Here is a 115343-nt window from a genome sequence, read left to right as displayed (position 1 = left end):
TACCTCCTGCCCGCGGAGGTCACACAGGTGCCGTCCGAATCGGTAGCAAAATCGAAGACACTGTCCGATCTGAAGATCCTCGACGCTGGACATGTGCTGGCAGTTCCGCTCGCTGCGGCGTGGCTCGGCGCAATGGGGGCGCAGGTGAGTAAGCTCGAAGATCCAGACCGGCTCGATATCTACCGTCGTCGCGGTCCCTTCTACCCGGGCACACCGGGATTGAACAGAAGCTCATATTTCAACCAACTGAACTTCTGCAAAACCACACTCGACGTGAGATTCAATAACGCGGACGCTGAACTGGACACAAAACGATTCGACGTCGTACTACACAATCTGACTCCCCGCCGCGCGAGGGTCGTCGGTGTGGATTCGGCAAGTGTTCTCGCCACCGGTCATCCCCTCCTCGGCATCTCCTCGAGCGGTTTCGGCGGCACCGGCGAATGGTCCGGCTATCGCGCCTACGGACACAACATCCACGCCTTTGCCGGTCTTGTTGCTGCCACGCGTGATGCACGGGACGAGATGGGCGATATGGGTACACCGTGGGCGGATCCACTTACCAGTGCTGCTGTTGCCGCTTGGGTGCTGGCCTGGTCATTGGCGGCGGAGCACCACTCCACCACAGCGGTCGACATCTCGATGGCGGAACTGACCGCAGCTCAGTTGACCGACATCATCGACGAAGACCTGGCCGACGTATATCGCAACGTGGAAACACTCGATTTCTTCGTCGAAGTATCGCAGTCACAACAGTTACTGGCCGTCACCTTGAACGACGCCACCGACATCGCAACATTCGAGGGGCTGACCGGCCGGACTCTGCCAGAGATCCCCCGGCGCGGTCAATTGATCGAGCTGGTCAAGGACGATCTACCTGCCGACTTCGTGGACTCCTTGATCGACGCCGGAGTTGCAGTCTCACCGGTGTACACCGCCCATGATCTGGCGCGAGACGAGTTCCTACGCAGTACCGGATTGTTCCAACACGTCACCAGCACTGATCTCGGCCGCTACCGCATCACGGGCTTGCCGTGGACTTTCGTTGGCCAGGACCGGCACGCGGTAACTGCTGCGCCCGAACGCTTCTGAAGGACACGCGGCTTTCTCATACGGCCGGAGTCTTGCACCACACTGTCGTCGAGGTGGCTCCCACGATGAACTCGATGACAGCCCCTGCATCCCCATCACTACTGAAACGGAGGTCGAACGCGCACCATGAGCGAACGCATCTCGGCACAGCCCATCGACGACGGCGTGGACGTCGACATTCACGACTCAGGGGTCGCGGTAGTGACGTTCACCCGCGGACGAAACAACTACTTCGACTACGACCTGATCGACACTCTCGCAACACGACTGGAAGAACTTCCCGCCGCAGGAGCACGCGCTGTGGTCTTACGGACGACCAGCCGACACTTCTGCGCAGGTGCCGATTTCGTTGGACGAGAAGATGAACAAGCCGGACGGCACGTCTACGACATCGTGCCCCGACTCTTTGCACAGACGTTGCCCATCGTCGCCGCCGTCGGCGGTGCGGCCATCGGCGGCGGTCTGGGACTCGCCTTAGTGGCCGACTTCCGGATCACGACCCCGTCCGCCTATTTTCTGGCCAATTTCAACCGCATCGGAGTCAGCGAAGGGTTCGCCCTTTCGGTGACCTTGCGACGTCTGGTAGGCCCCCAGAAAGCCTCGGAGATGCTGTACGCAAGCTCTCGAGTCGGAGGTCAGGCAGCGGTGATGGCTGGGTTGTCCGATCGTATGGTCGACGACGCCGAACTAGACGACGCTGCATTGGCTTTCGCGACGGAGATTGCACTCTCGGCCCCCCTAGCTGTGGCCGCCTCACGGCGCGCGCTGCGCTCCGACGTGACCAGCGACATCATCGCAGAGGCACTGCGGCGCGAACGTGCCGAGCAGAAGCCGCTGATGACAACGTCCGACTTTCATGAAGGCGTGCAAGCCTGGCGGGATAAACGAACACCGGCATTTCAGCGGTTGTGATTCTCGACCCGCAACCTCGCATGACCAGCACACCCCGACATCTTCTCGAATCGACCTCGACAAAGGAGCACGCCGTGTCCATCGGATATATCGGTCTAGGCAGCATGGGCGGCGCTCTTGCAGAGCGACTGCAACTTTCGCACCCCCTTCTCGTCAACGATCATGACCAACAGGCTGTGGATCGCCTGGTCGCAGCTGGCGCTCAGGCCAGAGCGCACTCCAGCGATCTGGCCGCCGAATGCACGACCATCTTTCTGTGCCTGCCCACCTCCGATCACGTGCGCAGCGTCATTCTCGACCCCGACTTCACCGAGAAACTCCACCCGGGGACTCTTCTCGTCGACCAGACCACCGGTGATCCCAACGCAACCCGTGAAATGGCCGAAATTCTGGCAAAACAGGGCGTCTCGCTGATCGATGCGCCTGTCAGCGGCGGGTGGCGCGGCGCGCAAGCCGGGACGATTGCCATCATGGTCGGAGCGCCTCGACCCGACTTCGACCGGATCAGTCCTGTCCTCGCCGACGTGAGCTCCAACGTCTTTCATGCGGGTGATGTCGGTGCCGGTCAGGTCATCAAGTTGGTGAACAATCTCATCTCCGGCGCTCAACGGCTGCTCAGCCTCGAAGGCATCGCGCTTGCAGCCAAGAACGGACTCGACCCCGCGAAAGCGATCGAAATACTGACTTCGGGGGGCGGACGCAACGTGTTCTTGGAAAAATTCGCGCCTCGGGTGATCGAGGGCCAACTTGCCCCGGGTTTCACGCTGGGACTGCTGCTGAAGGATTTGCGGCTCGCATCCGAACTGGGTGCCGCGTCCAGCACCCCTCTATTCTTCGGCAACCTCACTCGTGACCTGTATCAAACTCATGTCAATGAACTGGGCTACGGTGCAGAAGTTGACGCTTCGGCCCTGGTCATCGACCGAATCTCCGGAACCCACGTCGTACCCGACGAACACGACCATATCGACAATCACTAGATCCCCGATCGGATCCGTGTGCTGCGCGGATATCGGTCACACGTCACATCATCCTCGGCGCAGGAAGAAAGCGGCATTCATTCCCCACCTCGCCCCCGACTCTGTCTGACGAATTTCGCCGGCGCCGTTCAATCGTATGCAGTGCTCTGCGAAGAAATTCTCAATGATCAACAAGACGCGTCGGTCATCCTGCAGCTAGGCGGCACCTGCCATCGGGGACGGCATCGAAACAAGTGCGCTCAGGCAAGTCATTGCCTGAGCGCACATCGTTCAAGTACTTCGACATGGTATCGATAGCGATCGTTTCGCGGTTCCGCCGGTACGCAGGCCGCCCCTTCTCCCGTCGCTGTGCGGGGCGACCCCGACTGTCGGAGGAAGCGGACTCGAGCGCCTCTACGCCAGGCGGGAATCAAGATAGTCGCAGATCGCATGCCAGCTTCGTACCCGTTCGTGGTGCAGATTGAACGAATGGCCGATGCCGTCGATCTGTTCGACCACAACTTCCCTCGATCCTACGTAGCATTGCGCTTCCTGCTGTGCATAACGCCCGTACATCACCGGGTCAAATTCGCCGAGCTGCACGTACACCGGGCAATGGACCTGGCCGACACCGCATTTCGGGTCGTCCCGCAGCGCGATGCAATCCGACCACAGACCGCTCGGGGTAGCGCTGCGCAGTACATGGTTGTCGTAGGCAATCGCGGCAGGGTCAGCCGCGCCCGGATGGTAGAACATCAGTCGCAACTCGGGGTGAACAAGTGCATAGTCGGCTTCGAGCAATTTCTCTCGTACCCCAGGCGCCCAGCCCGAGGTCTCTCGATCCGAGTAATAGCCTGTAGCAGTGACGATCAGAGCGTCGGCGGCCGGCCAGTTCGCTTCTGCGTACACGCCGATCGTCGATCCCATCGAGTGCCCGACCAATGTCACGCGGTCGAAATTGTGTCCGGTCACGTTGCCCGACTGCTTGAGGCTCACGACGAGTGAGCTCAACGCGTGGGCAACGCCGTCGAGCGAAAAATCGTACCCGTTGGGCTTCGAACTCGTTCCCACGCCTGGAAGATCCACGGCCAGCACGTCGAACCCCTGTGCAGTCATGTATCGGACGTAGGAGTAATCGCGGTCGTTGACGACGCCCGCATCCCAGTATCGGTGATCGTATGACACTCCGTGGACGACGACCTGCAGCACTGCTCGCCGGATCGGTGTTGTCGCGGGATGGAAATAACCAGCGAATATCGCGTCTACCGAACTACCTACGGCCACAGGAAATTCGAATCTCTGGGTAGCGGACGTCGTTTCGAGCATCGACTCTCCTCTAGGGGGGCTGGATAGTGGAGAAATAACCGAATCCGTCAGCGGACGGGGCGCGTTGCGAGGGGGGCGTACAGAAGGTCGGACTTGTCCCGATGCGAGCTCGCCAATGCCGGATCCAAGGGTACGTACAGCTCGGATGGTTCTCGCCGCATCCATTCCAAGACGACCTCGCGGCGGAGGATCCGCCACCCTACTTCGGGTCGATTCTCGAAGGTGTCGATGTATCGGCAGGCGATCGTGCGGCGGATCTCACCCTCGAGCCCAAGCCCATGGAAATATGGGTCGTTCTTGGCGGAGGTGACGGTCTTGTGGCTGATGCAGTATGTCTCCGATCGAGCCAGCAGAGGATCCGACGGCGAAATGTCGATGGTGACGTTGCTGATCTGGTGCATGCAGTAGCTGACGTGTTGATGGTTGATCTCGAGCCAGCGAACCAGCTCGTCACGGGTTCCTGCGAACGGCCCATGAGAGTCGTACGCGTCATCGTGGTAGCAGTTCAACACTTTCTGCCAGTCGCGCCGGTCTACACCCTGGCAGTACGCGGTCAGTACCTTCCGAATTTCTCCGTGCGCCACGACTTCTGCGATCTGTTGTGCGGTGTCGGCATTATCGAAGGATAGGTCTGTCATCTCGGCTCCTCAGCTCGATCAAGGCGCACCTGACACGCACGTGTTCGTGCGATCGGGCTGCGCATCATCCCCGCGGAAGTCGAAGACGGTGATCCTCTCGCGGTGTCAGCGTTGCGATGTAGAACAGCGGTCCATCTCGCCGTGCCACAAGTCACAATAGTGAACATCCATACGTTATTAGGGACAACATCGAGTGTCAAGAACCCTACCGACCTCACCGAATTCTTGAAAGATACCGCCCAACGTCGACGCGAAGTATGAATCGACAGAGCGGCAACGATGGCGCGCCTGCGTCCGTAACCGTCGCATCACTGCTTGTTGACGCGTTTACGTCTTCGTTATACCGTACGCATATACCTAATTATGAACATTAGGTCAGGTTTGGCACCGGTGACGCAACGAGATTCCCCCAGCCGGCACTCGCCATCGGCCACTCCCATTCGATTTCCAGCGCATGGATCAGCCACATGACGACCACGCAATCCGGTCTCGAGAAAGCAGGTAAGGGCAATGAGTGATTCATTCCAGAGTTCGACCGTCGAGAAAGAAATCTCCGACGGGGTATGGCAGGTGACGTTGAGCTCTCCCGGTGATCTCAACGCGCTGTCGAGTCAGATGCGGCAATCGATTCTTTACAGCCTGGATCGAGTTCACGAGCAAGGCGGGCGTGTTGCAATCGTGCGCGGTGACGCGCGCGCCTTCAGCTCGGGGTATCGCCTCGACCCTGGCGTCATGCGGCCATCGTCGGTTGTCGAGGATCGTGCCCGTTTGGTCGGCGTCACCAATTTCATGAGTGCTTATCGCGAGCACCCGGTCGTGACTATCGCCGAAGTACGAGGCCATTGTCTGGCCGGTGGCACCGACCTGATGATCGCAAGTGACCTCTCGATTGCCGCTGACACCGCATCGATCGGAGTTCCGAACGTACGGGACCTCGGAATCACGATGCTCCTTCCACTCTGGTCTTGGCTCATCGGACCTCATCGCGCCAAACTGCTCACCCTCAGCGGCGACATATTCTCCGGGGCCGAAGCCGCAGAATGGGGCTTGATCACCGCGAGCCTGCCCGAAGACGCCCTGGGTGCCCGGGTTCGCTCGATTGCCGAACGGATTGCGCTAATGCCCACGGAGATGCTCCAGGTGGTCAAGCATGCGCTGAACACAGCATGGGATACTGCCGGTATTCACACCACGTTGTTGCGTGCAGCCGAGCTGGACACGATCGCGCACAGCACCGAATCGGTCGGCGGCTTCTGGGAGCTGGTCGTGGAAGACGGAATGCGCGCTGCGCTGGACCGCCGCAAGTCTCGCTACGCCGGCGTACGCGTACTCGACCTACTGACTATCGACAACTCCTGACGACGAGGTGTCGAACGGCACTAAGTACGGGTACGAAGCACAGGTCTCCACGGGGCGAAGGCGTACTCGTTCGTAGCTGCACCCGGTCGCATTAACTCGTCGCTGACGATTCTTCGTCAGTGTTCCGATATGTCCGATCTTATGCGAAGGATTCACACATGCCCTCTGCCGCGACAATCGTCACGGACCCCCGCATCCGGCAGGTACCCGAAGATTTCATCAGTGGTCTCGAAGGCGTTGTCGCCTTCACCAGCGATATCGCCGAACCTGACAAGGACGGCGGCGCACTGCGCTACCGCGGCGTCGACATCGAAGACCTGGTCGGCCAGAAGGTAACCTTCGGCAACGTCTGGGCACTACTCGTCGACGGCCGATTCGGCCCCGGCCTGCCGCCGGCCGAGCCGTTCCCCCTCCCCATCCACACCGGCGACGTCCGCGTCGACGTCCAAGCCGGACTGGCGATGCTGGCACCCATCTGGGGATACGAGCCACTCCTCGACATCGACGACGACACCGCCCGCGATCAGCTCGCCCGCGCGTCCGTCATGGCCCTGTCGTACGTCGCGCAGTCCGCCCGCGGCATCTACCAGCCGGCAGTGCCACAGAAGCGCATCGACGAAGCCAAGACCGTCACCGAACGCTTCATGGTCCGTTGGAAGGGTGAGCCCGATCCGGCCCACGTCGAAGCAATCGACGCGTACTGGGTCTCGGCAGCCGAGCACGGCATGAACGCCTCCACCTTCACCGCCCGAGTCATCGCCTCCACCGGCGCCGACGTCGCGGCATCCCTCTCCGGCGCCATCGGCGCGATGTCCGGCCCGCTGCACGGCGGCGCACCGGCCCGCGTGCTCCCGATGATCGAAGAGACCGAGAAGACCGGCGACGCCCGCGCACTGGTCAAGGGAATCCTCGACCGCAAGGAAAAGCTCATGGGCTTCGGGCACCGCGTCTACCGCGCCGAAGATCCCCGTGCACGCGTGCTCCGCGCCACCGCCAAGCGCCTCAATGCTCCCCGCTACGAGGCTGCCGCAGCGCTCGAGCAGGCTGCACTCGCCGAACTGCGTGAGCGTCGTCCCGATCGCGCGATCGAGACCAACGTCGAGTTCTGGGCTGCCGTCATCCTGGACTTCGCCGAGGTTCCCGCGCACATGATGCCGGCCATGTTCACCTGTGGTCGCACCGCTGGCTGGTGCGCGCACATCCTCGAGCAGAAGCGCCTCGGCAAGCTGGTTCGCCCGGCCGCCATTTACACCGGCCCGGCACCACGCACACCGGAATCCGTCGACGGGTGGGGCAGAAACCTCTGACGGAGCTGACGAGTAGCAGCTGACCCCCACCAGCGCTGATACTTTGTCATCGCGTACTGGTGGGGGTCAGCTGCACTCAGGTGCTGATCTCATTGAGTTGACGCTGCGACTGCCATGGTTGCCAAGTAGCAGCAGTAGTGTCGAGTCCTGTATCAATTGCCGCGGTGTGCGGGAGTTCGACGAGGCGGTAGAAGAGTTTCTTGGCGCGGGCCAGTGTCCGTCGGTCCACATCTGCCCAGAGCTTGGCTGTCTCGAGCGCACTTGCCCGAACCTGTGCTGGACCGACAACCCTGTTGATCAAGCCATGCCGTTCGGCCTCGCCTGCCCCGAGTCGCCTTCCCGCAGTAATCATTTCGAATGCGATCTTCCTACTGAGTTGATGCACCGGCTGCGTCATCACCAACGCCGGAACTACACCGTCCATGAGTTCCGGATAACCGATTGCCAGATCCGAGCCTGCGACGGTGACATCGACTCCGAGGGCAAGTGCGGCGCCGGCACCGAGTGCTGCACCCTGCACTGCAGCCACAACCGGTATTGACATCGTCGGCATTAGTTGCTGCACCGACGCCAGAAGGTGCGCGCGCGCGATCATACGGTCGCGGGCGTCCGGCAACCCGAGAAACTCTTTCAGATCGCCGCCGCCGCAAAAGTGGGGCCCGGTTCCCGCCAGTACGACCGCCCGTACTGCACTGTCTGAATTCGCCGCCAGCAGTTGCGTGTAGAGATGCCGAAAAAGGTTGGTGTCGATCGCATTTCGCTTCGACGGCCGGTTCAACGTCAGGACGCGGACGACGCCCGACTCCATCGATTCATCCTCCACCAGCAAGGGATGATCTGCTTCGGATAACGCCATGATGTGGCCTTCCATGTTCGGTTGAAATCCTCAATCGCATCGCGGTGACCGTTGACACAATTTCATATTCAGCATAACGTACAGATGTTCCGAATTACGTACAAAATCAAAGTCGTGCCCGGCTCGGCGGCCAGAACCCCCGTCTCGATTCAGGGGTGCACGAAGGGAGAGCTACACAGTGGTTGAAGCACTCGTGAACGAGTCCGATGTCGATTTCGAATCGGCGTTGAGAGTTGCGATCGCCGAAGCGAACGTACCTACATTGCAAGTCCTCTACGTCCAACTCACCGGTGACGAGCGATATCTCGCTCCACCCTTCCTGCCCACGCGCTGCAAGGGCATCGACGAAAACGATTCCGGAGGATTGGCCCCGGAGTTGCAAGACGAAATCCGCACTGCCGCATTCGATGCCATCGTCGCCTGGCGCGCAGGGCGTCCGGTAGCCATTCCGCAGCCATCGGCCGACCAGCTCGTTCGCATGATGAGCATCTCGGTAGGAGAGTCCATACCGTCGGACTACGGCCCGTTCATGGCCGCAAAAATGGATTCCTACTCCGGCTATGAAACCAATCCCGTAACTCATCCGGTGCCCGAGGGATTCTCCGTCGTCATCATCGGGGCAGGGATGGCGGGTATCTGTGCTGCCGTGCGACTAAAAGAAGCCGGCGTTCCGTTCGTGATCGTGGAGAAGGGTGAAGACGTCGGGGGCGTGTGGCGGCAGAACAAGTACCCCGGATGTGGTGTGGACACTCCCAGTCACCTGTACTCGTATTCGTTCGCGCAGGGGGATTGGAAGCATTACTTCGGCAAGAAGCCCGAGATCGAGAACTATTTCCGTAGCGTGGCGGATAGTTTCGGCATCTACGAGCACATCCGCTTCCGATCCCACGTCAGCGCAACTCGGTACGACGAGTCTGCGCAGCGGTGGTGCACGGACCTCGAATTCGCCGACGGATCCACCGATCGTCTCGAATCCAACGTGGTGATCTCCGCAGTGGGTGCGTTCGGCACTCCCAAGTGGCCCGCCATCGACGGATTCAACACCTTCCAGGGACAGGTGCTGCACACCGCCCAATGGGACGAATCTGTCGACCTTACGGGCAAGCGGGTTGCCGTGATCGGGAACGGCGCGAGCGCTATGCAGCTCGTCCCTGCGATTGTCGACGACGTATCGAGCCTGACGATCTTCCAACGCTCCAAGCAATGGGCCGCCCCCTTCCCCAAGTTCAAGAAGGCAATTCCGGATCCGGTGCGGTTCATGTTCTCCGAAGTGCCTCTGTACGAATGGTGGTACCGACTGAGGTTGAGCTGGCTCTTCGACAGCAAGGTCTATGAATCTCTCAAAGTTGACCCGGAGTGGCACGATCCCGATCGTTCCCTCAACGCGATCAACGACGGACACCGCAGATTCTTCACCCGCTATATCGAAAAAGAACTGGGCGACCGTCAGGACCTGGCACCGAAAGTCATTCCGGACTTCCCGCCGTACGGCAAGCGCATGTTGCTGGACAACCAATGGTTCCGCACATTGACCCGGCCCAATGTCGAACTGGTCGATTCCCCGATCGGGAGCGTGGACGAAAACGGCATCCGACTGCGCAACGGTGATCATCACGACTTCGACATCATCATCGTTGCCAGCGGTTTCGACGTAGCGCGGTTCCTCGCGCCGGTGAATGTTTATGGCCGGGAAGGTGTTTCGATCCGCGACGCGTGGAACGACGACGATCCCCAAGCCTATCTCGGCACTGTAACACCGCAGTTTCCGAACTTCTTCATGCTCTACGGGCCGAACACTGCCCTCGGACACGGCGGAAGCTTCATCTTCGTCGTCGAATGCCAGGTCAACTACATCCTTTCTGTACTCGAGAAGATGTTCGAGTCCGGCACTACGGAAGTGGAATGCCGCGAGGACGTGTGCACGCGGTACAACGAGCTCATGGTCGACATGCACAGTCGAATGATTTGGACCCACCCCGGCATGAGCACCTACTACCGGAATTCGCGTGGCCGCGTCGTCGCAAATAGTCCCTGGCGTACCACCGACTACTGGAAGCTGACACAGGAAGCAGACCTCAGCGATTACCACACGAAGAGCGAGATCCCGGCCAGTGTCGGCTGAGTGACTTAAACGAACCGGCATATCAACTGACGAGTCGTATAGGCCGCTGTGCGCATCACCATTGCATGCAGCGGTCTATACGTATATACGTACAAGATAGAGTTGCCAAAGCCGCGGGTGTCGTACCACCCTTGAGTTTTACTGAGCCGCAGCTCAGGGCATCTAATAGAGCGTCCGAGGTGTGCTGCAAAGATGCTCATAATGAGATCCTTGACACACCGAGTTGGACGTAATACCGTACAAATATTCGTAATACGGTACGTCGATGGCGTTTCAGCCGCCTGCCGCACGAACTCCCTACACTTCAACGCAGGAGCCACCCAATGACAACGCAAGCCTCAGGTGGGCGCGCAAACCCACCATCCGGACCACACACGGTCAGGGACCCCGGCATGCAGAAGCGTGCCGCGGCCAGTGGCGCAGTCGGTCAGTCGCTCGAATACTTCGACTTCACAGTGTATGGCGCATTGTCCGCCACCCTGTTCCCGCAACTGTTCTTCAGCGATCTGGGGGAGTCCGGCGCACTGCTCGCATCGTTCGCCACCTTCGGCGTCGGTTTCGTTGCTCGGCCACTGGGCGCGATCACTTTCGGTTACCTCGGCGACCGAATCGGACGACGCCCCGTCTTGTTCATCACGCTGATGATCATGGCTCTTTCCTCCATCGCCATCGGACTACTCCCCACGGGCAAGGGGTTCGCCATCGCGGCGATTCTGGTGGGGCTTCGATTCCTGCAGGGCTTCTCCCTCGGAGGTGAAGCTACCGGCAACCAGCTCATGGTCATGGAACATTCGGATCCGCACCGACGCGGGTTGATGGGATCTTTCGTCAACGTCGGTGCCACAGTCAGCCAGGTCGTCGCAAACTTGGCCCTGCTCCTCCTGACAACGACCCTGAGCGAACAGCAGTGGCAGTCCTGGGGATGGCGCGTACCGTTCCTCGCCAGCATCGCGCTCGTCGCAGTGGCTGTCTACATGCGACTCAAGCTCACCGAGACGCCGGCATTCCAAGCCGTCGACGACTCTGTCACCGAATCTGTCGAGCCTAAGCGCAACTCCGGCCTCCGCGTAGTGATGACCCACCCCGGTTACATCCTGAGGTTGGCACTTGCCTGGGGTGGCATTCTCATCACCTTCTACCTCGTGCTCGTCTACGGCTTGAGTGTCATGAAGTCCGAAGCCGGTTTCTCAAGCAGCACAACATTCCTGGTGTTGGTCGTCGCAAGCGCCGCCGCAATCCCCGCATGTATCGCCGGCGGATGGGTCAGTGACAAGATCGGTCGCCAGAAGACCGTCATCATCGCCCTTGCGGGATGCGCCATCGGCCTCACACTGTTCTTCCTCCTGATGTCTACCAAGAACGTCCTGGTGATCGGTGCTGCAGCTACATTCGCTATCTGCTCAAATCAGTTCGCCAACGGTGCGCAAGCCGCATTGTTCGCCGAGCAGTTCCCCACCGAGGTTCGCTTCTCGGGTTCCGCATTGTCGATCACATTCTCGAACCTGATCTTCTCGGCTCCTGCTCCCTTCGTGGCAACGGCACTGACAGCCGCTGCTGGTGACATCGCTCTGGTCGCCGTCGCATTGACGATCATGGTGATCTCCTTGATCGCGATGTTGTCGATCAAGGATCGAACTGGAATCGATCTGGTCACCTATAACGAAGAACCTGGCCACAATGAAAAGTCCATGAGCACCGCCGACGACCCTCAGTGGCGAGCCTCGGTCTAACAGGATCGGGCCGGTCGACCGCCGGATCCCCAACGCCGAACCCGGCGCTGCACTACCTGCAAGTCCGTTTGTGGGGCCTGGCTGCGATACAGCCAGGCCCCACAATCGCGATCCGGCGGTAGACGTCTCACTTACCCACAGACTGGGCTTCGACGCTTTATCGGACCGCCCTTACTGCATCGGTCAATCGAACCCGATAGAGGAAATCTGAATCGAAGGGTTGTATGCGTCCACCAGAACGTCACCGCCGCACCTTGGCGTTTGCAACACTGTCCGTCGGTGTCGGTGCGTATGCACTGCTTCAGTCGCTTGTGATGCCGGTTCTCAATGAACTGGCAGTCAGGCTGGACACCACAGCTAATTCGGCAACATGGATACTGACTGGCTATCTTCTCTCTGCGTCGATATTCACTCCCATCATGGGTCGACTGGGCGACATATACGGAAAGAAACTTCTGTACGTACTCGCTCTGATCGCTTTGTCTGTCGGCTCCGCAATTGCTGCGCTAGCCACTTCTCTTCCCGTGATGCTCGCAGGGCGTGTTGTCCAGGGGATCGGTGGTGGAGTGCTGCCACTCGCTTTCGGAATCATCCGAGACATCTACCCGCGCCCGAAAGTTGCTGGCGCAGTTGGATTGATAGCAGCGCTGAGTGCTGCCGGCGCGGGAGTGGGACTTGTCTTGGCTGGGCCGATCTCCGCGACTCTGGGAGAAAGTTGGCTGTTCTGGGTTCCGATGCTGGTTGTAATCGCCACACTTTGTGTAGCAGTGTTCGTTGTTCCTCGGTCGACAGTGCGCGACCCAAGTTCGGTAAATTGGGTCGCTGCAGCTCTGCTGGCCGGCTGGTTGACCGCGCTACTCCTTGCATTGTCAGAAGGGCCGCGCACAGGCTGGCTCTCACCCTGGCCGATCACCTTGTTCATAGTTGCGATCGTCTTGACAGCTGCGTGGATAGTCCGAGAAATTCGATCACCCACACCCTTGATCGACATGACGATCATGAGACTTCGCAGCGTATGGTCGGCCAACATCGTAGCGCTGCTCATGGGCGTGGGCATGTATGCGGCATTCGGCTTCGTGCCGCAATTTCTGCAAACCCCGCCATCCGCAGGATACGGTTTCGGTGCGTCGGTTACCGACGCCGGATTGATGCTGCTGCCGCTCAGTGTCGGGATGTTCATCCTCGGTCTTTTCTCGGGGCGGTTGTCCGATCTGATAGGTGCGCGTGCACTGATCGTCATCGGATCCTCGATAAGTTCGATCGGGTATTTTTTGATCGCGTTTTGTCATTCCACCGAGCTGGGGATCTATCTGGCGATGTCGCTGGTTGGAATTGGGCTTGGCTTGGCGTTCTCCGCGATGTCGAATGTTGTGGTGGGCGCTGTGCCGCAGGGCAGCAGCGGAATGGCAAGTGGAATGAATGCAAATATTCGGACCATCGGTGGTGCGGTGGGTGCGGCAACGATGGCTAGCATTGTTACTGCGAAGTCCGGAATTCCAACTGAATCGCAATATGTGGTGGGTTTCGCTGTTCTCGGCATCGCAGTCGCGATCGGATCCTTAGCGGCGCTCGCTATACCCTCGACCTCTGTCAACAAAGAGGACGAAACGCAGACTCGCCTACAGGACGCCAAGATGAATAGCTCTCGTACTTAATTCTGTACGCATGTACGATATGATGTACATATAACATGCCCGCGGGTGCCTGAATTTGCGAAACGACAACGCGCACTCAGGTCGACACACCCTACGAACTCTAGTTGGAGGCGCAAGATGGGACGGCTCGAAAACAAGGTCGCGCTGATAATAGGCGCTGGACAAAGCCCTGGTGAAGCCATAGGCAATGGTCGAGCCACGGCTATCCGATTCGCTCAAGAAGGTGCTTCGATATTCTCCGTCGACCGCAACCTTGACAGTGCTCGCGAAACCCTGACCATGGCGGGCATCGACGACTCACGTGGAGCTGCTCATCAGTCCGACGTTCGAGACGCCGAATCTCTTCGATCTGCGGTGGATGCAGCTGTGGCGAAATGGGGTCGTATCGACATTCTCCATTACAACGTCGGGGTGAATGCGTTAGGCAATGATCAGCCACTTGAAACGATGACTGAAGATACCTTCGACGCTGTAAACGCCATAAACCTCCGTGGTTGCATCATGGTCGCCAAGTTCGTCGAGCCCATCATGCGTGAACAGAGGTCGGGTGTCCTGATCAATGTATCCTCGATGTCCGCGGTAGAGACGAGCACCTCTTACGTCGCATATCGCACAAGTAAAGCTGGGATGATCGCCTTCACACAGCAATTTGCGATGCGCAATGCTCCGTACGGAATTCGGGCCAATTCAATACTCCCTGGCCGGATCGACACTGCGGTTGCTGTGGACGTTCGGGCACAAAGAACTGGCAAGACACGCGACGAGCTTGTTGCAGAACGAAACGCACTCATTCCTTTGCAGGGGTACACCGCCACCGGATGGGATGTCGCAAACTCGGCGTTGTTCCTGGCGTCCGATGAGGCGGGTTTCGTTACTGGCGTCAGCCTGCCCGTCGACGGCGGGTCATTGACGAAAATCGGTTGGTAGATCCACGACCATTCACTTTCTCAACCGAATTGGCTGTAGGTCGTTGGAAGACTAGCGAGTCTGCCCTCGGCGCCGTAGGTAATCGCCGTTCGTCGAGACTATGGACAGGCATTGGACTTTCGTCCGGCATTCAGGAAGCGACCGCACGGTGAATCAGGTTGAACGGTGGGTCAACCACCTTCGAGTTCCGCTGCGCTGCAGCATGATCGACAATTGACCCGATCCGCGATCTCCGGCGCCTAAAACAGATTCATCAATATCAAGTCTGTTGCGACAGGGCAGGCGGGGGTTGCGTCACACCCGGTTAATCTGGCTACTTGGCCGCCGTAATCGCCAGGTGGGTGTCACAGCGTGAATGTTGTTGTTGCGCCGCACATTAACCGGACCCTACCTCCGGACTCCGAGAGTTGTGTCGATTGCAGGCCCGCAACAACGCGTCGAAAGCGCACCCTCAACACCTCGCCATTCGACAGACAACGGAGGTAACTAGCTTCGCCACCGAATATCACCGGGAACCGGAGAGACACCGACGCCTTTCATCTTGTGCGTCCAGTCTGCCGATCACCCCTACGTCCATGCATTTTCACCACCTTGAGGCCTCCAAATAGCCTCTTCCTCAAAAGGTTTCGCCCACGTTAGGCAAGGGCTTCGAAAATCGTGAAGACGATGCCAGTGGGGTTCCGGCATTTCTAACCGATTGAACGCCTCAGGCTACCGACCCAAGCGAAGCGACACTGGACAGATCTGGAAGTGGAAGCTGACAGATGCGATGAGCCTCCTCGGCCGGAAGACCGAATGCACGAAGAATGTCCTCCGTCATCCGATCCGTCGCTTCCGCATCGTCACGCTCGGGTTGATCGTGCAGTAGTTGTCCGAGTCCGACCGCTGCGCCGGCAGCGAGAGCAAGCGCAACCTGAGGATCAGCGACAGTGAAACGCCCTGCAGCAGTTGCTGATTCAATATCACGCAATGCGCGAGGCGCCAGCCCCTGATCCGACGTGATCAGTGCTGATCCGTGAGCGAGGAGGACGCGGCAGAGTTCAGGCTCGATCCGGTGCAGTCTCCCAGTCAGCCTGAAGGCATGAGCAAAGACCTCGGCGGGATCATCAATGTCCCCGGTGAGCCGATCGAGCAGGTTGCCATGAGCTTCGAACGCGTCGTCGACGGCAGCCTGGAAGAGTTGTTCCTTGCTCTCGAAGTGGTTGTAGAAGGACCCCATCCCCACGTCTGCCGCCTGGGTGATCTCGAGGACGGGGACGTTGAGCTTGCCCTCCGCGATAAAGGACTGCGCAGCCCGGACCAGCGCCGTTCGCGTGCGCGCTTTGCGTCGTTCGAGGCGACTCGCCCCGTCGCCAACAACTTCGGCCATGACATGTCTCCGTATTCCTCAACGCAACTCCCCCAACTTAGCATTTCCACCTCAATTCTGACGATTTCGTCAAAACCCTTGACTGACGGTTTGTTCGTAAGTGACGATATCGTCATAAAGTGAGGAGCAGCACACATGCATGTCTGGCCCGGTACACATACCGACTTACACAGTGATCAACCTGCCCTCCGGGGCGAACACCCTGGACGTGCGTCAAATCCGGTCATCAAGGTCCGCGATCTGGCTTGGCTGGAATTCGAGAAACCGGACCTCGCCGCGGCAGAGGCATTCGCCACGGTCTTCGGTTTCTCGACCACCCTCCGCACGCAACGCGAGTTGTACCTGCGCGGCGCCGATGCCGGGGCGCCGTGCGTAGTCATCAGAAGAGGGGAGCGATCATCCTTTGTCGGCGCCGCGTTTGCGGCTGCGGATACCGCAGACGTTCTGCGCCTTGCGGAGTCGACGGGTCACACGGTCCGTCCGCTCTCCGATGCCGTGGGTGGCATTGCGGTTGACCTCACCGATCCGAGCGGAACGCCGGTGCAGGTGGTTTCAGGCATGCATGCTCTTTCGGAACTTCAAGTGCAGCAACCACACTCGTTCAACTTCGGGCACCGGGTAGCTCGCACGAACAGCACTCAACGACCGCCCCGGGAACCGGCGCGTGTCCAGCGTCTCGGTCACGTCGTCCTGCAAAGCACCAGATACCTCGAGACCCTGAACTGGTACCTCCGGCACCTGGGTCTAATTGTCAGCGACTTTCTGTACTACCCCGGTCAACGCGAACGCGGGCCGGTCATGAGCTTCATCCGTTGCGACAGGGGGTCCGAACCCTCCGACCACCACACCCTCGCGCTGACACTCGGCCCTTCCAACCGGTACGTCCATTCCGCCTACCAAGTCAGCGACCTCGATGCCATAGCGGCAGGTGGCGAACATCTTCTCGCTCACGGATACCGTCGATCCTGGGGTATCGGCCGACACATCCAGGGAAGCCAGATTTTCGACTACTGGCGTGACCCCGACGGTTTCCTCGTCGAGCACTTCAGCGACGGCGATCTGTTCGACTGCACACTCGAACCTGGATGGGCACCGATGAGCGCTTCAGGGCTCGTCCAGTGGGGCCCTCCGGCAACAAAGGACTTCCTCGGCCTCGCCCCCGGACGTGACGCCTTATACGAACTCCGTGCGATGGTCTCCGCTCTCCGCGGGGACAACGAATTCGATACCCAACGCCTTCGTGGCCTACTGAAAGTTGCATCCTCATGAGCATTTCCGTCCTTCGCACCACTGACAGCTGGTGGGTGCAAACATCGGCCGGTGCCGCCAGAGTCGACACTGCGGCCACCACCACTGCCGAACTTCTCCGTGACCGCGCGGCGATCGACGCCGCCATGACCGTCGGCGAGGTTGTCCCCGTCGAAACCCTCGACTTGATCTCCCCCGTCACCGCTCCCTGCCGAGTGGTAGCCCAGATGACCAATTACGCTTCCCACGTGAAGGACTCGGGAATGAATCCCGAGACGGTGCCACTGACGTTCTTCCGGAAAGCCTCCGGGTCCATCAACGGACCGTTCGACGACGTGGTCAAGCCCGAGCACGTGAGACTACTCGACTACGAAATCGAAATCGGCCTCGTGCTCGGTCGGCCGGTCCCGGTGGGGACAGCCATCACCGATGACAACGTCGCCAATTTCGTCGCCGGACTGGTCATCACAAACGACGTCTCCGCGCGTGACGTCCAATTGCCGAAAACTCAGTTCTACGAAGCGAAGTCCTATCCCACGTTCACCCCTGTCGGCCCCGCACTTGTGGTGCTCGACGAGGGAGACTTCTCGCGCTTCACCGACTTGCGCCTGGTCTTACGGGTCAACGGGCAGGTTCGCCAAGATATGACGATCGGAACGGACATGATCTACCGTCCCGTGCAGGCACTGCAGACACTGACGAAGTTCCAGCGACTCGATGCCGGCGACCTCATTCTGACCGGCACACCCGGTGGCACTGCTCTGGCCGCCCCGCCCAAGCCCATCGAGATCATCGGCTCTCTCCTACCGCCTGCACTGAAGTGGAAGAGCTTCTTCAAGGCCCAGGCGAAGAACCCCAAATACTTGAAGGACGGCGACATTCTCGAATTGTCCGCGGCAACCGAGGACGGGAAACTCGACCTCGGGATTCAGCGCACACGAGTGAGGTACACCCGATGACCCACTCTTCACTGTGGCCGACTTACAGCCATCCCGATGATCTCACCGACATCGAAACGATTCCGATCGAGGACCGCCGGCTTCCTCAGTCCACCTATCAACTACTCGCCCGCGCAGCCGACCTGTGGCCCGAACGCCCAGCGTTGCTATGCCTGCCCGATGCGACGCGATGGAGAGAAAGTTCCTCCTGCACCAATGCCGAGTTGCTCGCTGATGTTCACCGAACGGCAAACTTACTGCATTACAATGGCATTCGACGTATCGATGCCGTGGCACTGTTATCCACCAACTGTGCCGAACTGGTCGCGGCCACGTTGTCCGCTCAGCTGGCAGGGGTGGCCGCACCCATCAACCCAGGCCTGTCCCCCAGCCACATTCGCGAGCTGCTCCGACGCTCCGCCGCACGCACCTTGATTGCCGCCGGCCCCGAACTCGATCCGCGTGCCTGGGCAACAGCGTGTGACATTGCCGAATCCGGAGCCGTCGATACGTTGTTCGTTCTGCGCCCTACGGGTGTGACCGACTCGCCGGATCTGGGGACAATCGACGGAGTCCGAGTTGCCTATCTGACCGACGCCGCAGTCGGATTCGACGACGCCGGATTTACCGGCACCGCCCCTGGCCGAGACGACCTTGCTGCGCTGTTCCATACCGGAGGTACCACGGGCACACCAAAACTCGCCGCGCATACCCACTTCAACGAAGTCTCCAACGCATGGATGATGGCGGCCAACTCCATGCTCGACGAGGACTCCCGAATCTTCGCCGCGCTGCCCCTCTTTCATGTCAATGCCCTTGTCGTGACGGTTCTTGCACCACTTCTGCGCGGGCAAACTGTGGTGTGGGCAGGTCCCCTCGGTTACCGCGATCCGGCACTGTACGGACAATTTTGGAAGATCGTCGAGAACTACCGGATCACCACGATGAGCGCGGTACCGACGGTGTACGCGGTACTCGCCCACTGCCCGGTCGACGCCGACATCTCCAGTCTGCGCATGTGTATGGTCGGCGCATCGACGCTGCCCGCCGCGACGCGATCCGCATTCGAATCGCACACCGGTGTCCCACTGATCGAAGGCTACGGGCTCACCGAGGCGACCTGCGCCAGTGCTCGTAGCTTCTTTGACTCTCCTCGCCCGGGTGCAGTCGGGCAGCGTATGCCCTACCAGCGCATCAAAGCGGTGCGCATCGATGCGGGCGGCGCCTGGACTGATCTTCCTGCCGGCGAGACCGGCAACATTGCAATCAGCGGACCAACGGTGTTCGCCGGCTACGTAATCGACCGAGGGCCCGACGGATATGTACTTGACGGGCTGGGCGCCCTTGTCGACGGCTGGCTCGACACCGGTGATCTCGGACAGGTCGATCGCGACGGTTTCGTGTATCTGACTGGTCGCGCAAAAGATGTGATCATTCGAGGTGGGCACAACATCGACCCGGCCGTGATCGAGGACGCGCTCCTCGCGCATCCCGACGTGACAGGCGCGGCAGCAGTGGCGTGCCCGGATATCCACTCCGGCGAAGTCCCGGTCGCGTACGTCACGCTTACATCGGATAGCACAGTGACCGAACAATCTCTCCTCGACTGGTCGGCCGGAAAGGTAATCGAAGCAGCTGCGGCACCGAAGTCGGTCACCGTCGTCGACGCACTTCCGGTAACCGACGTCGGCAAGCCGTACAAACTCGCCTTGCGTGCCGATGCCACGGGCCAAGTGGCCGCTCGTGTACTCGACCATGTCGCGGGCGTCGTAGATGTTGCCGGTCTGGTCGAGGACGGCGACGTGATTGTCGCCGTCACCCTGGAATCCGACGGCGATGCTGCCGGAGTGAAATCGGTGCTCGACGGATACCCGCTGGCGTGGCGTGTCGAGGAGCACCCGTGAACGGTCCGGCTTCCACAGTCTCCACGACCGTGCCCGCCCTGATCGCAGTGGTGCTCGCCTTCGCCGGTTTCGCCAAACTCGCAGCGGCACAGCCGATACGGGACTGCGCCATGCACGTGGGTGCGCTGCCCGCCATCGAGGTGCCCTCGTGATCATGACGCACTATCCGATTGTCATCGTCGGCGCCGGCCCAGCAGGGATGACCGCGGGAACTCTGTTGGCCCACTACGGTATCGACTGCCTGGTGCTCGATCGGTGGGAGGGCATCTACCCACAACCGCGCGCAGTACATCTCGATGACGAGGTGTACCGGATCGTGGCCCGACTCGGTCTGGCCGACGAATTCGCCCGAATATCGCGGCCCGCTTTCGGTCTACGACTACTCGACCGCGACCTGACCACACTGGCCGAGTTCCGGCGCGAGACCGCGCACAGTCCGCATGGCTTCCCCCAGGCAAACATGTTCGACCAACCCGAGTTCGAGCAAATTCTCCGGACAAGCCTCGCGCGGCACGACCCCGTCACGGTCACGGGCGGCAAGGAAGTGACCAGCGTCGTGCACACCCGCGTCGGTGCTCGCGTCGACTACGCCGACCGCTCCACCGGTGCACGAGGATTCGTCCATGCCGACTATGTCCTCGGATGTGACGGTGCGAACAGCGTCGTCCGTTCCTCCATCGGCTCACGGATGGACGACCTGGGATTCGAGCAACGCTGGCTGGTCGTCGACATTGCCACTGACAAGGATCTGGGCCATTGGGAAGGAGTGCACCAGGTCTGCGACCCGACACGCGCTGCGACATACATGAGAATCGGAGACAACCGCTACCGATGGGAATTTCGACTACAGCCGGGCGAAGGTGCGGACAACTACACCACTCTCGACAGCCTGCGTCCACTGATCGAGCCGTGGACCGGCAACGTCGACGGCAACGAACTCGAACTGGTTCGTATTGCTGACTACACCTTCCGCGCACAGGTCGCCGACCGGTGGCGAGATCGACGAGTGTTCCTCCTCGGCGATTCAGCCCACCTGACTCCGCCGTTCATCGGCCAGGGCATGGGTGCAGGACTCCGTGACGCAGCGAACCTGGCCTGGAAACTGGCCGGCGTCCTGCACGGCACACTATCCACTTCGAGCCTGGACACCTACCAACAGGAACGAAAACCTCACGCCATGTCGATGATTCGACTAGCAATGGCAGTCGGTTGGGCGATGACCGAAGGTGGCGAACTCGGCAATGTGGTGCGTCGGCATGTCTCCCCGCTGGCCGGGAAACTCCCTGCGCTGAGCGCGAAGATCACCGAAGGTGTCACCCCGGCATTGCGGACGTCAGAGTTCGTCCGCCGAAGCAAATTTCGCGGAGGTCTGGCTGGAACCCTGTGCCCGAATCCGATTCTCGACGGCAGCCTGCGCTTGGACAACGTAATCCCGGATCGCTTTGTTGTCGTGACGTCGATCGAGCCCACTGAAGGCCAGCGCTACGAAATCGAACGCCGCGGAGCCGTTCTCCTGCACACATCGTCCGGCTCGGACCTCGGTCGGTGGCTCTCACACGGCAACGCCACTGCCGCAATTATCCGCCCCGATCGCACCGTCATGCAGACTGCCCGTTCGCTGGCGAGTCTGCACACAACGCTTCCGACGTTCCTACCGGAAATCGATACCGGGCAACGATCGGATCCCCCGCACCTCATTCGCTAAGGACCGCAGGACCTCCAGGAGACACAAAGGTGAAGAATTCGACATCAGCAGCTCGAGCATGGCGTTACACCGTCATCGGACTCAGTGCAGCGCTATCGGTTTCACTGATCCAGACCACCGCGGCAGCGGCGGACCCACTTTCCACGGTCACGATCTATGTCGACGCCACCCAGCCTGGGCGCGCCATCCCCCGCGATTTCCTCGGCCTGTCCTTCGAAGCCGATCTGCTGCACCAACACTGGACGGACCCTGACGCGGGAAAATCGACAAAGAAGTCACCCCGATGATTTGACGCGGCTCGGTGCGCTCACCGAAACCCCTCCTCTCCAGCCTCATAACACGCTGGATAAACGGGCAGCCAACAACGAAATTCGAATGCAGTACGCATACCGTCCCGGCTTAGCCACGTTGCCAGGATAGTCGAGCCATTCTACCGCGCAGTGCTTTTCGTATTCCGACAAGAACTACCGGGTCGGCTACTCGCTCCGGTGCTGCGCCGCAGCCTGCCGGGAAATATCGCGTCCGAAGTCTAGAATGCCAAGAGCCTATATCACGTCCTATAGCCGAAATGCCTTTGCTTACAACGATTTATGACGTCGATCGACTACAGGTTTGCGCTGGACTACCGATCCACAGATACTTCGAAACGAACTGCGCAATTCGACAACGATCTCACCGTTGCACAATGGTATGGACGAGTCAGTCCCAGTTGGCGTAGCTGCACCGCTGCGGTGGTCAGCGTCGACCAAGTGGATCTCGATAGAACGATTCTTCGGCGGCGATGCCCGGAGTCTCTTTGGGTGCCGGAAACTCGGAATGCGATGGATCGGCTCTTCGCTCGCCGGCGAGCTCGGTCATGATCTGAACTACGCGGGGATCGTTCAACAGCGTTTCGCGAATGATGTCTGCCGTCGCCCTCGCCGAAATGCATGCATCATGTTGTGCTGCAACGATTGCACGCGCGAGAGCCGATGCGGTGAGTTGCCGCGTCGCGACCTCAGTGACACGAAGTTCGGTGATTGTCCCGAGTGCATCGACTTCGACTTCGATGTTGTCGTTGGCAGCGCTGCCCCGGCCCCGCACCGTCGTGACCTCGTCTTCGATGCGCCGTGCGGTGACGGTGAGTTCTTCTGTGATCGCCTCGCGGGTTGTCATGGCCGTTCGATCGTTTCGGGTGCGTCCGGGCGGTCATTGATATCTGGGCGAGGAAAGCATGGGGATGAACCGACGAGGCTGACCGTCGAGCCGCCGTCCTCGAGGATCATGCGGTACCCCGTTGGTGAGATCACCTCGGTGTTGGTACTTGATGCGGTGGTGAATGTTCTTGTTGCCCAGTTTCGTTGCTTCCAAGCGGAATTGATGAGGTCGGCGAATGTTTCGACCTCCTGGCCTTGCGCTGCCCGGAGGTAGTAGCGCACGTTGTAGTCCACGGAGGTGTTTTCCGACAGGTTACTGTCGTCGCAGGGAACGGTGGCTCCGGCACTTTGCATGCGGGTGGGGTCGACGGCGCTGCGACGTGTCAGATAGCTGCCAGCGGGAAGCGGTTCGAGGCTGTTGGTGAGGTTGTCGATGACTTGCGCCTGCGCAGCGGATCGGGTCAGGGTCGGATCGAAGTCAGCGCTCACCGAAGTCTCCTTTGAATTGCATGCGGTCGACAGGGCGACGACCGCGAGGACTGCGATCATCACCGAACACGGCTTACTCGAGGTTGTGGTCATGGCGCTCCCAGTCCTGCGATCACGCGTGCCATCCCGGTCAACGCACTGTTGCCGGAGTTCCAATACTCGCTGTGTGCAGCGGGATTCGGCATCGGGCCGAATCCCGGTACGTCGTAGTACGTTCCGGGGGCACTTTCAACGACGGTAGCCCCGAACGGTGCGTAGCCCAGAATCTCGCGCGCGGGGTTGGGGCCGTGGACACCGGCGACGTCGCCGATCATGGGTACCGGATCGAATGCCGCGGCGGTGGCATAGACGTGGCCACCCATTTCCGCGGTGCCGATGCCGTCGAGGTGCAATCCACTGACGTGGTTAACGTCCACTCCGGGACTGCCAACGAAGAACAGGTCGTCGGCAGCCAACGAGTGTGCATCGCTGGCGGCGTTGCCGATGACTGTACTTCCGTAACTGTGGCCGATGATCGTGTTGTGCGACGGGGCGCCGTCATGCGCGGCCCGCAATCCATCCTGGAACCGATCGAGCTGAGCGGTGCCTGCCTCGGCGAACTTGTCCAGACCGGCATCGGGAATCGTTTGAGGCGCGTCGTACCCGTACCACGCCACCACTGAAACAGATCCAGGTAGACCGGCGTCATCGAGTTCGTGAGTGGCTGCGTCGAGCATCCATTGAGATCGGTCGAGGTCACCGCCGATCGTCCCCAGATGGCTTCCGGTACCGGGGACGAAAGTGGCGACGTGTGTAGCAGTGTCCGGGTTCTCGAGAGCGACTGCAGCACGCCCCTGCTCGTCGACGCCGAGAAGGTAGCGCGGCGTGCCATCGGCGTTGACGTGTTCGGTCAATGTCCGGTACCCGTCGGCGGTACGCTGGGCATCGGTGCGGTCGCTGACCCACTGGTCGTAGTCTTTGCGTGCCTGCTGGTCGTGATCGGACACAACTCCTGAGTCCGGCGGAATGTTCCTGCCGTCCGCCCAGTCCGGGTGCGCGTCGTGCAAGGCGACGACATCGGCGGCGGCTCGGGCGCCGAGTGCATCGAGGTAGGCCCGGTTGAGGTTGTCTTTGTCGACTGCCGGCATCCCGTCGCGGTTCCCGATGCTCGGGTCGTAGGCGGCAAGTGCGTCTTTGTCGGTGGGGGAGAGTGATTCCCAGAAGTCGTTGAACGCGCGCGGATCCTCGGGGACGAAGGCATGACCGTCGAGAATTGCCGTGACGGAATCATCAAGCCTGGTGCCGCTGGGCGATTGGTTCAGATCGCCGAGATCGGTTGCGGCTTTGTTCAGCGCTGTTGCGGCGCTCCGGTCCACTTCGTCCGCGGTGTTCAGCGCAGGAATCAGCCGGGCTTCGATTTGTTTGGCTTGATCGTTCATTTGGGCTTGGAAGAACAGATCTGCCAGAGCCTCGCCGCTGCCGAAAGTCGGAGCTGTGACGTGACCGGAATCGGAGACGCGCATCCCGCGCGCGAGTGCGTCGTCGACGATTCCGAGGACCGTCGAACGTGCCGCTCCGAGTGCGGCCGCGGCTTCGGCGAGCGCATCACTTTCGGCGAAAACTGCTGTGAAAATATGGTTTCCGGTTAAGCAGTCTGCAAGAGCCCGCGCCGACGCAGCTGCGGCACCGTCACCCTCCCAATGTTGCAGGGTGTTGTCGACATCTGTATTCATCGACTCCAGGGACTGACGGAAGGTGCGGTTATTGGTCGAGATGGTCGCTGCGGCCGATTCGAGTGCAGTCGGATTCCATTGCCGTACTTGAGATATCGTCGCCATCTAGAGCCCGTTCTGGTAACGGCTCAGTTGACTACGGAACAATTGCTCAGTCTCTTCGTATGATGTGGCGCTTGATTCGGCCGCAGCTGCCATGTCCCGAATTTTCGCGGCAATTGTTGTGTATGCGGCCTCTGCAGGCGCAGCGGCAGCCGCGACGGCTGATCCTGTAGCCGAGTCCGGCATGCCGGATGCAGCTTCAGAAAACGGAGTCGCAACAGTGATTACTGCGATCTCCTCAGCACGGCCGCGAAGCGTGCCTGCCAACAAACGCAACGCTTCCGCATCGGCGCGCAGAGTTTTCCCCATTACGTCCCCCCGACGTCTGTTTGTATCGGACCGAATAATAGCAACACCGAGAGCTACTTCCCGCCCTCTCGCCCAAATCGGCCGTGAATTCACAGCAGAGTTGGTTGCCGGACGACGGCATATCGGACCTGGTGAGCGCCGCCTGGTCAGCGGAATGAAACTGTTGAACCATCGATCCTTCCGGCACTCGGTTGTCTTGGGCATTAACATCGACAGATGCCACAGACCCCGACCGCTTGGCTACATTCCGGAAGATAGTCGCTGGATAGGTCGATGAAGCACTACCGCAGCATTTTCCGACCCGCGAGGAGTGGCTGGTCACTATCGACGACGAAGACGACGGGCCGAGCGGCTACTACGTGCGGGCGCATCCGAATTGCGAAGATTCGAAGGCCACCATGTGATCATGGCCGATCCCGAGGTCAACGAATTCTGCGTAGCGTGATTCGCCCACCCGCCTGAGATCGCAGCTGGATTGTGCCGACCTCCGCCGACACGCACAGTAGATTTTCGACTGGAAGACGAGGATCGAACCAACCTGAGATTCTCACGAGAAGACATGGCAGTCCGGATGTTTACCGGAATAGGGCGGAGCCTTCTCGAGCGCGCGACCTTTCCCGAGGACGGTGCGGTCGGTCGTACGGTCGCGTGCCCATCTATGTGCCCGTAGGATTCCATTCCGTACGAAACGTGGGATGATCAGCACTGGGCAGCCACTCAAGATATTGAAGGCGATGGCCGGTACAGCCCCGAGGTGGAACTCCAATTCTGTTCCAGCTAACTTGATTCCGCACTCGACGTAGTCTTCGTCGGCCAGAAGAGAATCCTTCGCAACTGCCGGCATGATCGACGCACCACGGGTATCGAATAGGTTCCGATCGATTACAGTTCGGCTGCGATTTCGTCCGTCGAGGAAAGTAGGGCAACCACGGGTACGGCATACCCATCGGGCGAATTCCTTCGCGGTGGTGCTGATTTCGTAGGTGCAAATCTCAGTGACTCAAACCTGTCCGGGGCGTATTTCTCCGGGGCCGACCTGACCGGCACCGTCAAACGAATGATTTCCTCATCAACCAGCACCCTCTGAGCGGTTCACTTTCCGAGGAAGGCTTGAAGTACACATCATGTTGCAGTGCAGCAGGATTCGCTTACCCAAAAGGATAAGTCAAGAGTTGTCGACGGCAACAATCGACCGTGCCCACGCATACCAAGCCACTCCGGAGAATGCGGCGACCATGACGAGGTCGGCGACGAACGCAACGGGCGCCTCGCGCGTAACTCGAGCGATCGGGAACGCGGCCGCGGCGACGAGCACCAAGACGCTGCAGATCGGGGGAACCACGCGTGCACGCCACTGCATCGCTCCGAACACCACCAGCGCGAAGGGGAACGTCGGCCCGGCCAGCAGGAACATGATTGTGCCGGCTGTCGGGTAGCCGTCGAACGCCGCAAGAGCCGAACTGTCGTCGACGCCGAACACGCTCTCGAAGAACCCCTGCAGCCCGAACGCGACCGTCCCGAACATGCCGATCAACACAAGTAGGAACCACAGCCCGGACACGACGGGGAAGTGGGCACGAAGCTTCTCGTACTCTCCGAGGAGCCCGAACACCCACGGCACGGTCGATACAGCGATAAGCATGCCACCGACCACTCCGTAATGCCCATCATTCCAGAACAGCGGGGACAGCGCGAAGATCGCCGGACCCACAACCAGTGCCAGAGTTTGCATCCGCGCAATGAGCATGGACTTCACGATAGCCCCGTTCCGGGAATAAGACTCGGCATCAAGCGATCGCGTCGGCGCCCGACATAGGAGTGCAGGAAATGTCGGCAGCGGCACGCTCGAACAACGCCCCCCGGCTACGTTTGTGACATTTCCGATCCATGCGAAGCCTGAGCACCCGGTCGGCAATGCCGCCTCTACGCCTGCGCAATCGAACGTCACCCACCCCGCCCATCTTCGACAGTCACTACCCCACAAGTTCCGCAGATAGAACCGGAATCGCTGATAGTGGAGTGTGTTTCGGTTCAGCCGATCATCGGCGGCACGAAGACACAGGGCACACTCTCCGCGTTCGCCGGGTCCAGCGCGTTGAGCACGAATTGCTGGCCGCGCACGTTGGCCCCAACGGACGCGTGCCCGGAGAAATCCTGATCGCAGCTGTCCTGCACCACGATGTTCGTCGCGTTCGGCGCCTCGATGTAGCCGGCCGTGTACGGCATCACCATGTCGTCGTAGCGGGTCATGATGTTGGTGTACTTCACGCCTGGCGCGTATGGGCCGCCCTCCGTGATTTCATTCATGAAGTCCGAGCCCTTCGCCATCTGCAGCAGTGCCGGGGCCACAGGATCCCAGAACTCCAGCATCTGGTCCTTGGTGCCGAGCTGGGTCGCGAGATCGAGCGCTATACCCGCCCCGTGAGCTTCGTTGCCCTTCCATACCGGCGTCAACGCGATGAACTTGTCGACGACCTCCGCACCACCGAGGAGTTTGACGTAGTAGCCGCCCACCAGGGTGCCCTCCGAGTGCGCGACCATATCGACTTTGTCCGTCTTGGTGGCCGCGAGCACCTTGTCTACGAACGCCCCGACCTGCGCAGCGCTGTCATACATTGATGCGAGGCCGCCAACGGAGTCCAGCGGCCAATTGGTTGCGGTGGGAAGTATCCCGAAGGTAGGTGCGAACAGGCAGTAGCCTTCGCTCTTGAGCGTCGGTGCCATCGCGTTCCAGTTGATCTGCGCATTGGCAGCAGTTCCGTGGACGAGCACGACGGGCAGCGAATGCTCCGGTGTCGGTTCACAGTCCCAGTCATTTACCCCGGGCAGGGTGCCACCATGATTTGCGGCCTCGGCTGCGTAGCCCGCGAAGAACCCGCCGGGCACGGCCGTCGGCTCCGCGTTGGCCGAACCCACCCCCATCGCCAACACAAGTCCGGCGATGACGATCGGCACTGTCGACCACAATCTGCGCATCAGGACACCTGACCGTCCATGGAAAACTGATACAACGACGTGTTGCACCCTACGCCCGAGGGTCCGCGAGTGGGCTGCTTTCACCTGCGCTACTACATTTCTACCAAGTGGATCCTTCGACAATCCTGCGGCCAGGAGGCTCATCCGTCCCCGGAAATTCACGAAAACTTGAAGGCCGTCATAAGGGGACTGCCAAATTGATTGAGAGTCTTGATGATTCATTCTTGATATCCTGGCCCGACGCTCGCCACCGGGGGGGGGTTGCGTGCCACAGAGACGATCTACCACTGAGTCGACGCCGACGCACCTCTGACCGTTCAACTCGAGGCGACCGACATCGAACACACCACATGCCTTTCCAGCCACCCGGGACGTGATATCGACTTTGCGGTGCGAGATGCATCAAATGCGCGGATAGCTGGTGCGAATTCAAGCGCCACGATCGGGGTGTAGGTCTGCGAGTATCTGGCCCACCAGAGAGAAATCGTTTGCACCGTCCGGAGCGATGTAGGAGTGCGTCCGGGAACTCGCGACGGTGACGGGTGGTGGGCTCTTGATTAGGTCAACGACGTCAAGCCTCTGCCCGTGCCTGCCACGAGGCCGCGGTGTCCTGGTTCTCGACGGCCGTGGTCGTCTCGTCGATCGCCGGCGAATGAGTTCCCTATCGGATTCGGAAGCCAGCGCAGACGAGCGCCCATGGGCGGCGTCGATGTGTTCACGGGCGGCTTCGAAGGATCCCAGCCGGCGATAGCTATCGGCGCCGAGGTTGAGGTGAAGCGAGGGATAGAAGCCGGCGATGCGCAGGCTGGCGTGATGTTCTTGGACGCGCCGCTCGGTGACGGCGTCGGTGACGGCGAGTGCGCGCACATCCCGGGCCAGTGCCTACGCCGGATCAGCGCAGAGTTCAGCGAAGTAGTACGCGAGTGTGCAGCGGTGAAAGGGATCCCCCGTTGACTCCGATCACCTTCCACAAGTCCAGGAGCCGGCCGCAGGCACTGACCATATTTCCGCTGCGCCCCTCGGTGATGGCCTTGCCGATCACGTCCATCACCGCGTCCGTACTGGTGGTTTCTGGGGAAAGCGCACCCCGCCGCCGTCCAACAGACGTGGTCTAGCGGTCGGCGTCCGGAACGGAGGTCTGCTGGTAGAGCGTGAGTCGCCACTGTCCGTCGCGACGGGTGTAGACGCTGGACATCAGGGCGTGGAACGCCGGCGCGCCCTCGCCGCGGGAGGCCCGGCCGGTGTAGACCAGGATCGCAGTGTCCTCACCGACCTCGATGAGGCGGTCGCCGCTGATCTCGTAGTTCCGCCACGGCGGGGCGTCGTCGAGCGAGGCGATCACCGCGTCGCGATCCAGTACGAAGCCGTGCGAGAGAATCATGACCGCATCCGCTGTCATGAGCCGGCCGTAGAATTCAGCCCCCGTTCCCTGGCACAACGATGCCCATCCTGCATGTTCCAGCCTCAGAATCTCTGCGCCGTCCATACGTCGACCCTAGCCCGCCCGGTGGATTACGCGGCGATTCTTCGGTCAGTGGTCCGGCCTCGCGTGATCTGCTGACTGGAATTCCCCAAGACAGGTTCCTTCGTTCGCCGCGTGCATCGAGAACTCCTCCGAGGGCGTTTCTGTTGGTACAGGGACGCAGCATTTATGTGGCCGGATTCTGCGCCGCCCGGTACTCCGCTGCTGTAGATTCCCGATCTACTTGTCCGATCGGCCTGCGATTTCCGAGGCTTTCCGCGACAGTTGTCACTGAATTTCCGGGCGAAGATGGCCACTGCCGCAGCCCTGACCGAAAACGGCGCCACGTGGTCACAGGCGCGCCAATCCCGAACTCCCGTAAGCGCTTTCTATAACAGCGAGTGCCCAAAGTGTGATGCAAGGGCAGACACTCGGTGTCGTCGTCTCTTTCAGAGTCACCCGCGCGGCGAGTAACCATGCAGGAAGACGTCCACGCCGGCAGTGACCGCTTCCCGCACTTCACGATCATCGAGCGGAACAGCACCGAACTCGGATCGATCCTCGACCTCAGATCCCACCAGTTGAATGAAATGACGCGCGGCACGACGCCCGTCCCGTGTGCGTAATTGACCGTCCCGAGCGAGTCGTTCGAATGCTTCCGCGAGTGCGCGGTGCGCTCGACGCGGGCCGGCTTCCTGCCAGGCATCGAGAGCAGCCCGTACCGAGCACCCATACGCGGCCTGACATGCAGGCAATGAGACCGCACGAGTTCGGACCAGCGAAACCTGCGATACGAGCAACTCTCGACACGACGCGCAGGGCACGCGTCGATAGACCTGGATCGATTTCCCCAGCGTTAGAGGCGTCGGATGTGATCCGGATCAGTAGCTCAACCCCCAAGCAGGCTCAGCCGCAGACGTTCGACGCAGTGGGGCAACCAAGCGCTGATCAACTCACTTGAAGGGCCGCGCGCGTGCGATCTTGCACCGCCAAACCCGCGGCGACCATTGGTTCTGTCGAGCGCAGGCTACGGCACAACACGAAGGCACCCTCGAGACTCGTCAGGCAACTCAGGGCCAGACCCCGGCACACGTCATTCGGCAAGCCCGTGCCGGTAAACCACTGCGTCAGCGCATCTATCCAGCCGGAAAACACAGTTGCCGTTGCGATACGCAATCGTTCGTTCGTGCTGGCCACCTCGAGTGCAATGGTCTCGATCGAGCACGCCTCGGTGTAGTCGAGCTCCTCCAACAGCGCTGCCGCCGAGGCGAAGATGTCAGAAATCCCATCGGCGATATCGGTGATGACAGCGAGTTGCTGGCCCACGAGCAGGCCGTAACGCACTCCCTCGGCGTAGATGACCTCTTCACTGATCTGATCCTTGCCGCCGGGAAAGTGATGATAGATCGACCCGAACGGAGCGTTGGCCGCAGCCGCGATCTGCTTGAGTCCGGTCGCGGCCATGCCTTGGCGCCGGTACAACTCGGCGGTCGCGTCGAGGATGCGTGCCCGAGTGTCGCTGGCCATCGGTGCCTCCCTTGTGTTCGTTGACCACCCAGCGTAGCTTCCAATAATTAGAACGATCTACCTAGTGGAGGATCCATGCCGCATGTTGACCTGCCGGCCGGACCGATCGACTACACCGACACCGGCGGCGACGGCCCAGTACTCGTGTTCGGACATGGTCTGCTCATGAACGAGACTCTGTGGCGCAAAGTGATCCCGCTACTCGAGGGGTATCGCTGCATCGCGCCCACGCTACCGTTGGGCTCGCACCGCAGCCCAATGAAAGCAGACGCCGACCTTACCCAGCGAGGCGTCGCGAGGATCTTCGCCGATTTCCTCGAAGCGCTCGACCTCAGCAACGTCACCTTGGTACTCAACGACTGGGGCGGTGGGCAATTCATGGTGTCCGACGATCGAGCCGATCGGGTCGGACGTCTGGTACTCGCGTCATGCGAGGCGTTCGACAACTTCCCACCACGGCCCGCCCGGCCAGCAGTGACACTGTGCCGAATCCCAGGCGGCACAACGCTGTTTCTGCGACTGCTGGCCACGAGCTTCGTCCGACACAACAAGCAGGCGTGGGGCGGTCTCAGTAAGTCCGGAATCTCCGACGAGGTACTCGACGACTGGTTCGCCCCGGCGACGCACAGCGCGGAGATCCGTCGCGATCTACGAAAATTTTGCACCGGCACCCCTCCGCGAAAAACATTACTGCAGTGGGCTTCTCGGCTATCGGCGTTCGATCGTCCCGTGCTCGTCATATGGGCAACCGAGGACCGAATGATGCCACTGACGCACGCACGGCGCCTCGCGGAACTTTTCCCGAACGCACGTCAGGTGCACATCGATGACTCGTGGACCCTGATCCCGGAGGACCAGCCCGAAAAGTTCGGCGCGGCGCTGCGTGAATTCGTCCCTCCCGCGTAGCTGCGCTGATCAACCACAGACGGGTCAGTCGTTGACCGGGGCGCCGCCGATGTCGATGCCGCATCTCAACACCCGCGTCGTCGACGGCAGTCGGCCGATTCTGTTAGGCCCCTATGCCGAGTCGAGTCCGAAGTTCCTCAAAAAACGGATCGGTCTTGGCCCTCCCCGGATCTATCCGAGCGCAACGTGAAACCGTTAATCGCGATGGCCAAGGACAACCTCGCACTCGTCAGGTTGCTCGTCACCGAACTCACGGCGAGTAGGTCGAAGAAGCTCAAGGCACTACGAGAATTCGTTCCGCCGGCAAACCCGCCGGCAAACCCGCCGGACTGGTCGATGATCACAGCCGGTCAACGCACGCAGATCGTCAAGAAAGACCCCGCAAGAGGTAGAGTGCCGCAATTCGACACCGAAGTCGTTGCAGCCCAATACGGTACATTCGCTGCGGTACTCGGCACGCCACCAGGCGCTTCCACGGCGGTACCGATCATGCTCGAACTCCTCGACCGGTACTTCCCCGACCGTCGCGAGCAATGGGCACCCGCGCCGCTGGAGACGATCCCCACCCTCGGTACCAGCCTTTCCGACGACCCGGCACTCGCCAAACAACCATGACGACGACTGCCCGAAACTTGCGCCTGTCAGCATCGACTTCATCTGACAGCACCTCGTGAGCGTCACCGGCATGCTCGGGTAGTGATTACATCACTCGATCTATTAAACGTCCGAAAGAGTTTGGAAAACAACATCTCTGGGGATTGCGGTAATCGCCAGCGCAGCCGCAACTCATGCTGATGCCTCCGAATGTGGATCGAACTCCGAAGAGTGGACAACCCGCCCACCGACCACGGTGGCGAGTACGGAAATGGATTTGATGGCAGTGGGATCGACGGTCAGTGGATCATCATCGAGGATCACGAAATCGGCGAAGAGCCCTGGGGCGATACGGCCTTTCACCGCTGTCTCGCCGCTCAATCGAGCCGCCGAGGATGTGTACCCGGACAATGCAACCCACGGTTCGACGCGTTCGGTCGGCCCGAGGACGCGGCCACTGCGGGTGAGGCGATTGACGGCGGTGTCGATGGTGAAGAGCGGGTCAACGGGTGTGACGGGGCTGTCGCAATGCAGAGCGAAGGGAACCGCGGCCCGATTGATCGACGCGACTGGACTGATCCGGCTGCCGCGCTCATGGCCGAGGTAGCGATCGTGGTGTCGATCTCCCCAGTAGTAGACGTGATTGACGAAGACGGAGACCGCAACCCCCAGCCTGGCGATGCGGTGGATTTGATCCTCGCGGAGGGTTTGGACGTGTTCGAGGCGGTGGACGAGGGTTCGAGAAGTCTCTGGACCTGTTGTGGCGGCATTGTCGATTGCGTCGAGGGCTCGATCGATGGCCAGATCGCCATTGGTGTGTATCGCAACCTGCCGACCCCGCGAATGATGATGCGCGACCATCTCGTTCAGGTTCGCCTCGGGGATCGCCATGCCGCCGCAGGTGCAGTCTTCGAGATCGGAATAGGGTTCGGTGAGTGCGCCGGTGTGCAACTGGATCGAGCCGTCCGAGATGATCTTCACGCCCCCTACTGTCAGCATGTCGTCATCGGGTACGTCGAACAGGTCGGCATTTTCTTCACTCGCCTCGGCCGATGTTGCGGCTCCGAAACCTACGTACAGCCGCGCCCGGGCTGTCAACTCGTTCGCCGCGAGTAAGCGGCGATAAGAGTTCACCATGACCGGTGCGACGAACATGTCGTGGAAGCTGGTCACCCCCACTGCTGACATCGCTTCCAACGCGCGCCGCAGTGCGTCGTCGAGTAAAGCAACGGACGGCATTGTCTGGTCCGGGCGGACCACGAGATTCATCGCGGGGATTTCTCGAAACTCGCCGGTGGGGTTGCCGTCGGCGTCCCGCACGATCACGCCACCCACGGGATCGGGGGTGGTTTTGTCGATGGACTGCTCGTGCAAAACGAAAGAGTTGACGTATACGCCGTGCCCGGACAGATGCCGCACGATGACTGGTCGTTCGATACTGACTTGATCGAGATCTGCGGTGGTGAGTCCGCGGTCCTCCGCTACCAGGCTGTCGTCGAAACCTGCGGCGATCACGGCGGTGTCCATATCGGTGTTGTCTGCGCGCTCGCGGAGCGCAGACAGCAGGATGTCGATGCTCGGACTTGTCCTGATGCCGGCGTCGACGACTGCCATATCGGTTCCGAGCATGTGGGGGTGCAGATGGGTTTCGATGAATCCCGGTAGTACCGTCCGTCTACACAGATCGACGATCTCGGTGTCGGGGCCGAGGTATTGACGCACGTCGTCATCGCTGCCAACCGCCACGAAAACACCGTCGGTGACGGCAAATGCGGTGGGAACCGGATCGCTACGGGCGTCGTCGGCCATCGTTCGCACTGTCCCGTTGATGTACATCCGTTTCGCCGCCGTTGGCGTCACGCGCGAGAGGTGTTGTTGCATGGTTGTTCTCCAAAGTTGTTCGACTGACCGTGCAGTCTCAGGACCTGGTGGCGTAAGCGATGTGTAGTTAGCTTCCGGGGTGAAGGTGCTACCACGGTGTCGTCATCTTCGTGCTGCGAGACATGCCGCGCGGAGGTCGTTCTTCTTGACCTTCCCAGATTCCAATCGAGGTAACGCGCGTGCGAATTCGATGGAGCGGGGCACTTTGTACCCGGCAAGTCGCTCGCGCACGTACGTCCTCAGTTCAGCGGCGAGGCTGGCATCTCCGTCGGAGAAAGAGTGTGGTTCGACCACGGCGTGCACGCACTCGCCCATCTCGGGATCCGGTAGTCCGAAGACTGCAACGTCCGCCACCTGCGGATGCGAAGTGAGGCATGCTTCGATTTCCGCGGGATAAATGTTAACTCCGCCGGAGATTATCATGAAGGCTTTCCGGTCCGTCAGATAGAGATATCCATCGGTGTCCATGTATCCGACATCGCCGATGGTGGACCACCCGAACCGGTGCGGGTGCTGAGAGTCCATCGTTTTCTCAGCGTCGTTGTGGTATTCGAACGGCATCGTGTCACGTTCGAAATACACAGTTCCGATTTCTCCCGCGGCAAGGGGCTCGCCGAGGTCGTCGCAGACATGCGGTATGCCGAGGACTGCGCGCCCAACTGATCCGGGACGTTCGAGCCATTCCGGTGACGTGATGAAGGTTATTCCCATACCTTCCGTGCCCGAATACAGCTCGGACACAATCGGACCCAACCAATCGATCATGTCTTTCTTGACCGACGGAGGGCACGGGGCAGCGGCATGCAAAACCGAGCGCAGACTCGAAAGATCGAATGCGGCCCGCTCAGATTCGGGCAGTTGCAACAATCGCACAAACATGGTCGGTACCACCTGTGTATGGGTCACCGAATGACGTTCGATCGACCTCAGAAATTCGCGTGCGTCGAATCTGTCCATCAACACGACTGTGGCGCCGAGTGCCTGTGCACCGGCGGACCATTGCAACGCCGCCGAATGGTACATCGGTGCTGGAACCAGATACACCGACGATTCGTCGATGCCCAACAATTCACTGGCAAAGTACCCGGTTCCCATTCCCCTGGGATCGTCGATTTCGAGCCCCGTCAGAGCGCGGCGGATTCCTTTGGGGGTGCCGGTGGTTCCGGAAGAGTAGAGCATGACGTCGCCGCGGGGTTGGTGCTCGAGGGGCGTGATGGGCAGATTCTCCACTGCAGTTTCGTACGATTCGAATCCGTCGACAACGCCGTCCATCATGAAACGCAGCGGCGTCCCGACCAGTCGGGAGACAGCATCGGCCGCGTATTCGGCCAACAAATGGGTGGTCACCAGACACCGTGCCGCACAGTCGTTGACCACGTAGGCGATCTCCTCTGCTGACGAGTGCCTGTTGACACACGTCAGATACAGCCCCGATCGCATTGCGGCCCAATACACCTCGAAATATCGAGTGTGATTCTCGGCAAGGATGGCCACGTGATCACCTGGCCGGATCCCCAAGGACCACCACAGTTGGGCGAGCTGGTTAGAACGATCTTCCAACTCCCGGTACGTCACCACGCCACCACTGGCACTGCAGATCACTGCGGGACGGTCGGGGGCTGAGGATGCATACGTGCCGGGATACATTGTCGTCTCTCTCAATTGGTGTCGATCAACGTGAGTCGATCAAGATGTGGTTGGAAGCTGTTTGCAGCCAGGAATCTCACATGGGGAACGTCACCGAAGTGAGTGGATTGTTCTGACGGAGTTCAGTTCAATCTAAGGGAAATTCCTTATTTGCGCAATGGTCGACGCGCTCCTGACGCGCGACAGATTCAACTCGCCACTTGCGTGCAAGATCGTCCGCCCGAGCTCCAGGAAAAGCTGCTGGGCAATGCAATTAGGGTAAGGTCGGGAAATCGGCACGGTGCCCGTAGTGGAGCTTTTCCGCTGGCGTTCCCTTGATCCGAGAGGGTAGAGCACTGCGCTCGCTGCGGCGATTCTCTTTTCGCATGCAACGGCGAACGTTACGATCCCGGAGTCCTCTGGCGTCGAGTGTCGATGACGTTCGCAGTGATGTCGGTAAGATCGAGGTGATTGGCGTTGTGTTCCCCGAGGGCTGGGACAGGCGCGACACGAAAGGTGTGGATGTGCAGTCAGAGGTCCCGGAGAAGACAGCAGTGCTCGATCCCTCGTCGTTGCCGAAGGGGCAGCAACAACGACGTCAACGTGTGGTGGACGCCGCGTGGGAATTGTTGTTGTCCAACGAATTCGACAGTATTCAAATTCGCGATGTAGCTGAGCGTTCGGGTGTCTCGCTGGGCACGGTATATCGATACTTCACCTCCAAGGAGCATCTTTACGCGGCTGTGATGGCCGACTGGTCGGCGTCGGACCCGATCAAGAAGTCCGGAAAACTGGATGTGAGTCTCCCCCCGGATGAACGGATTCGAAGCCGACTTCACTACTCGGTCAATCGACTTCACGAGTTTCCGACCTTTTTGAGGTTGCAAAGCGTATTGCGGCAGTCGGCAGATCCAATTGTGCTTGGACTCTTTCTCGGGTTTTCCGATCAGGCCGTTCGCTCGTATCAGGAGGTATTGTTCGACCTCGACCCCGACGATACTGCTGACATCATCAGGATCACGACATCAATGCTGACGCACGAGATGGAGTTGTTCGGGTTGGGGCGACGGGACATTGGTGAGGTGCACCGGCTGGTCGATCGCTTGGTAGACATGATCTTTTCGTCCGAATCAGTTACCTCATCCGAGTCGCCGAGTTGAAACCTGAACATCTGATAGATCTCATCTGAGTCCGTCGTGGCCGCAGGCGAAAGGCTTGCGAACATTTTTCGAGCCGGGCCAGAATCGATATCCTCGGTCCGAGGTCTCCCAAATCGGCTGTGCAGAAACATCTTACGAATTCGAGCGATCAGGATGAAGTGGGAAGGTCGACACAGATGTCGAATCACGTAGAGAAATCCGTCGAATCGGCCCCCTACGTGATCTCCGAGAACGACGGGAGGCGTACTCACTGACCCCCTGCGGTGACCGCTACGCCGCCAGCGTATTGGCCGACGTGCAGTGCAACGACGCATCGCAACTCGTCGGACACGTTCGCGGTAGCGGACTAGATCGCGCCCGTTTGACTGAACGTATCCGCCAGCAGGGAGGTATATGCCTGGCGAGCAGGGATTTTCGGCGACCTTCTTCGTGAGTATCCGACATGCTTCCTCAATGGATGAGCGGAGTCCGGACCAGGGGTGGGGATACTAGGTGTTCGGCCACTGGGTGTGGTGCACGGTTTGCCATATTCGGATAATAGAACTAGATTATAGTTCTTGGCAAATGGTCGATCACCGCCACTGCCACGCAGGACGCAGGCAGGGATCGGAACCCTGCGCGACCAGACGCGCGTAGGGCGCTCAATGAAGTTGTGCCTGAACCATATTCGGAACTGCTCGCTACCTGTCATAGTCACAGGTTGTGTGGGTGCAGCGTATGTTGCGGTGGCATTTCTCATTGAGCCTGGCTCACATGGACACACAGTTTTCGACCGTTGACACGGTAAAAGGATTGGATTCGAAGGAGTATGACATGACGCAATCACTGAGCTTGGAAGGCAAAGTAGCCGCAGTCACCGGCGCCGGCGCCGGTCTCGGCCGCGCAGAGGCACTCGGCCTCGCAGCAGCCGGCGCAGCCGTCATCGTCAACGACATGGGCCCCGCAGCCAATGACGTGGTCGACGAGATCAAGGCCGCAGGCGGACAAGCCATCGCCATCACCGGCGACGTCTCCGACTGGTCGCTCGGCGCACGCTTCGTAGAGGAAGGCGTCAAGAACTTCGGCTCCTTCGACATCCTCGTCAACAACGCAGGCATCCTGCGCGACAAGATGATCTTCAACCTGACCGAATCCGACTGGGACGACGTCATCCGCGTGCACCTCAAGGGCCATGCCGCAACCTCCCATGCAGCCGCAGTGCACTGGCGCGCCGCCAGCAAGGCAGCCGACGCCCCCGTCTACGGCCGCATCATCAACACATCCTCCGAAGCCTTCCTCTTCGGCAGTGCCGGACAGCCCAACTACTCCGCAGCCAAGGCCGGCATCACGGCTCTGACGCTCTCCAGCGCAGCCGGCCTCTCCCGCTACGGCGTCCGCAGCAACGCAATCTGCCCGCGCGCCCGGACCGCGATGTCGGCAAGTACGTTCGGCGAGAACAACACCGGCGTCACCGGCCTCGATCCGCTTGCACCCGAGCGTGTTGCCACGCTGGTCAGCTACCTGGCTTCGCCCGATTCGGACGAGATCAACGGACAGGTCTTTGTCGTCTACGGCAAGATGGTGGCGCTGATGGAAGCACCGAAGGTCGAGAACCGTTTCGACGCAGCCGGATCCGCGTTCACCGTCGAAGAGCTCGGTGGTCAGCTCACGTCGTACTTCTCGGGTCGCGGACCCTACGAGAACTACGCCGCCTACAGCGTCGCCGGCCTCGAGAAGATCGCACTCGCAGTCGAGGAAATTGCAACCGTCTGATCAGATCACGAGGCGTACGGCCTTCGAGGCGGATACCCATTGGTCGACGCCACCGCCCGAGCCTCCGACGGCACTGACCCCTACACCGCTACAGCGTCGTCCACCGCGAGATGCTGGCCTCGGTCGAGCATCTCCGATCCAAGTATCTTCAGCAATCGAGCCGAGAACTCGCATCAACCCGCCAGACAGCGAGAACGGGCGATGAAACGCTTCACGTCACCCGGGCACGCCCAATGCTTCTGTCCACCTTCTCCGGCATCTCACCGCATTTCCGGCCCAACCGGGACAGACTGTCGGGGCCTGCATGGCGCACCGAGATGGCCGGCCGATTCGCGATCTGGCAAGAAGTCACCTCTACCGACGCCGTCGCCGCCCGAAAGTGAAGGGCAGGGCGGCGTCCTGGAACAGACTGTCCCAAACAGGCATCGCTGCTGGGCTTTTCGACTAACGTGACAGTGCTCCTTGACCAGCTACGAATACCGGGCCGGTCTAATTTGGGGCTCCGTGGCGGCACTACTGAAATGATCTTCGGAGGCAATCCTCAACCAGGCCACCCATTTTGGTGGTCCCAGGTCGAGGCCATATCGGCGAATACGCGGCCTGCGGCAGTGCGATAGGCGCCCTTCCGTCGGAGCAGAGCCACGGTACGCGGGGGCAACGCCGGTGACAGTGGAATCGAGAACAGGCCCCGTTGTTCGAGGGTGATCGCGTCAGGCAACACCGTCGCGAGGCTACCGCGCCGGACGATCTCCACGATCGCGCCGATCGAGCTGACTTCGATGGCCGTCCGGGGTTTGATGCCCTGATGCTTGAAGTACCGATCGATGTGAAGTCTCGTCGCGAAATCGCTGCTGAGCAACACCAGCGTCTGATCCTCCAGGCTCTTCGCAGGCAATGGTTTGGTCCGCCCGGCATGCGAATGCTCATCACCGACAACGAGACTGAGAGTTTCGACAAACAGCGGCTCGCTGTCGATCTCGTCCGAGCGCACGTCCGCAAACGCGATGCCGACGTCGAGTCCGTCGCGTGCCAACTCCGCCTCGATTCGGTCCTGAGTCATCTCTTGAACGGTGACGGCAATGCCTGGGTGTCGCGTCGTGAATCGGTCCATCAGCGGACCCACCAGGTAGGCCGCGAAGGTGGGCGTCGTCGCCAGCCTCAGCGAGCCGCGACTGAGGTCCTGGACATCGTGGATCGCGCGCTCGGCGGCATCCAGATCCTGCAGAGCTCGCCGCGCGTAATGCAGGAAAGCCTCGCCGGCGTCGGTGGTTCGTACCGTTCGCCCGGACCGGTCCAGTAACTGCACCCGCAGAGCGGATTCGAGCTGCTTGATCTGCTGGGACAGAGTCGGCTGCGACACATGCAGAGACTCCGCCGCCCGGGTGAAGTTTCCATGTTCGGCGACCGCAAGCAGATAACGGATATGGCGTAGCTCCATAACTAGAACTATAGGTGCTGTCTATCGAAGTCATGAATTCTAAGTCTTGGACACTATCGAAAATCGAGGTCATCCTTGAGTCATCACCACGGCAAGGAGGCAACATGCACGACATCATCAGCGGCTTTCTGACATTCCAGAAGGACGCCTTCCCGGAACGCTCCGGACTTTTCAAGGAACTCGCGACGACTCAGAACCCGCAGGCCCTGTTCGTCAGCTGCTCTGACAGCCGAGTGGTCCCGGAACTGGTAACCCAGCGCGAACCCGGCGATCTGTTCGTCATCCGCAACGCCGGCAACATCGTCCCGTCGTACGGGCCGGAACCGGGCGGCGTATCCGCGACCGTCGAGTACGCGGTCGCAGTTCTCGGTGTCACCGACATCGTGATCCTCGGCCACTCCGATTGCGGCGCGATGACGGCGATCTCCACCGGCAAGCCCCTCGACGAGATGCCTGCCGTCGCGCACTGGCTCCAGTACGCAGATTCCGCGAGGGTCGTCAACGCCGCCCGCACGCACGGCTCGGCAGCCGAGAAACTGAACGCGCTGGTCCACGAGAACGTCATCGCCCAGTTGACCAACCTCGCAACCCACCCCTCGGTCGCTCTCGCACTCGAGCAAGGTCGACTGAACCTGCACGGCTGGGTCTACGACATCGAAACCGGCGCGATCGAAACCCTCGACGGTGGCACTCGCCGGTTCGTTTCGCTCGTCGAACACCCCCAGACCTGCGCTGTGGCAACAATGCCCGGCGTCCCCGCCTGATCCCCCGCCCAAAATAGAGAAGGAAATCATTATGATTCAGTCACAGTTCACCCAGGGCCCCCGCGAAGAACTCGCCGCAGCCGTCATCGACGCCAAGGCCCGAAAAGACCTGTCCTGGCAGGAGTTGACCGACGACACGGGGCTGAGTGTGGCCTTCGTAACCGCAGCCCTCCTCGGTCAGCATGCACTTCCCGCCGACGCAGCGAAGGTCGTCGCGGACAAGCTCAGTCTCGACGAGGACGCGGTGCGATTGCTACAGACCATCCCCCTACGCGGTTCCATCCCCGGCGGCGTGCCCACCGACCCGACCATCTACCGCTTCTACGAGATGCTTCAGGTCTACGGCACCACCCTCAAGGCATTGGTGCACGAGCAGTTCGGCGACGGCATCATCAGTGCAATCAACTTCAAGCTCGACATCAAGAAGGTTGCCGATCCGGATGGCGGCGAGCGCGCGGTCATCACGCTCGACGGCAAGTACCTGCCGACCAAGCCCTTCTAGCTTCGACGTGGCGGCGGCCTTGCTCCCGAGGTCGCCGCCCCTGAACAACTTCCTGAAACACACTGCCAGACAAGGACTGTCATGAATCTTATTCAGCGAACCATCGATATCGCCAACGCCAATGTCACCGAGGGCGGCCGGCCCTTCGCCGCAGTCATCGCCCGCGACGGTGAGATCCTCGCCGAAAGCCCCAACCTGGTGGCCCAGACGAACGACCCGACAGCGCACGCGGAGATCCTCGCGATCCGTGCCGCCTGCACCGCACTGGGCACCGAGCATCTGACCGGGTGCACCATCTATGTGCTCGCGCATCCCTGCCCGATGTGTCTCGGTTCGTTGTATTACTGCAGTCCGGACCGGGTCGTATTCCTCACGCAACGCACCGACTACGAACCGCATTACGTCGACGACCGTAAGTACTTCGAACTGAGCACCTTCTACGGAGAATTCGCCAAGGACCCGGCTGAGCGCCGACTACCGATGGACTACCAACCCCACGACGGCGCAATCGAGGTCTATCGCGCCTGGCAGGAGCGGAACTGTCCCACTACCTAGTTCCAGTAACCCTGACGCTGGGGACTGTCCCTAGATCGGTGTTTCGGCCCGACAAGCTGAGTGAATGCTCGGTGAGGAGGTGCCAGGATGAGGACACCGGACGATGCGGGTGAAGTAGAGGGCCGAGCCCTCCGCGGAAGCTGCGGCGGTCGCGGAGCTGGTGCAACTCGCCAAGGAACAGGGCCTGTCTCTAACCAGCCTGGACGGACTGCTCAAACAGTTCACCAAAACTGTCCTGGAAACCGCTCTGAACGGAGAGATGTTCCCCGAGGACTGATATAGATCGGAGTAGCCCTTCACAAACACCTCCGGAGAACAAGAAACAAGCCCCGCCGGACCGCGATATCACTCCCGGAATTATTTGCCATGTTTTCCCCTGAATTATTTGGCACGGGGTGACCATCAGACGGGTGGAGGTGCCTGCGAACGCGGTGATTGAGTCAACGCCCAGATTCGGGTCTGCCCTCGCCGTCGTGGCGGCGAGGGCAGACCCGACGTCTCGGTCGGCGGGTGCTTTCGTTTCCTCCATTGAGAGGGGTGGTTGCTGTGATCACAGAATGCGATTCAGCTGGCGGGCAGAGCTAGCGCACTCGAACGGTGGTGCGGCGACTGGCGACGAGGATGATCGCGGCCGCGACTACGGCGATCGCGTAGAACCACACCGACGCACCGAAAACAGCCGAGTATGCGTGCGCGTCAGCTGGGGAGTGTGGGGTGGCACTGCTGCCTGCGGCGGCGCCGAAGATAACGGTCAGCACAGCCAGACCGATCGAGCCGCCGAGCTGGTGTGCGGTGTTGACGAGGCCCGACGCGGCGCCGTTGTCTTCGGGGGCAACATTCGACATTCCGAACTCGGTCAAAAGGATGATCGCGATTCCCTGCCCAGTACCTAGCACGATAAGTGGAAGCACGACGCCGGGGAAATAAGGGGTTTCGGGACCGATGGTGCTCAGCCACAGCATTCCGAGCAGCGCCACGACCAGCGAAACGAGCAGCAAGGCGGGCTTGCCGATGAGCTTGCTGAGGGGGCGGATGACATAGACGGTAGCGAAGAACATCAACGTCAGGGGGATGTAGGAAATGCCCGCGAGGAACGCGCTGAAACCGAGAACGTTCTGCAAATACTGGCTGAGGAAATAGAAGGTGGAGAACATCGCGCCGACGATGAGAATGCGCGCAATGTAGGCCCCGGTGCGTGTCACGTCTCTGAACAGTCGCAGCGGGGTGATCGGCTGGGAGGCGCGCCGCTCGATGACGATGAACGCGATTATGAACAGTGCTGCGGCGCTGAGCGAAACGATGGTGATTGGGCTTTCCCAGCCGGCCTCGCTGGCATTGACCAGGCCGTAGACGAGGGCAGACATGCCGATGGTGATAGTGAGCGCGCCGGGGACGTCAAAGCTGCCGCGGCTTCGGGTCGTCTCGGGCAGGAACTTCGGGGCCAATAGCAAAACGATGATTCCGATCGGGACGTTGATCAGCAGGCCCCAACGCCAAGACAGCAAGTCGGTGAATATACCGCCGATGATGATGCCGACGCTGCCGCCTGCTCCGATGACCGCGCTGTATATGCTGATCGCCCGCGACCGCTCCTCGGGCTTGGGAAAGGTCTGAACCAGCAACGCCAGGGTGGTAGGTATCGCGAATGCGGCTGCGAGACCCTGAAGTACACGTGCAGTGATCATGATGGTGGGATTCGGTGCCAGACCGGCGAGCAGTGACGCCAGTGTGAAGACAGCTACTCCAGCCATGAACACGCGGCGCCGACCCAGTAGGTCACCTGCTCGCGCACCCAGCAGCAGTAGCCCGCCGAACGCCAGCGCGTAGCTGTTCTGTACCCATGACAGTGAGGTGGCAGTGAATCCGAGGTCGCGCTCCAGGTGCGGCAGTGCGGTCGTCACGATCGAGGTGTCCAGCACCATCATCAGCTGACAACCCATGATCACAGCCAATACGACGAATCGATACCAGCCGGTGCGGTCTGTTGCGACTTGGCGGTCTGCTGCGAGTTCTGACGTGCTCATATCCCGGTCCTAATCTATGTAACTGACTAGTTGGTTACTAGGTAGATGCAAGTATGATTCGACGTAACACAGTTGTCAACTAACTAGTTACTTGCTAGCCTGAATGGATGGCAAGGGACTCGGAAGCAACCAAAAAACGCATCCTTGACGCGGCTGAAGAAGAGTTCGTGCACTACGGGATTGCCGGCGCGCGCGTGGATCGAATCGCCGAGAACGCGGCTGCGAACAAAGCGATGATCTACCGCTACTTCGAAAGCAAGGATCGCTTGTTCGACGTGGTGTTCTCTTTGCGGGTGGTGAACTTCGTCGACGAAGTTGGGTTCGATCCAGCCGATTTGCCTGGATATGCAGGCAGAGCCTTCGATGCTTATCAGAAAAGCCCGAACACCTTACGGCTGACGAACTGGTACGCGCTTGAACGGGGAGACAGTGCGGACCTCGATGCCCTCGTCGAATCGCACCGTCACAAGATCGAGAGCATCGAGCGAGCCCAAAGTGTCGGGGCACTGCCTTCCCGATTGGCGCCGCTCGAACTGCTGATCACCATTCGAGCGATCGCGATGAGCTGGCACAATCTGACCCCGGAGATGAACCGCATCCGCCTGCCGGATGTCGAGCGGCAGCGTGCGAGCGTAGTGGAGAATGTCCGACGCCTTGTGTCGAAAGACTAATCGGTACCACCGAGACTGCGGATCGGTTGACAAGGATCACCGACCTAGCTTTGGGGCGTCACAATTCGGGGCCGAGCAGGAACGATTCAGTCCAATCACCAAGCACCCCCTCATGTTGTTGCGATCGGCGATTTCAGGGCAGTCGTGTTGAAGTCACCCCGAAAAGTGGGCACTGGCCACACGGCTATCAAGGTGGCGGTCAGTGACTTTTCGTAATCGACGTGGCGATGCATCCCGATCGTAGAGAGCTTAAGGCGATTGCTACAGCAAGTTAATCCAGTCTTCAACTGCAGCAACGAATTTCGATACATAGACGGAAAGTGCACCAGTAATAGCATTGGTGCTTGAATGTCGGCCCAGGGCTCTCCGCACCGGCATTACCCCAGCATGTCCCGGTTTCTCCCATAGAACAGCGCAACCCGTACCGCTCGCAGGCCCGCTTCATGATGTCGGCCGTGTCATGATGTCGGCCGCGTATTGCGATCCCAGGTCAGGGTCTTGCGGAGCTGTCCGGCGAGCTGCGTCATCGAGGCCGTCAGAGCGGCGTTCATCGCAATGGCGCCGTAACCGCCAAGCGACAGACCGTTTTTCACAGCTGATTTCTCACCCAGCTCCAACGGCGGAAGGTGAACGAGGAGTGCGGATCGGCTGCTGCGCTCGACGAGCGTGCCGATCGCTGACCGGTCGTCCCGATGATCAGATCACCCTCCTGCGTTGTGGTGGATGATTTCGAAGAGTGTGTGTCGCAATGTCGCGATCACCCTCGGGCAGCGGGTATGGCTCAGATCGCCCTGGGAACGAGGCTGCCGCAACGGTGCCGCCGTCGCCCAGAAAGCCGTCGATGCGGCGAACTCGCAGCGCACGATACTGGCGACCCAGGCGATGGGATCGGCGTTGGCGACGAAACTGGCGGCCGAGGTCACCGTGATCGACCACGAGTTGAGCGAACTCTACCCTGAGATCACCGAACGATTCACCCGACACGAGAGCGCCGACGTGTTGTTGAGCCTGCCCGGGTTCGGGGCGGTGCTCGCTGCGACGTTTCTCGCGAACATCGGCGGCAACCTGGACGGCTTCGACACCGTCGATCAGCACGCTGCCGTCGCTGGCCTGGCACCGGTCCCATGAGATTCCAGGCGGATCAGTGGCAACTGCTCCGAACCTGTTATCTCGCTGCGCTGTCGAGTCTGAAAAACAGTCCGGCGTCCAGGGCGTTCTACGATCGGAAACGCCGAGAGAGGAAATCGCACAAACAGGCTCCCATTGCGCTGGCTCGCCGCCGCATCAACGTCATCTGGGCCATGCTCCGCGCTCACACCATCTACCAGGAACCTGCGCCAGCGACCCTGCCTCGTGTTGATTGACACCAGCATTGAGATTCCCAGTGGCCAGGGACGGCGCGATCCGCAGCTTCAGCCGAGCGTTGAGAGAGGACGACATCCGCGGTGACATGCCCTCGCGGCTTGTTCTGTGACCGCGCCCGAGGCTCCCGCAGCGCGCGGCCGGTGCGCGGTCACGTCACCAGTTCACGTTTGAGCGCGCCACGGCCCTCGACGAACAATGATCTCAACAGAATTACCGACAGATTTGTCACACGATCCCCAGTCAAAGCAACCGCCTGTATCGAGACCACTGGACGAAAGGTGCTGCCCGCCATACGGTCTGCGAAGAATCGGGCGAATAGCCTCCGTCGCAGCGGGCACATCACCCCTGAGCGAACCTGAATCCTCGGTGCAAGCAAAGCGATCACGAGAGGATCACTCCTCAGAATCGGTAACGACACTCAACATCGCCGCAAGTCGTCGCGTGAGATCGTCCGGATCGGCCTGCGCCAAGGCGGTAAACCCAAGCATCTTGCGCATGAGCCAGAAACCGGCGATGACCGAATGAGCCAGCATCGCACGTTCGTCGGCATCGGGGCCTTCGAGTAATTCACTTAGATACCGTCCAGCATGTTTCTCGACGCTGGCGCGGACAATTTCTGTCGCTCTCGGATTGGACACCGACCGAAGCATCAGCAGGAATGGGTCGAGATGTTCTGATTCCGGTGCAGTGCGTTCCACCAGCCGAACTGCAGCATCCCAGGCAAGGGTATTCGGATTGTCGGACAACACTGTTCGAGGCGTGAACGCGACATCCACTGCCTCGGTGAAGAGTTGCTCTTTCGAACCGAAGTAGCGGTTTACCAACATGGCGGTCACTCCGGCCGACTGCGCGATCTCACGGACACCCACTCCGTCATATCCATGTCGGATGAAGGCGATCACCGCCGACCGAAGAATCGCTTCTCGCGTAGCAGCGGCGTTGCGCGCCCGCTTGGGGGGCGCACTGCCATCAACGTCGTTCGCATCTGGGGCCATACAGGACAGCATAGCGGACATGTTTACGGTCGTAGACTTTCTCCGAAACAAAGTATACGGTTGTAGATATAGAACTTCAGATGCTGCGAAGAGAGAGCGCCGAACATGGAAATGAATCTCACCGGTAAGCGAGCCTTGGTAACCGGATCTAGTGCAGGGCTGGGTGAAGTAACCGCCAAACTACTGGCGGTAGAAGGTGCCAGCGTGGTGATTCACGGCCGGAACGAATCTCGCGTGCAAGCAGTTGCCGAGGCTATCCGAACTGAGGGCGGTCAGGCCAGTATCGCCGTCGGAGATCTGGCAACCGATGCAGGAGCGGACGCAGTAGCAGCTGCTGCAACCGCCGAGGGCCCTATCGACATTCTGGTCAACAACGCGGGTGCCTACGACCAGGTTTCCTGGACAGACGCAACTTCCGACATCTGGGCAGAGACCTACAATGTCAATGTCATCTCCGGAGTACGCATGATCCAGCGACTTGTTCCGGACATGCGCACCCGCGACTGGGGACGCGTCATCCAGATCGGAGGCGGCCTCGGTCTCCAACCGATGGCCGTGCAACCTCATTACAACGCCACATTGGCCGCGCGGCATAATCTCGCCACATCTCTCGCCCGCGATCTCACCGGTACCCACGTCACTTCGAACACCGTCGCCCCGGGTGCCATTTTGGTGGACTCCGTCCAAGAATTGGTCACCAGCATCGCGCCCGCCCATAGTTGGACTGGAACGTGGCCAGAAATCGAACGTGCCGCCGCCGACGAATGGGTCCCGAACGACCTCGGCCGCTTCGGTCGGCCGGAAGAGATCGCCGCCGCAGTGGCGTACCTTTGCAGCGACTACGCGGAATACATCAGCGGCGCCACCATTCGGGTCGACGGTGGCACGATCCGCTCCGCATTCTGAGCGAAGCCGGTCAGGCGAAGCCCAACTCTGCCCATTCTGATCCTAGATGCACGACGTGCCGACACCCATGATTGCCATCGCCCGGGGCTTCGAGCACGACTCCGCAGATTAACAAATGATCCATCTCCCATGGCGACTACACAAATCCCAGTCCGTACTCAAACCCCACGTATATCGCAGTTCGACGCCGCTTCGCGCCTCCGCTCGATACGGACCGGGTTGTAACCAACCTTTTATTGACAGGACCAAGGACTCGACTCAGGTCTTCCGCGACCGCTAAGCCGACACCGATGGCCTTCATCCCGTCGTCAGCGACCGAGCCGTACTACCCCACACCTGACGCCGCATACTCAATCGGCGTTCCATCCAACCACTTCCCCATCAGGAGGAATCATGGAACTGAACCTCAACGGAAAACGAGCTCTGGTAACCGGAGCAAGCTTGGGACTAGGCGAGGCAATCGCCAAACTACTGGCGGCAGAAGGGGCTACCGTGATCGTGCACGGTCGCAACGAGTCACGCACCAACAAAGTGGCGGATTCAATCCGTGACACTGGCGGGACGGCTGTAGTCGCACTAGGCGACCTCGCAACCGATCCCGGCGCCGACAGTGTCGCCGAGGTCGCCCTTGCTGATGGCCCGGTCGATATTCTGATCAACAATGCAGGCTTCTACCGCCACCTGTCCTGGACCGACGCAACTCCGGACGAGTGGGCACTAACCTACAACACCAATGTCGTCTCCGGTGTACGGATGATCCAGCGACTCGTCCCTCAGATGCGCGAACGGAACTGGGGACGCGTCATCACGATCGGCGGCGGCCTGGCTCTGCAGCCGATGAACACCCATCCGCAGTACAACGCAACGCTCGCCGCACGTCACAACCTGGCGGTCTCCCTGGCCCGGGAACTGAGTGGCACCCGCGTCACGTCCAACGTCGTCTCCCCAGGGGCGATCCTGGTGGATGCCACCAAGGAACTGGTGTCCAGCATCGGGCCCAGCCGCGGATGGGGTGAAACGTGGGAAGAGATTGAACCAAATGCTGTGAACTCACTCATCCCCAACGACCTCGGCCGATTCGGTAAACCCGACGAGATCGCAGGCGCGGTCGCCTACCTGTGCAGCGACTACGCGGAGTACGTCAGCGGCGCCACGATCCGCGTCGATGGCGGCTTCATCAAGGGCGCTTTCTGAGACCGCCACTTCCGCGGGCATCCTGGGCGCGTCACTGCTTGCGAACAGCTGACCCCCGACACTCCCAACGCACATCGATCATGGTCGGCTTCGTAATCGCGCTCTCACCGGCATCGGTGTCTTTCTCCTTCGAACATGAACCGGCGCATGGTCCATCTCCGCCTTCCCCGGATTACTACTCGCCGGGCTGGGTTTGGTGCGGTACTGCCCCTTCAATCGAACGTCGTCCAAACCTCGTTCCTGAAGCACAACAAGGCGAGATCTCCGGACCGCCTCGGACCGCTCCCACGTACTGACAGTGATCGTGCTCGCAGCAATCGACCTCACCGAATTCCGCACCGCACGACTCGGCGTGCCTCGTGCGGAACGAACGCGTCGGCCTGACGCGCCTGGTGGAGTGCACCATCGCCTGAACCCATGCGCATCAGCGCTTTTCGGCTCTGTCGATTCAGCTGACACTGACCTTGCTCTCGGGCGGTCGACCAAGGTCGTTGTTCCGGGTCTGCTTGCGGTTTCTTTGCAGCGCCAGCGTGATAGCTGCTAGTAGCGCAAACGCACTGCCGGTCCACATGGCCACGGCGGGGTCGTTTCCGAAGATGCTGATCGCGAAAGCGCTCACCGCTGTCCCGACGGTGATACCCAGGGTGATGACCGACGTATGGAAAGTGCTGACAAGGTTTCCCGTACCCCCGACTTCCACGACGCGGGTTACCAGCGGCGGGTTCATGGTGACCCCTGCAAGTCCGACAATAAGCACCATCGCGAAGACCAGGGGTTGAACCTGTCCTGCGAGTGCAAGTATGCCTAGTGAGATGAAGAGCAAGGCGTGGCCGAATCGCAGAACACCGACGGCATGCTTGTCTGCCAGCTTCCCGACGATCAGGTTGCCGACGAGCGAGCAGAGTCCGTACGTGAGAAGTATCAGCGTCGTCGCATCAGCACTGAACCCGGCGCTTTCTTCCAGGAGCGGAGTGAAGTAGGAGAACGCCGCATATGCGGCTCCGATGGTCAGGAAGCTCACGAGGTAGCGCGACCACAGACTGGGCAGACGAAGGTTGCGCATGTCTTGTGCACTATCGTCCGCACTGGCTGCGCTCCTTGGGGCGAGAGCGAGGAAACTTACCAGGAACACGGCCAGAGCCGCGGCGCCGAGTATGTAGAACGTGGCCTGCCAATTCCAACGGCCGGCGATGAAGTGAGAAACGGGAAGCCCTACGACGGTGCCAACCATGATGCCGCTCAACACAATCGAGACGGACTCGCCGATTTTGTCCGCGCTCGGCGCAAGCCTGGTGGCGTAGACGATCGACAGTCCCACAGCCGCTCCCGCGAGACAGCCAGTCAGGATGCGCATCAGTACCACCCACCAATATTCGTGCACGACGGGCACGAGCATCTCAGGGATCGCGTAGGCGGCAACCACAGTGAGCAGTGCTTGCTTGGGCGGACGGTGCCGCAGGGTGTAGGCGATCACTGGTCCGCCGAGTGCCATGCCTAACGCGAAGATCGAGACAAGCAGTCCGATCTTTCCTGTGTCCACCCCGAGGTCCTGGGCCATTTCTGACATCATCGCGGGCACTTGCAGCTCACTCGAGACCACGATGATCATGGTCAGCATCAGTAGGTACAGGTGTTTTTTCATCGAATTTCCTTCGCTGATAGAAAAGCCCATTATGTATTTGAAAGTACAAAACTTGCCGAAAAGTCAATCACTTTGCCTACCAACGCTTATGCCACCAGTGAGTTGAGGCTGAGATCCGCGACTTTGCGCAGTTCGGCGGGCATCGTGCCCGCCTGCGCGAGAACGCGCATCCCGGAGATCGCCGAAACCACCATGAGGGCAGCCTCATCCGGTACGACGTCCGCCCGCAGGGTGCCATCGAGCCGCCCGGCCCTCACTGCGCCAGTGACGAGAGAGAGTTGTTCATCGAGAAAGCGGTCGAGGATGTTCTTCACTCGGGGCTCACGAACCCCGATGTCGGGCGCCATGCGCGACGCCACGATCATGCAACCCGCGGCGTGCCCTTTCTTCCTGGCTTCGTCTTCCTCGTCCAAGATAAGGGCAAAAAGAGCCGTCAGGCGTTCAACTCCTGACAGTTCGGCGTCTGTCAGGATCGCTTCCTGTTGCTCGCGGGCGATTGAAACGCTTCGCTCCAAGGAGCGGACGAATAGCTCGTCCTTCGAAGTGAAGGTGTTGTACAGGCTGCTCCGGCGCACACCCGCGGCGTCGCAGAGCTGCTCCGTGGAGGTGTCTGCGAACCCGTGCACGCGGAACTGTTTGACGGAAGCATCGAGAACCGCCACCTCGTCGAACTTTCTCGGCCTGCCCACGTCCAGCACTCTACACAATTATGTACTCGATTATCCAAAAGTGGACTCTAGCGCTCCGCAACCGGTCATCAGCGGCCGATCCTGTCGAGTTCAGCCACAGCCTCTTCCGGGAGCGATAGTGCGGCGCCGTTGATGTTCTCGTGTAGGTGCGCTGTCGATGAGGTGCCGGGGATGAGCAGGATGTTCGGGGAGCGCTGCAGCAGCCACGCGAGTGCCACCGACATCGGTGTTGACCCGAGCCTCTCGGCGACCCCGGCGAGCGCCTCGGACTGCAACGGCGTGAAGCCGCCCAGCGGGAAGAACGGAACGTAGGCGATGCCTTGCGCAGCGAGATGGTCGATCAGGTTGTCGTCGTAGCGGTGTGCGAGGTTGTACATGTTCTGTACGCACACAATCGGGGCGATGCCCTGGGCTTCATTGACCTGTTCGGCGGTGACATTGCTGACCCCGAGGTGTCGGATCAGCCCTTCCTCCTGAAGTTCGACGAGGGTTCCGAACGCTTCGGCGAGGGGCCCAGGTTGTGGGCCATTGGCATCGCCCATGCGCATGTTGACGAGATCGAGAACGCCGACTCCGAGAGATCGGAGGTTTTCGTGGACCTGCTTGCGGATGTCTTCGGGGCGTCGGGCGGTGGGCCAGCCACCCTGCGCGTCGCGGTTCGCCCCGACCTTGGTGGCGATGAACAGCGAGTCGGGGTAGGGGTGAAGGGCTTCGCGGATCAGGTCGTTGGTGACTCGCGGTCCGTACGCGTCGCTGGTGTCGATATGGGCGATCCCGGCGTCGACAACCGCACGGAGTACGGCCAGGGCGGCGTCGCGGTCGGCGGGTGGCCCCATGGCCCATGGACCTGCAAGTTGCATCGCTCCGTAGCCGAACCTGGTGACGGGAGAGTCACCGAGAGTCCAAGTACCTCCGGGAAGTGAAGTGCTGAATGCTTCCATCGTGTTCGCTTTGCTCCTCGCTCAAAGGTGGCGCCAATCGCTACCTGAGACCATCATCGAGGAGTCGCTTCCCTTCGGGAAGTAGGCACCTAGAAGTGCGTAACTAACACAAAGGACGGTGCGATTCGGTTGGGGACGACAAATGCAGCTCAAAAGCGAGCGCAGAACAAGGTGGAGTACAACGCGTTCCTTGCAGTGTGCCCCAGTCGCCAGTTGCTCGATCGAATCTCTGACAAGTGGGTGGTGCTGGTTCTGTGTGCGCTCGGCGGCGACGGTACCGATGCCACGGCAGGCCCCGCGAAGGCGCTGCGCTACTCCGAGATTGCGCGTCTGCTTGCAGGGGTGAGTCAGAAGATGCTGACTCAGACGTTGCGGGCGCTCGAGCGCGACGGCATGATCACCCGCACCGTAACTCCGACGGTTCCCGTCACCGTCTCTTACGAACTGACCGATCTCGGACTCTCTCTCCATGAGATGACACGCGGCCTCAGAAGTTGGGCACAAGACCACATGCGCCAAGTCCTTGTTCACCGAGCGATATACGACGAGCGCGACGCCTGACCAGCGACTGCTCGGTGCTGATGAGTCCGATTGTGCCGCTCGGTGGGGCGCTACCCTTCCCGGCTGCGGTGCGCGTGGGTGCGCGCCTTCAGTCGGTTTCCGCAGGCTGCCATGGAGCACCACTTCGCGGTGCCGGGGCGGCTGTGGTCAATGAGGAAAAGGTTGCATTCGGTATTGACGCACGGGCGAAGCCGACCGGGCATTTCTTTCACGACGTCGGACCACGCCATCGCCGCACGAACCGCGAGTCTCTCGACTGCCGGCGCTTGCAACTCCCATCGAATACCCCCTGGCGTGACCTCGGGCACCAGGACCGCTCCGCCGATCAGTGAATCGAGGGCGGCGCGGGGGTCGGCCTGCTCGCGAACCACCTCATGCAAAGCACTGCGCATCCGCCGAAGGTACGCGATCTCAGCCTTCGAACCCGTTCCGCCGAACCTCTGGGCAAGTTCTTTGCCGGCCTCACCTTCGAGGTCATCGGTCTGCTTGCCGTCGACTATCGGCGCGCTGTTCAGCAGCGCCAACAGCAAGTCCTCGTCCTGAACCACGTGCACCCTTTCGTCGAGCCACCCGATCGATGCGGGGCCAGTGTCCATGCTACCGTCATACTAACCATTTAAATCGAGTTAAAGGGTTAGTTATGTCTGTTGTGCACCACCGCACCGTACTCGTCGGCGATCATGAGGTCTTCTACCGCGAGTCCGGGTCCGAGAACGCGCCCGTTCTTCTTCTGCTGCACGGGTTTCCGACCAGCTCACACATGTTTCGGCACCTCATCCCGGCCCTCGCGGACCGGTACCGGGTCATCGCTCCCGCCCACATCGGCTTCGGACGCTCGTCGGCGCCCTCGGCCGACGACTTCGAGTACACCTTCGATTCCCTCACGAAGGTGACACGCACCTTCCTCGCGGACCTCGGCATCGCGAAATACACGGTGTACGTACAGGACTACGGCGCCCCGATTGCCTGGCGCCTCGCGCTCGCCGATCCCGAGTCCGTCGAAGCCGTAATCTCACAGAACGGCAACGCGTACGACGAAGGCTTCGTACCCGAATTCTGGGAGCCGATCTGGGCCTACGGAGCCGACCGGTCCGACGAAAACGAACGGGCTCTACGGCCCGCCCTCGAACGCGAAGCTGTCGAATGGCAGTACAAGCACGGAGTCGCCGACGAGGCCACCGTCGACCCCGATGCCTGGGAACACGACCTCGCCCTCCTGAGCCGTCCGGGAGTAGATCGCGCTCAGCTCGATCTGTTCGCCGACTACGCAAGCAACCGACAGCTCTACCCCGCGGTCCACGACTGGCTGCGCACCAACCAGATCCCCCTACTCGCGGTGTGGGGCAAGAACGACGAGATCTTCGCCCCGGCCGGTGCCGAAGCCTTCAGGAGAGACGTCCCTGGTGCGCACGTCGAGCTGATCGACGGCGGCCATTTCCTCCTCGAATCCAACCTCGACGATGTCGTCCGCACTATCGAGGAGTGGCGCAGCACCTTCTAGGTCCTTCTCGAACAAAGAAGCCGCCAGTCGAGCACTATCGTTCTGGCGCGCAACAGAACTGGCCGCAGAACATCAAATCTCAGCATTCACCTGGAGATCGGAAGACACTCGATGAACATTTTTATTATCGGAATCACCGGACGAATCGGCCGCCTGCTCACCGATCACCTGACGGATCGAGGCGACACCCTCAGTGGCCTCACACGGTCGACCCGCGTCCAGGCCGAGTTCGCCGCCGCCGGCATCGAGACACACGTCTGCGATCTAGCAACGATGACGCCGCGGGACCTCGCGACTGCAGTCACCGGCGCAGATGTGATTGTGTTCGCCGCCGGGTCGAACGGCGGAGAACGCGGAGTCACCGAAGCTGTCGATCGAGACGGTGTCTCCAAGACAATCGAAGCGGCACATCTGGCCGGCGTTCGTCGGGTAGCGCTCGTGTCCGTCTTCCCGGAGTCCTGGAGAGAACGCCAACTTCCCGCCAACGAGGAGTACTACTTCGCCGCGAAAAAAGAAGCGGAGGTCACACTCACCCACAGCAACCTCGACTGGGTCGTCCTGCGCCCGTCTCTCCTGACAGACGACGCCGACACCGGTCTTATCGCACTCGGGCCCGCTGAAGTGCATGAACACATCAGTCGAGGCGACGTCGCCTCGACACTCGCCCACATACTGCACGAACCCTCCATCAACAGAGAGATCCTTGAACTCAACAACGGTGACATGCGCATCGACGTAGCCGTGTCGCGCGCCGCGCAGAACCGAAATAGGCAGGAAGCGATCTAGACCGTGTCCGACAAGCCCGGAGCCTGGAGCCGTACGTTGATTACGGTGAGCTTGTCGTATCTTGTTGCCACGGAACGCTTCTGCTTGAGCAGGTTCATGCCGCACTCAACCGAGTGACGTTGCTCGCAGTGGTCGCGATCGAAAGCTGGTGCCCGTCCTGCGAGAACAGGAACGAAACCAAGTGGGCCCAGCGGGCATCGGCCGGAACAGCAGTGCGCGACACCGATCAAGCACGACCATCATCAGCTACGCGGTTGAGCTATGCGCCGTATCCACCGTCGATCCTCAGCACTGCGCCGGTGACGTAAGAGGCCTGCGGGCTGCTCATTTACGACGGTAGAGTCGAAAACCGTTGTGTTGTAAGTTCATTGCGGACATCCAGGACGGAAACCCAGCAGGGGTTGGCTCACCCGGTCGCAATACTCGCAAACCACAGCCTCGGTTCCCTTGCAAGAGACCGACGATCGGCGATCCGCGATCGCCGCGTCAACCGTTCTTGCCGGACGTCAGGAAGTCGAGCAGGATCTGGCCACACTTCCGTCCTCCCCGACACCGGATGACGACCGCCGATCACCGGACCGAACTAGCTATCCGATTTCAGGCGTGGAATCAGGTCGCCGAGCGGGCGATCTTGGGATAGCACATGTCGAAAATGCGTGGGATTGAGTTGCACGCTGGTCGATGTCACGAGCGGAAGCACCGCCCTGTGAAAACAAGTTCCAAGATCAAGGCTGGGATGAAATTTCACACCCAGTTCATCTCGGAAATGAAATTCGTTCAACTCTCACAGGTTTACTTCCGCTTGTGACGAACACAATCCCTGTAGGCAAGGCGTCGACCAAATCGACTGGCGGAACAGGCATCGTCGAGCGCCTCCGGGCAGCATCGACCTCATTCACGCCGGCAGAACGTCGTGTGGCTGAGGCGATTCTGAGTGAGCCTGCCGCAGTGATCCACCGCTCGGTGACCGAGCTCGCGGCCGAAGCAGGCAGCTCTCCCGCCACAGTCGTGCGTCTGTGCACGACGCTGGGTCTTCGGGGCTACCAGGAACTCAAGATCACCCTTGCGAGCGAATCGATCCCCGAGGATCGCCGCGTGCTCGGAGACATCACGCCCGGCGACACTGCTGGCGACATCGCCCACAAGGTCATGGACAGTACTGCCCGAGCTGTCGACAATGCGTCGAAAGCCCTCGACGTGCATGCCATCGAGACTGCCGTCGATTACCTGATCAGCGCCCGTCGCATCGTATTCGGGGCTGTTGGTACCTCCGCGCCGCTCGCAATCGACATCGCGTACCGGTTCGTCTCTCTCGGCCTCGACGCTTCCTTCACCCCCGACGTACACAGCCAGCACGTCACTGCACGCATGCTCGGGCCCGACGACGTGTACTTCGCGATCAGCCACACCGGCTCCACCGTCGAAACCCTCGCGACGACCCGAGCCGCCAAGGCATCCGGGGCCGTCACCATCGCACTCACGAGCTTCTCCTCCTCACCCTTGACCGAAGAGGTAGCCGTGAGCATCGTCGCAGGCAGCGTCGAGACCAGCTATCGCGTCGAAGCGATGTCCAGTCGCATCGTGCATCTCGCAGTACTCGACGCTCTGTACGTAAATCTTTCCCGTCGCGCCGAAACCAGCGCGACCGCCCTCGCTCTCGCTGAAGACGTGCTCATCGAGCACCGCATCTGACCAGCCTTTTCGAACCACACCCCACTGTCTCGGCGTGTCAACGCCACAAAGGAGTTCGCAATGCACGGAATCGTGTTGTACGACAACGGCACCCCCGCCGTGGGAGTGGCCGTCGCCACCGGTGGCACCGTCACCAGAACTGATGACGACGGCCGTTTCACCCTCGACCGCCAAGCACAGTGGGGAGGGTTCGTCGTCCTCACCCGGCCCACCGGATACACCGCCGATCCCTGGTGGCACCGTGTTCCCGACGCCGAAGACACCGACGACACCGAACTCCGTTTCGTTCTCGTTCCCGAAAACCAACCCCTGCCGTACGAGTTCCTCCACCTCACCGACACCCATATGACGACCAGAGGTGTCATCGACGCCGGTTATTACGCGCACCGCCTGTACACGGAGGGGAGCCTGCCCGAACAGGTCGTGGGATTCCTCGACCGCCTGCCCACGCTCGCGCCCGCTGCGCGACGCATCCTCGTCACCGGAGACCTCGTCGACAACGGGTTGGCGGAGGAATACGAGGCATATATCGAGGCGCTGCGGTCCAGTCCGGTGCCCGTCGAGTTGATCCCGGGCAATCACGACCACATGAACGGTCAACGCGGCTTCACGATCAGCCGGAACAACTATCTCACCAACTCCTCGGACCCGACCCTGTACGAACGCTACCTCGGACCGCGGTGGTTCAGCCTCGACGTCGCAGGCCTGCACATCGTCGGCTTGGACTGGCACAGCCACGAAGCCGGCATCGACCATGAGATCCAGAACGCCTGGGTCAAGGCGGACCTCGCTCAACTCGAGTTCGGCGCCCCGTACCTGCTGCTGTTCCACGATCAGCCGAACGCCTCCATTCTCGACGAACTACCGTGGGGGCCGATCGCGGCGCTGTCCGGGCACTGGCACACCAGCCGTGTCATCGACGTCGACGGCACCCTGCACGTCAACAGCCCGACCACGTTCTTCGCGAATCTCGACTACAGTCCGCCGGGATTCCGGCACGTTATCTGGGACGGCACGACCGTTACCCTGCGCACCGAAACGTTCTTGCCCGGTGAGACTCCCGAGGCCCTGACGGACGTGCGCACATCGACGTTCTCGGCGACGACCGTGACCTCCACCGACCGGTCGATCCAGTGGTCCGCACACGCGAGTGGTGCCGGGCATCGGCACGGCGCCGCGGTACACGACGGCGCGGTCTACGTCGGTACCCAGATCGAAGACCGACCCGCCGGCACTGTCGAATGCCTCGACTTGGAAACCGGTGCGGTGCGGTGGCGGGCCCGAACACGATCCGCGGTGAAGACGACACCGGTTGTCGGTGACGGTCTCGTGATCGCCGCGGAGGTCTCCGGGGACCTCGTGGCCCTCGACACGACAACCGGGGAGGAACGGTGGCGCGCCGCCTCGAGCGACCCACTGCGCCGCTTCGCCTGGGGGGCACCAACACTCGCCGACGGGACCGTCTACCTCGGGGATCCGTCCGATCTCCGCGCCGTCGATGTCCGTACAGGGCAGTACATCTGGCACCGCACCGACCTCTCGCCCCACCACAACCTCGTCAATCATGCGGCACCACTGGTCGTCGACGACCTCCTCGTCATGGGCTTCTGGCCAACCCCGACGGACCCAATCGGCCTCGACGCACGTACCGGCGAATCCCGTTGGAATCGTTCAACTCTCGATTCCAACGACCCGTTCACATCGTTGAAGCGGATGCTGATCATCGGCACCGGAGCGCACGATACGGCGCGCGATGTCGTGGTCATGCCTGCACACGGTCACACCACGGCCCTCGACCGAGGTACCGGTGCCATACTCTGGACCGCTTCGCACCCGGGCAATTACGCCCCGACCACCCCGGTGATCACCGGGCACGGCTACGTCGTCACCGTGCCTGGGCTGGGACTGCGGATGCTCGACCCCGACACCGGCGAGACGATCTGGGAAGCCGCGATCGACGGCGATGCTCCGTTCCCGATGAGTTCGTACACCAAGCGTCCTCACCCTGTCATCGCGGCGCCGCTGCTGCGCGACCGCCACCTTCTCCTGCCCGGGCTCGACGGCACGATCCGTCGCATCGACCTCGACGGGACCGAACTGGGCCGAACCCAGTACGCCTCACCATTCGCTGCCGCGCTCACCGACGCAGGGGACCGTGTCCTCGCAGTCGGCACCGACGGCACCGTCCTCGCACTCGACCCCGCGGCGATCGGTGGCGCTGGATGACCGCCACCATCGACGTACCCGACCGCGTCGTTCCACACGCGACGGGGCGGCGTCGCAGTCCGCGTGGTGACCGGTTCGCCCCGGCATTGCTTGTACTGCCCGCCGGAATCGCCATGACCATGTTCGTGATCGTGCCCGCGATATTGTCACTCGTGGCGAGCTTCTTCGCCGTGCCGCTCGCCGGAGGAGAATGGAAGTTCGTCGGATTCGCCAACTTCCAGCGGATCATCACCGACCCGACGGTACAACAGTCGATAGTCAACACCCTCCTCTACACCGTGCTGACCGTCGTCCCCGGCCTTGTGATCGGCCTCGCTCTCGCATTGCTCGCCGAGTCCGTCGGCCGTGGCCGATCCTGGGTGCGCACCGCTCTGTTCCTGCCGATGACGGCGAATCTGGTGGCTATGGCGGTCGTGTTCCGGTGGCTCTTCGCCTACCAGGGCGGCTTCGTCAACCAGGCACTCGGCTTCCTCGGCATGGCCCCGGTCAACTGGCTCGGCGACCCCGACACCTCCCTGCTGACGGTCGCCCTCGTCGGGATCTGGCGCGGCGCCTCCTTCAGCATGATGATCTTCATCGCCGGCCTCGCAACGATCCCGACCACCATCGACGAAGCCTCCCGGGCCGAAGGAATCCGCGGTCTCCCCAAACTGTGGCGCATCACGTTGCCGATGATGAAGCCGACCGTCGTCTTCGCAACCGTCCTCGCGATCCTCCACTCGGTACAGGTCTTCGACGCGGTCAACGTGATGACCCAGGGCGGCCCACTCAACTCCACCGAAACCGTACTCACGCAGTCCTACAAGCTCGGGTTCAGCTACTACGACCTCGGCGCGGCATCCGCCCTGTCGTTCCTGCTCCTCGTCGCCCTGATCACCGTCGGCGTACTCCAACGCCGCCTCCTGACCGGAGAGAACCGATGAGCATCCTCGTCCGCGGCACCCGATGGGTTCTACTCACCGTCGCCATCGTCATCAGCCTGTTTCCGCTCTACTGGATGATCCGCACCTCACTCGCCCCGGTGGAACAGGCCAACAAGAACGGCATCCCGTTCATCCCCACCGAATTCGACCTCTCGTCCTATGCCCGAGCCTGGGAGGACGCGGGAATGGGACGGGCCGTCATCACCGGGCTGATCGTGACCCTCTCGATCCTCGCCCTACAACTCGCGACCTGTATACCCGCGGCCTACGTCCTGGCCAAAGTACGCACGCGGGCATCGTCGGTGGTGTTCCTGATAGTGCTCGCCTGTCTGCTCATGCCCTCACAGGCCACCATGATCCCCACCTTCATCGGCATCAACGCCGCAGGTCTCGCCGACAGCTACGCCGGACTCGTACTTCCCTTCACCACAAGCGCTTTCGGAATTTTTCTCCTACGCCAACAGATGCTCTCGATCCCCGATCCGCTCCTCGAAGCCGCCCGCACCGACGGTCTGGGCCACTTTCAGATCCTGCGCAAGATAGTGGTGCCGCTCGCCGGCCCCGGCATCGCAGCCTTCTCGGTTCTCTCGGTCTTCGCTCACTGGAACGAATACCTGTGGCCTCTGCTCATCGCACGCAGTCCCGATCTCGCGACCCCGCCCCTCGCTCTCGCCGCGTTCCAGCAAGCCGATATCGGCTTCGACTACGCAGCCCTTGCCGCCGGCGCCGTCATCGTGACCGCACCCGTGGTCTTGCTCTTCCTCGCCGCCCAGCGCCGTTTCGTACAAGGCATGAGCGGCGCCGAAATTCCCGGATAGCTCGGACCGCCCGACCGCTATCCGCCGCCAGCGCAACACTCACCCAAGGAGAAACCGCCATGCGCACAGCCCTGCTCGCCGGAGCCCTCGCCGCCGGCATCGTCGTCCTCACCGGATGCGGCAGCGCCTCGTCCACCAACACCGCCGTCGCCGAAGCGACGGACATCAACTCCTGCACACCGTCAGAACACACCCTCGACGTAACCTTCGGATCGCAGGCAGAAAACGCCATGAAGGTCGCCGTCGCAAACCTGCAGGCGCAGTATCCGGGCCTGACTGTCAACGCGGAACCCTTGAAGACGACGAGCTACGACGAACTCACGAACACCGTCGTCGCGGACATCGCAGTCGGCAAACGCCCCGACCTCATCATGAGTGGCCTCGGCCAGCTCCGCTTCTGGGTCGAGAAGTACTCGCCCGCCACCATCGACACCGCCGGCCTCGCGGACACGTACCAGTCGCAGTTCCTCACCGCCGGTACGGTCGACGGCAAGGTCTATCTCGCCCCCGCCCAGGTATCCGCCCCGGTACTACTCGTCAACCAGAAGATGCTCGACTCGGCGAACGGGGGCAAGGCCACCGACATCCGCACATTCGACGACGTCGTCACCGCAGCCGCAGCAGTCACCGCGAAGACCGGGAACCCGTCGGTGTCACTGCCCACCCAGCGCCTGCCGGACTGGCTCGGCCAAGGCTTCGTTCAAGGCGCCGGCGGGACATTCGTCAGCGCGGACGGAACCGCCGGTTTCGGCGACGCGACCGGCATCGACGCGCTCTCCCTCTGGACGAAGCTGAAGGAGCGCGGCCTCGAAGCCGGCGTCAACGAGACGGATGCGATCTCCGCATTCACGAGCCAACAGACCGCTCTAGCCTTCACCGCGACCTCACTCATTGCCTCCGTGGCGGATTCCGTCGGTGACGGATTCGAGTGGACAGCAGTGGATCTCCCGACCGCCAACGGCGGTGACGGGCTCCTGCCTGCCGGTGGCAATGGATGGGTCGTTCTCAGCGACGACGGTTGCCGCGCGGCCTACGCCAATGCGCTCGTCGCCGACCTCCTCGGTACGGAGGCAGTGCTCGCCGCCAGCGGCACCGACTACTCCTACATCCCGGTCGACAAGGCGGCCGCCGAACAACTGCTGGCCACCAGCGGAATCGGTCAGCCCCAGCGGTACGCCTGGGCCTACGACAAGGAACTCTCCCCGTGGGGCGGCTTCGACGGCGCCATGACCTCCCAGATCAACGACGTACTCCGTCAGATGTCACAGAAATTGCAGTCCGGTTCCGAACTTGACCCCACTGTGAAGCAGGCCGCCACCACCATCAACTCGATCGTCGGGCAGGGCTGAGACATGACCCGAGTCGAACTCCACGGCATCAGCAAGTCCTTCGGCGACGTCACCGCGCTCGACGGCATAGACCTCACCATCGGCGACGGCGAACAGGTGGCCATCCTCGGACCGTCCGGCTCCGGCAAGAGCACCCTGCTCCGAATCGTTGCCGGCCTGGAAACCCAAACCGCCGGTAGTGTCCACTTCGACGGCGTGCCGCAGGAAGGCATCGCCCCGCACCAACGCGACGCGGCCATTGTCTTCCAGCACTTCGCGCTCTATCCGCACCTGACCGCACTCGAGAACATCACCCTCGGACTGCGACACGGCCTTGGTCTCCCCAAACCAGAAGCCGAGGCTCGGGCCCGCGACATCGCCACCCGCATGCGCGTCGAGGACCTCCTCGTCCGCAAGCCGAAAGCGATGTCCGGCGGGCAACGCCAGCGCATCGCGCTGGCACGAGCGCTCGCCCGCCGGAGCGGCATCGTCCTCCTCGACGAGCCCCTCTCCGGCCTCGACGCGCAACTGCACGTGACGCTCCGGGTCGAAATCGCATCCCTGCTGCGTGAGGTCGGTGCGACCGGCATCAACGTCACCCACGACCAACTCGACGCCATGGCGATGTCCGACCGCATCGCAGTCATCAACCACGGCCGAATCGAACAGGTGGGCACCCCCGACGAGCTCTACGCAGCACCTGCCACCCTTTTCGTCGCCGGTTTCGTGGGATCTCCGCCGATGAACCTCGTGCCCCTGTCCGGCACCGGGGACTCGGTGTTCGGGCCCATCGGCGGCCGAACCGAGCCGATCACCCTCGGTATCCGCCCCGAACACCTCTCGATGCGCGGACACGAGAGCGACTGGACACTGACCGGTACCGTCGTCCTCGTCGAACCAACCGGCCAGGACCGCGTCGTACAGATTGCACTCGACGACCACAGCACTGTCGCGTTCCGTTGCCCGGTCACCGACACCCCACCGGTGGGCCGGCCGGTCACGATCGGAGTGCGCCGCGAACACGTGCACGTGTACTCGACCGAAATGGGTGTTCGACTGGGTACCGCCACCGAACTCGGGCTTCGAAACGAAACCCTTGCGAGAGTGAGCGCATGAGCATCCCCACTGCTGCACACACGATGGTGCTGTTCGACTGGAACGGCACCGTCGTGTGCGATGCGGACCGCGCCCGTGATGCTCTCAACGACGTACTGGCGAGCTATGGCGCCCAACCGGTGTCCGAGGACGAATTCCCCACCACGTTCCGCCTGCCGATGGCAGAAATGTTCGAGGGCCTCGGCCTGCCGCCCGAACGCGGACCCGACGCCGAATCCCGATGGAACACAGCGATGACCCGGCGAACCACAACGCTACGTCCCGGCACACGCAGCGCCCTCCTCACCCTCGCCGGTAGCGGCACCTGGCTGGGCGTCGTCTCCGCTGCGTCGGCCGATGCCGTCGCCTACGACATCAATACTCTGAACGTACCGACACTATGGGATATGGTCGTCGCCCCGGCCGCGGACAAGACCTCGGTCCTGCAGTCACTACGGCATCACGGTAACCGGGCCTTCTACGTCGGCGACACCGCCTACGACATGGCCTGCGCGACGGAAGCCGGCTACATCCCCATCGGGGTCCGCGGCGGTTACGCGGGTGAAGCCACACTCCGCGCCGCCGGCGCACACACCATCATCGACACGCTCGACGAGCTAACCGCGATCACCGCAACGAGGAGGACGGCTCTGAACGACCTGACCACCTGATCCGGAACTGCCGCACGACGAGGTCCATGTCACCCCGTTCGTGCGGCAGTCCCATCACCGCCGAGAGGGTGTTGTTAGTTGTTTCGGAGTACATATCAGATCAGTCGGGAACACCCGGCCGATCCGCAGATGCGGGCCTCGCACGAGAAGATCTACGGCTTCCTATACATTCCGTCACGGAAAGTGTTCGACAGCACGGTATTTCACGAACTGCGCGTCTCTCGGCCGAGTTGGAATTTTTTCACCGCTCACGACACTCCGTGCCACCCGCAAAATGGCAGACCGGTACCAAAACGCAGTCATTTTGGACGTATTGGCTGGATCACGACAAGTGTGGGACGTATAGATCTGGAAATGCCAACTAGATCGGGAACCTACAGCAAGCTCTAGCCGTCGAGATGCAGCGAAGATTAGCGAAACGCGACGGTAGTTCAACTAGACCGCAGCCGACCCTCGACGCCGTTGACCTGCTCTTTGTCTGAAAGTGCTGATCGAACGCGGCGCCGGTGATCTAGGTTGATCATCGTTGATCTAGGTTGATCATCGTTCGATCTGCTCGAGATGGGGGAAATACGTGTTCGGCTTCTATGTGACGATGCTGTTCGTCAGCGGAATCGTCTTGACCGTTTGGGCGCTGGTGGCCTCCGGACTGCACCCCGGTCGCCGCGTTGTCAACGGTCTCATCGGCACCGCGTTCCTGAGCTACGGCATCTACCTGACCGTGTTCTTCCACAGCGGCGAGTACACAATCTTCTTCTTGGTCTTCATCGTCCCGTTCATCCTGCTGGCCGACGCGATGCGCACCGTCGACCCCGCAGCGCCGCACTGGGAGCCCTCGCCCGACCTCGATGCCGACCTCGACGCCGACCTCGTCGATCCCGCCCCGACTCCGGCTCGTACAGCCGCCACCCGCGAACGCATTGCCGCGGCCAAGTCTGCCCAACTCGAGGCCCTTCGCGCCAAGCATGCCGCCAAGAGCGATGAGTTCGACGATCACGCGCCGTCTACGCCTGCCTGACGAGAGGCATAGCGGCGGCAACGAAACCATCAATGGTTTTGCTCCGCCAATATCTTCCCCGCCACCTCGACCTGCGCGTCTTCAGCCAAGCCGGCCTCGATGTACTCCGAACCCCAGCAGCCAGCCCGCTCCAACCGTGCAGCCGGACATCAAGACACACCGCATACCGCACGCAACCTGTCCGCCTGGGACTGTTCTTCTCCCTGCTTCTCCATACTGGCCGCCCACTGTGGAAGGGAGTCGGGTCAAGGGTGGGTGTATGCCCCTCGAACTACCGTGCGGTCCGACGCACATACTTTGACGAAGTTCGGCGACTCGCCCGAGACCCGTCTAAGTAGCGGGGCGTGTCTCGCTAATCTGCGCTGCATCTCGACAACAAGCTCTAGCCGCGCGCCATATCCACGAACTTGGACAGGTGAAGTTGGTGCGCCACAGTGATTGTCGCGGTCGGACCGTTACGGTGCTTACCCAGAATCAGGTCGGCTTCACCACCACGAGGATCATCACGCTCAGTCGCATCGGGACGGTACAGCAGAATCACCATGTCGGCGTCCTGCTCGAGTGAACCGGACTCGCGAAGGTCGGCGACCTGAGGACGCTTGTCGGTTCGCTGCTCAGGACCACGGTTGAGCTGGCAGATTGCGACAACCGGAACTTCGAGCTCCTTCGCCAAAAGCTTTAGGCTACGGGAGAATTCGGAGACTTCCTGCTGACGGGACTCGACCTTTTTACCCGAGCTCATCAGCTGCAGGTAGTCGATGACAATCAGGCGAATATCGTGTTTCTGCTTGAGCCGCCGCGCTTTTGCGCGAATTTCCATCATCGTGAGGTTGGGGGAGTCGTCAATGAAGAGCGGCGCTTCGCTGATCTCACTCATACGACGCGCGAGCTTGGTCCAGTCGTCGTCCGTCATCTTGCCGGAGCGCATGTCACCGAGCTTGATCTTTGCCTCTGCGGAAAGCAGACGCATCACGATCTCGGTTTTGCTCATTTCCAGCGAGAACATGACGCTGGCCATGCCGTGAGTGATTGAGCAGGAACGCAAGAAATCCATTCCGAGCGTGGAGTTATGCGTCGGCACCATCGAATGCCCGGCCAAGTACATGTGGTCGGCGTTGTCGACCTCCACGCAGCGGACCGGAACGCTGACAACTGGACGAACATCGACAATGAAGCGCGATCCATGATCACTCGCACGAAGTTCCTTGTGCAGTAACATCTTTTGTGAGACTCGGAAAACATCAACATTTGCCGTCAGCGACAGAGCGGATTCGCTTGCAACGCCTACTCCGAAGCCGAGGCCCACGACCAACTCTGCGACATCGTCCAACAGACCCCGATGACCAAGTGCCAATTCAATCGCACCGTCGTCGCCGACAACACCGGCAACGTCGAGAAGGCCGGCTAGGAGATCGCGTCGCTGCCCAAGGGCGCCACGGAGATATTCGGCTGGAATGCGCTTGTCTTCCAAAGAATCCGGCGCGAAATCCTCACCTTCGATGAACATGGCGATCTCGGGATCAACCGAATCAAGGGCACCGCCAGTGCCCAGCCACGCACCGAGAGTGTAGGCAGGAATCGACAGGTCTTGTGCCGCGAGATCCAAGGCGGCCGTGTTGACAACTCGATGCCCGGAATCCACATCGGCGTAGATGTCCGCAGTAGTGCGAACCGCCTTAGCGGAACTTTCCGTCAACCACTGATGCTGCTCGTCGGCGACCAACACAGTTCCGTCGGAGAACTCGACCTCGTAGCAAGGGCGGTCGACCATCACGTCGGTGGCGGCAACAACCCGCGTCGGCTTGCCGTGGTTATCGATCAACAGATCACCGACAGCAACGTCGCCCATGGTGGTCCAGCCGCTTGGCGTCGCGAGAGGAGTGTCGAGAGCCAGCGCCTTACCCACACCGGGACGGGCCGCGACGATGATCATCTGACCGGCGTGAAGACCGTTGGTGATTTCGTCGAGATCCTTGAAACCGGTGGGCACACCGAGGGAGATGCCGCCGCGGCTGGCGATGGAGTCGATTTCATCCATCGTCGGCTGGAGGAGTTCGGTGAGGGGTACGAAGTCCTCGGTGGTACGACGCTCGGTGACCTCGAAGATTTCAGCCTGCGCGCGATCGACAACCTCGGCGACATCCTGACCGTCGGTGCCGGCGTAGCCGTATTGAACGATGCGGGTGCCGGCGTCGACGAGGCGTCGTAGCACTGATTTCTCGGCCACGATCTCGGCGTAGTAGGCGGCATTGGCAGCGGTGGGCACTGTCTGGGTGAGAGTCACCAGATAGGACGCGCCACCGATTTTGCGGAGCTCACCACGACGGTCCAGTTCGGCGGAAACCGTCACCGGGTCGGCGGGCTCACCGCGGCTGTAGAGGTCCAGGATCACGTCGTAGACGGACTGATGGGCGGGCCGGTAGAAGTCGCCCGGCCGCAGGACCTCGAGGACGTCAGCGATGGCGTCCTTGCTCAGAAGCATGCCGCCGAGGACGGACTGCTCCGCAACCATGTCCTGGGGTGGTTGGCGGCCGAATTCCTGATCGGGCTCGGACTCGGGAGGCCCCGGGTAGTCCTGTCCGGAGTAGTCGGAAGGTCCTCGATCATCCACAACAGCCATCAGAGAGACCTTCCCGTAAAACACTCGACGACACTGCGAGAAAAACGCAGGGCCCTCACCATTTGTACCTGCCCACACCGACATCATGGTGGTGGAAAATCACCGGTCGGTAGATAGACGCCGAGACGACGTTAGGGACTCACCGGCCCACAAACAAACCACCCTGTGGATGAATCTGTGGAGTAATTGTGGAAACTCCTGAAAAACTGTGTGCACCATCTGGGGATAACCTGGGGACAACTTTGGGTGTTTCCCATAAGTCTCCAGGTAGAGGTGCATGTGGAATTTCACACACCTGTTGATGAAAAAACTTTCTCCACAGTCGGCGCGTCGGCGTGTCGGGCGTGTTGCGAAGGCCGAATCATCACGGTTCGGCCCGTTGAACATCACACTGTGACAGTTATCCCCAACCCCGGATCGGGTCGCAGCGAGCACAATCCACGTGCCAAAAAGGGTCGAGCCCCGCACACCGAAGTGTGCGGGGCTCGCCCGGAGAACGAATCGACTATGCGCCGACGACGTTCAGGTTGAACTTGGCAACCACATCGGGATGCAGGTTCACGGACACGGCATGCTTGCCCGTGTTCTTGATGTGAGCCTTCGGCAATGCGATGGTGCGCTTGTCGAGAACCGGTCCACCGGCAGCCTTGATCGCAGCAGCGACGTCAGCAGCGGTAACGGAACCGAAGAGCTTGCCCGAACCACCGGCGGTCTTGACCGACAGCGTTACGGACTCGAGTCCCTCGATAGCGGCCTTGAGCTCCTTGGCGTGGTCCAGGCCGCGCACTGCGCGCAGTTCCTGTGCACGACGGATTCCTTCGACCTGCTTCTCGGCGCCACGAGTAGCGACGATTGCCAGCCGGCGGGGGAGCAGGTAGTTACGGCCGTAGCCGTCCTTGACCTCGACGGTGTCGCCAGGCGCACCGAGGTTGTCCACGTCAGCGGTGAGGATGAGCTTCATGTTCTTTCCTCCCTTTCCTTAGCGAGCCACGGTGGCGTAAGGCAGCAGTGCTACCTCACGTGAGTTCTTGACGGCAATGGCAACGTCGCGCTGGTGCTGGACGCAATTGCCGGTGACACGACGAGCACGGATCTTTCCGCGGTCGCTGACGTACTTACGCAGCAACGTCGTGTCCTTGTAGTTGATCTGCGTGTTCTTCTCTTTGCAGAAGGTGCAGACCTTCTTCTTCATAACCTTGTCGCGCAAGGGCGGCTTCGGCATGTCTTTGCTCTTTTCTGGATGTCCCTGATCAGGTACGGATCAGAAAGGCGGTTCGTCGTTGCCGCCGCCACCGAAGGAGCCCGAAGCCGGAGGGGCACTGCCCCACGGATCGTCTCCACCGGAAGGTGCAGCGCTCGGACGTCCGCCGCCCGATCCGCCGGAGGAACCTCCGAAGTTGCCGCCGCCACCGCCGCCACCACGGTTGGCCTTGTTGACCTTTGCCGTGGCGTACTTCAGTGAAGGACCGATTTCATCAACTTCGAGCTCGACGACAGTTCGCTTTTCGCCCTCACGAGTTTCGTACGAACGCTGCTTGAGCCGGCCACTCACGATTACTCGCGAGCCACGGGTCAAGCTCTCCGCGACGTTCTCGGCTGCTTCGCGCCAGATGTTGCAACGCATGAACAGCGCATCGCCGTCTTTCCATTCATTGGAATTACGGTCGAAGGTGCGGGGTGTGGAAGCAACCGTGAAGTTTGCCACCGCAGCACCCGCCGGGGTGAAACGAAGCTCAGGATCAGCCGTCAGGTTTCCGATGACGGTGATGATGGTGTCGCCAGCCATGTGGTTCCTCCTGCTTTTGATGTAAGTCTGTTGGGTGCGAGGTTAGAGTTCGCTACCGACAGAAATCACTTGTTGTGGCGCAGAACCTTCGTGCGCAGAACCGACTCGTTCAGACCGAGCTGACGATCGAGCTCAGCAACGGTGGCGGGAGTGGCGTTGATGTCGATCACCGCGTAGATACCTTCAGCATGCTTCAGGATCTCGTAGGCGAGACGACGCTTACCCCAGACATCGACCTTGTCGATCGTGCCGCCGTGCTGGCGCACAACATTGAGGAACGTATCCAGCGAAGGAGCGACAGTGCGCTCGTCCAGGCTGGGGTCAAGGATGACCATCAATTCGTAATGACGCATAAGACCTCATCACCTCCTGTGGACTAAGTGAAAACGGCCACGGACTATCCGTGGCAGGAGGGTCGTTGCGTCAGCAACCCTCGTAGGTTACACGAGGTGCCCCTGACCAGCGAAATCGCGTCGTCGATCACAGGAAACGCCCTGAACCTACCCGGACGCCTCACCGAACCGCGTTTCGGCACCAGACCATAGGGTGGGACTCATGCGAACGGACCGAAAAACCTCGGCGTCGATCCTGACGCTTGTCGTCGGTCTCTGCGGGCTGGCCATGACCCTGGGCTACTTCAACAAGGCACGATGCGCCGGCGCGCCCTTCGCGCCGGACGGCCGTAGCCTCGTCTTCGACGTCGACAAGAACCTCCGTGTCTGTTATTCCGACATCCAGCTTCTGTGGCTCGGACGCGGCATCGACCAACACCTCTTTCCCTTTGTCACCGGCGGCATAACCCCGGAAGGCACCCTCTACGGCGGAACCGTCGAGTATCCGGTGCTCAGCGGAATCCTGATGTGGCTGGGCGGAATCGGATCCCACAACGATGCCGAGTTCCTGCTGCATTCCGCGTTGATCCTGGCCCCGTTCGGGTTGCTGACGGCATGGATGCTTGGCCGGATGAGCGGCGCGTACGCGTTGATCTGGTCGGCCACCCCGCCTCTGGTGCTGTACGCGTTCCACAACTGGGAACTGCCCGTCGTCGCAACCAGCGTCGTCGCGATCTTCGTGATGACGTTCGAGCGCATACCTTTTCGGACGCGGGCGATACTGGCGTCGATCATCCTGGCCATCGGCTTCTGCCTGAAGTTGTATCCGGGGATCTTTGTACTTCCGCTCATCGCGTATGTCCTCACGCGTGGCCGAGACGGTAAGAAGTACGACGTCCGCGGCGCGCTGATGACGGCCGGCGCTGCGGTGGCGACCGTAATTCTCGTGAACCTGCCGTTTGCCCTCATCTCGTACGACGGCTGGCGTGCGTCCTTCAGTTTCCAGGAGAAGCGCAGCGCCGACATCACCACCAACTCGCTGTGGTTCTGGGGTCTGCGACCGCTCTACGGCTTCGGTGTCCGCGACACCAACGCGGACTACGACGCATTGGTGAGCATCCTGTCCCCGCTGATGATCCTGTTGTCGTTCGGGTTGGCGATGTATGTGGGTTGGCGACGCTTCGTGCGCGAGGGCTACTTCCCGTGGATCGCGGTGAGCGCGGCAATGTTGTGTGGATTCATCTTGCTGCACAAGGTGAATTCGCCGCAGTACACACTGTGGCTGCTGCCGTTCCTGGTTCTGTTCCAGATCCGTTGGTTCTGGATCGTCGCATATCTCGTGGCGGATGCGGCACTGGGAATCGGCATCTTCCGCTACTTCTACCAACTCGACATGAACCTCGATCCGAGCAAGTACGAAACCGTCGTACAGGCCAGTGTGTGGGGTCATGTGGTGTTGCTGATCGTGTTCTTCTTCCTGTTCCTGCGGGTACCGCTGCGCTATCCGCTCGCGGGGACGGCCGTCGAGAAAACCCCACCGATACCGGAGCTCACCAGATGACCGAAAACTGGTTCCGATCACCGATATTGACCGGCACGCATGTCCGGCTCGAACCATTGGTCCGTGAGCACGCCGACGCACTGATCGCCGCGTCGGACGATCCGAGCATCTTCCGCTGGACGGCCGCGCCGATCACCACTCACGCAGAGGCTCTCGCGTACATCGAGGCGGCCGAGTCGAATCCGGATCGGGTTGCGTTCGCCCAGATCGACACGGTCACCGGCGCCGTGGTGGGTAGCACGTCTCTGTATCAAATCGCCCCGACGTACCGGAGTCTCGCGATCGGGTACACGTGGTTGTCGAAGTCCGCTCAGGGAACTCGAATCAATCCGGAGGCAAAACTGCTCCTGCTGCGGCGGGCTTTCGACGATCTCGGTGCCGTCCGCGTCGAATGGCACACGGACGAGTTCAACGAACAATCCCGAGCCGCGATCGCCAAACTGGGCGCGCAATACGAAGGCCTGCTCCGTAAGCACCGCCAGCGCGCAGACGGCAGTTGGCGCACAACCGCCCTCTTTGCCATGACGGACGAGGATTGGCCGGCAATCGAACCGCAGTTGGAGCGACGCGTCGGCAGCTAACCAACCGCCTGCGCGGTTTGCCTGACTTCGTACCGCAAAATCAGTGCATGAGCGAACCGGGCCCGTACGGATATCAGCAGCAGTACCCGCAACAGAACTGGCAGCAACCGCGGCCGACCAACGTCTTGGCGGTCCTGGCGCTGGTATTCGCGTTTCTCTTTGCTCCGCTGGGAATTGTGTTCGGCCACATCGCGCGCAGTCAGATCAAACGGACCGGCGAGCAGGGCGACGGGTTGGCCCTGGCCGGCCTGATCCTCGGATACATCTTCACGGCGATCGGCATACTCTTCTTGATCGCGTGGATCGCCTTCTGGGGACTGTTCGCGACCGCGGTCAGCGAAGCTGCCGACGACGTCCGCTCCAACACGTACAGCTACACGACACCGCAGTCGTACGCGGCGACCCCAGCGCCTCGCATCACTACGACTACCAGGGCTCCGCAGACAACCACGGCGCCCCGCGTGACCACAACGGTGTCCGGCCCACTTCCCACCGTCGCCGGGACGGACCGGCAAGGATTCATCTCGAGCGGACCCCGCTGCAATGCGTCCAACCCGGCCGTTGCTGTTGCGATCACCACCGCTTCACGAATCGTCGTGTGCGAAACCGGTGTCGGCCGCTACTACTACAAGGGCGAGAGGCTGAGCGACGGAGCGGCAATCGAGATCGACGATCCGATTCGCACCCGAGAAGGCTTTGCCGCCCGCAACGGCGATGTCACATACCAACTCAGCCCAAGTGGATTGGTGATCCTGGACGGTGGAAGCGAACTGGGCAGCGAACCGGCCCTCGAGGTGTGGTTGAACTGAGCAGCTTCCAGGCCTCCCACAGATCTCGGTACGGCACCCGGGGGGAGGCATGAATGGTGACTCAGACGAGCGAAGGTTCCGGCTCCCGGACCGCTTTCGGGCGCAGCCACCGCGGGAACCACGACGGCTGCTTGTCCGGTGCCTGATCGAGAACGCCACCGGCCGGGTCGTCGATGAACCCGTACCGAACCAGGTCTTCGTCGGGGCGGTAGATCTGGCGAAGAATCACTGCGCACAACACCAAGACCGCAATGTCGCGCAGCACAACAGTTCCCGTGAACCACTGCTCCGGTAGCCCCTTGTTCGAGACCCCGAGGTAGTACATCATCCGCGGAACCCATACGAGTGCGTCGATGGTCATCCAGGCGAGAAGCAGCCGGCGATGCGGCAGAGCAAGAACCGCGAGCGGCACCAACCACAGCGAATACTGCGGACTCCACACCTTGTTGGTCAGCAGGAACCCCGCGACAAGCAGGAAACACAATTGCGCGACGCGGGGGCGTCGTTGCGCCGTCAAAGCGACGTACCCGATCCCGACACAGACCACGGCAAACAGAATGAACGACACGGCATTGAGATTCGACGGCGATTCACCCTGCGCCAGGGGACCGTCGAGACCTGTCCACGACGTGAACGACGCGATCACGTTGTAGATCGAGTCCGGATCGGCGCCGCGTTCGGAGTTGAGCCGGAAGAACTCGTACCAACCGTGCGGGTAGAGCGCCGCGATCGGGAGGTTCACCGCAAGCCACGCCGCGACCGCGCTGAGTGTGGTTACCAACCACTCACGTGTCTTGTCCGCTCGAAGGCACAGAACCAACAGCGGCCCGAGCAACAACAACGGATACAACTTCGCGGCCCCGCCCAACCCCAACAAGATGCCGGCGAGGACCGGTCGCTTGCGCGCCCACGCCAACAAACCGCCCATGGCAAACGCCGTCGCCAACGGATCGAAGTTAGTGAACACATGCACGATCACGAGGGGCGAGCACGCGACCAACGCGCCGTCCCACACTCGTCGGCCGGCTAAGAGCGTCGTCGCCCACACTGTCACCAACCATGCCAACGCCAAGCCGAATGCAACTACGTTGAAGTACAGGGCAACTTGAATTGCGCCCGGCAGCCACGTGATCGAATCCCACGCCTTTGCCACCTTCATGGAGCCGTACTGATAGAGCCCCGACAGAACGGGATACTCCATGTACCGCGTCTGCACGGAACCGTCGGAGCGGGTTTCCTCCCACGACTTCTTGTACGGGAACGCACCCTGATCGAGGCGCTCCGCACCGTACAACGGCACCGTGTCCGAATAACACAGCGCGACGTACTGGCGGGAACCTCCCCAATCCAGACCCAACTGGCCCTGCTCACCGAACGGCGCCTGTTGAATACATGCAGCCTTGGTCGACCACCCCAGCGCCAGAAACACGACAGCCAACAGCAAGATGACGCGCATCGGGGTGAAGAAACGGGTCCGGCCGATCAGCGCATGCCGACCGACCGGACCACCTACCGTGCCTGACAACGCAGACACCATTACATCGTTACGACTGGGAACGTCGCGCCAATCCGCCGACCGCGTGTCCTCCGCCAACGGGGCAGGAGACTCGTACACCCGAGACTCCGCATCGTCTGTCACAGAAGTCGCATCGGCATCATCTACATTGGCGGCCACTCCGCGAGGCTACCGCCTTAGCGGCCGGGGCTGACACCCGCCGGAGCCTCTTCCGTCGTGGTGACGGCCCCCGGTTCCTCGGTTTCCGTGGTCGGCCTCGAGATTCCGGGAATCGGAATCGTGATGCCCGGCAGGATCTCCACGTCCGTCGTGGTCACCACAACCGGCGGTGCCGTAGTCGTGGTGGACTCCGGCGTAGTGGTCGGCGGTGCCGTCGTCTTCGGAGCAGCGGGAGCCGTGTACTCGGGAACACCACCGGCCTGGCCGTTGATCTTGCCCGGCTTCGGGAACGTCTCGTTGTCCGTACCCTCCAGCGCTCCGTCCATCGTGTCCTTCCAGATATCGGAAGGTAGCCCGGAACCGTAGATCAATCCGCCGTTCGAGTTGGTGATGGCCTGAGCGTCCGCGGTACCGACCCACACAGCAGTCGACAGCGACGGCGTGTAACCGACCATCCAGGCGTCCTTGTTCTGACCGGTGTCACCGAGCTGAGCGGTACCCGTCTTCGATGCAGACAGACGCCCACCGGCCAGGTTGTGCCCACGCGAGTACGCCGCGATGGGCTGCATAGCCGCAGTCACGTTGTCCGCAACAGCCGGATCGATCCGCTGCTCACCGGACGGAGTACCGCGGTCCAGGAGAACCGTTCCATCCGCGGCAACAACCTTTTCCACGAAGTGCGGAGCGTGGAACGTGCCGGACGCCGCGAGGGTTGCGTACGCCGACGCCATATCCAGCACACGAGACTGGTACTGACCCAACACGATTCCGTTGTTCGGGCCGGAACCGTCGGACTCGGTCAGTGACGGGCCGACACCCGGAATCGTCTCCGGGATACCTGCCTTGTGCGCGATATCCGCAATTTCCTGCGGTCCGTTGCCGTCGAGGCTGAGCATCTGACGGTAGAAGCTGGTGTTCAGCGAACGCTTGAGAGCTTCTGCGATGGTGCAGGTTCCACAGCTTTCACCTTCGACGTTGCCGATCGAGATGCCGTTGATCGTCAGCGGCGAACTGTCGTACATCTGCGAGAGCGGAATTCCCTGGTCGAGGGCTGCTGCCAGACCGAACACCTTGAACGAGGAACCGGTCTGCAAACCGGCATTTGCGTAGTCGAAGCCGATTCCGTCGTCGCCGCCGTAGTACGCCCGGACACCTCCGGTACGTGGATCGACGGAGACAACGGCTGTCCGTAGCTCCTCGTTCTCGCCCTCCATGTTGGTGCGCACGGCGTCCACCGCCGCGGCCTGAGCCTGCGGATCGATAGTCGTAGTGATCTGCAGGCCTTCGGTATTGAGTGACTGCTCACTGATCCCGGCATCCGAGATCTCCCGGAGCACCTGGTTCTTGATCAGACCCTCGGGCCCCGTCGTACCCTGACTTCCGTTCTCTACCTGAGAAAGTGGAATGTAACCCGGATAGGTCATGGGCGCGCGGGCGGCTTGTTCCAACGTTCCAGCCGACACCATGCCGTCGAGCACATAGTTCCAACGCGATTCCGCGCCAGTCGGATTGGTCTCCGGATCGAGAAGCGACGGCAACTGGATCGATGACGCCAACACGGCGCCTTCCTCGACGGTCAGCTGGTCGACGGGCTTACCGAAGTACGCCTTGGACGCAGCTTCGATGCCGTACGCACCGCGACCGAAGTAAATCGTGTTCAGGTACGCGGCAAGAATGTCGTCCTTGGACCACTCGTTTGCCATCTTCGACGAGATGACAAGTTCCTTCATCTTTCGCGTCAACGAACGCTCGGAACCGACAACCGCCGTCTTCACGTACTGCTGAGTGATCGTCGATCCACCACCCGCGCTGTCACGGCCGAGAACGTTGTCACGAGCGGCGCGCGCAAAACCGGAGATCGAGAATCCGGGGTTCGTGTAGAAATCCCGGTCCTCGGCAGCAAGTACTGCGTTACGCACATGCACCGGAATCTGATCGAGAGCCACCTCGGTGCGGTTACCTTCTTCCGGCGGAACAACGGTACTGAGCACCGTGCTTCCGTCCGACGCGTAAATCGTCGCAACCTGATTGGTCGGGAGGTCGCCGGGCTTGGGGACGTCCTGCACGATGTATGCCGCCATGAAGGCAAGCACCGGCAGCACCAGGCCGAGCGCCACCAACACGTACGCCGAGCGGCGAACTGTGCGCCACTTCGACTTCTTCTTCACTGCTTTCTGTCCCTTCGGGGGCTCGCCACCATTGCCGTCGCCACCACCGGGGCCGCCGGTCGGCGGCTTCGTCGGCGGGGGGCCGGCGGGTGGACGGGAACCGGCATCAGCGCGAGGCAGTCCTGCAGCAGCTGCGACGCGCTGCGTGGGTTCGGCTCCGGGTGCTGGTCGATTCTGGGGTGCACCTTGCTGCGGGCGTCCCTGCTGGGGACTTGCGGGGCGACCCTGCGGCGGGGGACCCATCGGTCGTTCCTGCTGGGGACCTCGAGGAGGCGGACCAATGGGGCGGCCTTGCGGCGGGGGACCCATCGGTCGACCCTGCTGCGGGCCTTGCGGCGGGCGGCCCTGCGGGGGCGGACCCATGGGGCGGCCTTGCGGCGGGGGACCCATCGGCCGGCCCTGCTGCGGGCCTTGCGGCGGACGGCCTTGCGGAGGGCGCCCCTGCGGCGGACCGCTCGGACCACCTGGTCCCGAGGGACGGTTGCCGGGGGTGTTGTCGGGGGAACTCACGAAATCAAATCTCCAGTGGTCATGGACCGATCACATGGGACTTCGATCGGGCCCTTTTTCGGGTGTTGCGTTACTCGCTGGCGGTGCGCCGGCTCGCAGACTGAGTTCGCCTGCTCGGTGGACGTGCTCGCCGCGGTCGCGGCGGCGCAGGCACTGCGCCGAGCACATAGGACTGCACCAAGTGGTTCCAGCTGCAGGAACGGCACACTTCTACAACGTGCACCGTGAACTCCTCTGCTGTCTCCGCAAGCCGAGCGAGCTCGTCCGTCGTCCGGGCTGATCCCGAAACCTGGCCGAGCTTCTCGCCGAACACCCAGGACACGAGCGTCAACTGTTCCTTACGGCAGATGGGGCAGAGAACATCACTGCCCCGGCCGTGGAACTTCGCGGCTCTGAGTAGGTAGGGATCGGCGTCGCATACCTGCTTGACGCCAGTCCTACCCGCGGACACTTCGGCCAGCACAGACCGACGCGCGAGCGCGTAGTCCACAACTTGCCGCTGTATCCGCACCTGACCAGAGTACGTGCGTCGGGGAAACAGGGGACTGTTCGGGAGGGTCACGGTGGACACATTTTTGCTCATCACCTTGGGGCTACCAGCAGAAATAAGTTGCGGCTGAGAGTTTCTACACGCTGGTGGCGTTGCGGCGATCCGTATCGCGACTGGCAGGAACGGTCGAAAATCGTCCCATTTTGTACGGATCTAGCCGTGACAGTTCGATACATCTAACGTCCCCGAGTGTGGTTTTATATATCGGCGCGATATAGTTGGGTATCGCATCAAGCGGTTAGATCCACAGACTCGGGAGGTGTCAGTTGCTCGAACTCGCAATTCTCGGGCTACTCCTCGAGTCACCGATGCACGGATACGAGCTGCGTAAGCGGCTCACCGGTCTGCTCGGCGCATTCCGTGCGTTCTCGTACGGATCGCTGTACCCGGCACTTCGGCGCATGCAGGCCGACGGCTTGATCTCGGAAGACATCGACAACACCACCGGCGCACTCAAGCGCCGGGCCCGTCGCGTCTACCAGCTCACCCCGGAAGGCCGGCAACGGTTCACTGAATTGGTCGCCGACACGGGACCGCAGAACTACACCGACGACGGCTTCGGCGTTCACCTCGCCTTCTTCAGCCGCACCCCCGCAGAAGCGCGGATGCGGATCCTCGAAGGCAGACGACGCCAAGTCGAAGAGCGCCGCGAAGGCCTTCGCGACGCCGTCGGCCGGGCCAGCGGATCGCTGGACCGATATACCCGCCAGCTCCACCAGCTCGGACTCGAGTCGAGTGAACGCGAAGTGCGTTGGCTCAACGAATTGATCGCAGCCGAGCAATCGATACCAGGAACATCCAAGAAAGAAGGAGAGCCCGACCATGGGTGAGAACAGCACCGCGGTGCGCGTAGCAATTGTGGGCGTGGGCAACTGTGCCTCGTCCCTGGTTCAGGGCGTCCACTACTACAAGGATGCAGACGAGACCGGCACCGTTCCCGGCCTCATGCACGTCAAGTTCGGCCGGTACCACGTCCGCGACGTGCAGTTCGTCGCCGCTTTCGACGTCGACGCCAAGAAGGTCGGCTTCGACCTCTCCGAGGCGATCCTCGCCAGCGAGAACAACACCATCAAGATCGCTGACGTCCCGCCGCTCGACATCCCCGTCCAGCGCGGCCCGACACTCGACGGCATCGGCAAGTACTACGCCGAGACCATCGAACTGTCCGACGCCGAGCCCGTCGACGTAGTCCAGGCACTCAAGGACGCCAAGGTCGACGTCCTCGTGTCCTACCTACCCGTCGGCTCCGAAGCTGCTGACAAGTTCTACGCACAGTGCTGCATCGACGCAGGCGTCGCCTTCGTCAACGCACTCCCCGTCTTCATCGCCTCCGACCCGGAGTGGGCTGCCAAGTTCAAGGACGCCGGCGTCCCGATCGTCGGTGACGACATCAAGAGCCAGGTCGGTGCCACCATCACCCACCGCGTGATGGCGAAGCTGTTCGAAGACCGTGGCGTCGTGCTCGACCGCACGTACCAGCTCAACGTCGGCGGCAACATGGACTTCAAGAACATGCTCGAGCGCGATCGCCTGGAGTCCAAGAAGGTTTCCAAGACTCAGGCCGTCACGTCGAACCTCACCGGCTCCCTCGCCGGCAAGGTCCACGACCGCAACGTCCACATCGGTCCCTCGGACTACGTGGAGTGGCTCGACGACCGCAAGTGGGCATACGTTCGCCTCGAAGGCCGCGCCTTCGGTGACGCTCCCCTCAACCTGGAGTACAAGCTCGAGGTTTGGGATTCGCCCAACTCCGCCGGCATCATCATCGACGCCGTGCGCGCAGCCAAGATCGCCAAGGATCGCGGCATCGGTGGACCGGTTTACCCGGCTTCCGCTTACCTGATGAAGTCCCCGCCGGTCCAGATGGCTGACGACAAGGCTCGCACCGAGCTCGAAGCCTTCATCATCGGAGCCGACGAGGCGTAGCTCGACGCCGGGCCGATCTTGCTGTGCGCCTTTGTTAACCGCCCGCGGTTAACAAAGGCGCACAGCGCTATTTGATCCAGGCCTCATCCAGCAGAATGATGCTGTCCAGGCTCGGCATCAGTCCGTAGACGTTCTCGCTCCACGGCACGTAGTTGGCACCAGCACCCCAGACCATGATCGGCACCTGCTCGTTGAACAACGTCTGCAGATCAGCCAAGGCTGCCTTCTTGTCCTCAGCCGTAACAGCGGCCTGAACAGCGTCCAGGGTGGCATCCATCTCCGGGTTCGCAACTCCGACGGTGTTATTCGCAGACGTGCTGTAGAGCGCGGAGTACAGACGCAGGAACGGCGCGGCATCGAGTAGCCCGTTGCCGCCGAGCGCCAAATCGTAGCTGTGATCCGCGTAGAGTCGCTTGACCATATCCGCGGTGCTCGCCGCATATTCGACGTTCACCGTGAACCCGACCGACTGCAGCATTGCCTGTACCGCCAGCGCAGCAGCCTGGCCGTTGGGATCCGACGTGCCGACGTAGGTGATGTTCCCGTCGTAGCCGTCCTTCTTGGCATCGTCGAGCAACTCTCGAGCCCTCGCAGGATCCAGCCCCGAAGGTTCGATATCGTTGTGCCACATGGACCACGGCTGAAATATCTCCCCACCGGGCATGCCTTTGCCGCCACGAGCACGTTGATCGAGGACATCCGGATCGATCGCCAGGTTCATGGCCTGCCGAACTCGAAGGTCCGCACCCGGGTGCCCTGGACGATTGTTGATCTGGCCGACCATCGAGAGGCTGATGAATTCGGCGTAGCCCGGGAATTCACCCTTCGCGGCTTCGACGGTCTCGGCGTTGCGGAGGTAGGCCATCTGAACACCGCCCGTGGCGAGTGAATCGATTTTCGCCTGTTCGCCCTGAATCGCGACAAACTTCACCTGGTCCAATTTCGCTGCGCCGCCCCAGTAGTCAGCCCTGGCGGCGAGAACCAGTTCATCCGGGGCCGAGAACCGCTCCACTGTGAATGCACCGGCCCCGACAGGTGTGAATGTCTCTGCTGCATAGGAACTCGGCGCAACGATAACGCCGTGCCCGAAGCTCAACATAGCCGGGAACTCTGCCCACGGGCGGTTCAGCGTAAAGACGACATTCGACGGACCATCTGCCACGGTGCTCTTGACACTTGACGTCCAGACTTCGTTATTGGCGCCGCGTTTATCGTTGTAGCGGTTGATACTTGCCACTACAGCCGCACTGTCCAGCGGAGCACCGTCACTGAATGTGACGTTCTCCCGTAGGGTCAGCGTCCACGTGAGATTGTCGGAGTCTTCAGTGAGACTCTTCGCGAGTTGTGGATCATAGCTTTCCGTTTCGGCGTTGTACCGGATTAGCAAGTCGTAGATCGCCGCCAGTTCGGTTCCACCGGTCGCGCCGGTCACCTGAGTCTTGGCCGGATCCAGGCTCGTTACGGGGGCGTACGACGCGTAAGTCAGTGTTCCGCCCGCGACCGGGGCACCCCCATCACCTTGATTGCCGAGAATTCCAGCCCCGACTCTCGCCGCGGATTCCTGTGTACCACTGGCATTTTCCACTTCCTGACTTGTTCCCTCAGCACAACCGGCCAGCAACATTCCGCTCACGAATGTGGCTATCACCAACTTTCCGAACCGCACACGCTTTGTTCGAGTCATATCTTCTTCCCTCACGGTGTACTTGCAGAAGTATCGGACGGCGGAATTACATGGGGGCTGGTCGGCCTGCACCGACCGTGCACCGGCGAACCTTCCGAACCAGGCCGGCATGGTCGCTCAGAGCGCGGTGATTGGTGCACCGCTCGTCCCACAACGCAATGTCGTTATTTCTCCAACGCCAACGCAATTGGAGGCTGGGTTCTTCGAGACCACGACGGAGAAGGTCCAGAATGGTCTCGCTTTCGCGGGGAGTCATGCCAACAAGATTCCGTACATTCGATCCGCACATGAACAAGGCTGGGCGCCCCGTTTCCGGGTGCTTGCGAACGAGAGGGTGGTAGACGCCGGAGAAGTCCGAAGCAACCTTGTCCCACACTTCCTGCCCGAACTTCTCGATGGTGATCTGTTCCATCAACTCACCTGGATGGACGTACTGTTCCAACTCGAGAACAAGACGCTTCATGGGCTCCGACAGGTTCTCGTATACCTGATACAGGTTGAGCCACATGGTATCTCCGCCCGCATCGGGAGTATGACGCATTGAGAGTACGCCAAAATCAGGAGGTGTCTCGAGGATTGCGACGTCGGTGTGCCAGAGATCTGCCTTGGGCGAGCTGTTCGGGCCGTCCTCGATGAATTCCATCGGTCGATCGAGTCCGCGCGCACGAGTGGTCGGGTACACGTTCGGAATGCCGAAGTTCGACGCAAATGCCAGATGTTGCTCGTCGGTCAGATCCTGGTCGCGGAAGAACACGACCAGGTGTTCGCGGATTGCGTTCGAAATATCCTCGAATTGCTGTCCCGAGAGCGGCTGAGCCAAGTCGATACCACTGATCACGGCACCCAAACTCCGGGTAACGGGCGCAACCGAAATCGTTTCGTATTCCATAGCGATCTCCTCAAAGATGGATCTGCCAAAGGCAGAGACGACAAATCAGACCGGCGCACTCGAATAGGTACGCCGAAGAGACCGATGCCTCCATGGTGGAGACACCGACAATGTTGCAAAAAGGAAGATTCGACAGTTCGCGAATCTCGGCTGTCGGAGTTAGATACCTGGACTGTGCGGTGCAGTCAGCGCAGCTACGGACATCTCGATCAGATGTGTCACCATGTCATCGAAAGAAGCGGCTCCGCCGAGCAAACCTTCTTCCTGACGCTGTTCGTATGCCGCAAAAGCAGAAACGATCATGTTCATCGTCAGATCCACTCGAGCAGCTGCTGCTTCCTCCGAGAGGTGCACCAACGCACGACGAAGCCTCACGATAACTTCACGACTCACATCACTGATATCCGCAAAATCGCGGCTCGTAAAGTCGACCCGTGGTGTCATGCGCGCCGAGAATCTTGCGTAATGCGAACCCTCCGTGGCACTCCGGAGATAATCCGCAAGGGGTAGTACCGACACTTCGATCAGTGAACGAATATCGTCACCGCGACCTTCGCGGTCGACAATTTCCATGTAGGCACTGCGTACCTCGTTCAGTTTCGCCAGACGGCGGCGAAAAACCGCAAGGAACAATCCGTCCCGGCCACCGAAGTAGTACTGCACGGCGGACGCATTCTTTTGTCCGGATTCGATCACGATTTCACGCAGAGAAACCTCGTCCACACCGCGTTCGGCGAACATCCGATCTGCTACATCGGTGATCACGTCTCGCGCCGGACTCGACTTACTCATGTAATGGACCATATGATGCAGTACATTAAAAGTCAACGAATTCGGAAACATTTCAGTCGGCTCGAGGCACGGAAACCGTTATCCGCAGGGCGTTTCCGCAGCCGCGCGATTGATCAGGCCTGCGGATGCGGAATCGGCGCGCGGCCAGGGCCGGGGCTGCGTGGAATGATGGACGTCAGAACCTCACACGGATCGAGGACCTGATGTCGCTTACGTCGTTGCCAGTACTCAATCTGTCGCTGGCGCAGAACCCCGATACCGCCGAGCAGTTCCGGACTCAACTCCGCGATGCGACCCATGACATGGGCTTCTTCTACCTCGTCGGCCACGGAATTCCCGACGCTCTGCAACGACGCCTGCTGGAAGTCGCTCGGGAGTTCTTCGCTCTCCCGTTGGCGGAGAAGTTGGCGATCGAGAACCTGCGCAGCCCGCACTTTCGCGGGTACACACGGCTGGGCGGTGAGCTCACCGAAGGTAAGCAGGACTGGCGCGAGCAGATCGATATCGGTGCCGAGCAACCTGCCACCGTTCGCACTGCCACCTCGCCTGACTGGGAGATTCTGCAAGGCCCCAATCAATGGCCTGATACTCTTCCCGAACTACGCGAAGTCATCACCGAGTGGAATGACGAACTCACCGGCGTCGCGTTGCGATTGCTCCGGGAGTGGGCGGTAGCTCTGGGGCAGGATCCACATATTTTCGACGCCGCGTTTGCGGAGGATCCGTCGATCCTGATCAAAGTAGTCCGCTATCCGGGTCGGCCGAGGGATGCCGGAACTCAAGGAGTTGGCGGCCACAAGGACGCCGGCGTACTGACCCTGCTGTATGTCGAGCCAGGCAAGGCCGGCTTGCAAGTGGAGCACGACGGCAACTGGATCGATGCGCCGCCACTTGAAGGTGCGCTGGTGGTAAATATCGGTGAACTGCTCGAGGTGGCAACGGGCGGATATCTGAAAGCCACAGTGCACCGGGTTATTTCACCGGAAGGTAGCGGCGATCGGATCTCCGTGCCGTTCTTCTTCAACCCGAACTACGCCACTCAGGTCCCGGAGTTCGACCTCCCACCGGAATTGGCGAAGCACGCCACCGGCGTCACCGTCGACGCGAACAACCCGATCCACGATTCCTACGGCGCCAATGCGCTCAAGAGTCGGTTGCGTGCGCATCCCGACGTGGCGGAGCGGTGGTGGCCGGATATCGTTGCTGTGCGCCTTTGTTAACCGCCCGCGGTTAACAAAGGCGCACAGCAAAGAGCTCAGATATCCATCGCCACTTTCCACGCGGTGTGCATGGCGCCCTCGATGTAGTCGACCGCGGAGGCGTCACCGACAACACGTACGTCGGACGCCACACCGGCCAATGCGTCGGCCAGCGGCGCCTGAGCCGACACACCCGACGCAACGACAACCATGTCGGCCGGCGCGGTCAGTGTCTTGTCACCGGCGCGGAACTCGACGTGCTCCTTGGTGATTCGCTGCACTACCGCATTGCGATGGATCTTCACACCCGCTTCCTTGGCATGACGCACAGCCGTCCAACGACGCGGCATCGCCATCGGGATACCCAACTGCTGGCCTTCCTCGACCAGCGTCACGTTGCGACCACGCTCGGCCAGGAACTCCGCAAGTTCGAGTCCGACCAGCGATCCACCGATAACCACGACGTCCTTGCCCATGGGCAGGAACTTACGAGTGACCGCACGAATCGCGGCTGGGCTCTTGGTGATTCCGGAAAGCTTGCCCAGCTTGGCCATCGTGCGCAGGAACGGCGGAACCTGCGACGTGTCACCGGCACCGGTCATCAAGGCGCGCAAGGTATCACCGGTGTGCACGTGGGGCAGATCCCCACCGGGTACCGACGGGCGGTCACGAACAGCGCCGGTGGCCACGACAACCACGTCGGCGCCGAGAGCCTTGATCGAAGCGACTGTGGCCTCGGTGTTCAGCCGGATGTCGACGCCCAGGCGCGAGGTTTCCACCTTGAGCCAGTCCAGCAGACGGCCGTTGTCCGGGGTCGTGAGGCTCGAGAACCAGAGTGTGCCGCCGAGCCGATCCGCCTTGTCCACCACAGTGACTCGATGCCCACGTTCACTGGCGACTCGCGCCGTCTCGAGGCCGCCGGGGCCCGCACCGACAACAACCACGTGCTTCGGGGTGGCGGTGCGCACGAACGGAATGAGCGCCTCGTTGCCGAGCGCCGGGTTGACGGCGCACAGCGGCGTCTCGTCCCAGAAGTTCTCCTGCACGCAGACGTAGCAATTGATGCACGGCCGAACCCGCTCGGGCGCACCGGCCTTGAGCTTGTTCACCAACTGCGGGTCTGCCAGAAGCTGACGGCCCATTGCCGCGAAGTCCGTGCGTCCTTCCGCGATCATCTTCTCGCCGACCTCGGGGAGCATACGTCCGACGGTGATCACGGGGATCGATATCGCCTGCTTGATTCGCGTTGCATTGTCGGTGTAGTAGCCGACCTTGTCGGGCAGGGGACCGTCGGTGAAGTTGGCAAAAGCATTCAGTGCGGTACCGGTGACGTGGATGGCGTCAGCGCCGGCCGCCTCGAACATCTTCGCGGCCGCAACTGCCTCGTCGACGGTCAGCCCGTCGGTTTCGCCGTACTCTTGACCGGCCAGACGCACGATGACGGCAAGTGAACCGGCGACCTCTTCCTTGACTGCGCGAATGACTTCACAAGCCAGACGAGCCCGATTCTCCATGGAACCCCCGTACTCGTCGGTGCGCTGATTCGTGTACCGACTCAGGAACCCGCCGAGGACGTAGTTGTGGGCACAGTGAATCTCGACGGCGTCGCCGCCCGCGGCCTTCACCCGTCCGGCAGCCTCGGCGAACATGCGGACCAGCCAGTCGAGATCTTCCTGGGTGGCCTCGTGGTAGGTCGCCCTCTTGCCCTCGTTGATGGCAGCCATCTTGCCCAGCTCTTCGGGTGTGCAATCGGCCATCGCACTCATGTCACCCGGCGGCTTCGGCGTAGACGGGACCAGCTGCGGTCGGCCGTCGAGGGTGTCGATCCGCGCCACCTTGCCGTGGTGCGTCATCTGCACACACAGCTTGCTACCGGCGTCGTGCACCGCATCGGCCAACGCCTTGAGTCCGGGGATGAACCGGTCTTCCGAGAGCCCCGGTTCCTTGCGGCTGGTGCAGCCCATCGGATACGCAACAGCGCAGCAACCGGTGATGATCAGCCCGGTTCCGCCGGCCGCACGCGCCACGAAATGGTCGATGTCGCCCGACTCGATTTCGCCGTCTTCGCAGAGGTTCATGTCCATGGCGGGCAGAACGACGCGATTGGGCACGGTGATGGGACCAATGGTCCCGGACGCGAGCAGGTGCGGGAAGGTCTGGTTGCGGGTCACGAGCACACGCTAGAACCGTGAACAGCACCTCGGGGCGCCGCTCCCGATCAACGGGACTTCAAGCACCGTGATCCGCGAGACAGTCTGAAATCACTTCGAGCGCGTACTCCAGGTCGACTGCATCCACCCGGCCGTACCCGATCACCAGTCCGCCTGGCTCGTGGTGACTGCGCGCAGACTCAGCCAAGGTCGGTACCTCCACTCCGCGTTCAAGCGCCCGACGCGCGACGGCACTGGCCAGTTCCGCATCCAGCACCAGTGTTGTGTGCATGCCGGCTCCCAGCCCGCGCAGTTCCCCGAAGCGAGACAGCGCGGTATGAACCAACCGATCGCGCTCTCGATATCTCCGACGCGCCGCCCGAACCGTTCTATCCCATTCACCATCCCGCAGGAGTGAAAGCAGAGCCCGCTGCAGTGGAAGAGACGGGAAATCCCCGATGCGAACCCGATGCGCGGCAATTCTCACGGCAAGCTCTTGCGGGGCAACCAACCACCCCAGCCGAATTCCGGCGCCGAGCGTCTTGGCGACCGTGCCCAGATACACCACCCGATCCGGCGCGAGTTGTGCCAGCGCAGGCAACGGCGCTACGTCGTAACGGAATTCGGAGTCGTAGTCGTCCTCGAAGATGAGGACGTCCCGAGCCCGGGCGTAGTCGATCAACTGATTTCGACGACTCACCGGCAAGAGTCCACCGGTCGGATACTGATGTGACGGCGTCACGTACACGCCACGAACATTCTCCGGCGCCGACTCCAACTCGTCGACGCGGAGGCCGTGTGCATCCACAGGCACGTCGAGCAACGACCACCCGCTGGCAAGCGCAGCCGTCGACGCGCTGCGATAACCCGGATCTTCCATTGCCAGTGCCGCTTCGGGTGATCGCAACGCCGACAACGCCAATCCGAGACCGTGCGTGGCTCCGGAAGTAATGATGATCCGTTCGGGTTCGACTGCCATGCCGCGAGCCCGGGCCAGCAGTTGGGACAACGCAGAGCGCAATTCGACGTCACCCGCCGGGTCGGGATCCCCGAAAGGTGGTGGCCTGGAACCGACATCTCGCCAGGCTCGACGCCAGGCCGCGCTCGCCCGCACTGGGGTCCACGGCACTCCGGGGCGCAATTGAACCTGCGGTGGCGCCGCGGCAACCACCTTCGCGAGCTGGGGCGTCGACTTGACGACGGGCGAGGGAGCTTCGGCCACAAAGGTTCCCGAGCCGCGCACCGCTACCAGCCAGCCCTCGGCGATCAACTGCTCGTAGGCTCGTTCCACCACTGCCCGCGCAACGCCGAGTTCGGCGGCCAGTTTCCGCGTACTCGGCAGCCGCAAACCCACCACGGCCGATCCACTGCGAATACCTGACCGCAGGTGGTCGGCAACCTGAATCGGCAGCGGTCGTCGATCCGATCGGTCGAGCACCACCGCAACCGCCGAGGGTAGAAGCATCTTTCTCCCATCCGTAAGTGGCCTACCAAACTATCCACAAATTGGACCATGACTTAAAGCCACTTGGCTACGAGTATTGCTCACATGACACATACCGTCGCACTCGCCTCACTGTCCCCAACAGCACGTACAACCCACAAGCGCGCGCGTCATCACGGTGTCACCGATCGGGAAGCACTCTTCGACGTTCTGCGCTCCGCCAAGTTGTGCCACTTGGGCGTGTGCACCGACGGCGCGCCCCTCGTGCTGCCAACCGCGTACGGATTTGATCCCGAAGGCCCGGATCAGGACGGCACGCTTTACCTTCACGGTTCGGTGGCGTCACGTAGCCTGGCGCCCGACGGCGAGATCTGCGTAACGATCACCGTGCTCGACGGACTTGTTCTGGCCCGCTCCGGGTTTCACCATTCGATGAACTACCGCAGCGCCGTGATTCTCGGCCGTCCTCGTGTAGTCACGGACCCGCAAGAACGGACCGATGCGTTGAATCTGATTGTCGATCAAGTAGTTCCCGACCGCTCGCGGCACCTGCGGGCATCCACTCGCAAGGAACTGGCGGCAACCTTGGTGCTTGCGCTACCCCTGTTCGAGGCATCCGTAAAGGCACGCACCGGCGGCCCCGGCGACGACAACGCGGACATCGGCGTCGAAAAGGTCTGGGCTGGTGTCATTCCGGCAACCGTGCAGTTCGGTGAACCCATTCGCGCCGAAGACCTGGATGCGGATATCACTCTGCCGGAGCATGTCTCGGCCGTGTTGTAGCCGGACCAGCTGTAACCGAACCAGCACTACCGAGCGATCGGCGGGGAGAACGGCGGGCGGATGTCCAGACCATTAGGTAGCGGTTCGGAAGCAACCGGCGTGGCCGATCCGGACTCTTCCCGGGTGCCCTCGTTCTTGCTATCCAGGAATGGACGAACCAGGTCGAGCGGCAACGGGAAGACGACGGTCGAATTGTTCTCGGCGCCTATCGCATGCAACGTCTGGAGGTAGCGCAATTGCAGGGTGGTCGGGTTACGACTGATCACGTCGGCTGCGTCGGCAAGCGTTGCGGATGCCTGGAATTCGGCTTGGGCGTTGATGATCTTGGCTCGCCGTTCTCGTTCGGCCTCCGCCTGACGGGCGATGGCGCGCTGCATGTTGGCGGGAATCTCGACGTCCTTGATCTCCACCGTGGTGACCTTGACTCCCCACGGTTCCGTCTGCTGATCGATCACCTTCTGGAGGTCTTCGTTGAGACGTTCACGTTCGGAGAGCAAGGCGTCGAGATCGGCCTTTCCCAGGATCGAGCGCAGAGTTGTCTGCGCAATCTGAGACGTTGCCGCCAGAAAATCTTCGACCTCGACGATTGCGCGATCGGCATCGACGACTCGGAAATAGGTGACGGCAGTGACTTTTGCCGGCACGTTGTCGCGGGTGATGACTTCCTGCACCGGAATTTTCAGTGTCACGGTCCGAAGGCTCACGCGTTCCATCCTGTCGACCGCCGGGATGAGAATCACGAGACCAGGACCCTTCGACGTGATCAACCGTCCGAGCCGGAACACCACGGCGCGCTCGTACTCTCGCAAAACTCGAATCGACATGCCTACCAGCGTCACGAGAAGCAGGATGACGATGGACAGGGCGATGAGAATGGTGGTCATAGCGGCAGCTCCCACGGTTCACGACGGCGCACTGTCAGGGTCAGACCACGAACCTGCTCCACGACGACGGGATCACCCGCCTTCGGCACGGAGTCGTCGCTGAACCCGAAATCCATTCGAGCGCTCCACAACCCGCCCGCAGCCTCGACCTGCCCGCGCGAACCGTCCCAACTGCGAACCGTTGCATCGGATCCGATCAACGACTGCACTCCGGTACGCACGGGTGCATGCCGGGCGGTCAGAACTTTCCGGCTCGCCACCGCGGTGACGCCCAGGCCCACCACTGCAACTCCTGCCGTCACCGGAATTGCAACTACCTGGCCCGCGTCGCCGGAGGTGAAGAGCAACCAGACACCCGCCCCGATCAGGAGCGCACCAAGACCGCCGAGCACCCCCGCAGTCGGCGCATGTGCCTCGACCACCATCAGCAAGACACCCAACAGCAGGGCCGCGATACCCAATGTCGTCATCACTTGTCTCCACGTTCACGAGGGCGCGGTCGCGTCGCGTAGCCATCGTGCGATCGGGCCCTCGACATCAACGGTAATCACGTTTGCCCGGATCTGCCACAACCTGAAGTGATCCCATCGCTAGCACGTGACAGATACCGGACGGTCTGCCATTGTGAAGGCATGCAGCGGCGCGTGGGTGAGAGTTGGTCCACGCGACCAGTCTCAGGGGTAACCCCTGGGTTGGACAGAAGAATCGGATACTGCGTCCGACGGCATTCGGCACGCTCCGCGTGCTCCCCGCCGCCCCGGACAAAGGATTTGGTCACCCCGTGCCGCCGCATCCAGGATCCGCATCATGCGTGACTTCGAGCTCGATGCCGAGTTGGCGCGGCGTCTGGCAGATGCCGCCGACGACGCACCATGGACCCTCGGCGGTCTCGAAGAGGCCTTCGGAACCGTCTTCGGCGTTTCCCCGACGCTCTTGGCGGTCCGAGTTCTCGATCTCATGCCGGCCCCACCGTTCGAACCGCAGACGCTGTACCGATTGTTGCGTGAACTACCGCGCCTGCGGCCAGTTCCCCTGTCGTTGGATACCAACGAGTCTTCGGTGTGGCGGTTCGACGTACCGCGATACAACACCAATGGTGATTTGGCCCGCTCACTTGATCTGACGGTCTCGGAACTCGAGTGGTTCGCTGATCGCGGAGAGTGGCTACGCACGAAACCTCAACCGCTGCGCCACTATCGGCCCGTTCAGATCAGCAAGAAAGCCGGCGCTCGCCTCCTCGAGATACCCAAGCCCCGGTTGCGCGAAATCCAACGGAAGATCCTGCGCCGCATCCTCGACCGGGTTCCGGCACACGACGCCGCACACGGGTTCGTCCGTGGCCGAAGCCCACTGACTTTTGCAGCGCCGCACGCCCAGTCGGAGATCGTGCTCGGTGTGGACCTGGCTCAGTTCTTCCCCTCGATCACCGGTGACCGCATTCAACCGATCTTCACCGCCATCGGGTACCCGCCCGCGGTAGCGGGAATACTCACCGGATTGTGCACTGTCGCAACGCCTGCCGATACCCTGCGCGGCCTGCCCTACGCCCAGGCGTCGCAGTTGCGAGCCGCACATCTACCCCAGGGCGCACCGACGTCACCGGCACTTGCGAATCTCGTTGCGCGCAACCTTGACATCCGGTTGAGCGGGCTGGCGAAGGAAAACCACCTCACATACACCCGCTACGCCGACGACCTCGCGTTCTCCGGAAGCGAGGCCGCCGACGTCGGCGCCCTCCTGTGGACGATCGAACAGATCGCCGGAGACGAAGGGTTTGCCATCCATCCCCGTAAGACAAAAGTGATGCGTCCGCATCGACGCCAGCACCTCACGGGCCTGGTGATCAACAACCAACCGTCGTATCCGCGTGACGATTACGACCGATTGCGCGCACTGCTCCACAATGCCGCCAATACCTCGGCGCACGAACAGAATCGAGAGGGAGTCGAAAACTTTCGCGCCCACATCTACGGCCGGATCGCGCACGTCGGCGAAACCAGCGCGGCGCGTCGACGTGCACTACTCCGCTTGGCCGAACGCGTTGATTGGGGCGTCGAGAGTCAGGAGCCCGACTGACTCACGGGTTTCAGCGGTTCTCGACCAACTCGGCTGCCGAAGCGAGGGGGATGATCGGGTACAGCGGCGGCTCGTCCTCGGGGACCAGGGCGGTCGGCCCGTAAATCCAGTCGGTGTAGGTGTAGTCGTACGCATCGCGGGCTCGTAGCAACACATTTCGCTGCCGCCGCGGCGTCCCGTCCAGGTGCCACAACTCGCCCCACACGCGTGCCGTCGTCAACACCCGGCGGCAGTGTTCCGGGCGAACGGCCTCATAAGCGGCGAGAGCTGCGTCCCAGTCGATCACGCCGTCGGTATCGCGCAGGCGAGCAACGTGCTCGGCGAGCACCCAGCCGTCTTCGATCGCCATGATCGCGCCCTGCGCCATGTACTGCAACGGGGGGTGCGCTGCATCGCCGAGCAAGGCGATCCGGCCCGAAACCCACGTCATGATCGGGTCGCGGTCGTACATCCGCCACCACTTGTCACGCCACATGTAGGGGATACCCTCACGCACCTCCGAGCACGAATCGGCGAATGCCGCGTCGAGTTCATCAGGAGTTCCCCAGTCCTCTTCACCAGCAATCGCTTTAGGCGACTCGAAGACGGCAACCTGATTGAGCATCTCGCCGCCGCGCAGGCCGTAGTGCACAAAGTGATGCCCCGGTCCGACGTAGACCACAACCTCGGACAGGTCGACGGGGCGATCAGCCAACTCCGTCACCGGCACGGTGCCGCGGTACGCGACGTAGGCGGACGACACCGGTTCGTCGTCGACCAACAACTTACGGGCGACCGAGTGCAGGCCGTCAGCCGCGATGACGACCCCCGCGACATGCACATCTCCATCCGAAAGACGCACCTGCGCACCGGCATCGGTGTTCTCGTAAGCAACAGCCCTGGCATCGGTGACCAGTTCGACTCCAGCCCGCTCACACGCGCGCAGGAACAGTCCGTGCAAATCGCTGCGGTGGATGACCAGGTATGGAAACCCGTACCGGCGTTCGAGGTCGGTGAGATCCAGCTTCGTCAGCTCCGACGCGTCGACGGCATCACGCATCACCATCGACGTGGGCACGACGCCAAGGCTTTTGGCCTCGTCCAGCAGGCCGTACTCGTTCAAGATGCGGGTGCAGTTCGGTGCGAGCTGTAGTCCCGCGCCAACCTCACCGAACTCGGCGGATCGCTCGAGCACCCGCACGGTAAGACCCTGCCTGGTCAAGGCAAACGCAGCGCTGAGGCCGCCGATACCGCCACCGACAACTATGACGTCAGGTGTGTTCATGTTGTGCTCCGTTCACAGCCACGCCGGCAATACCGGCACGGGAGATCCGTCAGTTGTCGACAGATCGTGAGGGCGGCCGCTCAGATAGGCGACCAAGTCGGCCAGCGGTCCGGCGACACCGACGGGTGCATCCGCGCCGGGAAGGTCCCAAGCCGCTGACGCGTCGGTGGCTTCGAGCCGTAGCGCCACGGCAGGCACTGCGCTGCGCTTGCCCACGATGTCATCGCCAAGCGCCGCAAGGAAATCGACTGGCAGATCGGCGAAGGTGACGCCCGTGCCGAGATCAACGGCATGGACGCACACCTCCCGCGCCCGCATCCACGGGATCTCCGTGGCTGGGACGGTCCGGCCCTGGGCCGTCACGATCAGCTGGGCCCACTGCTCGTCTGCGAGTGACCCCATTGCAGCCTCGAGCTTGTCGGCCGAGGACCGCGGCCACGCCAGCAAAGTGGCCGCCGGCAATCGGGAACCTTCCTCGATCCCGCGGGCGCGAGCATCGGGGGAGGCGTACATCGGAGTTTCGTCGCCGGTTCGGGCCCACTGGACGAGGTTGCCCAGCGCTTCGGCGTTGGCGGCAACGTGAGCCAAGAGGTGGCGCCGGCTCCAGCCCGGAAGCCCGGACGGCGCAGCCACACTGGTGTCGTCGAGTCCGTCGACGCCGCGCAGGAACAGCTGCGTTCCGTGCTCCATCCAGTGGCGCGCGTCAGTCATTCCGTCACTACCTTGTTGGTGCACGCACCGAGGCCCGAGATAGCGGTCACGACGGTCTCGCCGCCGAGCAGGTAGATCTTCGGATCACGGGCATGGCCGACACCGGCGGGAGTGCCGGTTGCGATCATGTCGCCCGGGTTGAGCCGGGTGATGGTCGAGATGTACTTGACGAGCGTGATCGGGTCGAAGAGCAGTGTGCCGGTGTCGTCACGCTGCATGACCTCGCCGTCGACGGTTGTCGTGACCTCGAGAGCCGGGCGGACACCGCCGACCTCGTCCGGCGTCACGAGGAACGGTCCAACGGGAGTCGTGGAGTCCCAGATCTTGCCCTGGGTCCACTCGATCGTGCGGAACTGCCAGTCGCGCACCGACACATCGTTCATGACGGTGAAACCGGCGATCGCGGCCTCGGCCTGAGCGTCGTCGGCGCGGCGCACCTGCTTGCCGATGACGATGACCAGTTCGACCTCCCAGTCGAAGGCCTCGGTCTCGTCCGGCCGGACGATGTCGTCGTTCGCGCCGATCAGGCTGTCGGCGAACTTCGGGAACAGCGTCGGGTACGACGGGAGCTCGCGGCCCATCTCCTTGATGTGGTTCGTGTAGTTGTGGCCCACACAAATGACCTTCGACGGTGCCGGAACCACCGGCGCGAAGTCGGCACCCTCTAGCGGGTAGGTGGTGGCATCGTCGACGGATACGGCTTCTGCGCGAAGCTTCCAATCATCATGAGCGAGAAAGATTCCCAGATCGCTCTCGCCGAGATCGACCAGGCGGTCGCCGTCGAGCTTGACTGCGCGCGTCGCTGCGCCGGTGCGAATTGTCGTGAGCCTCATCGTGAAATCTCCATTCGGTTGAGCTGCAGTGCTTCGAAGACGGGGGCGTCGCCGAAGCGGAAAAGATCCAGGGCACCGGAATCCGAGTCCGTGTTTCCCGCTTCGGATTTCGCGGAGAACGGCAGCCACGACGGTACGACGAACAGGTCGCCGCGCGTCACGGTCCAGGTCCGGTCGCCGACCGTCACCGAGCCGGAGCCGTCGAACACCTGGTAGACGCTCGAACCTGTCTCCTTCACGGGAGCGGTCTCGGCGCCGCGGACGATGCGGTGGAACTCGGTGCGCATCGTCGGCAGGACGTCGCCGCCGGTGTGCGGATTGGTGTAGCGGACCGCCGCGTGGCCGGGTTCGACTGTGCCGCCGAAGCCTTCGGCCTCGATCGCCAGCTGATCCCGCAGTGCGCGGTCGGTGAACTCCCACTTGTACGACAGCAAGGGACTGCCGGGAGCGACCGGTGTGGCGCTCAGTGGCCGCAAGCCCGGGTGGCCCCACAGCCGCTCGGATCGGGAGCGCTCCGGGGTGATGCGCTCGGCGTCGCTGATCTCGTCGCGGCCGAACTCGAAGAACTGCGCTTCCGTCAGATACTGGAACGGAATGTCCAGGCCGTCGATCCACGCCATCGGCTTGTCGGTTGCATTGTGATGAGCGTGCCAGTTCCAGCCCGCCTGCGGCAGGAAATCGCCCCGGTTCATCGAGACGGCGTCGCCGCCGACAACCGTCCACACTCCGGAGCCCTCGACGACAAATCGGAATGCGTGCTGGGTATGGCGGTGCTCGGGAGCGTCCTCGCCCGGCATCAGGTACTGGATCGCTGCCCACAGGGTCGGCGTGGCGAAGGGACGGCCACCCAGGGCCGGGTTCGCCAGCGCAATCGCGCGGCGTTCACCCCCACGTCCGACCGGGACGATCTCGCCGGCTCGCTCGGCAAGGCGGACCAGGTTCTCCCACTTCCACAGGTGCGGGACGGCGGACGAACGCGGATGGGCGGGCATGAGATCACCGATCTCAGTCCACAACGGCACCAACAGTTCTGACTCGAAGCCGCGATACAGGTCCTCGAGCGCGGGAGTCACATCCGGCTGGCCTGGCGCGTCGACGGCGTTGAGCCGAACGGGGGAGTCGGTCGAAGTCATGATTCAAGAGTGACTGGATTATTCAAGACAGAACACTAGATTCTGCTATACAGAATTTGATGCTATACAGAACTACATGGACAAGCCGCAGAAGACCCCACCGGCGTATGCGATCGCCAGCGTCGACCACGCCCTGAGATTGGCGACGATCCTGCAACTCGAAGGAAACCTGACCGTCGCGGAAGCAGCCGAGCGACTCGGGGTCGCCAGATCGACAGCGCATCGACTGCTGCAAATGCTGGTCTATCGAGACTTCGCGGTGCAGCACGCCGGTCGACAGTACGGCGCCGGGCCGGTGCTGGAATTGGCCGAACACTCGCGCTCCGCGACCTCGTTGTTGCGATCGGCCGCGCTACCGCACCTGGAACTCCTCGTCCAGGCGGTCGGGGAGTCCGCCAACCTGACCATCCGCACGGGCATCGAGGCCCGGTTCATCGTCTCGGTGGAGTCCACCCAGGTACTGCGCGTCGGGTCACGCGAGGGCATGGTCTTCCCGGCACACCGCTTGTCCGGCGGGTTGCTACTGCTTGCCGAACTCTCCCCCGAGGAATTGAGCCAGGCCTACGAGAGCAAGTCCGACGCGGATGTGGCCGACCAGCCGGATCTGCCGAAGTTACGGGCGGAACTGGCTCGGATTCACAAGCAGGGGTTCGCGGTGAATCAAGGCCGCTCCGAGCGTGGCGTCGTCGCCGTCGGAGTACCGGTACGCGATCCCCAGGGCAAAGCCCTTGCGGGACTGTCGGTTTCCATTCCCTCAGTGCGCTACGACCGACAGAAGCTGCCATCCCTGGTCGCGACCCTGCGCATGGCCGCCGACCGCATCGAGGCGGACCTGGCACCTTGACCATGAATCTGATGCATGTTTGTCCATGCAAAATATGAGTTGGATTTATGTGAGCGCAGTCACTTCACTGGGTGTATGCGCAATACTCCCGCCAGTTCCACCGTCGACCTGTTCGCCGACGACGTCCTGACCGACCCCTACCCGATCTACGCTGAACTCCGCGACCTCGGCGCGGTGGTGCATCTGCCCGCCAATGACGTCTACGCCCTGACGCGCTACGACGCGATTCGCGACGCTTTGGCTGACCCCGGCACGTTCTCGTCCCGGAGCATCGGCTTCAACCCGATGGTCAACGAGGCTTTGCAAGGCACGTCGTTGGCCTCCGATCCGCCGATCCATACCGAACTGCGTGCGACACTGACGGAGAATCTCTCCCCGCGTGCGTTGCGCGGGCTTGCGGGCCAGATCCAGACCAAGGCCGATGTGCTTGTCGCGGAACTGGTTTCCCAGGGATCGTTCGACGCCATCGACGCGCTTGCCCGCGCGTTTCCCCTCGAGATCGTCGCCGACCTCATCGGCTTCACCGGTTCCGTTCGCGAGAACATGCTGCGCTGGGGACAGGCCGCGATGGAGGTTATCGGCCCGATGAACCAGCGCACTGCCGAGAGCTTCCCGATTGCCGGAGAGCTCTACGGCTGGTGTGCCGGAGTTCGCGCCGAGGATCTGACCCCCGGATCAGTCGGCCGTGGCATATTCGATGCCGAGGCCAAAGGTGCGATCCCGCCGGATACTGCCGGCAAGATCATCCACCAGTACCTGGGCGCCGGAGTCGACACGACGATCGCCGCAATCGGCAACATTGTCGCGCTGTTCTCTGCCTTCCCGGACCAATTCGATCTGGTCCACCGCAATCCCGATCTGGTGCCGGCCGCATTCAACGAGGCACTCCGATACTGGGCACCGGTGCACGCCTGGGGGCGCTTCGTCACCAAGGACGTGGAGATCGACGGAGCTCTGGTCCCAGCCGGATCCCAGGTGGCGATCCTCTTCGGCGCCGGCAATCGCGACCCCCGGCACTACGAGAATCCCGACGCCTTCTCGGTCGAACGGAATCCGGTCGACCACCTCTCCTTCGGCTACGGCGCTCACGGCTGCGCCGGGCAAGGGCTTGCCCGTCTGGAAGGCCAGGCTGTTATCGGGGCGCTGGCCAAGCATGCTCGAAAGCTGGAGGCCGATGATCCGATTCGACTACCCAGCAACATCACTCGCTCTATCAACCAACTCGACATCCGGAAAGTGATCCCCGCATGAGAATCGTGCTCGACCGACCCCGCTGTGAAGGCCATGGACTGTGCGAAAGCGTAGCCCCCAACGTGATGCACCTCGACGACGACGGCGAACTGGTCCTCGACCGCGAAGAGTTCTCCGATGACAGCCCCGAACTCGCCGACATCGGCGCCGCTGTGCGGGTCTGCCCGGTTGCCGCGCTCAGCCTCACATGAACAGAGCCCTGACATGAATAGAATCGAGGATTGTCGACGAATTCTGGTCGTCGGCAATGGAATAGCCGGCCAGACCGCCTGCGACAGCCTTCGGGCCGCCGGGTTCGACGGCAGCCTGACCATCGTGGGGGACGAACCCCGAACGGCCTACTCGCGGCCGGCGCTCTCCAAGGCCCTGTTGGTCGACGGCGGCTCCCCCGAACTGGCGCCGCCCCTGCACCGCGCGACCGAGCTGCTGGGGATGGCCGCAGTCGGTCTCGACGTCGAATCCCGCCGGGTGCATCTCGACGACGGTACGGACTTGCCGTACGACGGACTCGTCATCGCGTCCGGCTCACGAGCTCGCCGGCTGGGCGGGCCGGAGAGTACGGAGAAAACGGAGAGTACGGAGCTGACCCTGCGCACGCTCGGCGACGCCTGGGTTCTCCGGGAACGACTGGCGGCCCAACCGTCCGTCGTGGTGGTCGGTGCCGGACCGCTGGGCATGGAGATCGCTTCCGCTGCACTGTCGGTGGGGTGTGAGGTCACGGTGGTGGCTGACGGCAGGCCGATGCTCTCGCATCTGGGCCCACACTTGTCCGACGCATTCACAGCGACCGCGATCGCCCAGGGACTCACTATCGTCGACGGCTCCGCTGCCCGCATCGACGCTCCGCGTGGAGTGATATTGCGAGACGGATCACGGATCGAGGCCGACCTGATCGTCACTGCGATCGGCGACATTCCCAATACGGAATGGTTGGCGACCAGCGCACTGACTACCGATGGCCGCCTCGAGGCGGATTCACGCGGGCGGATTCGGCCGAACATCGTTGCAGCCGGGGACGTCGCCGCCATCCCGACACGCTGCGGTGTGCGCCGGATCCCGTTGTGGAGTAGCGCAATCGAACAAGCGAAAGTCGCTGCCGTCGCACTCCTGTCCGGTGACGACGCGCCGGAACTCGACCTCGATCCGTACTTCTGGACCGAGCAGTTCGGGTTGAACCTCAAGGCCACCGGTCACCTGCCCGTGTCGGGCGAACCCGAGTTCCTCGTCGGCGAGCGCCCCGAGGGACCGTCGGTGATGCGCTGGACTCATGACGACGGCCAGGGCGTCGCGGTCGCAGTCAACCACCGCATCGCGATCCCGAGACTGCGCCGCATGGCTTCGGCCACCGGATGACGCAAACCGCGTAGCTTCATGTGGATGAACCAACCCGGGAACCACGAGAGTGATCTTGGCCTGGAGCGGCTCGGAGGGGTCAACCTCAACCTGCTGGTGCCGCTGCTCGCGCTGCTCGAAGAGGGCTCGGTGACGCGAGCAGCGGCCCGGGTGGGCCTGACCCAACCCGCGATGAGTCACGCCCTGGGCAGGATGCGCCGGATGATCGGGGACGATCTGGTTGTTCGGCAGGGGAGTGGGCTGGTGCTCACTCCGCGCGCCCTGGAGTTGATCGATCCATTGCGCGAAGTGCTGCGCCAGACCGCGCGAGTGGTGAACTTCCCGGGCTTCGACCCGGCTCACGACGCTCGCACCATCACCGCCGCGATGACTACCAGCACCGCCTTCGTGGTGGGACCGAAGTTGACGCAACTGATCGCCGACCGCGCCCCGAATGCGACCCTGTGCATCCGCAATTTTGTTGCGCCGCAGGCCGAGGACTTCACCGACAACGGCGTGGACGTCGTACTTCTGTCGGAAGAGTTTCATTCGCCGTACCCGCGTGAGCGCCTGTACGAGAACCGGTGGGTGGTGATCGCCCACCGAGACAGCGACCCGGAGGCATCTGCACTGGACCTGCTGACATCGTTGCCTCATGTCACGTACGACTCCCGGGACCGAGTGCCGCCGTACGCCGCGATGGACGCGCATGGCGTGGACTACCGCATCGGGACGTTGATCTCCGATCACCTACTCATCCCGCACCTGGTGGCGACGGCCGGCGGAGTTGCCGTGCACACCTATCGAGTGGCGGTCGCCATGGCGGCGCGCGTCGACCTGCGGATCGAGGAGTTCCCGCTACCGATCACACCGTTGGTCGTCGACATGGTGTGGAACCCACGCCTGGCCGATGCGGAGTTCAAGAACTGGTTGCGGGAGATTCTCGTCGAAGTGGCCCCGCCGAGCTAACACTCTGTCCACCCTTTCCCGGCCTGCAGAACAAACTTGACAGACCGTAAACCGATATGACACCTTGCTCACTCAGTGCGTGATACGTATCACAAGCGCATGCCCGCTGCCGGTCTGGCGGTACGGGATCCTCGAGCAAGGAGCTCACAGAAATGAGTAACCCGACTGCGCGGCCATCGCGCTACCTAGCGACCCTCGTGGCCGCATGCCTGGCCGTCATGGTGGCCCAGGTGGCGTACTCGCTGCCCGGCGCCCTGAACGGAACTTTCCAGCAGGACTTCAACATCTCCGGCGCCGAACTCACGTGGATCAGCGCCGCTTTTGCCACGACGATGGTGGTGTTCGAACTGACCTTCGGCGTGCTCGGTGACATGTTCGGCCGCAAACGACTGCTACTCGGCGGAGCGCTGCTGATCGTCGTCGGCGCAGCCCTGTGTGCAAGTGCGCAGGAAGTGCACCTGATGTGGATCGGCCAGGCCATCGCAGGCATCGGTGCCGGTGCCCTCTACCCGATCTCACTGGCGATGATCGCCGCCGCAGCACCCGACGCTCAGGCCCGCGCCAAGGCGATCGCGCTATGGGCGGGTTTCCTGTCCCTCGGCGCCGCGCTCTCACCGATGATGGCCGCGATACTCACCGAGTTCGGCAGCTGGCGTTGGGCTTTCGGCGCCGTGATCGCCGCCGCACTGATCTCGTTTGTCGTCTCACTGGGCGCGCAGGACTCGTCGTCGCCGGAAGGCCGCAAGCTCGACCTCCCCGGCCAGGTAACCTTGGCGGTCGGTTTGATCGCACTGCTGTGGGCACTGACGCAGGGGTCCGAGATCGGTTGGGGCAACACCACCATCATTGTCGGTTTTGTTGTCGGTGTCATCTCCCTGGTCGCGTTCGTCGTCATCGAATTGCGCACCGAAGTTCCACTGCTGCACCTGAATCTGTTTGCCAACCGCGTGTTTGCGATCTCGGGCATCACGGCCATCGTCGGTATGTTCGCCTTCCTCGGCCTCTGCTTCTCGATGAGCATCTGGCTCGGCGCGGTACAGCATGTGTCACCGCTCGAGATCGGTGTGCTGTTCCTGGTCATTCAGGGTCCCGCGTTCCTGCTGGTGCCGCTCGTATCTCGCCTGATCCACAGCGTTTCACCGCGCTGGGTGCTGACCTCGGGCTTTGCACTGATCGCAATCGCCGGCTTCATCTGCGCGCAGTTCGACGTCCACACCGCCACGTGGACGGATTTCATCCTGCCGATGCTGCTGCTCGGCGTCGGGTTCGCCTTCACGGTCGCGTCGATCACCGCGGTCGCTATCAACACCGTGCCCCTGCGCTTGGCAGGCATGGCGAGTGCCACGACAAACCTGTTGCGTGACTTCGGCTTTGCGCTCGGTCCCGTCCTCGTCGCCGCTATCGCGAACAGCGTCGCGAACGACAAGGTCCGAGACGGTCTCGGCGCCGCCGTCGGTGAATCCGATCTCGGCCAGGCCCATACCGGCGCTGTCATGGGAATCGGCGATCAAGGCGGCGCAATGGCGCTCAACTCGATGCCGGTCATCCCGGTGCCGACCGATCCGAGCATGGCTCCCGGCCCCGACAACCCCATGCTCGCAATGCCTTCCGCGATCAGCGATCTGGCGTTATCGTCGCTCGGCAGTGGCTACAGCCTGGCTTTCCTGGTGTGCGCGTTGTGCGCCGCCGCCTCCGGCATCCTGACCCTGTTCGGGCTCTTCGGAAGCCGGCCGGAATCCGAAGCCGCCGCCGATCTGGGCACCGACGTACTGCATGAGATCGCCAATGTCGCCGACGACGTCAACGTGCGGTGAGCCGTCAGTTATCCGCTGCGAGCAGGTAGCACCAGGATTCGGTGATTTCGTCGAGGCAGATCTCACGCGGCGTCCGCCAGCCGATGGAGAAGTAGCGCCGCGAGAGGTGCTCGAGCTGACCGAAAGCGAGCACGCAGCGGATCCGGCGACGGTCGGCCGGCAGCCGCTTCGCCGCGTCCAGCCCCGCGGTCATGTCCTCGACGGCGGACTCGAACCACTGCTCGGTCTTGGCCTCGACGTCCGGCTCGTACGACGCCTCGTATGACGCGGTGAGGTAGGGCTTGATCTCGTCCCATTGGGAGAACTTGCGGTCCAGCCACGCATGGATCTCGCTACGCGAGCCGGAGGCAACCACTGCGGTCAGGGTGGGGTTGTCTGCCGCGGTGAGGATGGCGTCCACCTTGGTCAGCAGCGCACTCATCACCTCGGCCTTGGATGAAAAGTGCAGGTAGAAGGTAGTCCGGGTGGAACCTGCGGCCGACGCAATGTCGTCGATCGTGGTCGCGGAGTAGCCCTTCTCGCCGAACAACTCCAGTGCCTTGGCAAGGAAGAGCTCGTAGGTCATCTGTTTCTGGGCGGCGCGGAGCGACATGGCCTCAGATTCTAGCCGCAGTAAAGCCACAGTTCAGTGCGACAAGTCAGATGTCTGTTAAACAACTCACTTGACGCTTTGTAATGTTAATGGCTACTGTGATCGGTACCACGTCATGCAGGCATGACGATGACGAAAGGAAGTGCCGATGAAGGTCGACCAGATCGCTGAAGGCAACACCGTCAACACCGTCCTCGGCCCCGTACCCGCCGACCAGTTGGGTGTCGTCTCGGTTCACGAGGCACTGCTGTCAGTGCTTCCGGGTGCGGAATACGCATTCGACATCACCATGGACCGCGCCGACATCTTCGAGGCCTTGGCGGAAAAGCTGAAGGATTTCCGGGAACACGGCGGGCAGACGATCGTCGACGCCACCGGCATGTTCCACGGCCGCGACGTCAAGCTGTACGAGGCTCTCTCACGCACCACCGGAGTACACATCGTCGCTTCGACGGGCCTGGGTCCGGAGGAGATGCTCGGCGGTTATTTCCTTACACCGCAGACCAATCCGCCGACGCCGTGGCCGGCCGAGAAGTTCGCCGAGCTCTTCACCAAGGAGATCACCGAGGGCATGGTGATTCCACGCGTCGAGCGTCGTGGCACCCCTGGACTGGTGGCCACCGCCGCCCATCACGACGGCATGACCGCCACTGAGGAAAGCCTGTTCCGCGGAGCGGCCCGCGCTGCACTCGCCACCGGCACCCCCGTCTCCATCCGCTACGGCAACGACGCGGTGTCCGACCTCGAGATCCTCGCGGACGAAAAGCTGCCGGCCGACCGCGTCATCGTCGGCGGACTCGACCGAAAGGATGCGGTCGCCACCGGCGCACCACTCGACATCGCCCGCCGCGGCGCCTATGTCGCACTCGACCATGTGGGAACAGCCGACGACGTCCACATCACGGACGACGAACGCGCCGCATTGGTGGCCGAGCTGGTCGAAGCGGGCCACGGCAACCGGATTCTGCTCTCCAGCAATGCAACCGGTGTCGCCAAGGGTCATACCGGGAACGATCTGCCGTTCAGCTACATCCTGTCGACGTTTGTCCCCGCCCTCACAGCGCAGGGACTGAGCGATGAGGACGTACAGCGCATCCTCGTCGGCAACCCGCGCGATCTGCTGAGCGCGTCATCGGCTGCGCCGACGCGAGCCATGCGCTGACGTTCCGCGACAACGGATAACCATCCAATTTTCGAATTTTCTTAGAGGTGAGTGTTGTGTCGAGAGTGAACACCGTTCTGGGGCCGATCCCCGCCGAGGAGCTGGGGATCGTGGCCATCCACGAGCACATCGGGTACGGCATGCCCGGCTCCGAGCTGGACACGAAGTGGTGGAAGACACCGGAGGAGCGATACTCCGAGACCGTTCCCAAGCTTCGCGCATTCCACGAGTACGGCGGCGGAACCTTCGTCGACGTCACCGGAATCTGCAACGGTCGCGATGTCGACTACTACAAGTCGCTGTCCGCCAAGACCGGAGTCCACATCGTCGCGTGCACCGGCTTCGTCGGCGGCGACACGGCGTTGCCGTTCTTCGAACGTGCAAGCGTCGAGTACCTGACACGGCACTTCGTTCACGAGATCACCGTCGGCATCGGGAATACCGGCAGCCGAGCGGGTGTCATCAAGGTCGGCGTGAGCCGCGGTGGCCGAATGACGGACCTGGACAAGCGCATCTACCGCGCTGCCGCTCGCGCCGCCCTGAGCACCGGCGTGCCGATCCTGACCCACCTGGCCATCGACGCCGAGAACGCCATCGCCATCTTCAACGAAGAGGGCCTGCCACTCGATCGCGTGCTGTTCGGGCACGTCGACGACGGTGTGAACGCCGACAAGACGCGTGACACGTGGATCGCCGAGCAGGGCGGCCGCGTCGGCTTCGACACCTTCGGTTACGAGACCGAACTCCCGGACCCGCCGTTCTGGGCACGGCCCCGCAAGGAACGCCTCGACCACTTCCTGCGCTTCCTCGGCAAGGGCCACCTGGACCAGGCACTCGCGGGCGTCGACGCCAACTGCAGCCCGCTCGGATGGCCAGGTGTCAAGGGCCACACCGTGAATTACCTCTTCGAAGACCTCATTCCCGACCTGCGCGAAGCCGGGTTGGACGAAGCCACCATCACCAAGTTGTTCGTCGAGAATCCGGCCGACTTCTTGACCATCCAGAACTAGCAAGGACTAAGAACAATGCAGTCTTCAGAGCTCGAGAACCTGAAAATCGCCATCGTCGGCGCGGGATACGCCGGTGCTGCGGCAGCCAAGGCCCTGAGCCTGCTCGGCGCCGACGTCAACGTGTACGAGCAGGCCGGCCAGATCCGGGAGGTCGGTGCCGGTATCGGTCTGCGTCCGTCCACCATGGAACGCTTCCGCCAGTGGGGCATCTTCGACGCCGTCGCGCAGGTCAGCTCGCCGAGTGACTACTTCGAAATCCTCACCGGCACCAATGATCCGATCATGAAGGAAGAGTGGCCCGCTGTCCCCGGCGACACCGAGAACACGAAGACGCACCTGATCCATCGCGGTGATTTCATCGACGCTCTTCTGGGCGTACTTCCCGAAGGCATGGTGCACCTCGGCCACAAGCTAGAGACCCTCGAGGACAAGGGCGATCGCTCCGTCCTCACCTTCACCAACGGCACGACCGTCGAGGCCGACCTGGTCATCGGCGCCGACGGCATCAAGTCGGTTGTGCGCCAACAGCTTTTCAGCGACAAGGGCCCCGTGTTCTCCGGTGAGCACGCCTACCGCACGGTGATCTCCGTCGACGACGCCTACGGGATGGCCACGGACGACAACCTCCGGATGTACATCGGGCGGGGCACGAAGGTCTACCTGCTGCCGCTGCGCCACCGCGGCCAGGTCTCGTTCGACATCACCGCACTGTGCCCGGACAGCACCTGGGCGCCGACGATCACCAAGGAAGACATCCTCGCGACACTCGAAGGTTTCGACGAGCGGATCGTGAACATCGCCCGCGACCTCGACATGGACACAGTGAGCATTCGCGCGGTCTACGACATCGACCCGGTCGATGTGTGGCACACCGACTCTGTTGCCCTCGTGGGCGACGCCGCCCACTCGATGCTCCATCACCAGGGCCAGGGCGCGAACTCGGCGATCCTGGACGCCGGCAGTCTCGCCGACGCCCTGAAGGAAGCAGATTCCGTCAAGGAAGCACTGGCGTTGTACCAGGCGAACCGCAAGCCGGTGACGGACGAATTGCAGCGCATCTCGCGTCAGGGCTGGACCGAAGACGAAGTCAACGACGTGTTCCCCGGCCAGAAGACTGCAGCTCAGCCGGCTGCAACCGAGTAAGGAAGCCACGACATGCCCTTGCACCCCCAGATCGCTCAACTCATCGCCACCCTGCCGGCCCCGCCCGAGGGCCCGATCGACCCGGCAGCCATGCGCACCGGCGACGAGGCGCACGTTGCTCCCCTGGAAGAACGCCTGCCACTGCACGCGGTGGAGGACACGACCGCGGGCGATGTGCCCGTACGGATCTACACACCGGTCGACGCCGACGCGTACGGACTGCTGGTGTACTTCCACGGCGGCGCGTTCTTCCTCGGCAGCCTGAACACGCATGACCATGTTGCGCGGAACCTCGCGAAGGAAACCGGACTCAAGGTCATCTCCGTCGACTACCGCCTCGCTCCCGAGGCGGCTTTCCCGGCCGGGCTCGAGGACTGCCACGCGGTAGTGCGGTGGGCAGGCGAGAACGGCGAGGCACTGAAGTGGGACGGGAAGACACTCGCACTGGCCGGCGACAGTTCCGGTGGCACTTTTGTTGCCGCAGTCGCTGCAATGGCACATGACGAGGGATTCGACCGCATCACGCACCAGGTTCTGCTCTACCCTTCGCTGGACCTGGACTTCGACGTCGATCGCTACGAATCCCTGCGGGAGAACGCCGTTGGGTACGGGGTGGAGACCGCAGGGCTGAAGGGCTTCAACAGTTTCTACTTCGAAAGCGGTGCGGACGCGGCGAACCCGCTCGTCTCACCGATCAAGCGTGAGGATCTTTCCGGGCTACCCCCGGCACTGATCGTCACGGCCGAGTACGACCCGATGCGTGATGAGGGCGAGTCGTACGGCAAGCGACTGAAGGAAGCCGGCACACAAGTAACGGTCAGCCGTTATGCCGGTGCCAACCACGGCTTTGCGCAGAACTTTGCTTGGATCCCGGAGTACTACACGGTATTCGAGGAGATTGCCTCCTTCCTTCGTACCACCGGTGAGTGACATGACGGACGACGTGAAGATTCATCCCCTCGTCTCGCCGTGGGGCAGATTCGGCCTCTACAGCTTTTTGATCGACGCCCCCGAACTTGCGATTGTCGACACCGGGATCGCGTCGTCGCCGGCCGAGGGAATGGCGCCGGCACTCGAGGCAATCGGGCGCCGAATCGAAGATGTTCGGTGGATCCTGTTGACCCACGGCCATATCGATCACATCGGCGGGGCGTACGCCCTGTGGGAACTCACCGGCCGGCGCGCCCAGGTTGTGATCCACGAGGCCGACGCGCACCTGTTGCGCTCGCGCCAGGCACACGTCGACGAATACCTGACGGGGCGTGGGCAGTACCTCAACGATCCAGAGGGTGTCGAGAAGCAGATAGCGTCGGCGAACGCTGTCATCTCCGGCGAGATGGAGCCGTCCATACTGGTCCGGGGCGGCGAAACACTCTCCCTCGGTGGCGGTATCACCGTGTCGGTGCATTCCATCCCGGGCCACACGGCCGGGTCGGTCGCCTATGTGGTTGACGGCCAGAACGATGTGTTCGTCGGCGACGCCGTGCAGGTCCACGGAGCTGCCAACGGCTTTCCGGGCTACGAAGATCCACTCGCTTACCGGACGAGCCTTCAGTACCTGCGTGACGAGATCCGGCCGAACCACCTGTATCTGGGGCATCCGTACCGCCGGGCCGACGGCGTCGCCTACGGTGTCGAACTCGACCGCGACCAGGCGTCCGAAGCACTGCGCGAGAGTGTCGACATCGAGGTCGGCGTCCGCGGCGCAGCGCATCAGTGCCTGTGCGGCGGTCTGCCGGAGACGGATTCGGCGTACTCACCGTTTGCACCGGTCGCCGAAAAACTCGGCTACGAGGGCGACCCCACCCTCGAACCGTCTCCGTTCTTCACGACGCTGCACGGCTACCGCACCCAGTACGACGAAGCAGAATAGGAGTCGTTGACTCATGGCCGAATTCGAAATATTCAACGCGGGTGGACAGCCCATCCACATCCGTAAGGATCTCCGGGTCCCGATGCGCGACGGGATCGACTTGGCGGCAGACGCTTACGAGGGTGTCGACGGTAAACCGCGGCCGGCGCTCGTGGCTCTGAGCCCCTACGGCAAGGAACTGCAGGCACTTGCCCTGACCACGCCACCGCAGCGACGCCCCAGCCCGATGTGGGACGGATGCATCGAAGCCGGCGACATCGCGCGCATCGTCAGCGAGGACTACGTTCACGTCATCGGCGACCTGCGCGGTTCCGGCGCATCCGAGGGCGAGCACATCGGCAACTACAACGCCGGTGGTGTCTCGCTCGGACAGGATGCCTACGATTTCATCGAATGGGTTGCGGCACAGCCGTGGTGCGACGGCAACGTCGGAATGGTCGGCATCTCGTACTTCGGCTCCATGCAGGTACTGGCCGCCGCCGAGCGTCCGCCGCATCTGAAGGCGATCTTCGTGAGCGGCGGCCACTACGACTTCTACGAGACCACCTACCACGGTGGCATCATGTGGTTCATGCCGCGCGCAGCCCGCGAGGGTCGCGGCGGTGACTCCGGCTGGGCGTTCACCGACGGCGTCAAATCCCGCATGCTCGAGACGTACAGCCCCGAAGAGGTCGAGAAGCGCGTCGCTGAGCGCCTGCAAGATCCCGACGTGGCCGCGTGGCCGAATCTGGTTCACGTGCTGAACTATCCGAAGAACCACGAAGCCTGGTTCGACATCGTGATGAACGAATTGGACGGCGACTGGTACGAGGAACGCAATCCGATCACCCTGGCCCCCGACATCGACATCCCGGTCTACCTGCAGATCGACCAGGGCCGCGGCTGGACGATGGACGGCACGATCGAACTGTTCGACGCGCTGAAAGGCCCCAAGAAGCTGGACATCGGCCCTTACCCGCCGATGCAGTCGCGCCCCTTCATCGAAGAGCACGACAAGATGTTCCGCTGGTACGACTACTGGATCAAGGGCATCGACAACGGTGTCATGGACGAGCCGGCAGTGAGTGTCTTCGTGGAAGGCTCCCGCGAAGTGGCGACCGGAAGCCAATGGCCGCCGAAGGACATCGAGTACAAGTCGCTGTATCTGCGCCCGCGCCACAAACTCTCCGTCGAACCGGAGCCGATGGGCGCCGAGTACGCCGCCCCGGACGGTTTCTACCAGGCACCGCTGACCGTCACCGACAAGGTCGAGATCCTGTCGTGGAGCACACCGGTTTTCGAGGAATCCACCGAGATGATCGGCACCGGTGCCGCGCACATCTTCGCAGAAATCGACGCCACCGACTCGAATTTCATTCTGCGTCTGTGGGATTACGCGCCGAATGGCAAGCGTCAGCTGATCACCTCCGGCTATCTGAAGGCGTCGCACCGCGAGCTGGACGAGCGAACCACCGAGGGCAACCCGCACCATCCGCACACCCGTGCGGTGCCCGTGGAGCCGGGCACGATCGAGGAATACGTGCTGCGCCTCTACCCGTTCGCGAATACCTTCAAGCCGGGTCACAAGCTGACCGTGGAGTTGTCCAACGCCGAACCGTTGGCGGACGAGCACAACGCTCTACTCCCACCGGACGCGTTCCATCTGCCGGTCGGCCGCCCCGTGACCCACAAGATCTACCGGGATGCCACCCACCGATCACGGCTCGTGCTTCCGTTCACGACAACTGCGGTGCAGAGCTAGCCCGAGTGAGCACCCTTTTTATCAAGCTCGCACCCCTTCCAGTGCTCTGGAAGGGGTGCGAGCTTGAGAGAAGGTGTGCTCACTTCACCAGGCTCTCGATTCCGACCGGCGGACGACCGAGAACCAACTGGACGGCCGCGCTACCGGCAAGAAAATCGTGGTGATTGTAGAAGTCGAACATCGCCGCCAGACGCGAACTGGCGTTGACGTCCAGACTGTTTCCGGCCTCGTCGCGCCACTGCGACAGACTGATCTGGTCGACGGTGACGGTACGTGATGTCTTCTTCTCCACTATCTGCGCCACCTCCATGACACTGAGGGCCTGCGGCCCGCCCACCTCGTACGTTGCACCGTGATGCACCGCAGCACCCTCGACGAGTACTGCCGCGGCAACAGCGGCGACATCACCGAGGCTGACAAAGGAGAACCGTGTATCTGCGCTGTACGGCAACAGAATTCGATCGGATTCTCCGTTGAGTACAGCCTCGAAGTTCTGCGCGTAAGCACACGGCTGCAGCACGGTCCACTTCAGCGGCGACCGGTGCAGTTCGTCCTCGCACTTGGCCTTGTCCAGGTGATGCGGCATGGCGGGGCTGAACGGCCAGGCAACGGAGTGATACACAAAATGCTCCACACCGGCAGACGCCGCTGCCGTCAAAGCGTTTCGGAGCAGGGCAGGCTCGTCGGGATGGACGTTGGGCGCAATGAAATACACCCCCCGGCATCCGACGAGTGCCTTCCTCAGTCCGCCACCGGTTTCGAGTTCCACCTCGAACTCGGAATCGGTTCGTGCCCGTCTCACCAGCCGTCGAACATTCACGCTCGACGACAGCGCGGCCACCACCGCCTCACCGGTCTTGCCCGCGGCTCCGATCACCGCAATGTCGTCGCCGCGAGCAATTCCGTTTGTCATGAGGGTTACCCGTCCTAGATGTAGTCGTAGACCGCGGAAGTGTTGCCGCCGGACAGTTGCGCATAACCCGGCCCCCGGTCGAAGAAGGGCTCATTGTCGCCGCGCTCGGTGCGCAGACGGTCCCGCAGCTGCGCTGTGGCCGTCTCGTCGACAGAGGGTTCGCCGCCCTCGACTACTACAACGACACCGTAGTCGTCGCGGGCACCGTCGACGGATACCTTGCGCCACTGAATGTCTCGCAGCACCTCTTCGGTCGGACGATCCAACGGATCTCCCCAGCCACCACCGCCAGTGGTGCGAATGCGTATCACCTCGCCGGCCTTGATCGGCTCGGCGTCGGTCAGTGCGTCGAACTCACGCTCGTTCGGTCCGCCCGGATTGAGGACCACGGAGAACGGCCGGCCGGCCTTGCCGCCCTTGACGCCCCAGCAGGAGAGGATGGAGCGATCCGCAATGGACATGAAGTGCCCGTCCTTGAGCATACGAATGTGCTTCTCGTAGCCCAAACCACCGCGGTAGCGTCCAGCTCCACCGGAATCCATTGCCAAGCCGAGTCTTTCGACGATGAAGGGGAAGCGGCTCTCGGTGAACTCCGTCGGGAGGTTTCGCGAATCGGGCACGACGTGAATCGTGTCCTCACCGTCGGCGTAGTAGCGTCCGCCCGAACCACCGCCGAGCACCTCACGCATGAGGTACGAGTGGCCCTCGAAGTCCTCGCCGTACACGCCCGTGTATCGGATGGTTTCCTGATCGGCAGGCATGTTTCCGTCGACGGCCTTGGCGACCACACCGGCGAGCACACCGAGCAACCGGAGGATGACAAAGGTACGAGCGTTGGTGGGGGCGGGGAAGATCGGAGTGATCAGTGTTCCCTTCTCCGGGAACTTCATCTCGATCAACGGCACGACGCCCTCGTTGACGTCGAGTTCCGCCATTCGCTCCGGGGAGTCCGCCAGGTTACGCAGAATCGGAGCGAGCCACTTGATGAGGAAGTTGCCGTCGGCGTAATCACCACAGTGGTTGATGGGCCCCTTGGCCTGGGGGCCGGTTCCGTTGAAGTCCAGTATCAGTCGCTCGCCGCCCTCGTCTTCCGGACGGGTCTTCGTGAGGGTGATGCGCTGAACGTGGAGCATCGGTTCGTCGACACCGTCGTGCTCCGCGTAGTCCTCCCACGTGTACTCACCCACCGGAATCTTGCTGAGGATCTCGCGACGGTACGTCTCGGTGGTCGCGTCCATCATCGCGTCGAAGCACGACTCGACGGTATCGACTCCGTAGCGCTCGAACAGTTCGGTGAGTCGACGCGCACCCATCAGGCAGGCCGAGCACTCGGCGTCGAGGTCGGCTGCCAGAGCGTCTGGCATGCGGGAGTTGCGCGTCATGATGCGCAGCGCGGCCTCGTTGGGTACGCCCTGGTCCCACAGCTTGATCGGTGGAACCATCAGGCCCTCTTCGTAGACCGTGGTCGCACCCGAGGGCATGGAACCGGGGCAGCAGCCACCGATGTCGTCGTGATGTCCGAAGGCCTGGACGAACGCAACAACTTTCGGCTCGGCATCGGGCGTGACGCGGGCAAAGACCGGCACGGTGACGCAGAGGTCGGGGAGGTGGCCGATTCCGCCTTCGGAGAGGTAGACGTCGTTGTGGAAGTAGACGTCACCAGGCTTCATGGTCTCGAGCGGGAAGTCTCGCGCGATGGGATGGACGAGAGCGGAATACGAACGGCCCGTGAGCTTGCGGAGGTTCCGGTCGTGAATACCCGCGCGGAAGTCGTGAGCGTCGCGGATCATCGGCGAGCGCGAGGTCCGTGAGATCGAGGTCTCGACCTCCATCTCGACGCTGGCCAGGTAGCCGGCCACGATCTCCACGAGAATCGGGTCAGGTGACGCGCCGTCTACGGCGGTGAGTCGGTACGGCTTTGCCGCGGTCGCTGCTGCAGCATCGAGAATGGCGGTCATCACTTCACTCCGTTCGAGTCGGAAGACTTCGAGATGCGAATATTTCCGAAGGTGTCGATACGTGCCGAGAATCCGGGGTGGACCGGAACCGTGGAACTGAACTCTTCGATCACGGCCGGGCCTTCAATGACGTCACCCGCGCCGAGTCGAGTGCGATCGTAGGTAGTGGTTTCGACCCAAGCGTCGAAATATGCTTGACGCGACCCGGTTCGAGCGTTTTCGGCACCCGTGCCGGCTGCGATTTCCTTGAGCGTCGGGCGCTTGATCGGTCCGATGCCGCTGACGCGCACGTTGACCCATTCCACATGCTGCGACGGGTCACCTCGGAAGTCGTAGCCGTACAGTTCGCGATGCGCCTGATGGAAGGCTTCGGCGGCGGCGTCCATGATCTGCGTCGTGATGGCACCTTCGGCCACCGGGACACGCACCTCGAATGCCTGGCCGAGGTAGCGGAGATCAGCGGTGCGGGTGTACCGGCGCTGCGTCTCGTCGAATCCTTCCTCGGCAAGTGCGACTTCGGCCTCCGCTGCCAGCAAGTCGAACTGCTTCTGCAGATCTTCGGTCTTCAAACGGTCGTGTCGGCTGACGTGAGTCTGGACGTAGTCGTTGCGAACGTCGACCGTCAGGAGGCCGAACGCGGACACGTTGCCCGGATTGAGCGGGACAAGAACGTCTTTCAGCCCCAGAATGTCGACGAGGCGGCACGCGAGGAGCGATCCGGACCCACCGAACGTCACGAGCGTGAAGTCGCGGACGTCGAGCCCACGCTTCACGGTGATCTGGCGCAGGGCGTTTGCCTGGTTCCAGGCGGATACCTCGAGGACGCCGACAGCACACTCCTCGAAACTCAAACGCAGTTGTGCCGCAAGATCGTCGAGACCCTTGCGCGCCAAATCGGTGTCGAGGGGGATCTCACCGCCGAGCAGGTGGGGTGGGATACGTCCGAGCGTCACGTGCGCGTCGGTGATGGTCGGTTCGCTGCCGCCCTTGCCGTAACACAATGGCCCCGGATCAGCACCTGCCGATTGCGGACCTACTCGCAGCGTGTGCTCGGGAGTCATCCAGGCGATAGAACCGCCACCGGCACCGACTGTGACAACGTCGATCATCGGAATCTTCGACGGGTAGTTTCCCACTCGCCCTTCGGTGGTCAGCGCGGGTTCGCCGCGAACCACGACGGTGACGTCGGTGGACGTGCCACCACCGTCACAGGTCAGAACCTGCTCCACGCCGGCAGTGTCGGCGATCAGTGCCGCACCGAGGGCACCGGCGGCCGGACCGGAGAGAACTGTCGTGATCGGCTGGTGAACAACCTCTTTGGCCGAGAGCACGCCGCCATTGGACTTCATGACGTAGAACGGGATGTCACGCGGTTCGCCGTCGTTCGTGGAGAATTCTCGCAACCGATCGGCGATGTTGTTCACGTAGTTGCGGATGTTCGGCTTGACGGCAGCGTCGACAAGAGTCGTGATCGACCGTTCGTACTCCCGGTACTCCCGAAGCACCTGGCTCGAAATACTCACCGTGGCATCGGGGTACACCTCGAGAAGGATGTCACGCAGCCGCTCCTCGTGGGACGGATCTGCGTACGAGTGCATGAGGCACACACCGATGGTGCGGATTCCACGGTCCTTGAAGAACTGGGCGGCGCCGCGAACGTCGTCCTCGTTGAGCGGCCGGATCTCACTGCCGTCGAAGGAAAGTCGACCACCGACAGTGCGAACACGATCGGCGGGAACAATGCGCTCGGGCTTGACCCAGAAGTACGAGTTGCCATAGCCGTCCGGAACGGACTGCCGCGCGATTTCGAGAACGTGCTCGTAACCCTCGGTGGTGATGAAGCCGAGGTTCTCGACCTTACCTTCGAGCAGCTTGTTCGTGGCAACAGTCGTGCCGTGGCTGACGGCACCGATCGAATCGCCGCTTTCGCCGAGCTTGGCAAGTACCTTCTCGATACCCGCAAGGAACCCCTCAGCGGGATCTGCCGGAGTGGACGGCGTTTTCGTGGTGACGATGGCGCCGGTCTCGTCGTCCACTGCCACGATGTCGGTGAACGTTCCGCCGGTGTCGATACCGACCCGAATCTTCCTGGGTTCCACGCTTCCTCCTGAGATCTCTGACTCGTGTCGTCTGGTACCGATGAACGGATGTGGCCCTCGCCGGTGAGCGACTCGTACCTGACGTGTAGAGCTATTCCACAGGTTCTCCCGTGCGGTTTCTTTGGCAGAAGTAGCCGAATCGAACGCCCGCGGTTCGGCGCACGATCACGAGCCGCTACAGCGGAAACTCCAGGCACGACCCACGGACACGAAAAACGCCCCGAACCGGGGCGGTTCGGGGCGTTCCCTCATCACACGCGTATGCGGCGAGCGTCGTGGTTCCTATCGGCGCACACCA

The 115343-nt window shown here is 61.8% G+C and carries 107 protein-coding genes and 4 pseudogenes (2 of these 111 running past the window's edge); 63 read left to right on the top strand and 48 right to left on the bottom strand.

Translation table 11 applies throughout. The features are described 5' to 3' along the window. From ACFRFQ_RS13985 to ACFRFQ_RS13975, 3 genes are all read left to right on the top strand, one after another. Positions 1–1092, top strand: the 3' portion of a protein-coding gene (locus ACFRFQ_RS13985; protein ID WP_378658339.1) for a CoA transferase. The gene continues 921 nt to the left of window position 1, outside the view; 1092 of the gene's 2013 nt are visible here — the last part of the coding sequence; its start codon lies off the left edge, out of view; its stop codon occupies positions 1090–1092. Between the two features lie 126 nt (positions 1093–1218). Beyond that, entirely contained in the window at positions 1219–2004 is a 786-nt protein-coding gene (locus ACFRFQ_RS13980; protein WP_378658337.1) for an enoyl-CoA hydratase/isomerase family protein, read from the top strand. 74 nt (positions 2005–2078) lie between these two features. Then, positions 2079–2984 (top strand): NAD(P)-dependent oxidoreductase, encoded by a 906-nt coding sequence (locus ACFRFQ_RS13975; protein ID WP_378658334.1) that lies wholly within the window; start codon positions 2079–2081, stop codon positions 2982–2984. A 393-nt stretch (positions 2985–3377) separates the two neighbouring features. Here the strand turns inward: ACFRFQ_RS13975 and ACFRFQ_RS13970 are convergent, their stop codons facing one another. Both ACFRFQ_RS13970 and ACFRFQ_RS13965 read right to left on the bottom strand, forming a co-directional pair. Further along, complete coding sequence (locus ACFRFQ_RS13970) at positions 3378–4289, bottom strand: alpha/beta hydrolase (protein WP_378658332.1); 912 nt, start codon at positions 4287–4289, stop codon at positions 3378–3380. Between the two features lie 47 nt (positions 4290–4336). Beyond that, a complete protein-coding gene (locus ACFRFQ_RS13965; RefSeq protein WP_378658329.1) occupies positions 4337–4927 on the bottom strand; it encodes a nuclear transport factor 2 family protein in 591 nt (196 codons plus the stop codon). 510 nt (positions 4928–5437) lie between these two features. Here ACFRFQ_RS13965 and ACFRFQ_RS13960 point away from each other — a divergent pair. Next, entirely contained in the window at positions 5438–6286 is an 849-nt protein-coding gene (locus tag ACFRFQ_RS13960) for an enoyl-CoA hydratase/isomerase family protein (protein ID WP_378658327.1), read from the top strand. Between the two features lie 158 nt (positions 6287–6444). Further along, entirely contained in the window at positions 6445–7593 is a 1149-nt protein-coding gene (locus ACFRFQ_RS13955; RefSeq protein WP_378658325.1) for a citrate synthase 2, read from the top strand. Between the two features lie 76 nt (positions 7594–7669). Here ACFRFQ_RS13955 and ACFRFQ_RS13950 read toward each other — a convergent pair whose 3' ends face one another. Continuing rightward, positions 7670–8464, bottom strand: a complete 795-nt coding sequence (locus ACFRFQ_RS13950; protein ID WP_378658322.1) for an enoyl-CoA hydratase/isomerase family protein — start codon at positions 8462–8464, stop codon at positions 7670–7672. 163 nt (positions 8465–8627) lie between these two features. On the opposite strand from ACFRFQ_RS13950, the gene ACFRFQ_RS13945 reads away from it, so the two are divergent. The 4 genes from ACFRFQ_RS13945 (at position 8628) to ACFRFQ_RS13930 (ending at position 14883) form a co-directional block, all read left to right on the top strand. Beyond that, positions 8628–10571 carry a flavin-containing monooxygenase gene (locus ACFRFQ_RS13945; RefSeq protein WP_378658320.1) on the top strand — a complete coding sequence of 648 codons (1944 nt, stop codon included), beginning with the start codon at positions 8628–8630 and terminating at the stop codon, positions 10569–10571. Between the two features lie 323 nt (positions 10572–10894). Next, positions 10895–12301 carry an MFS transporter gene (locus tag ACFRFQ_RS13940; RefSeq protein ID WP_378658318.1) on the top strand — a complete coding sequence of 469 codons (1407 nt, stop codon included), beginning with the start codon at positions 10895–10897 and terminating at the stop codon, positions 12299–12301. A 224-nt stretch (positions 12302–12525) separates the two neighbouring features. Then, the gene (locus ACFRFQ_RS13935; RefSeq protein ID WP_378658315.1) at positions 12526–13956 is read left to right on the top strand and encodes an MFS transporter; all 1431 of its coding nucleotides are present in this window, start codon (positions 12526–12528) and stop codon (positions 13954–13956) included. Positions 13957–14001: 45 nt separating this feature from the next. Further along, positions 14002–14883 (top strand): SDR family NAD(P)-dependent oxidoreductase, encoded by an 882-nt coding sequence (locus tag ACFRFQ_RS13930; RefSeq protein ID WP_378658312.1) that lies wholly within the window; start codon positions 14002–14004, stop codon positions 14881–14883. A gap of 706 nt (positions 14884–15589) precedes the next feature. On the opposite strand, the gene ACFRFQ_RS13925 is transcribed toward ACFRFQ_RS13930, so the two are convergent. Next, positions 15590–16252, bottom strand: coding sequence for a TetR/AcrR family transcriptional regulator (locus ACFRFQ_RS13925; RefSeq protein ID WP_378658309.1), 663 nt, complete (start codon positions 16250–16252; stop codon positions 15590–15592). 135 nt (positions 16253–16387) lie between these two features. On the opposite strand from ACFRFQ_RS13925, the gene ACFRFQ_RS13920 reads away from it, so the two are divergent. From ACFRFQ_RS13920 to ACFRFQ_RS13895, 6 genes are read left to right on the top strand one after another with little or no spacing between them, the layout of a single operon-like run. After that, positions 16388–17521: a VOC family protein gene (locus ACFRFQ_RS13920; protein WP_378658306.1), complete on the top strand. Its 1134-nt coding sequence runs from the start codon at positions 16388–16390 to the stop codon at positions 17519–17521. Further along, positions 17518–18459, top strand: a complete 942-nt coding sequence (locus ACFRFQ_RS13915) for a fumarylacetoacetate hydrolase family protein (protein ID WP_378658303.1) — start codon at positions 17518–17520, stop codon at positions 18457–18459. The genes ACFRFQ_RS13920 and ACFRFQ_RS13915 overlap by 4 nt, the downstream gene beginning before the upstream one ends. After that, on the top strand, positions 18456–20342 hold the full coding sequence (locus ACFRFQ_RS13910) for an acyl-CoA synthetase (RefSeq protein WP_378658300.1): 1887 nt from the start codon (positions 18456–18458) through the stop codon (positions 20340–20342). The genes ACFRFQ_RS13915 and ACFRFQ_RS13910 overlap by 4 nt, the downstream gene beginning before the upstream one ends. Next, positions 20339–20494 (top strand): hypothetical protein, encoded by a 156-nt coding sequence (locus ACFRFQ_RS13905; RefSeq protein ID WP_378658297.1) that lies wholly within the window; start codon positions 20339–20341, stop codon positions 20492–20494. Before ACFRFQ_RS13910 ends, ACFRFQ_RS13905 begins: the two co-directional genes overlap by 4 nt. Before the next feature lie 2 nt (positions 20495–20496). Further along, positions 20497–22047: a bifunctional 3-(3-hydroxy-phenyl)propionate/3-hydroxycinnamic acid hydroxylase gene (locus ACFRFQ_RS13900; RefSeq protein ID WP_378658294.1), complete on the top strand. Its 1551-nt coding sequence runs from the start codon at positions 20497–20499 to the stop codon at positions 22045–22047. Positions 22048–22076: 29 nt separating this feature from the next. Next, complete coding sequence (locus ACFRFQ_RS13895) at positions 22077–22334, top strand: hypothetical protein (RefSeq protein ID WP_378658292.1); 258 nt, start codon at positions 22077–22079, stop codon at positions 22332–22334. 448 nt (positions 22335–22782) lie between these two features. Here ACFRFQ_RS13895 and ACFRFQ_RS13890 read toward each other — a convergent pair whose 3' ends face one another. The 4 genes from ACFRFQ_RS13890 to ACFRFQ_RS13875 form a co-directional block, all read right to left on the bottom strand. Further along, a complete protein-coding gene (locus ACFRFQ_RS13890; protein ID WP_378658289.1) occupies positions 22783–23202 on the bottom strand; it encodes a hypothetical protein in 420 nt (139 codons plus the stop codon). Further along, on the bottom strand, positions 23199–23672 hold the full coding sequence (locus ACFRFQ_RS13885) for a hypothetical protein (protein WP_378658286.1): 474 nt from the start codon (positions 23670–23672) through the stop codon (positions 23199–23201). Before ACFRFQ_RS13885 ends, ACFRFQ_RS13890 begins: the two co-directional genes overlap by 4 nt. Positions 23673–23761: 89 nt before the next feature. Next, positions 23762–25489 carry an alpha/beta hydrolase gene (locus ACFRFQ_RS13880; RefSeq protein WP_378658283.1) on the bottom strand — a complete coding sequence of 576 codons (1728 nt, stop codon included), beginning with the start codon at positions 25487–25489 and terminating at the stop codon, positions 23762–23764. Beyond that, entirely contained in the window at positions 25490–25795 is a 306-nt protein-coding gene (locus tag ACFRFQ_RS13875) for a type VII secretion target (protein ID WP_378658280.1), read from the bottom strand. Between the two features lie 310 nt (positions 25796–26105). Here ACFRFQ_RS13875 and ACFRFQ_RS13870 point away from each other — a divergent pair, with 310 nt between their 5' ends. Both ACFRFQ_RS13870 and ACFRFQ_RS13865 read left to right on the top strand, forming a co-directional pair. After that, positions 26106–26240 (top strand): VOC family protein, encoded by a 135-nt coding sequence (locus ACFRFQ_RS13870; RefSeq protein WP_378658277.1) that lies wholly within the window; start codon positions 26106–26108, stop codon positions 26238–26240. A 432-nt stretch (positions 26241–26672) separates the two neighbouring features. Continuing rightward, positions 26673–26882, top strand: coding sequence for a pentapeptide repeat-containing protein (locus tag ACFRFQ_RS13865; protein WP_378658583.1), 210 nt, complete (start codon positions 26673–26675; stop codon positions 26880–26882). Positions 26883–26960: 78 nt separating this feature from the next. Here the strand turns inward: ACFRFQ_RS13865 and ACFRFQ_RS13860 are convergent, their stop codons facing one another. Both ACFRFQ_RS13860 and ACFRFQ_RS13855 read right to left on the bottom strand, forming a co-directional pair. After that, complete coding sequence (locus tag ACFRFQ_RS13860) at positions 26961–27542, bottom strand: hypothetical protein (protein ID WP_378658275.1); 582 nt, start codon at positions 27540–27542, stop codon at positions 26961–26963. A 284-nt stretch (positions 27543–27826) separates the two neighbouring features. Then, positions 27827–28771 carry an esterase/lipase family protein gene (locus tag ACFRFQ_RS13855; RefSeq protein WP_378658272.1) on the bottom strand — a complete coding sequence of 315 codons (945 nt, stop codon included), beginning with the start codon at positions 28769–28771 and terminating at the stop codon, positions 27827–27829. A 696-nt stretch (positions 28772–29467) separates the two neighbouring features. On the opposite strand from ACFRFQ_RS13855, the gene ACFRFQ_RS13850 reads away from it, so the two are divergent. Beyond that, a complete protein-coding gene (locus ACFRFQ_RS13850) occupies positions 29468–29725 on the top strand; it encodes a hypothetical protein (RefSeq protein WP_378658268.1) in 258 nt (85 codons plus the stop codon). Between the two features lie 157 nt (positions 29726–29882). Here the strand turns inward: ACFRFQ_RS13850 and ACFRFQ_RS13845 are convergent, their stop codons facing one another. The 3 genes from ACFRFQ_RS13845 to ACFRFQ_RS13835 form a co-directional block, all read right to left on the bottom strand. After that, complete coding sequence (locus ACFRFQ_RS13845) at positions 29883–30257, bottom strand: nuclear transport factor 2 family protein (protein ID WP_378658266.1); 375 nt, start codon at positions 30255–30257, stop codon at positions 29883–29885. 431 nt (positions 30258–30688) lie between these two features. Further along, the gene (locus ACFRFQ_RS13840; protein WP_378658264.1) at positions 30689–31033 is read right to left on the bottom strand and encodes a TetR/AcrR family transcriptional regulator C-terminal domain-containing protein; all 345 of its coding nucleotides are present in this window, start codon (positions 31031–31033) and stop codon (positions 30689–30691) included. Between the two features lie 148 nt (positions 31034–31181). Further along, positions 31182–31760 (bottom strand): TetR/AcrR family transcriptional regulator, encoded by a 579-nt coding sequence (locus ACFRFQ_RS13835; protein WP_378658261.1) that lies wholly within the window; start codon positions 31758–31760, stop codon positions 31182–31184. A gap of 75 nt (positions 31761–31835) precedes the next feature. On the opposite strand from ACFRFQ_RS13835, the gene ACFRFQ_RS13830 reads away from it, so the two are divergent. The 3 genes from ACFRFQ_RS13830 to ACFRFQ_RS13820 are packed head-to-tail and all read left to right on the top strand — an operon-like array spanning position 31836 to position 33281. Next, positions 31836–32666, top strand: a complete 831-nt coding sequence (locus tag ACFRFQ_RS13830; RefSeq protein ID WP_378658259.1) for an alpha/beta fold hydrolase — start codon at positions 31836–31838, stop codon at positions 32664–32666. Then, a complete protein-coding gene (locus ACFRFQ_RS13825) occupies positions 32644–32856 on the top strand; it encodes a malate:quinone oxidoreductase (RefSeq protein ID WP_378658257.1) in 213 nt (70 codons plus the stop codon). The genes ACFRFQ_RS13830 and ACFRFQ_RS13825 overlap by 23 nt, the downstream gene beginning before the upstream one ends. Next, positions 32853–33281 carry a malate:quinone oxidoreductase gene (locus tag ACFRFQ_RS13820; RefSeq protein ID WP_378658254.1) on the top strand — a complete coding sequence of 143 codons (429 nt, stop codon included), beginning with the start codon at positions 32853–32855 and terminating at the stop codon, positions 33279–33281. The genes ACFRFQ_RS13825 and ACFRFQ_RS13820 overlap by 4 nt, the downstream gene beginning before the upstream one ends. A gap of 171 nt (positions 33282–33452) precedes the next feature. Here the strand turns inward: ACFRFQ_RS13820 and ACFRFQ_RS13815 are convergent, their stop codons facing one another. Together ACFRFQ_RS13815 and ACFRFQ_RS13810 are read right to left on the bottom strand one after the other, a co-directional pair. Continuing rightward, the gene (locus ACFRFQ_RS13815) at positions 33453–35141 is read right to left on the bottom strand and encodes an amidohydrolase (RefSeq protein ID WP_378658251.1); all 1689 of its coding nucleotides are present in this window, start codon (positions 35139–35141) and stop codon (positions 33453–33455) included. A 102-nt stretch (positions 35142–35243) separates the two neighbouring features. Next, positions 35244–36788: an acyl-CoA synthetase gene (locus ACFRFQ_RS13810; protein WP_378658580.1), complete on the bottom strand. Its 1545-nt coding sequence runs from the start codon at positions 36786–36788 to the stop codon at positions 35244–35246. Between the two features lie 503 nt (positions 36789–37291). Between ACFRFQ_RS13810 and ACFRFQ_RS13805 the strand changes: the two genes are divergently transcribed. From ACFRFQ_RS13805 to ACFRFQ_RS13795, 3 genes and pseudogenes are all read left to right on the top strand, one after another. After that, on the top strand, positions 37292–37927 hold the full coding sequence (locus ACFRFQ_RS13805) for a TetR/AcrR family transcriptional regulator (RefSeq protein ID WP_378658248.1): 636 nt from the start codon (positions 37292–37294) through the stop codon (positions 37925–37927). An 813-nt stretch (positions 37928–38740) separates the two neighbouring features. Then, positions 38741–39679, top strand: a complete 939-nt coding sequence (locus ACFRFQ_RS13800; protein WP_378658245.1) for a 3-oxoacyl-ACP reductase — start codon at positions 38741–38743, stop codon at positions 39677–39679. 80 nt (positions 39680–39759) lie between these two features. Next, positions 39760–40062: pseudogene (locus tag ACFRFQ_RS13795) on the top strand (DDE-type integrase/transposase/recombinase); the annotation flags it as partial. A gap of 158 nt (positions 40063–40220) precedes the next feature. Here the strand turns inward: ACFRFQ_RS13795 and cynR are convergent. Beyond that, positions 40221–41117, bottom strand: coding sequence for a transcriptional regulator CynR (gene cynR / locus ACFRFQ_RS13790; protein ID WP_378658242.1), 897 nt, complete (start codon positions 41115–41117; stop codon positions 40221–40223). Between the two features lie 104 nt (positions 41118–41221). On the opposite strand from cynR, the gene ACFRFQ_RS13785 reads away from it, so the two are divergent. From ACFRFQ_RS13785 to ACFRFQ_RS13770, 4 genes and pseudogenes are all read left to right on the top strand, one after another. Beyond that, positions 41222–41881, top strand: coding sequence for a carbonic anhydrase (locus ACFRFQ_RS13785; protein WP_378658240.1), 660 nt, complete (start codon positions 41222–41224; stop codon positions 41879–41881). 31 nt (positions 41882–41912) lie between these two features. Then, positions 41913–42383: a cyanase gene (gene cynS / locus ACFRFQ_RS13780; protein WP_378658237.1), complete on the top strand. Its 471-nt coding sequence runs from the start codon at positions 41913–41915 to the stop codon at positions 42381–42383. Between the two features lie 81 nt (positions 42384–42464). Next, positions 42465–42938 carry a nucleoside deaminase gene (locus ACFRFQ_RS13775; protein WP_378658234.1) on the top strand — a complete coding sequence of 158 codons (474 nt, stop codon included), beginning with the start codon at positions 42465–42467 and terminating at the stop codon, positions 42936–42938. Positions 42939–43071: 133 nt separating this feature from the next. Then, positions 43072–43200, top strand: a pseudogene (locus tag ACFRFQ_RS13770) (IS256 family transposase); the annotation flags it as partial. 319 nt (positions 43201–43519) lie between these two features. Here ACFRFQ_RS13770 and ACFRFQ_RS13765 read toward each other — a convergent pair. After that, a complete protein-coding gene (locus ACFRFQ_RS13765; RefSeq protein WP_378658232.1) occupies positions 43520–44962 on the bottom strand; it encodes a DHA2 family efflux MFS transporter permease subunit in 1443 nt (480 codons plus the stop codon). A gap of 107 nt (positions 44963–45069) precedes the next feature. Between ACFRFQ_RS13765 and ACFRFQ_RS13760 the strand changes: the two genes are divergently transcribed. Further along, a complete protein-coding gene (locus ACFRFQ_RS13760) occupies positions 45070–45633 on the top strand; it encodes a TetR family transcriptional regulator (protein ID WP_378658229.1) in 564 nt (187 codons plus the stop codon). 479 nt (positions 45634–46112) lie between these two features. On the opposite strand, the pseudogene ACFRFQ_RS13755 reads toward ACFRFQ_RS13760, so the two are convergent. Further along, positions 46113–46342: pseudogene (locus tag ACFRFQ_RS13755) on the bottom strand (IS30 family transposase); the annotation flags it as partial. Between the two features lie 14 nt (positions 46343–46356). Between ACFRFQ_RS13755 and ACFRFQ_RS13750 the strand changes: the two are divergent. Next, positions 46357–46761: a transposase gene (locus ACFRFQ_RS13750; protein ID WP_378658226.1), complete on the top strand. Its 405-nt coding sequence runs from the start codon at positions 46357–46359 to the stop codon at positions 46759–46761. Positions 46762–47011: 250 nt separating this feature from the next. On the opposite strand, the pseudogene ACFRFQ_RS13745 reads toward ACFRFQ_RS13750, so the two are convergent. Next, a pseudogene (locus ACFRFQ_RS13745) lies at positions 47012–47206 on the bottom strand (IS30 family transposase); the annotation flags it as partial. Between the two features lie 184 nt (positions 47207–47390). After that, positions 47391–47993, bottom strand: a complete 603-nt coding sequence (locus ACFRFQ_RS13740; protein WP_378658223.1) for a TetR/AcrR family transcriptional regulator — start codon at positions 47991–47993, stop codon at positions 47391–47393. 105 nt (positions 47994–48098) lie between these two features. Here ACFRFQ_RS13740 and ACFRFQ_RS13735 point away from each other — a divergent pair, with 105 nt between their 5' ends. Then, positions 48099–48899, top strand: coding sequence for an SDR family NAD(P)-dependent oxidoreductase (locus ACFRFQ_RS13735; RefSeq protein ID WP_378658221.1), 801 nt, complete (start codon positions 48099–48101; stop codon positions 48897–48899). A 393-nt stretch (positions 48900–49292) separates the two neighbouring features. Then, entirely contained in the window at positions 49293–50093 is an 801-nt protein-coding gene (locus tag ACFRFQ_RS13730) for an SDR family NAD(P)-dependent oxidoreductase (protein WP_378658219.1), read from the top strand. A 448-nt stretch (positions 50094–50541) separates the two neighbouring features. Here ACFRFQ_RS13730 and ACFRFQ_RS13725 read toward each other — a convergent pair whose 3' ends face one another. From ACFRFQ_RS13725 to ACFRFQ_RS13715, 3 genes are all read right to left on the bottom strand, one after another. Next, positions 50542–51735 (bottom strand): MFS transporter, encoded by a 1194-nt coding sequence (locus ACFRFQ_RS13725; protein ID WP_378658216.1) that lies wholly within the window; start codon positions 51733–51735, stop codon positions 50542–50544. An 86-nt stretch (positions 51736–51821) separates the two neighbouring features. Next, the gene (locus ACFRFQ_RS13720) at positions 51822–52433 is read right to left on the bottom strand and encodes a TetR/AcrR family transcriptional regulator (protein ID WP_378658213.1); all 612 of its coding nucleotides are present in this window, start codon (positions 52431–52433) and stop codon (positions 51822–51824) included. Between the two features lie 59 nt (positions 52434–52492). Further along, the gene (locus ACFRFQ_RS13715) at positions 52493–53365 is read right to left on the bottom strand and encodes an aldo/keto reductase family oxidoreductase (protein ID WP_378658210.1); all 873 of its coding nucleotides are present in this window, start codon (positions 53363–53365) and stop codon (positions 52493–52495) included. Positions 53366–53494: 129 nt separating this feature from the next. On the opposite strand from ACFRFQ_RS13715, the gene ACFRFQ_RS13710 reads away from it, so the two are divergent. Beyond that, a complete protein-coding gene (locus tag ACFRFQ_RS13710; protein WP_378658207.1) occupies positions 53495–53926 on the top strand; it encodes a winged helix-turn-helix transcriptional regulator in 432 nt (143 codons plus the stop codon). A 50-nt stretch (positions 53927–53976) separates the two neighbouring features. On the opposite strand, the gene ACFRFQ_RS13705 is transcribed toward ACFRFQ_RS13710, so the two are convergent. After that, a complete protein-coding gene (locus tag ACFRFQ_RS13705) occupies positions 53977–54522 on the bottom strand; it encodes a CGNR zinc finger domain-containing protein (RefSeq protein WP_378658204.1) in 546 nt (181 codons plus the stop codon). Between the two features lie 44 nt (positions 54523–54566). Between ACFRFQ_RS13705 and ACFRFQ_RS13700 the strand changes: the two genes are divergently transcribed. The 10 genes from ACFRFQ_RS13700 (at position 54567) to ACFRFQ_RS13655 (ending at position 65984) form a co-directional block, all read left to right on the top strand. Then, positions 54567–55427 carry an alpha/beta fold hydrolase gene (locus ACFRFQ_RS13700; RefSeq protein ID WP_378658201.1) on the top strand — a complete coding sequence of 287 codons (861 nt, stop codon included), beginning with the start codon at positions 54567–54569 and terminating at the stop codon, positions 55425–55427. 111 nt (positions 55428–55538) lie between these two features. Further along, the gene (locus tag ACFRFQ_RS13695; RefSeq protein ID WP_378658199.1) at positions 55539–56213 is read left to right on the top strand and encodes an NAD(P)H-binding protein; all 675 of its coding nucleotides are present in this window, start codon (positions 55539–55541) and stop codon (positions 56211–56213) included. An 804-nt stretch (positions 56214–57017) separates the two neighbouring features. Then, positions 57018–57905 carry a MurR/RpiR family transcriptional regulator gene (locus ACFRFQ_RS13690; protein ID WP_378658196.1) on the top strand — a complete coding sequence of 296 codons (888 nt, stop codon included), beginning with the start codon at positions 57018–57020 and terminating at the stop codon, positions 57903–57905. A 60-nt stretch (positions 57906–57965) separates the two neighbouring features. After that, entirely contained in the window at positions 57966–60131 is a 2166-nt protein-coding gene (locus ACFRFQ_RS13685) for a PQQ-binding-like beta-propeller repeat protein (protein WP_378658193.1), read from the top strand. Then, positions 60128–61054, top strand: coding sequence for a carbohydrate ABC transporter permease (locus ACFRFQ_RS13680; protein WP_378658190.1), 927 nt, complete (start codon positions 60128–60130; stop codon positions 61052–61054). Before ACFRFQ_RS13685 ends, ACFRFQ_RS13680 begins: the two co-directional genes overlap by 4 nt. Beyond that, positions 61051–61872, top strand: coding sequence for a carbohydrate ABC transporter permease (locus ACFRFQ_RS13675; protein WP_378658187.1), 822 nt, complete (start codon positions 61051–61053; stop codon positions 61870–61872). Before ACFRFQ_RS13680 ends, ACFRFQ_RS13675 begins: the two co-directional genes overlap by 4 nt. A 59-nt stretch (positions 61873–61931) precedes the next feature. After that, positions 61932–63221: a hypothetical protein gene (locus tag ACFRFQ_RS13670; RefSeq protein WP_378658184.1), complete on the top strand. Its 1290-nt coding sequence runs from the start codon at positions 61932–61934 to the stop codon at positions 63219–63221. Positions 63222–63224: 3 nt separating this feature from the next. Beyond that, the gene (locus tag ACFRFQ_RS13665; RefSeq protein ID WP_378658181.1) at positions 63225–64316 is read left to right on the top strand and encodes an ABC transporter ATP-binding protein; all 1092 of its coding nucleotides are present in this window, start codon (positions 63225–63227) and stop codon (positions 64314–64316) included. Next, positions 64313–64966 carry an HAD family hydrolase gene (locus ACFRFQ_RS13660; protein WP_378658177.1) on the top strand — a complete coding sequence of 218 codons (654 nt, stop codon included), beginning with the start codon at positions 64313–64315 and terminating at the stop codon, positions 64964–64966. Before ACFRFQ_RS13665 ends, ACFRFQ_RS13660 begins: the two co-directional genes overlap by 4 nt. A gap of 574 nt (positions 64967–65540) precedes the next feature. After that, positions 65541–65984 (top strand): hypothetical protein, encoded by a 444-nt coding sequence (locus ACFRFQ_RS13655; protein ID WP_378658175.1) that lies wholly within the window; start codon positions 65541–65543, stop codon positions 65982–65984. Between the two features lie 382 nt (positions 65985–66366). On the opposite strand, the gene dnaB is transcribed toward ACFRFQ_RS13655, so the two are convergent. From dnaB to rpsF, 5 genes are all read right to left on the bottom strand, one after another. Continuing rightward, positions 66367–68604 (bottom strand): replicative DNA helicase, encoded by a 2238-nt coding sequence (gene dnaB, locus ACFRFQ_RS13650; protein ID WP_378658172.1) that lies wholly within the window; start codon positions 68602–68604, stop codon positions 66367–66369. 505 nt (positions 68605–69109) lie between these two features. Next, a complete protein-coding gene (gene rplI, locus ACFRFQ_RS13645; RefSeq protein ID WP_138871061.1) occupies positions 69110–69565 on the bottom strand; it encodes a 50S ribosomal protein L9 in 456 nt (151 codons plus the stop codon). Positions 69566–69583: 18 nt separating this feature from the next. Next, complete coding sequence (gene rpsR, locus ACFRFQ_RS13640) at positions 69584–69826, bottom strand: 30S ribosomal protein S18 (protein WP_003941245.1); 243 nt, start codon at positions 69824–69826, stop codon at positions 69584–69586. 39 nt (positions 69827–69865) lie between these two features. Then, the gene (locus ACFRFQ_RS13635) at positions 69866–70390 is read right to left on the bottom strand and encodes a single-stranded DNA-binding protein (RefSeq protein ID WP_033237097.1); all 525 of its coding nucleotides are present in this window, start codon (positions 70388–70390) and stop codon (positions 69866–69868) included. Positions 70391–70455: 65 nt separating this feature from the next. Further along, positions 70456–70743, bottom strand: a complete 288-nt coding sequence (gene rpsF / locus ACFRFQ_RS13630; protein WP_003941237.1) for a 30S ribosomal protein S6 — start codon at positions 70741–70743, stop codon at positions 70456–70458. A 202-nt stretch (positions 70744–70945) separates the two neighbouring features. On the opposite strand from rpsF, the gene ACFRFQ_RS13625 reads away from it, so the two are divergent. The 3 genes from ACFRFQ_RS13625 to ACFRFQ_RS13615 are packed head-to-tail and all read left to right on the top strand — an operon-like array spanning position 70946 to position 73673. Beyond that, complete coding sequence (locus ACFRFQ_RS13625; protein WP_378658167.1) at positions 70946–72283, top strand: glycosyltransferase family 87 protein; 1338 nt, start codon at positions 70946–70948, stop codon at positions 72281–72283. Then, positions 72280–72864: a GNAT family N-acetyltransferase gene (locus ACFRFQ_RS13620; RefSeq protein ID WP_378658163.1), complete on the top strand. Its 585-nt coding sequence runs from the start codon at positions 72280–72282 to the stop codon at positions 72862–72864. Before ACFRFQ_RS13625 ends, ACFRFQ_RS13620 begins: the two co-directional genes overlap by 4 nt. Positions 72865–72911: 47 nt before the next feature. Further along, on the top strand, positions 72912–73673 hold the full coding sequence (locus tag ACFRFQ_RS13615; protein ID WP_378658158.1) for a DUF4190 domain-containing protein: 762 nt from the start codon (positions 72912–72914) through the stop codon (positions 73671–73673). Between the two features lie 61 nt (positions 73674–73734). On the opposite strand, the gene ACFRFQ_RS13610 is transcribed toward ACFRFQ_RS13615, so the two are convergent. From ACFRFQ_RS13610 to ACFRFQ_RS13600, 3 genes are all read right to left on the bottom strand, one after another. Then, the gene (locus tag ACFRFQ_RS13610; RefSeq protein ID WP_378658155.1) at positions 73735–75348 is read right to left on the bottom strand and encodes a glycosyltransferase family 87 protein; all 1614 of its coding nucleotides are present in this window, start codon (positions 75346–75348) and stop codon (positions 73735–73737) included. Between the two features lie 17 nt (positions 75349–75365). Then, entirely contained in the window at positions 75366–77516 is a 2151-nt protein-coding gene (locus ACFRFQ_RS13605) for a transglycosylase domain-containing protein (protein WP_378658577.1), read from the bottom strand. A 580-nt stretch (positions 77517–78096) separates the two neighbouring features. Further along, positions 78097–78537, bottom strand: a complete 441-nt coding sequence (locus ACFRFQ_RS13600; protein ID WP_138871068.1) for a DUF5318 family protein — start codon at positions 78535–78537, stop codon at positions 78097–78099. A gap of 305 nt (positions 78538–78842) precedes the next feature. On the opposite strand from ACFRFQ_RS13600, the gene ACFRFQ_RS13595 reads away from it, so the two are divergent. Together ACFRFQ_RS13595 and ACFRFQ_RS13590 are read left to right on the top strand one after the other, a co-directional pair. After that, positions 78843–79406: a PadR family transcriptional regulator gene (locus ACFRFQ_RS13595; protein ID WP_138871069.1), complete on the top strand. Its 564-nt coding sequence runs from the start codon at positions 78843–78845 to the stop codon at positions 79404–79406. Further along, on the top strand, positions 79399–80502 hold the full coding sequence (locus tag ACFRFQ_RS13590; RefSeq protein WP_378658151.1) for an inositol-3-phosphate synthase: 1104 nt from the start codon (positions 79399–79401) through the stop codon (positions 80500–80502). Before ACFRFQ_RS13595 ends, ACFRFQ_RS13590 begins: the two co-directional genes overlap by 8 nt. 67 nt (positions 80503–80569) lie before the next feature. Here the strand turns inward: ACFRFQ_RS13590 and ACFRFQ_RS13585 are convergent, their stop codons facing one another. The 3 genes from ACFRFQ_RS13585 to ACFRFQ_RS13575 all read right to left on the bottom strand — a co-directional run bounded on the left by ACFRFQ_RS13585 (position 80570) and on the right by ACFRFQ_RS13575 (position 83867). Continuing rightward, a complete protein-coding gene (locus ACFRFQ_RS13585) occupies positions 80570–82186 on the bottom strand; it encodes an ABC transporter substrate-binding protein (protein ID WP_378658149.1) in 1617 nt (538 codons plus the stop codon). Positions 82187–82232: 46 nt separating this feature from the next. After that, entirely contained in the window at positions 82233–83075 is an 843-nt protein-coding gene (locus ACFRFQ_RS13580) for a TauD/TfdA dioxygenase family protein (protein WP_378658146.1), read from the bottom strand. Positions 83076–83234: 159 nt separating this feature from the next. Continuing rightward, on the bottom strand, positions 83235–83867 hold the full coding sequence (locus ACFRFQ_RS13575) for a TetR/AcrR family transcriptional regulator (protein WP_138873825.1): 633 nt from the start codon (positions 83865–83867) through the stop codon (positions 83235–83237). A gap of 203 nt (positions 83868–84070) precedes the next feature. Here ACFRFQ_RS13575 and ACFRFQ_RS13570 point away from each other — a divergent pair, with 203 nt between their 5' ends. Then, complete coding sequence (locus tag ACFRFQ_RS13570) at positions 84071–85087, top strand: isopenicillin N synthase family dioxygenase (protein ID WP_378658142.1); 1017 nt, start codon at positions 84071–84073, stop codon at positions 85085–85087. Positions 85088–85122: 35 nt separating this feature from the next. Here ACFRFQ_RS13570 and ACFRFQ_RS13565 read toward each other — a convergent pair whose 3' ends face one another. Further along, positions 85123–87243, bottom strand: coding sequence for an FAD-dependent oxidoreductase (locus tag ACFRFQ_RS13565; RefSeq protein ID WP_378658139.1), 2121 nt, complete (start codon positions 87241–87243; stop codon positions 85123–85125). 52 nt (positions 87244–87295) lie between these two features. Further along, the gene (locus ACFRFQ_RS13560) at positions 87296–88681 is read right to left on the bottom strand and encodes a PLP-dependent aminotransferase family protein (protein WP_378658136.1); all 1386 of its coding nucleotides are present in this window, start codon (positions 88679–88681) and stop codon (positions 87296–87298) included. Between the two features lie 84 nt (positions 88682–88765). On the opposite strand from ACFRFQ_RS13560, the gene ACFRFQ_RS13555 reads away from it, so the two are divergent. Next, a complete protein-coding gene (locus ACFRFQ_RS13555; protein ID WP_378658133.1) occupies positions 88766–89443 on the top strand; it encodes a pyridoxamine 5'-phosphate oxidase family protein in 678 nt (225 codons plus the stop codon). A 26-nt stretch (positions 89444–89469) separates the two neighbouring features. Here the strand turns inward: ACFRFQ_RS13555 and ACFRFQ_RS13550 are convergent, their stop codons facing one another. Both ACFRFQ_RS13550 and ACFRFQ_RS13545 read right to left on the bottom strand, forming a co-directional pair. Next, a complete protein-coding gene (locus tag ACFRFQ_RS13550; protein ID WP_378658130.1) occupies positions 89470–90327 on the bottom strand; it encodes a slipin family protein in 858 nt (285 codons plus the stop codon). After that, entirely contained in the window at positions 90324–90797 is a 474-nt protein-coding gene (locus ACFRFQ_RS13545) for an NfeD family protein (RefSeq protein WP_378658128.1), read from the bottom strand. The genes ACFRFQ_RS13550 and ACFRFQ_RS13545 overlap by 4 nt, the downstream gene beginning before the upstream one ends. Before the next feature lie 337 nt (positions 90798–91134). Here ACFRFQ_RS13545 and ACFRFQ_RS13540 point away from each other — a divergent pair, with 337 nt between their 5' ends. Continuing rightward, positions 91135–92403: a reverse transcriptase family protein gene (locus ACFRFQ_RS13540; protein ID WP_378658126.1), complete on the top strand. Its 1269-nt coding sequence runs from the start codon at positions 91135–91137 to the stop codon at positions 92401–92403. A 10-nt stretch (positions 92404–92413) separates the two neighbouring features. On the opposite strand, the gene ACFRFQ_RS13535 is transcribed toward ACFRFQ_RS13540, so the two are convergent. From ACFRFQ_RS13535 to ACFRFQ_RS13520, 4 genes are read right to left on the bottom strand one after another with little or no spacing between them, the layout of a single operon-like run. Continuing rightward, entirely contained in the window at positions 92414–93667 is a 1254-nt protein-coding gene (locus ACFRFQ_RS13535) for an FAD-dependent oxidoreductase (RefSeq protein WP_378658123.1), read from the bottom strand. Positions 93668–93679: 12 nt separating this feature from the next. Then, positions 93680–94378 (bottom strand): maleylpyruvate isomerase family mycothiol-dependent enzyme, encoded by a 699-nt coding sequence (locus tag ACFRFQ_RS13530; protein WP_378658120.1) that lies wholly within the window; start codon positions 94376–94378, stop codon positions 93680–93682. Then, entirely contained in the window at positions 94375–95211 is an 837-nt protein-coding gene (locus ACFRFQ_RS13525) for a fumarylacetoacetate hydrolase family protein (protein WP_378658117.1), read from the bottom strand. Before ACFRFQ_RS13525 ends, ACFRFQ_RS13530 begins: the two co-directional genes overlap by 4 nt. Continuing rightward, positions 95208–96344, bottom strand: coding sequence for a cupin domain-containing protein (locus ACFRFQ_RS13520; RefSeq protein ID WP_378658114.1), 1137 nt, complete (start codon positions 96342–96344; stop codon positions 95208–95210). Before ACFRFQ_RS13520 ends, ACFRFQ_RS13525 begins: the two co-directional genes overlap by 4 nt. 76 nt (positions 96345–96420) lie before the next feature. Between ACFRFQ_RS13520 and ACFRFQ_RS13515 the strand changes: the two genes are divergently transcribed. The 6 genes from ACFRFQ_RS13515 to ACFRFQ_RS13490 all read left to right on the top strand — a co-directional run bounded on the left by ACFRFQ_RS13515 (position 96421) and on the right by ACFRFQ_RS13490 (position 102554). Next, the gene (locus ACFRFQ_RS13515; protein ID WP_378658111.1) at positions 96421–97188 is read left to right on the top strand and encodes an IclR family transcriptional regulator; all 768 of its coding nucleotides are present in this window, start codon (positions 96421–96423) and stop codon (positions 97186–97188) included. Positions 97189–97263: 75 nt separating this feature from the next. Continuing rightward, positions 97264–98439, top strand: coding sequence for a cytochrome P450 (locus ACFRFQ_RS13510; RefSeq protein ID WP_378658107.1), 1176 nt, complete (start codon positions 97264–97266; stop codon positions 98437–98439). Next, on the top strand, positions 98436–98630 hold the full coding sequence (locus ACFRFQ_RS13505) for a ferredoxin (RefSeq protein WP_138871083.1): 195 nt from the start codon (positions 98436–98438) through the stop codon (positions 98628–98630). The genes ACFRFQ_RS13510 and ACFRFQ_RS13505 overlap by 4 nt, the downstream gene beginning before the upstream one ends. Positions 98631–98643: 13 nt before the next feature. Continuing rightward, on the top strand, positions 98644–99792 hold the full coding sequence (locus ACFRFQ_RS13500; protein WP_378658102.1) for an NAD(P)/FAD-dependent oxidoreductase: 1149 nt from the start codon (positions 98644–98646) through the stop codon (positions 99790–99792). A 24-nt stretch (positions 99793–99816) separates the two neighbouring features. Further along, entirely contained in the window at positions 99817–100740 is a 924-nt protein-coding gene (locus tag ACFRFQ_RS13495) for a LysR family transcriptional regulator (protein ID WP_378658100.1), read from the top strand. A 152-nt stretch (positions 100741–100892) separates the two neighbouring features. Beyond that, positions 100893–102554, top strand: coding sequence for an MFS transporter (locus ACFRFQ_RS13490; RefSeq protein WP_378658097.1), 1662 nt, complete (start codon positions 100893–100895; stop codon positions 102552–102554). Between the two features lie 4 nt (positions 102555–102558). Here the strand turns inward: ACFRFQ_RS13490 and ACFRFQ_RS13485 are convergent, their stop codons facing one another. Continuing rightward, on the bottom strand, positions 102559–103146 hold the full coding sequence (locus tag ACFRFQ_RS13485) for a TetR/AcrR family transcriptional regulator (protein ID WP_378658095.1): 588 nt from the start codon (positions 103144–103146) through the stop codon (positions 102559–102561). Between the two features lie 148 nt (positions 103147–103294). Here ACFRFQ_RS13485 and ACFRFQ_RS13480 point away from each other — a divergent pair, with 148 nt between their 5' ends. From ACFRFQ_RS13480 to ACFRFQ_RS13455, 6 genes are read left to right on the top strand one after another with little or no spacing between them, the layout of a single operon-like run. Then, positions 103295–104308: a phosphotriesterase gene (locus ACFRFQ_RS13480; RefSeq protein ID WP_378658092.1), complete on the top strand. Its 1014-nt coding sequence runs from the start codon at positions 103295–103297 to the stop codon at positions 104306–104308. Between the two features lie 56 nt (positions 104309–104364). Further along, complete coding sequence (locus ACFRFQ_RS13475) at positions 104365–105318, top strand: phosphotriesterase (protein WP_378658089.1); 954 nt, start codon at positions 104365–104367, stop codon at positions 105316–105318. 15 nt (positions 105319–105333) lie between these two features. Continuing rightward, the gene (locus tag ACFRFQ_RS13470) at positions 105334–106461 is read left to right on the top strand and encodes an FAD-dependent oxidoreductase (protein ID WP_378658085.1); all 1128 of its coding nucleotides are present in this window, start codon (positions 105334–105336) and stop codon (positions 106459–106461) included. A gap of 12 nt (positions 106462–106473) precedes the next feature. Beyond that, complete coding sequence (locus tag ACFRFQ_RS13465) at positions 106474–107391, top strand: alpha/beta hydrolase (RefSeq protein ID WP_378658082.1); 918 nt, start codon at positions 106474–106476, stop codon at positions 107389–107391. 1 nt (position 107392) lies between these two features. Further along, the gene (locus ACFRFQ_RS13460; RefSeq protein ID WP_378658079.1) at positions 107393–108334 is read left to right on the top strand and encodes an MBL fold metallo-hydrolase; all 942 of its coding nucleotides are present in this window, start codon (positions 107393–107395) and stop codon (positions 108332–108334) included. 13 nt (positions 108335–108347) lie between these two features. After that, positions 108348–110075, top strand: a complete 1728-nt coding sequence (locus tag ACFRFQ_RS13455; RefSeq protein WP_378658076.1) for a CocE/NonD family hydrolase — start codon at positions 108348–108350, stop codon at positions 110073–110075. Positions 110076–110154: 79 nt separating this feature from the next. Here ACFRFQ_RS13455 and ACFRFQ_RS13450 read toward each other — a convergent pair whose 3' ends face one another. The 4 genes from ACFRFQ_RS13450 to ACFRFQ_RS13435 all read right to left on the bottom strand — a co-directional run. After that, positions 110155–110988: an NmrA family NAD(P)-binding protein gene (locus ACFRFQ_RS13450; protein WP_378658073.1), complete on the bottom strand. Its 834-nt coding sequence runs from the start codon at positions 110986–110988 to the stop codon at positions 110155–110157. Positions 110989–111002: 14 nt separating this feature from the next. Beyond that, entirely contained in the window at positions 111003–112946 is a 1944-nt protein-coding gene (locus ACFRFQ_RS13445; RefSeq protein ID WP_378658070.1) for a hydantoinase B/oxoprolinase family protein, read from the bottom strand. Continuing rightward, positions 112946–115045, bottom strand: coding sequence for a hydantoinase/oxoprolinase family protein (locus ACFRFQ_RS13440; RefSeq protein ID WP_378658067.1), 2100 nt, complete (start codon positions 115043–115045; stop codon positions 112946–112948). The genes ACFRFQ_RS13445 and ACFRFQ_RS13440 overlap by 1 nt, the downstream gene beginning before the upstream one ends. 282 nt (positions 115046–115327) lie before the next feature. Continuing rightward, positions 115328–115343 carry the final stretch of a carbon monoxide dehydrogenase subunit G gene (locus tag ACFRFQ_RS13435; RefSeq protein WP_378658064.1) on the bottom strand. 653 nt of this gene lie beyond the right edge of the window, so 16 of the gene's 669 nt are visible here — the last part of the coding sequence; its start codon lies off the right edge, out of view — the gene reads right to left on this strand; it ends in the stop codon at positions 115328–115330.

Source organism: Rhodococcus sp. NPDC056743, from assembly GCF_042790355.1.
Taxonomy (GTDB): domain Bacteria; phylum Actinomycetota; class Actinomycetes; order Mycobacteriales; family Mycobacteriaceae; genus Rhodococcus_F.
This window is presented reverse-complemented; position numbering and strand designations above follow the sequence as displayed.

Coding starts and splice junctions, on each gene's coding strand:
- ACFRFQ_RS13980 (WP_378658337.1), top strand. CDS start 1,219: ATGAGCGAACGCATCTCGGCACAGCCCATCGACGACGGCGTGGACGTC.
- ACFRFQ_RS13970 (WP_378658332.1), bottom strand. CDS start 4,289: ATGCTCGAAACGACGTCCGCTACCCAGAGATTCGAATTTCCTGTGGCC.
- ACFRFQ_RS13965 (WP_378658329.1), bottom strand. CDS start 4,927: ATGACAGACCTATCCTTCGATAATGCCGACACCGCACAACAGATCGCA.
- ACFRFQ_RS13960 (WP_378658327.1), top strand. CDS start 5,438: ATGAGTGATTCATTCCAGAGTTCGACCGTCGAGAAAGAAATCTCCGAC.
- ACFRFQ_RS13955 (WP_378658325.1), top strand. CDS start 6,445: ATGCCCTCTGCCGCGACAATCGTCACGGACCCCCGCATCCGGCAGGTA.
- ACFRFQ_RS13950 (WP_378658322.1), bottom strand. CDS start 8,464: ATGGAAGGCCACATCATGGCGTTATCCGAAGCAGATCATCCCTTGCTG.
- ACFRFQ_RS13940 (WP_378658318.1), top strand. CDS start 10,895: ATGACAACGCAAGCCTCAGGTGGGCGCGCAAACCCACCATCCGGACCA.
- ACFRFQ_RS13935 (WP_378658315.1), top strand. CDS start 12,526: ATGCGTCCACCAGAACGTCACCGCCGCACCTTGGCGTTTGCAACACTG.
- ACFRFQ_RS13925 (WP_378658309.1), bottom strand. CDS start 16,252: ATGGCCGAAGTTGTTGGCGACGGGGCGAGTCGCCTCGAACGACGCAAA.
- ACFRFQ_RS13920 (WP_378658306.1), top strand. CDS start 16,388: ATGCATGTCTGGCCCGGTACACATACCGACTTACACAGTGATCAACCT.
- ACFRFQ_RS13915 (WP_378658303.1), top strand. CDS start 17,518: ATGAGCATTTCCGTCCTTCGCACCACTGACAGCTGGTGGGTGCAAACA.
- ACFRFQ_RS13910 (WP_378658300.1), top strand. CDS start 18,456: ATGACCCACTCTTCACTGTGGCCGACTTACAGCCATCCCGATGATCTC.
- ACFRFQ_RS13900 (WP_378658294.1), top strand. CDS start 20,497: ATGACGCACTATCCGATTGTCATCGTCGGCGCCGGCCCAGCAGGGATG.
- ACFRFQ_RS13890 (WP_378658289.1), bottom strand. CDS start 23,202: ATGACAACCCGCGAGGCGATCACAGAAGAACTCACCGTCACCGCACGG.
- ACFRFQ_RS13880 (WP_378658283.1), bottom strand. CDS start 25,489: ATGGCGACGATATCTCAAGTACGGCAATGGAATCCGACTGCACTCGAA.
- ACFRFQ_RS13875 (WP_378658280.1), bottom strand. CDS start 25,795: ATGGGGAAAACTCTGCGCGCCGATGCGGAAGCGTTGCGTTTGTTGGCA.
- ACFRFQ_RS13860 (WP_378658275.1), bottom strand. CDS start 27,542: ATGCTCATTGCGCGGATGCAAACTCTGGCACTGGTTGTGGGTCCGGCG.
- ACFRFQ_RS13855 (WP_378658272.1), bottom strand. CDS start 28,771: ATGCGCAGATTGTGGTCGACAGTGCCGATCGTCATCGCCGGACTTGTG.
- ACFRFQ_RS13850 (WP_378658268.1), top strand. CDS start 29,468: ATGGGCGGCGTCGATGTGTTCACGGGCGGCTTCGAAGGATCCCAGCCG.
- ACFRFQ_RS13845 (WP_378658266.1), bottom strand. CDS start 30,257: ATGGACGGCGCAGAGATTCTGAGGCTGGAACATGCAGGATGGGCATCG.
- ACFRFQ_RS13835 (WP_378658261.1), bottom strand. CDS start 31,760: ATGGCCAGCGACACTCGGGCACGCATCCTCGACGCGACCGCCGAGTTG.
- ACFRFQ_RS13830 (WP_378658259.1), top strand. CDS start 31,836: ATGCCGCATGTTGACCTGCCGGCCGGACCGATCGACTACACCGACACC.
- ACFRFQ_RS13815 (WP_378658251.1), bottom strand. CDS start 35,141: ATGCAACAACACCTCTCGCGCGTGACGCCAACGGCGGCGAAACGGATG.
- ACFRFQ_RS13810 (WP_378658580.1), bottom strand. CDS start 36,788: ATGTATCCCGGCACGTATGCATCCTCAGCCCCCGACCGTCCCGCAGTG.
- ACFRFQ_RS13800 (WP_378658245.1), top strand. CDS start 38,741: ATGACGCAATCACTGAGCTTGGAAGGCAAAGTAGCCGCAGTCACCGGC.
- cynR (WP_378658242.1), bottom strand. CDS start 41,117: ATGGAGCTACGCCATATCCGTTATCTGCTTGCGGTCGCCGAACATGGA.
- ACFRFQ_RS13785 (WP_378658240.1), top strand. CDS start 41,222: ATGCACGACATCATCAGCGGCTTTCTGACATTCCAGAAGGACGCCTTC.
- cynS (WP_378658237.1), top strand. CDS start 41,913: ATGATTCAGTCACAGTTCACCCAGGGCCCCCGCGAAGAACTCGCCGCA.
- ACFRFQ_RS13775 (WP_378658234.1), top strand. CDS start 42,465: ATGAATCTTATTCAGCGAACCATCGATATCGCCAACGCCAATGTCACC.
- ACFRFQ_RS13765 (WP_378658232.1), bottom strand. CDS start 44,962: ATGAGCACGTCAGAACTCGCAGCAGACCGCCAAGTCGCAACAGACCGC.
- ACFRFQ_RS13760 (WP_378658229.1), top strand. CDS start 45,070: ATGGCAAGGGACTCGGAAGCAACCAAAAAACGCATCCTTGACGCGGCT.
- ACFRFQ_RS13750 (WP_378658226.1), top strand. CDS start 46,357: ATGATTTCGAAGAGTGTGTGTCGCAATGTCGCGATCACCCTCGGGCAG.
- ACFRFQ_RS13740 (WP_378658223.1), bottom strand. CDS start 47,993: ATGGCCCCAGATGCGAACGACGTTGATGGCAGTGCGCCCCCCAAGCGG.
- ACFRFQ_RS13735 (WP_378658221.1), top strand. CDS start 48,099: ATGGAAATGAATCTCACCGGTAAGCGAGCCTTGGTAACCGGATCTAGT.
- ACFRFQ_RS13730 (WP_378658219.1), top strand. CDS start 49,293: ATGGAACTGAACCTCAACGGAAAACGAGCTCTGGTAACCGGAGCAAGC.
- ACFRFQ_RS13725 (WP_378658216.1), bottom strand. CDS start 51,735: ATGAAAAAACACCTGTACCTACTGATGCTGACCATGATCATCGTGGTC.
- ACFRFQ_RS13715 (WP_378658210.1), bottom strand. CDS start 53,365: ATGGAAGCATTCAGCACTTCACTTCCCGGAGGTACTTGGACTCTCGGT.
- ACFRFQ_RS13705 (WP_378658204.1), bottom strand. CDS start 54,522: ATGGACACTGGCCCCGCATCGATCGGGTGGCTCGACGAAAGGGTGCAC.
- ACFRFQ_RS13700 (WP_378658201.1), top strand. CDS start 54,567: ATGTCTGTTGTGCACCACCGCACCGTACTCGTCGGCGATCATGAGGTC.
- ACFRFQ_RS13695 (WP_378658199.1), top strand. CDS start 55,539: ATGAACATTTTTATTATCGGAATCACCGGACGAATCGGCCGCCTGCTC.
- ACFRFQ_RS13685 (WP_378658193.1), top strand. CDS start 57,966: ATGCACGGAATCGTGTTGTACGACAACGGCACCCCCGCCGTGGGAGTG.
- ACFRFQ_RS13680 (WP_378658190.1), top strand. CDS start 60,128: ATGACCGCCACCATCGACGTACCCGACCGCGTCGTTCCACACGCGACG.
- ACFRFQ_RS13675 (WP_378658187.1), top strand. CDS start 61,051: ATGAGCATCCTCGTCCGCGGCACCCGATGGGTTCTACTCACCGTCGCC.
- ACFRFQ_RS13670 (WP_378658184.1), top strand. CDS start 61,932: ATGCGCACAGCCCTGCTCGCCGGAGCCCTCGCCGCCGGCATCGTCGTC.
- ACFRFQ_RS13665 (WP_378658181.1), top strand. CDS start 63,225: ATGACCCGAGTCGAACTCCACGGCATCAGCAAGTCCTTCGGCGACGTC.
- ACFRFQ_RS13660 (WP_378658177.1), top strand. CDS start 64,313: ATGAGCATCCCCACTGCTGCACACACGATGGTGCTGTTCGACTGGAAC.
- dnaB (WP_378658172.1), bottom strand. CDS start 68,604: ATGGCTGTTGTGGATGATCGAGGACCTTCCGACTACTCCGGACAGGAC.
- rplI (WP_138871061.1), bottom strand. CDS start 69,565: ATGAAGCTCATCCTCACCGCTGACGTGGACAACCTCGGTGCGCCTGGC.
- rpsR (WP_003941245.1), bottom strand. CDS start 69,826: ATGCCGAAGCCGCCCTTGCGCGACAAGGTTATGAAGAAGAAGGTCTGC.
- ACFRFQ_RS13635 (WP_033237097.1), bottom strand. CDS start 70,390: ATGGCTGGCGACACCATCATCACCGTCATCGGAAACCTGACGGCTGAT.
- rpsF (WP_003941237.1), bottom strand. CDS start 70,743: ATGCGTCATTACGAATTGATGGTCATCCTTGACCCCAGCCTGGACGAG.
- ACFRFQ_RS13625 (WP_378658167.1), top strand. CDS start 70,946: ATGCGAACGGACCGAAAAACCTCGGCGTCGATCCTGACGCTTGTCGTC.
- ACFRFQ_RS13620 (WP_378658163.1), top strand. CDS start 72,280: ATGACCGAAAACTGGTTCCGATCACCGATATTGACCGGCACGCATGTC.
- ACFRFQ_RS13615 (WP_378658158.1), top strand. CDS start 72,912: ATGAGCGAACCGGGCCCGTACGGATATCAGCAGCAGTACCCGCAACAG.
- ACFRFQ_RS13590 (WP_378658151.1), top strand. CDS start 79,399: ATGGGTGAGAACAGCACCGCGGTGCGCGTAGCAATTGTGGGCGTGGGC.
- ACFRFQ_RS13585 (WP_378658149.1), bottom strand. CDS start 82,186: ATGACTCGAACAAAGCGTGTGCGGTTCGGAAAGTTGGTGATAGCCACA.
- ACFRFQ_RS13580 (WP_378658146.1), bottom strand. CDS start 83,075: ATGGAATACGAAACGATTTCGGTTGCGCCCGTTACCCGGAGTTTGGGT.
- ACFRFQ_RS13575 (WP_138873825.1), bottom strand. CDS start 83,867: ATGAGTAAGTCGAGTCCGGCGCGAGACGTGATCACCGATGTAGCAGAT.
- ACFRFQ_RS13570 (WP_378658142.1), top strand. CDS start 84,071: ATGTCGCTTACGTCGTTGCCAGTACTCAATCTGTCGCTGGCGCAGAAC.
- ACFRFQ_RS13560 (WP_378658136.1), bottom strand. CDS start 88,681: ATGCTTCTACCCTCGGCGGTTGCGGTGGTGCTCGACCGATCGGATCGA.
- ACFRFQ_RS13555 (WP_378658133.1), top strand. CDS start 88,766: ATGACACATACCGTCGCACTCGCCTCACTGTCCCCAACAGCACGTACA.
- ACFRFQ_RS13550 (WP_378658130.1), bottom strand. CDS start 90,327: ATGACCACCATTCTCATCGCCCTGTCCATCGTCATCCTGCTTCTCGTG.
- ACFRFQ_RS13545 (WP_378658128.1), bottom strand. CDS start 90,797: ATGACGACATTGGGTATCGCGGCCCTGCTGTTGGGTGTCTTGCTGATG.
- ACFRFQ_RS13540 (WP_378658126.1), top strand. CDS start 91,135: ATGCGTGACTTCGAGCTCGATGCCGAGTTGGCGCGGCGTCTGGCAGAT.
- ACFRFQ_RS13535 (WP_378658123.1), bottom strand. CDS start 93,667: ATGAACACACCTGACGTCATAGTTGTCGGTGGCGGTATCGGCGGCCTC.
- ACFRFQ_RS13530 (WP_378658120.1), bottom strand. CDS start 94,378: ATGACTGACGCGCGCCACTGGATGGAGCACGGAACGCAGCTGTTCCTG.
- ACFRFQ_RS13525 (WP_378658117.1), bottom strand. CDS start 95,211: ATGAGGCTCACGACAATTCGCACCGGCGCAGCGACGCGCGCAGTCAAG.
- ACFRFQ_RS13520 (WP_378658114.1), bottom strand. CDS start 96,344: ATGACTTCGACCGACTCCCCCGTTCGGCTCAACGCCGTCGACGCGCCA.
- ACFRFQ_RS13515 (WP_378658111.1), top strand. CDS start 96,421: ATGGACAAGCCGCAGAAGACCCCACCGGCGTATGCGATCGCCAGCGTC.
- ACFRFQ_RS13510 (WP_378658107.1), top strand. CDS start 97,264: ATGCGCAATACTCCCGCCAGTTCCACCGTCGACCTGTTCGCCGACGAC.
- ACFRFQ_RS13505 (WP_138871083.1), top strand. CDS start 98,436: ATGAGAATCGTGCTCGACCGACCCCGCTGTGAAGGCCATGGACTGTGC.
- ACFRFQ_RS13500 (WP_378658102.1), top strand. CDS start 98,644: ATGAATAGAATCGAGGATTGTCGACGAATTCTGGTCGTCGGCAATGGA.
- ACFRFQ_RS13495 (WP_378658100.1), top strand. CDS start 99,817: ATGAACCAACCCGGGAACCACGAGAGTGATCTTGGCCTGGAGCGGCTC.
- ACFRFQ_RS13490 (WP_378658097.1), top strand. CDS start 100,893: ATGAGTAACCCGACTGCGCGGCCATCGCGCTACCTAGCGACCCTCGTG.
- ACFRFQ_RS13485 (WP_378658095.1), bottom strand. CDS start 103,146: ATGTCGCTCCGCGCCGCCCAGAAACAGATGACCTACGAGCTCTTCCTT.
- ACFRFQ_RS13480 (WP_378658092.1), top strand. CDS start 103,295: ATGAAGGTCGACCAGATCGCTGAAGGCAACACCGTCAACACCGTCCTC.
- ACFRFQ_RS13470 (WP_378658085.1), top strand. CDS start 105,334: ATGCAGTCTTCAGAGCTCGAGAACCTGAAAATCGCCATCGTCGGCGCG.
- ACFRFQ_RS13465 (WP_378658082.1), top strand. CDS start 106,474: ATGCCCTTGCACCCCCAGATCGCTCAACTCATCGCCACCCTGCCGGCC.
- ACFRFQ_RS13460 (WP_378658079.1), top strand. CDS start 107,393: ATGACGGACGACGTGAAGATTCATCCCCTCGTCTCGCCGTGGGGCAGA.
- ACFRFQ_RS13455 (WP_378658076.1), top strand. CDS start 108,348: ATGGCCGAATTCGAAATATTCAACGCGGGTGGACAGCCCATCCACATC.
- ACFRFQ_RS13450 (WP_378658073.1), bottom strand. CDS start 110,988: ATGACAAACGGAATTGCTCGCGGCGACGACATTGCGGTGATCGGAGCC.
- ACFRFQ_RS13445 (WP_378658070.1), bottom strand. CDS start 112,946: ATGACCGCCATTCTCGATGCTGCAGCAGCGACCGCGGCAAAGCCGTAC.